The organism is Roseateles sp. DB2 (assembly GCF_051857535.1).
Classification (GTDB): domain Bacteria; phylum Pseudomonadota; class Gammaproteobacteria; order Burkholderiales; family Burkholderiaceae_C; genus Roseateles_B.
The window spans coordinates 230,687-343,031 of sequence record NZ_JBPZGY010000005.1 but is presented as its reverse complement, the minus strand read 5'-3'; the positions used below and the strand labels follow the sequence as shown (position 1 = coordinate 343,031).

105 protein-coding genes and 1 tRNA gene (1 of these 106 only partly in view) are annotated in these 112,345 nt (G+C 68.0%); 35 read left to right on the top strand and 71 right to left on the bottom strand.

The genetic code is table 11. From position 1 onward, the window contains the following. Positions 1-120: 120 nt before the first annotated feature. On the top strand, positions 121-1,050 hold the full coding sequence (locus ACS5PK_RS10990) for a dienelactone hydrolase family protein (RefSeq protein WP_439440272.1): 930 nt from the start codon (positions 121-123) through the stop codon (positions 1,048-1,050). Between the two features lie 153 nt (positions 1,051-1,203). Here ACS5PK_RS10990 and speD read toward each other — a convergent pair whose 3' ends face one another. Further along, a complete protein-coding gene (speD, locus tag ACS5PK_RS10985; RefSeq protein WP_439440271.1) occupies positions 1,204-1,593 on the bottom strand; it encodes an adenosylmethionine decarboxylase in 390 nt (129 codons plus the stop codon). Between the two features lie 447 nt (positions 1,594-2,040). Here speD and ACS5PK_RS10980 point away from each other — a divergent pair, with 447 nt between their 5' ends. Further along, positions 2,041-2,304, top strand: coding sequence for a hypothetical protein (locus ACS5PK_RS10980; protein ID WP_439440270.1), 264 nt, complete (start codon positions 2,041-2,043; stop codon positions 2,302-2,304). A gap of 55 nt (positions 2,305-2,359) precedes the next feature. On the opposite strand, the gene ACS5PK_RS10975 is transcribed toward ACS5PK_RS10980, so the two are convergent. Further along, positions 2,360-2,749 carry a DUF3224 domain-containing protein gene (locus tag ACS5PK_RS10975; RefSeq protein WP_439440269.1) on the bottom strand — a complete coding sequence of 130 codons (390 nt, stop codon included), beginning with the start codon at positions 2,747-2,749 and terminating at the stop codon, positions 2,360-2,362. A 154-nt stretch (positions 2,750-2,903) separates the two neighbouring features. Here ACS5PK_RS10975 and ACS5PK_RS10970 point away from each other — a divergent pair, with 154 nt between their 5' ends. After that, positions 2,904-3,158 carry a helix-turn-helix domain-containing protein gene (locus ACS5PK_RS10970; protein WP_439440268.1) on the top strand — a complete coding sequence of 85 codons (255 nt, stop codon included), beginning with the start codon at positions 2,904-2,906 and terminating at the stop codon, positions 3,156-3,158. Positions 3,159-3,166: 8 nt separating this feature from the next. Here ACS5PK_RS10970 and moaD read toward each other — a convergent pair whose 3' ends face one another. The 7 genes from moaD to ACS5PK_RS10935 form a co-directional block, all read right to left on the bottom strand. Beyond that, on the bottom strand, positions 3,167-3,421 hold the full coding sequence (gene moaD, locus ACS5PK_RS10965; protein ID WP_439440267.1) for a molybdopterin converting factor subunit 1: 255 nt from the start codon (positions 3,419-3,421) through the stop codon (positions 3,167-3,169). Next, entirely contained in the window at positions 3,418-4,683 is a 1,266-nt protein-coding gene (locus ACS5PK_RS10960; protein ID WP_439440266.1) for a molybdopterin molybdotransferase MoeA, read from the bottom strand. The genes moaD and ACS5PK_RS10960 overlap by 4 nt, the downstream gene beginning before the upstream one ends. Next, positions 4,673-6,082, bottom strand: coding sequence for a threonine synthase (gene thrC / locus ACS5PK_RS10955; protein WP_439440265.1), 1,410 nt, complete (start codon positions 6,080-6,082; stop codon positions 4,673-4,675). The genes ACS5PK_RS10960 and thrC overlap by 11 nt, the downstream gene beginning before the upstream one ends. After that, the gene (locus tag ACS5PK_RS10950) at positions 6,079-7,815 is read right to left on the bottom strand and encodes a tetratricopeptide repeat protein (protein ID WP_439440264.1); all 1,737 of its coding nucleotides are present in this window, start codon (positions 7,813-7,815) and stop codon (positions 6,079-6,081) included. Before ACS5PK_RS10950 ends, thrC begins: the two co-directional genes overlap by 4 nt. After that, positions 7,805-9,148, bottom strand: a complete 1,344-nt coding sequence (locus tag ACS5PK_RS10945) for a hypothetical protein (RefSeq protein WP_439440263.1) — start codon at positions 9,146-9,148, stop codon at positions 7,805-7,807. The genes ACS5PK_RS10950 and ACS5PK_RS10945 overlap by 11 nt, the downstream gene beginning before the upstream one ends. Positions 9,149-9,219: 71 nt before the next feature. Next, on the bottom strand, positions 9,220-10,542 hold the full coding sequence (locus ACS5PK_RS10940; RefSeq protein WP_439440262.1) for a homoserine dehydrogenase: 1,323 nt from the start codon (positions 10,540-10,542) through the stop codon (positions 9,220-9,222). A 32-nt stretch (positions 10,543-10,574) separates the two neighbouring features. Continuing rightward, positions 10,575-11,801: a pyridoxal phosphate-dependent aminotransferase gene (locus tag ACS5PK_RS10935; protein ID WP_439440261.1), complete on the bottom strand. Its 1,227-nt coding sequence runs from the start codon at positions 11,799-11,801 to the stop codon at positions 10,575-10,577. Between the two features lie 250 nt (positions 11,802-12,051). Between ACS5PK_RS10935 and ACS5PK_RS10930 the strand changes: the two genes are divergently transcribed. Continuing rightward, positions 12,052-12,432 carry an Mth938-like domain-containing protein gene (locus ACS5PK_RS10930; protein WP_439440260.1) on the top strand — a complete coding sequence of 127 codons (381 nt, stop codon included), beginning with the start codon at positions 12,052-12,054 and terminating at the stop codon, positions 12,430-12,432. Positions 12,433-12,673: 241 nt separating this feature from the next. Further along, complete coding sequence (locus tag ACS5PK_RS10925) at positions 12,674-13,153, top strand: peroxiredoxin (RefSeq protein WP_285982073.1); 480 nt, start codon at positions 12,674-12,676, stop codon at positions 13,151-13,153. Between the two features lie 184 nt (positions 13,154-13,337). Here the strand turns inward: ACS5PK_RS10925 and ACS5PK_RS10920 are convergent, their stop codons facing one another. Beyond that, entirely contained in the window at positions 13,338-13,547 is a 210-nt protein-coding gene (locus ACS5PK_RS10920) for a diguanylate cyclase domain-containing protein (RefSeq protein WP_439440259.1), read from the bottom strand. 216 nt (positions 13,548-13,763) lie between these two features. Between ACS5PK_RS10920 and ACS5PK_RS10915 the strand changes: the two genes are divergently transcribed. Then, entirely contained in the window at positions 13,764-15,515 is a 1,752-nt protein-coding gene (locus ACS5PK_RS10915; RefSeq protein WP_439440258.1) for a PhoH family protein, read from the top strand. Between the two features lie 61 nt (positions 15,516-15,576). Beyond that, entirely contained in the window at positions 15,577-16,419 is an 843-nt protein-coding gene (locus ACS5PK_RS10910; RefSeq protein ID WP_439440257.1) for an HAD family hydrolase, read from the top strand. Between the two features lie 3 nt (positions 16,420-16,422). On the opposite strand, the gene ACS5PK_RS10905 is transcribed toward ACS5PK_RS10910, so the two are convergent. The 8 genes from ACS5PK_RS10905 to ACS5PK_RS10870 form a co-directional block, all read right to left on the bottom strand. After that, entirely contained in the window at positions 16,423-17,442 is a 1,020-nt protein-coding gene (locus ACS5PK_RS10905) for a 2-dehydropantoate 2-reductase (protein ID WP_439440256.1), read from the bottom strand. Then, on the bottom strand, positions 17,439-18,950 hold the full coding sequence (locus ACS5PK_RS10900; RefSeq protein WP_439440255.1) for a tripartite tricarboxylate transporter permease: 1,512 nt from the start codon (positions 18,948-18,950) through the stop codon (positions 17,439-17,441). The genes ACS5PK_RS10905 and ACS5PK_RS10900 overlap by 4 nt, the downstream gene beginning before the upstream one ends. Before the next feature lie 87 nt (positions 18,951-19,037). Then, a complete protein-coding gene (locus tag ACS5PK_RS10895; protein WP_439440254.1) occupies positions 19,038-19,556 on the bottom strand; it encodes a tripartite tricarboxylate transporter TctB family protein in 519 nt (172 codons plus the stop codon). 45 nt (positions 19,557-19,601) lie between these two features. Next, entirely contained in the window at positions 19,602-20,597 is a 996-nt protein-coding gene (locus ACS5PK_RS10890; RefSeq protein ID WP_439440253.1) for a Bug family tripartite tricarboxylate transporter substrate binding protein, read from the bottom strand. A gap of 52 nt (positions 20,598-20,649) precedes the next feature. Next, positions 20,650-22,167: an acyl--CoA ligase gene (locus ACS5PK_RS10885; RefSeq protein ID WP_439440252.1), complete on the bottom strand. Its 1,518-nt coding sequence runs from the start codon at positions 22,165-22,167 to the stop codon at positions 20,650-20,652. A gap of 133 nt (positions 22,168-22,300) precedes the next feature. Next, positions 22,301-23,137 carry a phosphate/phosphite/phosphonate ABC transporter substrate-binding protein gene (locus ACS5PK_RS10880; RefSeq protein ID WP_439440251.1) on the bottom strand — a complete coding sequence of 279 codons (837 nt, stop codon included), beginning with the start codon at positions 23,135-23,137 and terminating at the stop codon, positions 22,301-22,303. A 298-nt stretch (positions 23,138-23,435) separates the two neighbouring features. Further along, a complete protein-coding gene (locus tag ACS5PK_RS10875; RefSeq protein ID WP_439440250.1) occupies positions 23,436-25,439 on the bottom strand; it encodes a M3 family metallopeptidase in 2,004 nt (667 codons plus the stop codon). Between the two features lie 131 nt (positions 25,440-25,570). Further along, the gene (locus tag ACS5PK_RS10870) at positions 25,571-27,502 is read right to left on the bottom strand and encodes a propionate--CoA ligase (RefSeq protein ID WP_439440249.1); all 1,932 of its coding nucleotides are present in this window, start codon (positions 27,500-27,502) and stop codon (positions 25,571-25,573) included. Between the two features lie 352 nt (positions 27,503-27,854). Here ACS5PK_RS10870 and ACS5PK_RS10865 point away from each other — a divergent pair, with 352 nt between their 5' ends. Beyond that, positions 27,855-28,622: a C40 family peptidase gene (locus tag ACS5PK_RS10865; protein ID WP_439440248.1), complete on the top strand. Its 768-nt coding sequence runs from the start codon at positions 27,855-27,857 to the stop codon at positions 28,620-28,622. A 48-nt stretch (positions 28,623-28,670) separates the two neighbouring features. Here ACS5PK_RS10865 and ACS5PK_RS10860 read toward each other — a convergent pair whose 3' ends face one another. The 8 genes from ACS5PK_RS10860 to ACS5PK_RS10825 form a co-directional block, all read right to left on the bottom strand. Continuing rightward, complete coding sequence (locus tag ACS5PK_RS10860) at positions 28,671-29,054, bottom strand: ankyrin repeat domain-containing protein (RefSeq protein WP_439440247.1); 384 nt, start codon at positions 29,052-29,054, stop codon at positions 28,671-28,673. A gap of 109 nt (positions 29,055-29,163) precedes the next feature. Further along, the gene (locus ACS5PK_RS10855) at positions 29,164-31,143 is read right to left on the bottom strand and encodes a prolyl oligopeptidase family serine peptidase (protein ID WP_439440246.1); all 1,980 of its coding nucleotides are present in this window, start codon (positions 31,141-31,143) and stop codon (positions 29,164-29,166) included. 198 nt (positions 31,144-31,341) lie between these two features. Then, positions 31,342-32,508: a BMP family ABC transporter substrate-binding protein gene (locus ACS5PK_RS10850; protein WP_439440245.1), complete on the bottom strand. Its 1,167-nt coding sequence runs from the start codon at positions 32,506-32,508 to the stop codon at positions 31,342-31,344. 68 nt (positions 32,509-32,576) lie between these two features. Then, a complete protein-coding gene (locus tag ACS5PK_RS10845) occupies positions 32,577-33,503 on the bottom strand; it encodes an ABC transporter permease (protein WP_439440244.1) in 927 nt (308 codons plus the stop codon). A 9-nt stretch (positions 33,504-33,512) separates the two neighbouring features. Then, positions 33,513-34,577 (bottom strand): ABC transporter permease, encoded by a 1,065-nt coding sequence (locus tag ACS5PK_RS10840; protein ID WP_439440243.1) that lies wholly within the window; start codon positions 34,575-34,577, stop codon positions 33,513-33,515. Then, entirely contained in the window at positions 34,564-36,105 is a 1,542-nt protein-coding gene (locus tag ACS5PK_RS10835; RefSeq protein WP_439440242.1) for an ABC transporter ATP-binding protein, read from the bottom strand. The genes ACS5PK_RS10840 and ACS5PK_RS10835 overlap by 14 nt, the downstream gene beginning before the upstream one ends. A gap of 24 nt (positions 36,106-36,129) precedes the next feature. Beyond that, positions 36,130-37,461: a guanine deaminase gene (gene guaD / locus ACS5PK_RS10830; RefSeq protein ID WP_439440241.1), complete on the bottom strand. Its 1,332-nt coding sequence runs from the start codon at positions 37,459-37,461 to the stop codon at positions 36,130-36,132. Between the two features lie 5 nt (positions 37,462-37,466). Then, entirely contained in the window at positions 37,467-38,429 is a 963-nt protein-coding gene (locus ACS5PK_RS10825; protein WP_439440240.1) for a LysR family transcriptional regulator, read from the bottom strand. Between the two features lie 87 nt (positions 38,430-38,516). On the opposite strand from ACS5PK_RS10825, the gene xdhA reads away from it, so the two are divergent. Continuing rightward, positions 38,517-40,079: a xanthine dehydrogenase small subunit gene (gene xdhA / locus ACS5PK_RS10820; RefSeq protein WP_439440239.1), complete on the top strand. Its 1,563-nt coding sequence runs from the start codon at positions 38,517-38,519 to the stop codon at positions 40,077-40,079. Continuing rightward, entirely contained in the window at positions 40,076-42,412 is a 2,337-nt protein-coding gene (gene xdhB / locus ACS5PK_RS10815) for a xanthine dehydrogenase molybdopterin binding subunit (RefSeq protein ID WP_439440238.1), read from the top strand. The genes xdhA and xdhB overlap by 4 nt, the downstream gene beginning before the upstream one ends. A gap of 100 nt (positions 42,413-42,512) precedes the next feature. On the opposite strand, the gene ACS5PK_RS10810 is transcribed toward xdhB, so the two are convergent. After that, positions 42,513-43,445, bottom strand: a complete 933-nt coding sequence (locus tag ACS5PK_RS10810; RefSeq protein WP_439440237.1) for a PEP-CTERM sorting domain-containing protein — start codon at positions 43,443-43,445, stop codon at positions 42,513-42,515. 395 nt (positions 43,446-43,840) lie between these two features. Here ACS5PK_RS10810 and ACS5PK_RS10805 point away from each other — a divergent pair, with 395 nt between their 5' ends. After that, positions 43,841-45,208, top strand: a complete 1,368-nt coding sequence (locus tag ACS5PK_RS10805) for a tetratricopeptide repeat protein (RefSeq protein WP_439440236.1) — start codon at positions 43,841-43,843, stop codon at positions 45,206-45,208. A 39-nt stretch (positions 45,209-45,247) separates the two neighbouring features. Here ACS5PK_RS10805 and ACS5PK_RS10800 read toward each other — a convergent pair whose 3' ends face one another. Together ACS5PK_RS10800 and ACS5PK_RS10795 are read right to left on the bottom strand one after the other, a co-directional pair. Then, positions 45,248-46,078: an HDOD domain-containing protein gene (locus tag ACS5PK_RS10800; protein ID WP_439440235.1), complete on the bottom strand. Its 831-nt coding sequence runs from the start codon at positions 46,076-46,078 to the stop codon at positions 45,248-45,250. Between the two features lie 243 nt (positions 46,079-46,321). Then, positions 46,322-47,074, bottom strand: coding sequence for a Crp/Fnr family transcriptional regulator (locus ACS5PK_RS10795; protein ID WP_439440234.1), 753 nt, complete (start codon positions 47,072-47,074; stop codon positions 46,322-46,324). A gap of 120 nt (positions 47,075-47,194) precedes the next feature. Here ACS5PK_RS10795 and ACS5PK_RS10790 point away from each other — a divergent pair, with 120 nt between their 5' ends. Next, entirely contained in the window at positions 47,195-47,782 is a 588-nt protein-coding gene (locus tag ACS5PK_RS10790; protein ID WP_439440233.1) for a hemerythrin domain-containing protein, read from the top strand. 32 nt (positions 47,783-47,814) lie between these two features. Here ACS5PK_RS10790 and ACS5PK_RS10785 read toward each other — a convergent pair whose 3' ends face one another. Further along, entirely contained in the window at positions 47,815-49,128 is a 1,314-nt protein-coding gene (locus ACS5PK_RS10785; protein WP_439440232.1) for a glycerate kinase type-2 family protein, read from the bottom strand. A gap of 39 nt (positions 49,129-49,167) precedes the next feature. After that, positions 49,168-50,364 carry a urate hydroxylase PuuD gene (locus ACS5PK_RS10780; RefSeq protein ID WP_439440231.1) on the bottom strand — a complete coding sequence of 399 codons (1,197 nt, stop codon included), beginning with the start codon at positions 50,362-50,364 and terminating at the stop codon, positions 49,168-49,170. Positions 50,365-50,587: 223 nt separating this feature from the next. Here ACS5PK_RS10780 and ACS5PK_RS10775 point away from each other — a divergent pair, with 223 nt between their 5' ends. Further along, positions 50,588-51,121, top strand: coding sequence for a copper chaperone PCu(A)C (locus ACS5PK_RS10775; RefSeq protein WP_439440230.1), 534 nt, complete (start codon positions 50,588-50,590; stop codon positions 51,119-51,121). Positions 51,122-51,134: 13 nt separating this feature from the next. Here the strand turns inward: ACS5PK_RS10775 and xdhC are convergent, their stop codons facing one another. After that, positions 51,135-51,947 carry a xanthine dehydrogenase accessory protein XdhC gene (xdhC, locus tag ACS5PK_RS10770; RefSeq protein WP_439440229.1) on the bottom strand — a complete coding sequence of 271 codons (813 nt, stop codon included), beginning with the start codon at positions 51,945-51,947 and terminating at the stop codon, positions 51,135-51,137. Between the two features lie 3 nt (positions 51,948-51,950). Continuing rightward, positions 51,951-52,313, bottom strand: coding sequence for a hydroxyisourate hydrolase (gene uraH, locus ACS5PK_RS10765; RefSeq protein ID WP_439440228.1), 363 nt, complete (start codon positions 52,311-52,313; stop codon positions 51,951-51,953). An 82-nt stretch (positions 52,314-52,395) separates the two neighbouring features. On the opposite strand from uraH, the gene ACS5PK_RS10760 reads away from it, so the two are divergent. The 9 genes from ACS5PK_RS10760 (at position 52,396) to ACS5PK_RS10720 (ending at position 63,996) form a co-directional block, all read left to right on the top strand. Beyond that, the gene (locus ACS5PK_RS10760; protein ID WP_439440227.1) at positions 52,396-53,100 is read left to right on the top strand and encodes a GntR family transcriptional regulator; all 705 of its coding nucleotides are present in this window, start codon (positions 52,396-52,398) and stop codon (positions 53,098-53,100) included. Further along, positions 53,097-54,041: an allantoinase PuuE gene (gene puuE, locus ACS5PK_RS10755; RefSeq protein ID WP_439440226.1), complete on the top strand. Its 945-nt coding sequence runs from the start codon at positions 53,097-53,099 to the stop codon at positions 54,039-54,041. Before ACS5PK_RS10760 ends, puuE begins: the two co-directional genes overlap by 4 nt. Positions 54,042-54,044: 3 nt before the next feature. After that, on the top strand, positions 54,045-55,829 hold the full coding sequence (uraD, locus tag ACS5PK_RS10750; RefSeq protein WP_439440225.1) for a 2-oxo-4-hydroxy-4-carboxy-5-ureidoimidazoline decarboxylase: 1,785 nt from the start codon (positions 54,045-54,047) through the stop codon (positions 55,827-55,829). Next, positions 55,826-57,085 carry a M20 family metallopeptidase gene (locus tag ACS5PK_RS10745; protein WP_439440224.1) on the top strand — a complete coding sequence of 420 codons (1,260 nt, stop codon included), beginning with the start codon at positions 55,826-55,828 and terminating at the stop codon, positions 57,083-57,085. The genes uraD and ACS5PK_RS10745 overlap by 4 nt, the downstream gene beginning before the upstream one ends. 156 nt (positions 57,086-57,241) lie before the next feature. After that, positions 57,242-58,030, top strand: coding sequence for a substrate-binding periplasmic protein (locus ACS5PK_RS10740; protein ID WP_439440223.1), 789 nt, complete (start codon positions 57,242-57,244; stop codon positions 58,028-58,030). Positions 58,031-58,083: 53 nt separating this feature from the next. Next, positions 58,084-58,494: a DUF2946 domain-containing protein gene (locus tag ACS5PK_RS10735; protein WP_439440222.1), complete on the top strand. Its 411-nt coding sequence runs from the start codon at positions 58,084-58,086 to the stop codon at positions 58,492-58,494. 163 nt (positions 58,495-58,657) lie between these two features. Beyond that, entirely contained in the window at positions 58,658-61,078 is a 2,421-nt protein-coding gene (locus ACS5PK_RS10730) for a TonB-dependent receptor (RefSeq protein ID WP_439440221.1), read from the top strand. A gap of 31 nt (positions 61,079-61,109) precedes the next feature. Next, positions 61,110-61,649 carry a YcnI family copper-binding membrane protein gene (locus ACS5PK_RS10725; protein WP_439440220.1) on the top strand — a complete coding sequence of 180 codons (540 nt, stop codon included), beginning with the start codon at positions 61,110-61,112 and terminating at the stop codon, positions 61,647-61,649. A gap of 628 nt (positions 61,650-62,277) precedes the next feature. Further along, positions 62,278-63,996 carry an MFS transporter gene (locus tag ACS5PK_RS10720; protein ID WP_439440219.1) on the top strand — a complete coding sequence of 573 codons (1,719 nt, stop codon included), beginning with the start codon at positions 62,278-62,280 and terminating at the stop codon, positions 63,994-63,996. 58 nt (positions 63,997-64,054) lie between these two features. Here ACS5PK_RS10720 and ACS5PK_RS10715 read toward each other — a convergent pair whose 3' ends face one another. Continuing rightward, on the bottom strand, positions 64,055-65,314 hold the full coding sequence (locus ACS5PK_RS10715; RefSeq protein WP_439440218.1) for a class I SAM-dependent methyltransferase: 1,260 nt from the start codon (positions 65,312-65,314) through the stop codon (positions 64,055-64,057). Between the two features lie 281 nt (positions 65,315-65,595). Here ACS5PK_RS10715 and ACS5PK_RS10710 point away from each other — a divergent pair, with 281 nt between their 5' ends. Further along, positions 65,596-67,137: a hypothetical protein gene (locus ACS5PK_RS10710; RefSeq protein WP_439440217.1), complete on the top strand. Its 1,542-nt coding sequence runs from the start codon at positions 65,596-65,598 to the stop codon at positions 67,135-67,137. A gap of 23 nt (positions 67,138-67,160) precedes the next feature. Here the strand turns inward: ACS5PK_RS10710 and argJ are convergent, their stop codons facing one another. The 4 genes from argJ to secA all read right to left on the bottom strand — a co-directional run bounded on the left by argJ (position 67,161) and on the right by secA (position 72,718). After that, positions 67,161-68,390 carry a bifunctional glutamate N-acetyltransferase/amino-acid acetyltransferase ArgJ gene (gene argJ / locus ACS5PK_RS10705; protein ID WP_439440216.1) on the bottom strand — a complete coding sequence of 410 codons (1,230 nt, stop codon included), beginning with the start codon at positions 68,388-68,390 and terminating at the stop codon, positions 67,161-67,163. 147 nt (positions 68,391-68,537) lie between these two features. Then, on the bottom strand, positions 68,538-69,215 hold the full coding sequence (locus tag ACS5PK_RS10700) for a PEP-CTERM sorting domain-containing protein (RefSeq protein WP_439440215.1): 678 nt from the start codon (positions 69,213-69,215) through the stop codon (positions 68,538-68,540). A gap of 74 nt (positions 69,216-69,289) precedes the next feature. Next, the gene (locus ACS5PK_RS10695) at positions 69,290-69,784 is read right to left on the bottom strand and encodes an FxDxF family PEP-CTERM protein (RefSeq protein WP_439440214.1); all 495 of its coding nucleotides are present in this window, start codon (positions 69,782-69,784) and stop codon (positions 69,290-69,292) included. Positions 69,785-69,973: 189 nt separating this feature from the next. Next, complete coding sequence (gene secA, locus ACS5PK_RS10690; RefSeq protein WP_439440213.1) at positions 69,974-72,718, bottom strand: preprotein translocase subunit SecA; 2,745 nt, start codon at positions 72,716-72,718, stop codon at positions 69,974-69,976. A 347-nt stretch (positions 72,719-73,065) separates the two neighbouring features. Between secA and ACS5PK_RS10685 the strand changes: the two genes are divergently transcribed. Next, the gene (locus ACS5PK_RS10685; RefSeq protein WP_439440212.1) at positions 73,066-73,407 is read left to right on the top strand and encodes a hypothetical protein; all 342 of its coding nucleotides are present in this window, start codon (positions 73,066-73,068) and stop codon (positions 73,405-73,407) included. A gap of 92 nt (positions 73,408-73,499) precedes the next feature. On the opposite strand, the gene ACS5PK_RS10680 is transcribed toward ACS5PK_RS10685, so the two are convergent. The 6 genes from ACS5PK_RS10680 to petA all read right to left on the bottom strand — a co-directional run bounded on the left by ACS5PK_RS10680 (position 73,500) and on the right by petA (position 77,809). Further along, a tRNA-Thr gene (locus ACS5PK_RS10680) sits at positions 73,500-73,575 on the bottom strand. A 100-nt stretch (positions 73,576-73,675) separates the two neighbouring features. Beyond that, positions 73,676-74,227, bottom strand: coding sequence for a ClpXP protease specificity-enhancing factor (locus ACS5PK_RS10675; protein WP_439440211.1), 552 nt, complete (start codon positions 74,225-74,227; stop codon positions 73,676-73,678). 12 nt (positions 74,228-74,239) lie between these two features. After that, positions 74,240-74,857 carry a glutathione S-transferase N-terminal domain-containing protein gene (locus ACS5PK_RS10670; protein WP_183103385.1) on the bottom strand — a complete coding sequence of 206 codons (618 nt, stop codon included), beginning with the start codon at positions 74,855-74,857 and terminating at the stop codon, positions 74,240-74,242. Between the two features lie 142 nt (positions 74,858-74,999). After that, a complete protein-coding gene (locus ACS5PK_RS10665) occupies positions 75,000-75,770 on the bottom strand; it encodes a cytochrome c1 (protein WP_439440210.1) in 771 nt (256 codons plus the stop codon). Positions 75,771-75,791: 21 nt separating this feature from the next. Further along, positions 75,792-77,192 (bottom strand): cytochrome b, encoded by a 1,401-nt coding sequence (locus ACS5PK_RS10660; RefSeq protein ID WP_439440209.1) that lies wholly within the window; start codon positions 77,190-77,192, stop codon positions 75,792-75,794. A 20-nt stretch (positions 77,193-77,212) separates the two neighbouring features. Continuing rightward, on the bottom strand, positions 77,213-77,809 hold the full coding sequence (gene petA / locus ACS5PK_RS10655) for a ubiquinol-cytochrome c reductase iron-sulfur subunit (protein ID WP_439440208.1): 597 nt from the start codon (positions 77,807-77,809) through the stop codon (positions 77,213-77,215). A 237-nt stretch (positions 77,810-78,046) separates the two neighbouring features. On the opposite strand from petA, the gene mscL reads away from it, so the two are divergent. Continuing rightward, positions 78,047-78,484, top strand: coding sequence for a large conductance mechanosensitive channel protein MscL (gene mscL, locus ACS5PK_RS10650; RefSeq protein WP_439440207.1), 438 nt, complete (start codon positions 78,047-78,049; stop codon positions 78,482-78,484). 151 nt (positions 78,485-78,635) lie between these two features. Beyond that, positions 78,636-81,215: a DUF1631 family protein gene (locus ACS5PK_RS10645; protein WP_439440206.1), complete on the top strand. Its 2,580-nt coding sequence runs from the start codon at positions 78,636-78,638 to the stop codon at positions 81,213-81,215. A gap of 179 nt (positions 81,216-81,394) precedes the next feature. On the opposite strand, the gene pdxA is transcribed toward ACS5PK_RS10645, so the two are convergent. Together pdxA and ACS5PK_RS10635 are read right to left on the bottom strand one after the other, a co-directional pair. Next, complete coding sequence (gene pdxA / locus ACS5PK_RS10640) at positions 81,395-82,447, bottom strand: 4-hydroxythreonine-4-phosphate dehydrogenase PdxA (protein WP_439440205.1); 1,053 nt, start codon at positions 82,445-82,447, stop codon at positions 81,395-81,397. An 8-nt stretch (positions 82,448-82,455) separates the two neighbouring features. Further along, positions 82,456-83,250: a Nif3-like dinuclear metal center hexameric protein gene (locus ACS5PK_RS10635; protein WP_439440204.1), complete on the bottom strand. Its 795-nt coding sequence runs from the start codon at positions 83,248-83,250 to the stop codon at positions 82,456-82,458. 49 nt (positions 83,251-83,299) lie between these two features. Between ACS5PK_RS10635 and ACS5PK_RS10630 the strand changes: the two genes are divergently transcribed. Beyond that, a complete protein-coding gene (locus ACS5PK_RS10630) occupies positions 83,300-84,439 on the top strand; it encodes a S1C family serine protease (protein ID WP_439440354.1) in 1,140 nt (379 codons plus the stop codon). A 42-nt stretch (positions 84,440-84,481) separates the two neighbouring features. Here ACS5PK_RS10630 and tatC read toward each other — a convergent pair whose 3' ends face one another. The 13 genes from tatC to argB form a co-directional block, all read right to left on the bottom strand. Then, a complete protein-coding gene (gene tatC / locus ACS5PK_RS10625; RefSeq protein ID WP_439440203.1) occupies positions 84,482-85,273 on the bottom strand; it encodes a twin-arginine translocase subunit TatC in 792 nt (263 codons plus the stop codon). Between the two features lie 24 nt (positions 85,274-85,297). Next, complete coding sequence (tatB, locus tag ACS5PK_RS10620) at positions 85,298-85,768, bottom strand: Sec-independent protein translocase protein TatB (RefSeq protein ID WP_439440202.1); 471 nt, start codon at positions 85,766-85,768, stop codon at positions 85,298-85,300. Between the two features lie 11 nt (positions 85,769-85,779). After that, the gene (gene tatA, locus ACS5PK_RS10615; protein ID WP_439440201.1) at positions 85,780-86,004 is read right to left on the bottom strand and encodes a Sec-independent protein translocase subunit TatA; all 225 of its coding nucleotides are present in this window, start codon (positions 86,002-86,004) and stop codon (positions 85,780-85,782) included. A gap of 100 nt (positions 86,005-86,104) precedes the next feature. Beyond that, positions 86,105-86,452 (bottom strand): histidine triad nucleotide-binding protein, encoded by a 348-nt coding sequence (locus ACS5PK_RS10610; RefSeq protein WP_439440200.1) that lies wholly within the window; start codon positions 86,450-86,452, stop codon positions 86,105-86,107. Positions 86,453-86,488: 36 nt separating this feature from the next. Beyond that, a complete protein-coding gene (locus ACS5PK_RS10605) occupies positions 86,489-86,908 on the bottom strand; it encodes a hypothetical protein (RefSeq protein ID WP_439440199.1) in 420 nt (139 codons plus the stop codon). 65 nt (positions 86,909-86,973) lie between these two features. Continuing rightward, positions 86,974-87,309: a phosphoribosyl-ATP diphosphatase gene (locus tag ACS5PK_RS10600; protein WP_439440198.1), complete on the bottom strand. Its 336-nt coding sequence runs from the start codon at positions 87,307-87,309 to the stop codon at positions 86,974-86,976. A gap of 7 nt (positions 87,310-87,316) precedes the next feature. Then, positions 87,317-87,709 carry a phosphoribosyl-AMP cyclohydrolase gene (hisI, locus tag ACS5PK_RS10595; protein WP_439440353.1) on the bottom strand — a complete coding sequence of 131 codons (393 nt, stop codon included), beginning with the start codon at positions 87,707-87,709 and terminating at the stop codon, positions 87,317-87,319. A gap of 13 nt (positions 87,710-87,722) precedes the next feature. Beyond that, the gene (locus ACS5PK_RS10590) at positions 87,723-88,193 is read right to left on the bottom strand and encodes an NUDIX domain-containing protein (RefSeq protein ID WP_439440197.1); all 471 of its coding nucleotides are present in this window, start codon (positions 88,191-88,193) and stop codon (positions 87,723-87,725) included. A 5-nt stretch (positions 88,194-88,198) separates the two neighbouring features. After that, a complete protein-coding gene (locus ACS5PK_RS10585) occupies positions 88,199-89,140 on the bottom strand; it encodes an ATP-binding protein (RefSeq protein WP_439440196.1) in 942 nt (313 codons plus the stop codon). Between the two features lie 60 nt (positions 89,141-89,200). Continuing rightward, the gene (gene slmA / locus ACS5PK_RS10580) at positions 89,201-89,866 is read right to left on the bottom strand and encodes a nucleoid occlusion factor SlmA (protein WP_439440195.1); all 666 of its coding nucleotides are present in this window, start codon (positions 89,864-89,866) and stop codon (positions 89,201-89,203) included. Between the two features lie 67 nt (positions 89,867-89,933). Next, positions 89,934-90,617, bottom strand: a complete 684-nt coding sequence (locus ACS5PK_RS10575) for a response regulator (RefSeq protein WP_439440194.1) — start codon at positions 90,615-90,617, stop codon at positions 89,934-89,936. A 108-nt stretch (positions 90,618-90,725) separates the two neighbouring features. Continuing rightward, positions 90,726-91,493, bottom strand: coding sequence for a pyrimidine 5'-nucleotidase (locus tag ACS5PK_RS10570; protein ID WP_439440193.1), 768 nt, complete (start codon positions 91,491-91,493; stop codon positions 90,726-90,728). A 6-nt stretch (positions 91,494-91,499) separates the two neighbouring features. Beyond that, complete coding sequence (argB, locus tag ACS5PK_RS10565; RefSeq protein ID WP_439440192.1) at positions 91,500-92,411, bottom strand: acetylglutamate kinase; 912 nt, start codon at positions 92,409-92,411, stop codon at positions 91,500-91,502. 163 nt (positions 92,412-92,574) lie between these two features. Here argB and ACS5PK_RS10560 point away from each other — a divergent pair, with 163 nt between their 5' ends. From ACS5PK_RS10560 to ACS5PK_RS10545, 4 genes are read left to right on the top strand one after another with little or no spacing between them, the layout of a single operon-like run. Then, positions 92,575-93,477 (top strand): cation diffusion facilitator family transporter, encoded by a 903-nt coding sequence (locus tag ACS5PK_RS10560; protein WP_439440191.1) that lies wholly within the window; start codon positions 92,575-92,577, stop codon positions 93,475-93,477. Continuing rightward, positions 93,474-93,914: a D-aminoacyl-tRNA deacylase gene (gene dtd / locus ACS5PK_RS10555; protein WP_439440190.1), complete on the top strand. Its 441-nt coding sequence runs from the start codon at positions 93,474-93,476 to the stop codon at positions 93,912-93,914. The genes ACS5PK_RS10560 and dtd overlap by 4 nt, the downstream gene beginning before the upstream one ends. Before the next feature lie 38 nt (positions 93,915-93,952). After that, entirely contained in the window at positions 93,953-94,342 is a 390-nt protein-coding gene (locus ACS5PK_RS10550; protein WP_439440189.1) for a VOC family protein, read from the top strand. A 15-nt stretch (positions 94,343-94,357) separates the two neighbouring features. Beyond that, the gene (locus tag ACS5PK_RS10545) at positions 94,358-94,726 is read left to right on the top strand and encodes a cupin domain-containing protein (RefSeq protein ID WP_439440188.1); all 369 of its coding nucleotides are present in this window, start codon (positions 94,358-94,360) and stop codon (positions 94,724-94,726) included. Between the two features lie 21 nt (positions 94,727-94,747). Here the strand turns inward: ACS5PK_RS10545 and ACS5PK_RS10540 are convergent, their stop codons facing one another. The 10 genes from ACS5PK_RS10540 to ACS5PK_RS10495 form a co-directional block, all read right to left on the bottom strand. Beyond that, positions 94,748-95,716 (bottom strand): hypothetical protein, encoded by a 969-nt coding sequence (locus tag ACS5PK_RS10540; protein WP_439440187.1) that lies wholly within the window; start codon positions 95,714-95,716, stop codon positions 94,748-94,750. A 125-nt stretch (positions 95,717-95,841) separates the two neighbouring features. Next, positions 95,842-96,801: a tripartite tricarboxylate transporter substrate-binding protein gene (locus ACS5PK_RS10535; protein ID WP_439440352.1), complete on the bottom strand. Its 960-nt coding sequence runs from the start codon at positions 96,799-96,801 to the stop codon at positions 95,842-95,844. A 156-nt stretch (positions 96,802-96,957) separates the two neighbouring features. Then, positions 96,958-98,205: a phenylacetate--CoA ligase family protein gene (locus tag ACS5PK_RS10530; RefSeq protein ID WP_439440186.1), complete on the bottom strand. Its 1,248-nt coding sequence runs from the start codon at positions 98,203-98,205 to the stop codon at positions 96,958-96,960. After that, positions 98,198-98,497, bottom strand: a complete 300-nt coding sequence (locus ACS5PK_RS10525) for a hypothetical protein (RefSeq protein WP_439440185.1) — start codon at positions 98,495-98,497, stop codon at positions 98,198-98,200. Before ACS5PK_RS10525 ends, ACS5PK_RS10530 begins: the two co-directional genes overlap by 8 nt. A gap of 135 nt (positions 98,498-98,632) precedes the next feature. After that, entirely contained in the window at positions 98,633-99,439 is an 807-nt protein-coding gene (locus tag ACS5PK_RS10520) for an ABC transporter ATP-binding protein (protein WP_439440184.1), read from the bottom strand. Positions 99,440-99,655: 216 nt separating this feature from the next. Next, positions 99,656-100,984: an ABC transporter substrate-binding protein gene (locus ACS5PK_RS10515; RefSeq protein WP_439440351.1), complete on the bottom strand. Its 1,329-nt coding sequence runs from the start codon at positions 100,982-100,984 to the stop codon at positions 99,656-99,658. Between the two features lie 56 nt (positions 100,985-101,040). Beyond that, entirely contained in the window at positions 101,041-102,105 is a 1,065-nt protein-coding gene (locus ACS5PK_RS10510; RefSeq protein WP_439440183.1) for a branched-chain amino acid ABC transporter permease, read from the bottom strand. A 30-nt stretch (positions 102,106-102,135) separates the two neighbouring features. Next, complete coding sequence (locus ACS5PK_RS10505; RefSeq protein WP_439440182.1) at positions 102,136-103,065, bottom strand: branched-chain amino acid ABC transporter permease; 930 nt, start codon at positions 103,063-103,065, stop codon at positions 102,136-102,138. A gap of 12 nt (positions 103,066-103,077) precedes the next feature. Next, positions 103,078-103,884 (bottom strand): ABC transporter ATP-binding protein, encoded by an 807-nt coding sequence (locus ACS5PK_RS10500; RefSeq protein ID WP_439440181.1) that lies wholly within the window; start codon positions 103,882-103,884, stop codon positions 103,078-103,080. A gap of 27 nt (positions 103,885-103,911) precedes the next feature. Beyond that, a complete protein-coding gene (locus ACS5PK_RS10495) occupies positions 103,912-105,870 on the bottom strand; it encodes an AMP-dependent synthetase/ligase (RefSeq protein WP_439440180.1) in 1,959 nt (652 codons plus the stop codon). 197 nt (positions 105,871-106,067) lie between these two features. Here ACS5PK_RS10495 and ACS5PK_RS10490 point away from each other — a divergent pair, with 197 nt between their 5' ends. Then, positions 106,068-106,817: a Crp/Fnr family transcriptional regulator gene (locus tag ACS5PK_RS10490; protein ID WP_439440179.1), complete on the top strand. Its 750-nt coding sequence runs from the start codon at positions 106,068-106,070 to the stop codon at positions 106,815-106,817. Positions 106,818-107,045: 228 nt separating this feature from the next. Here ACS5PK_RS10490 and ACS5PK_RS10485 read toward each other — a convergent pair whose 3' ends face one another. Both ACS5PK_RS10485 and ACS5PK_RS10480 read right to left on the bottom strand, forming a co-directional pair. Next, entirely contained in the window at positions 107,046-107,720 is a 675-nt protein-coding gene (locus tag ACS5PK_RS10485) for a class I SAM-dependent methyltransferase (protein WP_439440178.1), read from the bottom strand. A 57-nt stretch (positions 107,721-107,777) separates the two neighbouring features. Next, positions 107,778-108,371: a GNAT family N-acetyltransferase gene (locus ACS5PK_RS10480; protein ID WP_439440177.1), complete on the bottom strand. Its 594-nt coding sequence runs from the start codon at positions 108,369-108,371 to the stop codon at positions 107,778-107,780. 356 nt (positions 108,372-108,727) lie between these two features. Between ACS5PK_RS10480 and ACS5PK_RS10475 the strand changes: the two genes are divergently transcribed. From ACS5PK_RS10475 to ACS5PK_RS10465, 3 genes are all read left to right on the top strand, one after another. Then, positions 108,728-109,657 (top strand): translesion DNA synthesis-associated protein ImuA, encoded by a 930-nt coding sequence (locus ACS5PK_RS10475; RefSeq protein WP_439440176.1) that lies wholly within the window; start codon positions 108,728-108,730, stop codon positions 109,655-109,657. Continuing rightward, on the top strand, positions 109,654-111,351 hold the full coding sequence (locus ACS5PK_RS10470; protein WP_439440175.1) for a DNA polymerase Y family protein: 1,698 nt from the start codon (positions 109,654-109,656) through the stop codon (positions 111,349-111,351). The genes ACS5PK_RS10475 and ACS5PK_RS10470 overlap by 4 nt, the downstream gene beginning before the upstream one ends. Before the next feature lie 123 nt (positions 111,352-111,474). Beyond that, on the top strand, positions 111,475-112,345 hold the 5' portion of the coding sequence (locus ACS5PK_RS10465) for an error-prone DNA polymerase (RefSeq protein ID WP_439440350.1). 2,876 nt of this gene lie beyond the right edge of the window; only the first 871 of its 3,747 coding nucleotides appear in the window; it begins with the start codon at positions 111,475-111,477; the stop codon falls past the right edge of the window.

The window sequence follows — 112,345 nt, the reverse complement described above, 5'->3', positions numbered from 1 at the left end:
GAGGCCTCGGTGATAGCGTCTCGCCTGCGCAGCCGGAGGGTCCGCCTGCGTGCAAAACGCACATCGGAGGCCAGCATGGCGTGGAATTGGTGGAAGACGACCGGACGAGCGGTGCTCGGCATGACAGCCGCTGCCCTGATCTCGCTGCCCGCGCAGGCAGGTGACGAGGGCCTGGCGGCTGCCTGGCAGCCCACCGTCTCCTTCATCAGCTTCCCCTCGCCCAATCTGGCGTCGCCCGGCGCCACGCTGACGATCCAGGGCAAGCTGAGCCTGCCCGCGCATGCGGGCCGGGGCGCCGGCCACGGTCATCGCAAGCGGCCGGCCGTGCTGATCCTGCACGGCTCGGCGGGTGTCGATGCCCGGGGTGACTTCTACGAGGCAGCGCTCAATGCTGCCGGCATCGCCACCCTGCAGATCGACATGTGGCAGGCGCGCGGCATCAACAGTGCCAGCCAGCGCCCCAGCGCACCCGTGCTGACCTATCCCGACGCCTTCTCGGCCCTGGCCTACCTGGCCCAGCGGCCGGAGATCGACGGCGCACGCGTCGGCGTGCTGGGCTTCTCCTGGGGCGGCCTGGTGAGCCTGGGGGCGGCCGAACGCCTGTATGCCGGCAAGTTCGGCGGGGGGCGCAGCTTCAAGGCTCACGTGGCGCACTACCCCGTCTGCTACGCCTGGAACAACACGCCTCTGCTGGCCTTGCTGCACACCACACCGGCGCAGTTCGGCGTGCAGTGGATCAACCTCACCGGCGCGCCGGTGATGATCCAGGTCGGCAGCCAGGACGACTACGACAAGGGCGCCGTCCCCTGCCAGGCGCTGGCGCAGTCGGTCAATGCCAGCAACGGCGGCATCGTCAGCGTGACTTCCTACCCCGGCGCCACGCACGGCTGGGACCGACTGATGGTGCCCATGACGGTGACCGACCCCTACGCCGACCAGGGCAGCTATTTCCGCACCGGCGTGCAGCCCAGCGTGCAGTTCACGCCGGATGCGGAACAGGCCTACCTGTCGCGAGCGCGCGTGGTGCGCTTCTTTGCCAAGCATCTGTGAGCAAGCGCAGTTGCGAGGGCGGCGCCTGCAGCTGTCCATGAAGGGGCGTCCGCAGGGGCATTGAAAACCCCAGCGCCTTCATCACCCGTCCTTCATCACCCGTGTCAGGCAGCGCATGGGCCTGCACCCACGGCCCGGCTGGCGGGCCCGCAGTCAGGCGGCTGAGTCGCCCTGCCCTCTGCGCAAAGCCTGGCGCTGCACCTGGCCCGGGCCGAAGGCGCGGATCAGCGCCTCCAGCAACTGCTCGGCCCGGGCGCTGTTGTCCGCCCCGTAGTTGCAGACGTAGACATCCAGTGTCACCCCGCCCAGCTCCGGCCAGGTGTGGATGGCCAGGTGGGACTCCGCGAGCAGCACCACGCCGGTGATGCCGCTGGGTTCGCCCTCCATGGCCGGCGTGAAGCGATGGAAGAGCTCGGCGACGCCACCCAGGCCCGACTCAGCCACGGCTGTCGCGCAGCAGTGGCGCAGGGCGGCGGGGTCGCTCATCAGTGGCTGGGCGGGATCGCAGCCGCGCAGGTCGGCGGTGAGGTGAAGGCCTTGCATCAGCCGAGGTCCTGGATCTGGAGTTGCTGGGCCCGCCATTGTCGCGGCACGGCGCCGTACAGCTGGCGGAACTTGCGGCTGAAGTGTGCGCTGTCCTTGAAAGCCCAGCACGAAGGACAGCGAGATGACGTACGGCGGGCGAGGCCACGGCCGCGCGGCCTGGGCACGGCTCAGGCGCCGGGCCCAGATGCGCTGGCTGGCGGTGAGGCCCTCCTCCGCCAGGGCGGCAGGCAGGTGGCGACGACGGACGCGCAGTTGCTGGGCGAGGCTCGCGGCATCCCAGGCAGCCGCTGCCTGTGCCAACAGCGTGCCAACAGCGTGCCAACAGCGCGCCACCAGCGCCCTGCCCCAGCGCACAGGCGCTCGGTGGGCCTTGGCGACGCGGCGCGCGGCCCCCGCCCCAGGCCGTCACCGCCTGCGCAGCAGGCCATTGCAGACTGCCAGGGCATGAAGAAAGCGCCCAAGGCGCAGCGATCCCGCTGCGGACATCTCAACGCAGCCGATAGCCTGCTGGTCTTCGCGCCTTCGGCACCGGCCGCGGCGACGACCGAGCGACAGGATGCCGGCGTCGCCCTCGCCGCCCCGTTCTACTTCTGGGCCCGAGCGGGGCCTTACCTCGTCAGCATTGCCGGGCGGCCCATCGTGCCCTGCACACCGTGCGTCCTGGTGGACGTCGGTGCGCAGTTGTGGCTGGCGGTGCGGCTGGCCTGACCCCGCGGAAGCGCCGAGGGCATCGCCACCGTTCGGGCTGCTGCGGCCCCGCCGCTCAGGGCAAGGTGTAGTCGAAGCGGTAATGGTGCTGCCCATCGCGCCGCTCGATGCTCAGGGCCCCGCTCAGGACCCCACTCAAGCCAGCCAGTTGGCCGGTGCCGGAATCCGGAACAACAGTGACCAGCAGCGCCTGCTGGCCGCCCTGCATCACGCCGCGACGGATCAGGGCGAAGCTGCCCGACCGCCCGGCCAGCGTGCCCACCACGCGTTCCACGGCCACATAGGCGGCAGAGCCCTTGACCGCCCCGACGGCCGCCAGCATCTCGCCTTCCGCCTGCGCCTCGAACGCGCCGCAGTAGCGCTTGCTCAGGCCCTGGCGACCCAGCACGGGCGGCTCGGGCTGGGCTGACCCCTGCGTGTCCCGAGCACTGAGCGTCACGTCCATCGTTCCAGCGATGCTGCTGGCCCATTCCGGCTCATGCCGGCCCGCGTCTGCCTCGCCTGGTGTCGCCCCGCTTGCCGCCGACAGCCCGCCGACAGCCCGCCCACGGCCAGTGCCAGTGCCAGTGCCTGTGCCAGTGCCAGGGACGGCGCTGGCCATGAGCGAACGCCAGCTGCAGCGCCTCTTCCTCGAGCACATGGGCGTGCCGCCCATGTGGGTGGTGCAGCGCTTCCGTCTGCAGGAGGCCGTGCACCGCCTCTCGTCCTCCGAGGCCGTGGACCTGGCCGGGCTCGCGCAGTCGCTGGGCTTCTTCGACCAGGCGCACTTCACCCGCGAGTTCACCCGCGAGTTCACCCGACTGATCGGCCGCTCCCCGGCGAGCTACCGTCGGACGCAGGCTCAAGCGGGCTGAGCCCGCGCTCAGCCGCCTGTCACCGGCGGAAAGAAGGCCACCTCGGCCCCGGCTGGGATGGTGGCGGACTCCTTGGCCAGTTGCTGGTTCAGTGCGCAGCGCACGGCGCGTGTGCGGGCCAGCGCGCTGGCATGAGGCTCACCGCGTGCCAGCAGCGCATCGCGCAGCTGGCCCAGGGTCTGGCCTTGCTGCCAGGGCAGGGTTTCCTGCTCACCCAGGGCCTCGCGAAGCGAGGCGAAATAGCGGACGGTGATGGCGCTCATTGCAGGGCACTGAAGGGAAGGAAGCGCACAGTATCGCCGGCCTGGATGGGCGCGCCTGGAGCCACATCAACAAGACCGTCGCCCCAGACGGCAGAACTCAGCACGCCCGAACCCTGGTTGGCAAAGAGCTCCAGGCCGCCCCGCGCATTGAGCCGGGCACGCAGGAATTCGCGGCGCTTGTCGGCACGCGGCCAATCGAAATCGGCACGCAGGAGGTAGGCCTTGGGTGCCAGTTCGACCGCCCCCTGCAGGCGCAGGATCACGGGTCGTACGGCCAGCAAAAAGGTCACGAAGCTGGACACCGGATTGCCCGGCAGACCGATGAACCAGGCCTGGCGTCCGTCCTGCCCCGGACGTCGCACCGCGCCGAAGGCCAGGGGCTTGCCGGGCTTGATGGCCATCTGCCAGAGGTCCAGCTGCCCTTCGGCCAGCACGGCAGGGCGCAGATGGTCTTCCTCGCCCACGGACACGCCGCCCGAGGTGAGGATCAGGTCGGCGCTGGCAGCGGCAGCGCGCAGGGCGGCGCGGGTGGCGTCCAGGGTGTCAGGCACGATGCCCAGGTCCTGCACCTCGCAGCCCAGCTGCTGCAGCAGGCCGCGCAGGGTGAAGCGGTTGCTGTTGTAAATGGCGCCGGGCTTGAGGGGCTCGCCGGGCATGGCGAGTTCGTCGCCGGTAGAAAACAGCGCCACGCGCACGCGCCGGGCCACGCTCAGCGAGGCTGCGCCCACGGTGGCGGCCAGCCCCAGGGCAGCCGGGTCCAGGCGGTGGCCGACGGCCAGCACCACACTGCCCGCCTGCACGTCCTCGCCGCGACGGCGGATGGCCGCGCCGACGACCGGGCGATCGACCACGCGCACCGACCCCAGGCCCTCGCCAGGAAGGGCTTCGCAGTGCTCCTGCATCTGAACGGCATCGGCGCCTGCGGGCACGGGCGCGCCGGTGAAGATGCGGGCAGCCGTGCCGGACTGCAGGGCCTGGGGCACGCTGCCGGCGGGCACGCGCTGACTCACGGGCAGCACGGTGCCGTCGACAGGCAGGTCGGCCAGGCGCACGGCGTAACCGTCCATGGCGCTGTTGTCATGCGGGGGCACGTCCAGCTGCGAGCGCACCTCGGTGGCCAGCACGCGGCCCAGGGCGTCGAAGGTGGAGAGTGTCTCCGTCTCGCCCAGGGGCTGGACGGCGCAGAGCAGGCGCGCGAGCGCCTCGTCCAGGCTCAGCAGGGGCTTGCGGGCAGGGCTGGGGGCGGTGGTTTCAGCGGACATGGGCGTCAATGTAATCCTTCACGCGCTGCACATCGGCCGGCATCACCTGGACACGCTTGGGCAGCAACTCGATGCCCTGCAGATGCGCGGGCCGCGGCGGCTCTGCCCCCAGGGCCTCGACGATGGTGGAAGCGAACTTGGCCGGCAAGGCCGTCTCCGCCACGAGCATGGGAACGCCGTCCTGGCGCCAGTCCCGGGCGACCTTGAGGCCGTCGGCCGTGTGCGTGTCGACGATGACGCCGTACTGCTGCTGCGTGGCGCGTATGGTGGCCAGGCGGTCCGCATGGCTGCTGGCGCCGGAAACGAAGCCATAGCCCACGATGGCGGTCTTCTCGGCGGCGCTGATCTCGAAGCGGCCCTCGCGCTCCAGGGCGTCCTTGAACAGGGCCTTCACGCGGGCGCCATCCCGGCCCAGCAGGTCGAAGACGAAGCGCTCGAAGTTGCTGGCCTTGGAGATGTCCATGGAGGGGCTGGAGGTCTCGTGCGTTTCGGCACTGCCGCGCGGGCGGTAGACGCCGGTGCGGAAGAACTCGTCCAGCACGTCGTTCTCATTGGTGGCCACGACCAGGCGCTCGATGGGCAGGCCCATCATGCGAGCCACATGGCCGGCGCAGACGTTGCCGAAGTTGCCAGAAGGGACGCAGAAGCTGACCTTTTCCTCATTGGACTTCGTGGCGTAGAAGTAGCCCGCGAAGTAGTAGACGACCTGCGCCAGCAGCCGCGCCCAGTTGATCGAGTTGACCGTGCCGATGCGGTGCTCGCGCTTGAAGGCCAGGTCGTTGGAGACGGCCTTGACGATGTCTTGGCAGTCGTCGAACACGCCCTCGATGGCGATGTTGTGGATGTTGGCATCCTGCAGGCTGAACATCTGCGCCTGCTGGAAGGGACTCATGCGGCCATGGGGCGAGAGCATGAACACGCGCACGCCGGCCTTGCCTCGCATGGCGTACTCGGCCGCGCTGCCGGTGTCACCGCTGGTGGCGCCGAGGATGTTGAGGGTCTCGCCGCGGCGCTGGAGTTCGTACTCGAAGAGCTGGCCCAGCAGCTGCATGGCCATGTCCTTGAAAGCCAGCGTGGGCCCGTTGGACAGGGCCTGCAGGGCCAGCCCGGGCTCCAGGGTCTTGAGCGGCGTGATCTCGGGTGTCCCGAAGACCTCGGCCGTGTAGGTGCGGGCGCAAATGGCGCGCAGGTCCTCGGTGGGGATGTCGTCGATGTAGAGCGAGAGGATCTCGAAGGCCAGCTCGTGATAGGGCAGGCCGCGCCAGCGGGACAGCGTGGCCGCATCGACCTGCGGGTAGTGCACGGGCAGGTAGAGGCCGCCGTCCGGCGCCAGGCCTTCCAGCAGGATTTCGCAGAATCGGCGCTCGGTCTTGTCGCCACGGGTGCTGATGTATTTCACGTGCTTGAACTTCCAGCTTGAGGTTGATGGGGTGGGACGTCGGCCGGCGCTGTGGGTGCCGGCGCACTCGCATGAGACAGGGCCCACCGCTGCTGCAGGCGCTCATAGCGATGGACATCGGGGAAACGCTGGCGCAACGAGGCGAGGATCCGGCCCGCCTCCAGGCGGTAGGCCTCGGCCTTGGGGCCAGGCAGTGCGGCCGCATCCAGCAGGGTAGAGGCCAGGTCGGCCTCCAGCTCGGGCCCAGCGCCGCCCTGTGCGAGGCGGATGCGGCTCTGGGCCAGGCGCTCGGGCATTGAGCCCTGGCGCTCGACCAGCGTGCGGCGCAGCGTCAGGGCCTCTTCGCAGGCCTCTGCCCCGCGCGCCCAGTCACCCTGGGCCTCGGCCACGCGACCGATGTTGTCCAGCGCCGTGGAGAGGTCGCGCAAGGCCTCAGGGGTCTCGCCCAGGCGGCTGAGCAGCGCCTGCCTCAGCGACAGGCTTTCCTCGTAGGCGGCACCGGCACGGTACCAGTCGCCCAGCGCCTGAGCCGCATGGCCGGCATGGTCCAGGGCCTGGGCCAGGCCGCGCAGGCTGTCCGGCGTCTCGCCGAGTCGTCCCGCGAGCTTGCGATGCAGGGCCAGGCTTTCCTCGGCGGCGGCGGCGGCCCGGGACCAGTCGCCCAGGATCTGCGCCACGCGGCTGAGCTGGTCGAGGGCGACGGCCGTCTCTCGCAAGGCCGCGGCCGTCTCGCCCAGACGGAGCGCCAGCTCGCGCGAGACGGCCACGCGTTCTTCGCAGAGTGCCAGGGCTTCCTGCGGCCGGTCGAGCTGCATCAGGGCGGCCGCCTGCCCCCCAAGGGCGGCACACAGTTCGCGGCCGGTCCCGATGTCCAGCAGCCCCATGCCCTGCGCGCGCCGACGGCGCGCCAGTCGCACCCATTGATCACCCAACTGCTGGGCCTCGGCCACACGGCCCTGCCGCAGCAGGGCGCTCTGGCATGCAAGACCGTCGCTCACGTTGAAGGTCAGCAGGGCCTCGTCATCCAAGGCCAGTTGCTCGATGGGACGCCCCGCCAGCAGGCCCCGCCAGCGCTGCAGCCAGGCCTCTGCCGCGGCATCGGGCAGGTCCTCCGCTGCCATCCCAGGTCCGGCACCAGCCTGGGCGACATCGGCCGCGAGCTCCGGCAGCAGCGACGACGACGCCTGTGGCGGTCCGACGGGCTCGCCAGGCGTCCCAGGCAAGACCTGACCCTCATGCGCCAGAACGGGCACGCCCGCCAGACTCAGACCCAGGCTGCGCACATGCCACAGGTCGGGAGCCAGGCCGGCTGCACTGCGCTGCGATCCCTCCGGCAGCACCAGCACCAGGGTGCCCACCAGCTCGGATTCCAGCCGCCCACGCCGTTCGTTGAGCCGGCTCAGCAACTCGCCGCGCGCCCGCTCCCAGGCCGGCTGCCCTGCCCCGCGATGCGCCTCCAGCCAGACCAGCCGAGGCTGCGGCGAGGCGGCCAGGCCGTCGAACAGGCCGGTGATGCTGCGCCCGGCGAAACCGGCCGGCCGAGCCTCGGACAGCTGGATCCAGGGCCAGCCCCGTCCGGCCATCCACGCCGCCAGCCGGGCCTTGAAGGGCGGCAGGACGGCAGGGTCGGGCACGAACAGCACGACGTATCCAAAGCCCTGCAGCTGGCCAATGCGGCGGACCAGGCGAGCCCAGGCCGCTTCCCCCTGGGCGCCGAGTGCGTCAGCTTCCACGGTCGTTGCCGGCCGCCTGCGGCTGCCAGTGAGCGATGAGATCCCAGAGCAAGGGATTCAGGTCCAGCCAGTCCACCCCATTGCGATAGTTCAGCACGGCGCGCACGTCGAAGAAGTGCGCCACGGTGGACAGCTCGTCGCGGTGGCGAAGGTCCAGGGCGTTCTGCTCGGCAATGCCCTTGAGCAGCGGGTATTCGTCCTGCACCACCAGGCTCTCGAATTCCACGCGATGACGCTGCACGACAGTGTGCAGGATGGGATCCTTGTCGCTCAGAGGCAGGCGCTCCAGCGCGAAGGCAGCCTCATCCAGGGTGTCCAGGAGCAGGCGGCGCAGCAACTGGCGCAGATCGCCGCCCGAGGTGAGGATGAGACGGTCCAGCGCTGCTTCGCTGAGCAGCTCCCGCCAGCGTGGGCAGCGGCGCTCCACGACCTGGCGCATGGCATCCAGCCCGCCCGCACGCGCCTGGCGCCTGGCCTTGACCGGCGGCTCGCAGACCCGCACCGAGGCCAGCATGAAGAGCTGGACCAGGGCCTTGATATTGGTGAGGTAGGGCAGGTAGGGCGGCACCGAATACATCATGTGCAGGCCGGGCACCCGCAGCTGGTTCATGTCGCCATCGAAGACCTTGACCACGCGGTCGAACATCTCGGTGGCTTCCTTGCCGATGCCGCGCAGGCGCTCCAGGGAGTCCACCATCAGCACGATCTTCTGGGCGGCCCAGCGCCGCTGCACGGCCTCGGCCATCTGGCCGATGTGCTGGCGGCACTCGGCCATCACCCGCTCCTGGCGCGAGAGATCGAAGGCGCGCAGGCGCTGCACGATGCTCTGCTGCTGCTTCTTGAACTCGGCCTTGACGCCGCCCAGGGTGACGCCGGAGATCTCCACCTCCGCCCCCAGCCAGTGCGTGAAGCGCTGCAGCGGGCTTTCCTGCGGGTCCAGGTCCTGGCCCAGGGCATCAGGCTGGCTGAGACGATCGGCAAAGGCCGCCGCGATCACAAGCAGCAGGTCCAGGGTGTCTATGGGGTGGGTGTCGCCGATGTAGTCCAGCGCGTCGATGATGTAGGCGCGCGTCCCGGCCTGGCCGTTGAGCAGGATCTCCAGCCGCCGCAGCTCGGTGCTCTTGCCAGTGCCGCGCTGGCCGCTGAAGTAGTAGAGCTGGGCATCGCTGTGGCTGCGCCGGATCGCCCGGTCCAGCAGCGCGACCACGTCCTCGGCCCCGGTGCCATGCAGATTGGGCACGTAGTAGTCGCTCTGCGTGGAGAGCGCACCGGGATCATTGGCCAGCAGGGCCGAGAAGTCGTCCAGCAGCTGGCCCGGATCGCTTGGAGTCATCGCGGCATGTCCGGCAGGCGTGGGCTGGGCGGGGCTGAGGCGGGCAGGCGCGGACACCTGCCCTGCCGCCCTCAGGCCAGCTCCTCCTTGCGCAGGCGCACGATGGGCGCCAGCACCGTGGGCAGGCTCTGCATCTGGGCCAGGGCCGTGTTCATGCGGCCTTCCTGGGTCTCGTGGGTCAGGATGATGAGGTCGGTCTGCCGCTCGCCCTCGGCGGACTCGCGCTGCAGCACGGCGTCTATGGAGATGTCGTGCTCGGCCAGGATGGTGGTGATGCGCGAGAGCACCCCGGCCTCGTCGGCCACGCGCAGGCGAAGGTAGAAGCTGGTCAGCACCTGCTCCATGGGCAGGATGGGCGTGTTGCTCATGGAGTCCGGCTGGAAGGCCAGGTGCGGCACGCGGTGGTCGGGGTCGGCGGTGTGAAGGCGGGTGATGTCCACCAGGTCCGCGATGACGGCAGACGCGGTGGGCTCGGAGCCGGCGCCCTTGCCGTAGTACAGCGTGGTGCCCACCGCGTCGGCCTGGACCACCACGGCGTTCATCGCACCTTCCACGTTGGCGATCAGGCGCTGCGCCGGAATCAGGGTGGGATGCACGCGCAGCTCGATGCCGCCGCCCGCCACATCGTTGCGGCGGCGGGCGATGCCCAGCAGCTTGATGCGGTAGCCCAGCTGCTCGGCGTACTTGATGTCCGTGGCCTGCAGCTGGCTGATGCCTTCCACATGGGCCTTGTCGAACTGCACCGGGATGCCGAAGGCGATGGCGCTCATGATGGTGGCCTTGTGAGCGGCGTCCACGCCTTCGATGTCGAAGGTGGGGTCGGACTCGGCATAGCCCAGGCGTTGGGCCTCCTTCAGCACGGTGGCGAAGTCCAGGCCCTTGCTGCGCATCTCGGACAGGATGAAGTTCGTGGTGCCGTTGATGATGCCGGCGAGCCACTCGATGCGGTTGGCGGTGAGGCCCTCGCGCAGGGCCTTGATGATGGGGATGCCCCCGGCCACCGCTGCCTCGAAGGCCACCATCACGCCCTTCTCGCGGGCGGCAGCGAAGATCTCGGTGCCATGCACGGCCAGCAGGGCTTTGTTGGCGGTGACCACATGCTTGCCGGCGGCGATGGCCTCCAGCACCAGCTCGCGGGCCACGCCGCAGCCACCGATCAACTCGACGACGATGTCGATCTCGGGGTTGGCGATGATCTCGCGCGGGTCGGCCACGACCTGGGCGGCCTCACCCACGATCTCCCGCGCCAGGGCCACATTGCGGCGCGACACCATGGTGATCTCGATCCCCCGGCCGGCGCGGCCGCGAATCTCGGCCTGGTTGCGACGCAGCACGTTGAAGGTGCCGCTGCCCACGGTGCCAATGCCAAGGAGGCCGACTTTGATCGCTTTCATGGTGTGTTCTCGTTCTGGCTGGAAGGGGGGGCTCAGCGCCCGTGACGTTTTCGGTAGTTCGACAGGAAGCGCTCGATCCGGCCCACGGCCTCCCGCAGGTCGTCGGTGTTGGGCAGGAAGACGAGGCGGAAGTGATCGGGGGCGGTCCAGTTGAAGCCCGTCCCCTGAACGATCAGCACCTTTTCCTCGGCCAGCAGTTCGTAGGCGAAGCGCTGGTCGTCCTCGATCGGGTAGATCTTGGGGTCCAGGCGGGGGAACATGTAGAGCGCGGCCTTCGGCTTGACGACGCTGACGCCGGGGATCTGCGTGAGCAGCTCGTAGGCCAGGTCGCGCTGGCGGCACAGGCGGCCGCTCGGGGCCACCAGGTCCTTGATGCTCTGATAGCCGCCCAGGGCAGTCTGGATGGCCAACTGGCCTGGCGTGTTGGCGCACAGACGCATGGAGGCCAGCATGTTCAAGCCGGTGATGTAGTCCTGGGCATGGCGCTTCTCACCCGAGACCACCATCCAGCCCGCCCGGTAGCCGCAGCTGCGGTAGTTCTTGGACAGGCCGTTGAAGGTCAGCGTGAGCACGTCCTCCGAGAGCGAGGCGATGCTGGTGTGGACGTTGCCGTCGAACAGCGTCTTGTCGTAGATCTCGTCGGCCATGATGATCAGCTGGTGCTGACGCGCGACCTCGATGATCTCCAGCAGCAGCGACTCCGGATAGAGCGCGCCGGTGGGATTGTTGGGATTGATGACGACGATGGCCCGGGTGCGCGGGGTGATCTTGCGCTTGATGTCCTCGATGTCGGGCATCCAGTCGCTCTGTTCGTCGCAGATGTAGTGCACCGGCGTACCGCCCGAGAGGGCCACGGCGGCGGTGTAGAGCGGGTAGTCGGGCGCGGGCAGCAGGACCTCGTCGCCGTTGTCCAACAGGGCATTGAGGGCCATCACGATCAGCTCGGAGGCGCCGTTGCCCAGGTAGACGTCATCCACGGTCACGCCGCGGATGTTCTTTTCCTGGCAGTAGTGCACCACCGCCTTGCGCGGGGCGAAGAGGCCTTTGGAGTCGGTGTAGCCGGCGGCGTCAGGCAGGTTGCGGATCATGTCCTGGACGATCTCGTCCGGCGGGGCGATGCCGAAGGCAGCAATGTTGCCGATGTTCAGCTTGATGATCTTCTGCCCCTCCTCCTCCATCTGCCGCGCCTTGTCCAGCACAGGACCACGGATGTCGTAGCAGACATTGGCGAGCTTGGCGGACTTGGAAATCGGGTTCAAGACAGGGACTCCTCGTGGATGCCGCGCGTGCTGCGCCGCAAAACGTAGAATTTAACAGGGTAGCAGGGCTTTCCCTGGATGAAGCTCCCCATGGTTCGAAAGCCGCGCAGCTAGGCTTCGTCGGCCGGGCTCCACGGCAAGGGCCTTCGGACGGCTGCAGCCCGACTGCGCCCACGGAAGCCCTGCAGGCCCCGCACCTCCATCCGGCCCATCTTCCGCAATCCTGCGGACTCAACCACAGCGCTCCGGCATGAAATTCCAGCTCGACGAACAGCAAGGCGGCAACAGCATCTCGCGGCATGACAAGAACAGGGTGTGGGTCAACGGCCAAGCCCACGGCAGCAGCCTGCTGGTGCCCTGGCGTGGCGAGGTCCAGTCCTGGGGCGTGGGTCGCTTCGAGGCCCTGGACGAGGCCGCCTTCGAACGCATTCTGGCTCTGAAGCCCGAACTGGTGATCTTCGGCAGCGGCGAGCGCCTGCGCTTCGTGCAGCCCGCTCTCTATCGGGCCCTGATCCAGGCCCGCATCGGACTGGAGACCATGGACCTTGCCGCCGCCTGCCGCACCTACAACGTGCTGGCCGCCGAGGGGCGGTCCGTGCTGGCGGCGCTGCTGATCGAGCCGCAGTCCTGAGGCCTCGACCAGGCACCGCATGGGCTTTGGGCGCTCGCCGGCCCGATGCGCTTGCATTGCCCGGGATGCCATGACCTGACGGCATGACCCGACGGCCCAGCCCCCGGAAAATGGCATGCGCCGAGCGTCATCCGACAAGTCCGGACAATCCCCCGAAAGGGTCGGCGGAGCCGATCTTGGCGTTCAACGTATAATTGCAGGCTATGCCCAGTCGGGCAGGCCTACTAGCAAAAACGCCCACATGACGCCAGCGCTCAACAAACCCCTCCCGGAAATTGAAGCTCTTGCTACCGGAGGCGTGAAGTTCACACCCCAGGCTTTCCACGGCCAGACGGTGGTGCTGTACTTCTACCCCAAGGACAATACCCCGGGCTGCACCACCGAAGCCATGCAATTCCGCGACCGTCACAAGGATTTTGTGAAGGCCGGCGCCGTGGTGCTGGGGGTGTCGCGCGACAACATGGTCTCGCATGACAAGTTCAAGCAGGCCCTGGAGTTGCCCTTCGAGCTGATCGCCGACACCGAAGAGAAGCTCTGCCATATGTTCGGCGTGGTCAAGAACAAGATCATGTACGGCAAGAAGGTGAAGGGCATCGAGCGCTCCACCTTCCTGATCGACGCCAGCGGCGTGCTGCGCGCCGAATGGCGTGGCATCAAGGTGGCCGGCCATGTGGACGAAGTCCTGAAGGCCGTGAAGTCACTCAAGAAGGAAGCCGCCTGAGCGGCCGGTGAGTGCCAACGGAGGGCTCACCTAGGGAGTTCTGAGTGTGCACTGCGTGTGCGCTGAGGCCCTTCACGTCTTCTCAGACGGCTCCAGACGCCGACGCCCCACCGGGTGGTCGGCGTTCTTGTTTGTGTGCCCCCCCTGACACGGTCGCATCCGGGGCTCGCCCGCCCGCGGTGGCTCAGGCCGATACCGGTGGCTCGATCGGCAGCTCGGCAGCCGAGCAGACGCTGCCTTTGCCGCGTTGCTTGACGCGGTACATCGCCTGGTCTGCGCGCTGTCGCAGGACGACAATATCGTCCGCGTCGTCAGGGAACAGCGCCACCCCGATGCTGACACCCACCTGCAGTTCCTGGCCCAGGAGCTCGATGGGAAGGTCGCAACAGGCCACCAGTGCCTGTGCCGGCGCTGAGCGTCGCAGCCTGCGGGCAGCGACGCCAGATTTGCCCCGGCGAGTTGTGCATAATCAAACCATGCCCTCGCGCTCCGGAACCTGCCCAACAAAAAGCCGCCTCCCGACGAAGGCGGCTTTTTGTTTTTCTGGACGCGACAGGTCGCCCATGCACCCACTGTCCGGGACGGCTTGACCCGTCTCGTCAAACGCCTCATGCCACTGCCCAAGCCCCCGACCAAGCGTGCCAGCCGTCTGGACGCCAGCGAATACGCCACCAGCCTGGTCCCCAGCAAGAAGAAGCCGGCGCTGGCCGCTCTGCCCGAGGCTCCCACCCCACCCGCGCCTGCCCCCGTGCTCAGCGCGGTGAGTGCGCCCCCGCCCGCCCCGACAAGGCCGCAGCGCACGGCCAAGGCCCTGCGCGCGGCTGAGCCGGCCGCCCCTGCCCTGGTCGAGGCCCGTGCACCCCAGGTCGAGACGGCCGGTGCCAGGGTAGCGGCGAAGGCGCCTGCCGCGGCAACGCCGACACGGGCCCGTGCGCCCAAGGCCGCCAAGACCAGGCCCCTCGGCGCCACCAAGCTCTTCGTGCTCGACACCAACGTGCTGATGCACGACCCGATGTGCCTGTTCCGCTTCGAGGAACATGACATCTACCTCCCCATGATCACCCTGGAGGAACTGGACGGCCACAAGAAGGGCATGACCGAAGTCGCCCGCAATGTGCGCCAGGTCAGCCGCGACCTCGACGCCCTGGCCGCCAGCCTCAAGAGCAGCACCCTGGAAGAGATGGCCAAGGGCCTGCCCCTGGACCAGACCGGCCACCGTGAGGCAGGCGGCAAGCTCTTCTTCCAGACGCAGCTGATCGACGCCCCCCTGCCCCAGGGCCTGCCCCAGGGCAAGGCAGACAACCAGATCCTGGGCGTGGTGCAGGCGCTCAAGGCGCAGCAACCCGAGCGCGAAGTGGTGCTGGTGTCCAAGGACATCAATATGCGGATCAAGGCGCGGGCCCTGGGCCTGCCCGCCGAGGACTACCGCAACGACAAGACCCTGGAAGACTCCGACCTGCTCTACACCGGCGTGCAGGCCCTGCCGGCCGACTTCTGGGAGCGCCATGGCAAGACCATGGAGAGCTGGCAGCAGGGCGGCATCACCTTCTACCGCATCAGCGGCCCCTTGGTGCCCTCGCTGCTGGTCAATGAGCTGGTCTACCTGGAAGCACCAGGCACCGTGCCGCTCTACGCCAAGGTCACCGAGATCACCGGCAAGAGCGCCGTGCTGCGCACGCTCAAGGACTACGGCCACCAGAAGAATGCCGTCTGGGGCATTTCCTCCCGCAACCGAGAGCAGAACTTTGCCCTCAATCTGCTGATGGACCCGGACGTCGACTTCGTCACCCTCACCGGCACCGCCGGCACGGGCAAGACACTGATGACCCTGGCCGCCGGCCTCTCTCAGGTACTGGACGAGCGTCGCTACAGCGAGATCATCGTCACCCGCGTGACCGTGCCCGTGGGCGAGGACATCGGTTTCCTGCCCGGCACCGAGGAAGAGAAGATGGGCCCCTGGATGGGCGCGCTGGATGACAACCTGGAAGTCCTGGCCCGCGGCGACAGCAGTGCCGGCGAATGGGGCCGCGCCGCCACCAACGACCTCGTGCGCAGCAAGATCAAGATCAAGAGCCTGAACTTCATGCGCGGCCGCACCTTCCTCAACAAGTTCGTCATCATCGACGAGGCGCAGAACCTGACGCCCAAGCAGATGAAGACCCTGATCACTCGGGCCGGCCCGGGCACCAAGATCGTCTGCCTGGGCAACCTCGCGCAGATCGACACGCCCTACCTCACCGAGGGCTCCTCCGGTCTCACCTATGCCGTGGACCGCTTCAAGGGCTGGGCCCACAGCGGCCACGTCACCCTGGCACGCGGTGAGCGCTCGCGCCTGGCGGACTTCGCCTCCGAGGTGCTCTGAGGCGGGGCTCCATGCCTGCTTTCCCTGCGGCGCTGCGGCGCCGCTTTTTCATTGAGATGCGATGACGTTCTATGTTTCGGATCTGGACGGCACGCTGCTGAACCGGCAGGGACAGCTGTCCGAGACCACCCGCGGCGGACTCACCGAGCTGCTGGCCCAGGGCCTGACCTTCACCGTGGCCAGCGCCCGCCACGTGGTGTCCATCCGCCAGCTGCTGGACGGCCTCCCGCTGAGCCTGCCGGTGATCTCGTCCAACGGCGCCTTCATCAGCGACCTGGCCACGGGCCGGCACGAGTTGGTCCACGGCATGGACGCAGCCCTGGGCGAGGCACTCTTCGCCCTGGTACGGCGCCATGGGCACCTGCCCTTCCTCTCGGTGCACACGCCCGAGGGCGACCGGCTCTACTGGCAGGGTGTGGAGAACCAAGGCCAGCAGCATTTCGTCGACGAACGCGTGCAAGGCGGCGACCCGCGCCTGCGCGCCTGCGAGGACCTCGCCGCTCAGCTCGGCGGCGGGCCGCTGATGACCCTGGTCGTGGTCGGCCCGCATGGCCCGCTGCAGACGCTTTACGAGGACATCCAGGCCCAGTTCGGCGAAGCGGTGCAATGCCATCTGAACGAGGACCTGTACCGCCCTGACTGGCCCTGGCTCACCGTGCACGACCGCCGCGCCACCAAGGACCAGGCCATACACATCCTGGCCCAGCGCTACGGCCTGGCCGAACGCGAGGTCGTGGTCTTCGGCGACCAGGTCAACGACATCACCATGCTGCGCGCCGCCCACCGCGGCGTGGCCATGGCCAATGCCATCGACGAGGTCAAGGCGGAGGCAAAGGCCGTGATCGGCCATCACGACGAGGACGCGGTGCTGCAGTTCCTTCGACAGGACTGGCGACGACCTTGAGGCTCAGGCCCCGGCCTGCACCGACAGCCGCCCCTGCTGCGCCTGCAGCGTCTGCCCCAGCAGCCGCGTCAGGGCATAGACGGCATCGAGGTTGGGGCTGGGCAGGCCGGTGATGCGCGCCAGCTCGACGACGGCGCCCAGCAGCGCCTCCAGTTCCAGCGCGCGGCCGGCTTCGACGTCCTGCAGCATGGAGGTCTTGTGCGCGCCCACGGCCTCAGCCCCGGCGATGCGCTTGTCCAGGGACACCTTGAACTGCACGCCCAGATGCTCGCCGATGGCCTGCGCCTCGCTCATCATGCGCGCCGCGAGCTCACGGGTGAGCGGGAAGCGGCAGATGTCCTCCAGCGTGGCATGCGTCAGGGCGGAGATGGGATTGAAGCTGAGGTTGCCCCAGAGCTTGACCCACAGCTCGGAGCGGATGTCCCGGCTCACCGGCGCCTTGAAGCCGGCCTGCATCAGCACCTGGGCCAGGGCCTCGATGCGCTCGCTGCGGCTGCCGTCCAGCTCGCCCAGGGAGAAGCGGTTGCCCTCGATCAGGCGCACGCGGCCCGGCGCCTCCAGCTGCGCCGCCGGGTAGACGATGCTGCCTATCACCTGGGCCGGGGGCAGCGTGCGGGCAATGGCGCCGCCCGGGTCCACGGACTCCAGTACCCGCCCCTCGTGCGGGCCGGCCAGGCCCTGGAAGTACCACCAGGGCAGGCCGTTGATCATGCTGACAATGAGCGTCCGCGGCCCGATCAGGGCGGGCAGCTCGGTCAGCAGCTCCTGCAGCTGGTGAGCCTTGACTGTCAGCAGCACCACGTCCTGCACGCCGGCCTCGGCCATGCGCTGCACGGCGCGCAGCTGCTCACCGGGCGATGCATGCAGCGTGCTGCCGTCTTCAGCGACGAGCGTGAAGCCTTCGCCCTGGATGGCCGCCAGATTGCGGTTGCGGGCGATGAAGGTGACCGTGTTCCCGGCCAGGGCCAGGCGCGTGCCCAGCAGGCCGCCGATGGCACCGGCGCCGACGATTGCGAACTTCATGCACTCACCGCGAATTCATTGCGCGCCCCACGGCGCTTGAGCAGCCCCCACAGGGGCCAGACCAGCATCAGCAAGGCCAGGACCGTCAGGCCGCCGACCAGGGCATTGGACCAGAAGATGCCCAGGCTGCCCTGCGAGAGCAGCATGGACTGGCGGAAATTGGCCTCGGCCTTGTCCCCCAGCACCAGGGCCAGCACCAGGGGCGCCAGCGGTATGCGCAGCTTCTTGAACACATAGCCCATCACGCCGAAGACCAGCATCATGTAGACGTCGAACATGGCGCCATGCACGGTGTAGGCGCCGATGGCGCAGGTCACCACGATCACCGGCGCGATGATGGCGAAGGGAATGCGCAGGATGGCGGCCCAGAAGGGCACCGTGGTCAGCACCACCAGCAGACCCACCACATTGCTGAGGTACATGGAGGCAATCAGGCCCCAGACGAAGTCCTTGTTCTCGGTGAAGAGCATGGGGCCGGGCTGCAGGCCCCAGATCACCAGGCCGCCCAGCAGCACCGCTGCGGTCGGCGAGCCGGGGATGCCCAGGGTGAGCATGGGCAGCAGGGCCGAAGTGCCGGCGGCATGGGCCGCGGTCTCGGGCGCCACCACGCCAGCCAGCTCACCCTTGCCGAATCGCTCCGGGTGGCGCGAGAGCCGCTGCGCCACGCCATAGCTCATGAAGGAGGCCGGCGTGGCACCGCCCGGCGTGATGCCCATCCAGCAGCCGATGGCCACCGAGCGCAGGAAGAGCTTCCAGTGCTTGAGCAGCTCCAGCCAGGTCTGGAACACCACCCGGGGGCTGATGCGTGCGGTCTGCCCCTTGAAGGCCAGGCCCTCCTCCATGGTCAGCAGGATCTCGCCGATGCCGAAGAGGCCGATCACGGCGATCAGGAAGTCGAAGCCCTTGAGCAGTTCCGTGAAGCCGAAGGTCATGCGCAGCTGACCAGTCATGTCGTCCATGCCTATGGTGGCGAGGGCGAAGCCCATGAGCATGGAGATCATCGTCTTGGCCGGCGCCTCGCGGCTCATGCCCACGAAGCTGCAGAAGGTCAGCAGCTGCACGGCAAAGAGTTCAGCCGGCCCGAAGCGAAGCGCGAAGCGCGCGAGCAACGGTGCCAGGAAGCTGATCAGCAGCGTGGCGAACAGCGCCCCCACGAAGGAAGAGGTGAAGGCGGCCGTCAGCGCCTGGGCCGCCTCGCCGCGCTGCGCCATGGGGTAGCCATCGAAGGTCGTGGCCACGGACCAGGGCTCGCCCGGGATGTTGAAGAGGATGGAGGTGATGGCCCCGCCGAACAGGGCGCCCCAGTAGATGCACGACAGCATGATGATGGCCGTCGTGGGGTTCATTGCGAAGGTCAGGGGCAGCAGGATGGCCACGCCGTTGGCGCCGCCCAGGCCGGGCAGCACGCCGATCAGCACCCCCAGCAGCAGGCCCACCAGCATGTAGCCCAGGTTGGGCAGCGTGGCTGCGACGGAGAAACCGTGCAGCAGGCTGTTGAAGTCGTCCATGGTTTACTCCTCTCAAGGAAGCGCCGTGCCGTCCCAAGGTTCCCTGCCCCTCGGGAGCCTGGCACGCAGGGACAGGTCGTGGGGGATTCAGAAACCCAGCCAGTGCTCCAGCGGCCCCTTGGGCAGAGGCAGCACGAACCAGCGCTCGAAGAGCAGGAAGACCAGCAGGGCCACGCCTGCAGACACCAGGGCCACCCTGGGCCATCCGTAGCCACCCTGGCGCCGCATGAACCAGGCGATCAGCAGGGCCGAGGGCACATAGATGCCCAGCCAGGGGATCAGTGCCACATAGACCACGGTGGGCAGGAAGACAGCCGCCACGTCGCGCAGCGGCCCGGCCTCGACAAAAAGCTCGGTCGCGGTCGACCAGCGCCGCAGCTGCTGCAGGAGCAGCCAGCCGCTGCACAAGGCCAGGCCCAGGCCGATGCGGAAGGGGAAGTAGCCAGACTGCGGGCCGTCATCGGCCCAGCCTGTGCCCAGGCGCTGGCTGTCCGTGATGAGCAACAGCGCAAAGGCCAGGACGAGGCCCGCGGTGATCAGCTCCACCCATCGCTGTGACCAGCCTCGTGCCGACGCCGGGGCGTCCGGCCTGTCTTGTGCGTCCATATCGTCTCCCCTTCAGTCAGCCGGACGCTCGGCCCGGCCGCGGACTCACTGGGCGATGAAGCCCGCATCCTTCATCAGCGTGCGGTGCAGTTGCTCGTTGCGGCCCAGCCAGTCGAAGAAGGCCTCGCCCTGCAGCGCCTCCTGCCTGAAGGCACCCTTGGCCATGAAGTCCTTCCATTCGGGCAGCTTGCGCAGCTTGTCCAGCATCTCGAGATAGAAGGTCTTCTGCTCGGCTGTAACGCCGGGTGCCATGAAGATGCCGCGCAGCATCACGTAGGACACCGGGATGCCCTGCGAGGCGCAGGTGGGCAGGTCCTGCCAGCTCTGCCTGGCGGTCACTTTCTCCGGATAGGGCATGGGCTTGTCGTCGAAGACGCACAGCGCGCGCAGCTTGCCGGCCCGCCAGTGGGACTCCGCCTCGATGGGGTTGTTGACGGTGGCATCCACATGCTTGCCAACCAGTTGCACGGCCACATCGCCGCCGCCCTTGAAGGGCACGTACACAATCTTCTTGCCCGCGGCCTTCTCCAGCATCACGGTGATGATCTGGTCCTCCTGCTTGGACCCCGTGCCGCCCATCTTGAAGGTGCCCGAGGGCTGGCTCCTGATGGCGTTGAAGTAGTCCTTGGCCGTCTTGTACGGCGAGTCCTCGTTGACCCACAGCACGAACTGGTCGAGGGCCATCATGGAGACGGGGGTCAGGTCTCGCCAATTGAAGGGCACACCGGTGGCCAGGGGCGTGGTGTAGAGGTTGGACAGGGTGATGACCAGCTTGTGCGGATTGCCCTTGTCGCCCTTGACGTCCAGGAAGCCCTCGGCGCCGGCGCCGCCGGACTTGTTCACCACCACGATGGGCTGGGGCGAGAGCTGGTGCTTGGCCACCATGCCCTGGATGAAGCGTGCCATCTGGTCGGCGCCACCGCCGGTGCCGGCGGGGACAACGAACTCGATGGGCTTGCTGGGCTGCCAGGCAGCTGCCAGGGCATGTCCGCTGAAGGCCAGCGCCAAGGCGCCCAGGGCATGAATCGTGTGCTTGTGCATGACTGTGGATCCCTTCCTCTGCTTGAACTTGTTCTGCGCCCTGCCCCGACCCTCAGGCCAGACCGAGCTTCTGCGCCAGACCGATGCGCTGCAGCTTGCCGGTCGCACCCTTGGGAATCTCGGCCATGAAAAGGATCCTGGCCGGCACCTTGAAATCCGCGAGTCGCTGGGCCACGAACTGCTGCAGTTCGCGCTCGACCACGCTGGCGCCCTCTCGCAGCACCACCACCGCGCCGACCTCCTCGCCCAGCTTGGGATGCGGCAGCGCGAAGCACACCACCTGGGCCACGGCCGGATGGTCCATGAGCACCTCGTCCACTTCGCGCGGGCTGATCTTCTCGCCGCCGCGGTTGATGATCTCCTTGAGGCGCCCGGTGATGGAGACATAGCCATCGGCATCCATCACGCCCTGGTCGCCCGTGCGGAACCAGCCATTGCAGAAGGCCTCGGCGTTGGCTGACGGGTTGCTCTCGTAGCCCCGGGTCACGTTGGGGCCGCGGATCACGATCTCACCCGTCTCTCCCGCGGCCAGCAGCGAGCCGTCCAGGCCCATGATGGCCACCTCGGGGCCGGCGGCCAGGCCCACGGTACCGGGCTTGCGCAGGCCCGGCGGCAAGGGATTGCTGGCCATCTGGTGAGTCGCCTCGGTCATGCCGTAGGCCTCGATCAGGGGCGCGCCAAAGACCTGCTCCAACTCGCTGATGACCTGGGGCGGCATCGAGGAAGACGAGGAGCGCATGAAGCGCAGCGGGTGGCGTCGGATCACGTCAGCGTTCTTGCCGGCACGCGTCAGGATGGCTTGGTGCATGGTGGGCACGGCCGTGTACCAGGTGGGGGCTGCCTCGTCCATCCAGGCGAAGAACTTGAGGGCATTGAAGCCTGGCGTGCAGAAGACCTGCGAGCCGGCGCTCAGCGGCGCCAGCACCCCGGCGATCAGGCCGTGGATGTGGAACAGGGGCATGATGTTGAGCCCCCGGTCTGCCGCGGTGAACTGCAGGGTGCGACGGATGTTGGACGCCGAGGCGCAGAGGTTGCGCTGCGACAGCGGCACGATCTTGGGCCGCGAGGTGGTGCCCGAGGTGTGCAGCACCATGGAGACGTCCTCCGGCAGGGCCATGCCGCCTTGCGCGGCCGCGGGGCTGCCGGCGAAGTTGCCCCTCAGGCTGAAGTCGCCCGCGGCGTCCAGCGCTTGCAGATGGATGATGGGCACGCCCAAGGCCTGCGCAACGGCAACGGCGGGCGACTCGCTGCCCTCCTCCACGATGAGTGCACGGGCCCTAAGGTCGCGCAGGTAGAAGTCGAACTCCTCGGCCCGGTAGGCCGGATTGAGCGGGGCGCTGGCCACGCCACAGGCACAGGCCAGGAAGCAGGCGGCCATCTCGGGGCCGTTGGGCAGCACGATGGCCACACGCTCATTGCGGCCCATGCCCCAGGCATTGAGCTGCTGCACGCTGCGCTCGATGAGTGCACGCAGCGCACCATGGCTCAGCGCGGGACGCCCCGGCGCACGCAGCGCCGCGGCCTCGGCGGGAAGCGACTGCAGTTGCAGCCAGAGAGAGTCTTGGGACATGGGATTCACCTTCTCGACAGCTCAGGGGACTTCAGCGCAGTGCGGCAGGCTGCGGCACAGGGGCGCAGCGGTCGATCCGCAGCATACGGGCGGCCGGTGCGCAGCAGGACTGCGGGAGGCCTGCCCCCGACGCTCAGCGCACGTCCAGCCATTCGCCCAGCTTCATCATTTCCGCCTGCTCGAAGCGGGCAAAGCCCTTCCACTTGGTGGGCTCCAGCTTCTTGCGGCCCTCCTCGCTGGCGTCCAGATTGATCAGGTAGTTCTGCACCTTCTCGAACTGCTCGGCGCTGAGGCTGGAGCCGGCGATGACATGCTTGATGGGCACCGGCCGGGTGTAGCCCAGGATCTTGCCGCCCTTGGCCTGCCAGGCCTTGAGCACGGCGCCGGAAGCCGACACGCCCGCATGGGTGAGGTAGTTCTCGACGAAGAAGGGCACCGCGTCCTGGTATCGGGTGTAGGTGATGCGGACCTGCGGGGCGCTCATCTTCAGGTCTCGCAGCGTGGCGCGCAGCATCACTGAGGTGATGGAGTCCTCGTCTGGTGCGCCCAGGTGCTGGCCGCGCAGGTCGGTGAGCTGGGTCCAGGTGGCGTCGGCCCGCACCATGAAACCGGCCTTGTACTCGGTGAAGCCCTTGGTCACGGCCACGAGGCGGTAGCCGGAATTCTTCATGGCCTGGATGGAGATGTGGGCAGGGTGCACCATCGCCAATTCCCAGCGCTTGTCGGCCAGACCCTGGCGCAGGCTCTTGTAGTCGCTGATGGGCTCGATGGTGACAGGCTGCTGCAGCAGCTTGGAGAGGTCTGCGGCCATGGCCGCATAACGTGCCGCGATCTCCGCGTTACTCACCCGGTAGGTGACGCCTTCATTGATGGCAAAGCTCAGGGCCTGCACCGCCGAGGCCCCCGCCAGCAACACTGCCACGCCAAGGACCGCTCCCGCTTGCTTGAACCACAGCCTGAACCATTCCATACCTACGCTCACTTCCGTCCAGCTTCCCGACATGCCGGGTCATCGCAAGGCGCCCGGACTGTTGTGCGCCTTCCCCGACAGAACCTACCCCCGGGAGAAGACGCGCGCATTGTGGCCATCTCGCCCGACCCCACAGTCCAGCAAAACCCTGACTTGAGGCACAACCTGCAATATCTGACAGGGGTGAGGCGAACCGGGCACAAAACACATTCGCACACACAAAAGGACAGACAAAGTCGCCACCAATGACAACGGCCCGCCAAGGCGGGCCGTCAGCAGCGCGGATGGGGCGAGCCGGTCAGTGCTTCAGGTAGTCGAAGAAGGCTGCGTTGCTGGGATTGCGCCCCAGGAAATCGCGCACCAGCTCCGGCGCCGGCTTCTGGCCGCCCTGGGCCAGGATGCGCTCGCGGTAGCGGCGGCCGACCTCGGCATCCAGCTTGTTGGCTTCGAAGGGGCTGCGAAGGTCCATGGCCAGCACCAGGCTCCACAGATAACCGTAATAGCCCGCGCCATAGCCACCAGCAATGTGCGAGAAACCCGCCACGAACTTGCTGCCCGGTACATGGCCCAGCGGAGTGGCCCCTTCCATCTTCGCCCACAGGGCCTGGGGATCCTGGGGCTCCTTGCCGTGCAGGGCGAGGTCATAGCTGGCGTAGAGATGCTGCCGGCCATACTGCGTGCCCTTGCCGAAATGCTTGGCGGCCACGACCTTGTCCACCAGGGCCTCGGGCATGGGCTTGCAGCTGGGGCAGACCTCCTGCATCAGCGGCAGCACCTGCTTGTTGATCACCCAGTCCTCCAGCATCTGCGAAGGCGCCTCGACAAAGTCGTGCATCACCGCCGTGCCGGCCTGCTGCAGGTAGAAGGTGTTGCTGAGATTGTTGTGCACGGCATGGCCGAGCTCGTGCAGCAGGGTCTCCATCTCGTCGACGGTCAGGCCCTTGCGATTGAAGTTGACCACCAGCGCGGCCGCCGGCAGCCGCCCGATGCGGGTGGCGCTGCCGCGCAGGGGCCAGACGGCAGCATGGTTGTACTTGCCCTCGCGGGGGAAGAGGTCCACGTAGAGATTGGCCAGGGGCTTGCCGGTGGCGGCATCGCTGACGGCAAAGGCCTTGACCTCGGGGTGCCACAGTTCCGCAGGCACCTCGGTGTATTTCACGCCCATCAGGCGCTCGATGATGCGCATGGCGAAGCGCAGGCTTTCCTGGGCGGGGAAGTACTCGCGCAGCGCCTCCTGGTCGACCTGGAAGCGGGCCTGGCGCAAACGCTCGGAATAGAAGCTGGCATCCCAGCGCTCGACGCGAACCTGCGCCAGGGGCAGGCCCAGGTGCTGAGCCTTGGCGGCCTGCAGCTCGGCCACGTCGGCGCGTTCACGCTCGGTGACGGTGGCCTGGACCTCGTCCAGGAACTTCCAGGCTGTCTGCGCATTGCCGGCCATGCGCCGACGCAGATTGAAATCCACGTAGTTGTCATGCCCGAAGAGGGCCGCGTACTCTCGACGCAATTGAGCGATCTCGGCCAGCAGGCGCAGATTGGCCTCGCCGCCTTCGTTGACCTTGGCCTCCCACATGCGGCGCCGGGTCTCGGGGTTCTCGGCGGACTGCAGCACCGGCCCGTAGCTCGGGTAGTCCACGCCCAGCACGATGCGCCCCTGGGTGTCGCGGCGCGCGTTCTTCCAGACGCCTTCGGGCACGCCCTGCAGCTCGGCCTCGGTGTAGGCGATCTGGATGTTGGCGTCGCGGATGTTCTTGTTGAACTGCTGGTCCAGCTCGCCCAGCTTGTCGACGATGGCCTTGGCACGCTGGCGCTTGGCTGCAGGCAGGGAGACGCCGCTGTCCTCAAAGGCGCCCAGGGCCACGCGCTGCAGCTCGCGGTCGCGCGGCTGGGGCGTGGGCACGCGCTTGAGGGCCTTGTAGAGCTGCTCGTTCTGGGCGACGGTCGAATTGAATTGGGTCCAGCGCATGGAGCAGGCCTGTGCGGCATCGCGGCCGGCCTTGTCGGGATGCACGTACTGCACGAAATCGACCGCGCTCTGGCCGTCCTCCACCCTCGCGGCGTAGTCGTCGAAGGCAGCCATCCAGCCCAGGTCCACCTTGCGGCGCTCCAGCTGGGCCAGGGCCTTCTTGGCGGCAGCCAGGCCACTGTCACAGGCCTGGCGGATCTGGGCGGCCGTCTTCAGGGTGGGGAATGGCGGCGCAGGCAGCGTGGGGGCGGCATCCGCCCGTGCAAGGCTCGCGATGCCGGTCAGGCCGGCCAGGAGTAGCGCACCGGCGAGGCGGCGCGAGGTCAGCATCGATGTCATGGTGTGGCTGCGCGATGCCCTTGTGCGGGCCACCGCTTCTCAGGGATGGTGCGCGGATTGTGCCCGCGGCCCCACCCTCGCCCGGAAGTCAGCGCACCGGGACAAACACCAAGCCCCGGTGCGCCGGGAGTTCAGCCCCCGAGCAGGCTGCGGATCTGCTGCAGGGCCGTCGGGTCCTCGATGGTGGTCAGGTCGCCCGGATCGCGCTGCTCGCACACCGCCTGGATGGCGCGGCGCAGCAGCTTGCCCGATCGGGTCTTGGGCAGCACGGTCACGAAGCGCACACGGGCCGGCCGGGCCACGGCGCCCAGTTGCTCATCCACGCGCTTCATGATCTCGGCTTCCTGCTGGCGAGCGCCCTCTTCCGTGGCCGCGCGGCCGGCATCCTTCAGCACCGCAAAGGCCATGGCCACCTGGCCCTTGAGCGCGTCAGCCACGCCCACCACCGCGACCTCGGCCACGTTGGGATGGCTGGCGATGCTCTCCTCGATCTCGCGGGTGCCCAGGCGGTGGCCGGCCACGTTGATGACGTCGTCGGTGCGGCCCAGGATGTAGTAGTAGCCGTCCTCGTCGCGGATGCCCCAGTCGAAGGTGGAATAGACCAGCTTGTCGGGGATGCTGGACCAGTAGGTGTTGACGAAGCGGGCGTCGTCACCCCAGACCGTCTGCAGGCAGCCCGGCGGCAGCGGCCCCTCGATGGCCACCACGCCCTTCTGGTTGGCGCCGACCAGCTCTTCGCCGGTGTTCTCGTTGAGCAGCTTGACCTTGTAGCCGTACATGGCCACGCCGGGCGAGCCGAACTTGCTGGGCTTCTTCTCGACACCGTTGGCGATGGAGAGGATGGGCCAGCCGGTCTCGGTCTGCCAGTAGTTGTCGATGATGGGGCGGCCCAGGCTCTGGGCGATCCAGGTGGCGGTGGGCTCGTCCAGGGGCTCGCCGGCCAGGAACAGGGCGCGCAGGCTGCCGAGCTCGTACTTGCCGAGGTAGGCCGGGTCCTGCTTCTTGAGCACGCGCACGGCCGTCGGTGCGCTGAACATCACCGTGACCTTGAAGCGCTCGACCAACTGCCACCAGATGCCCGCATCTGGCACGGTGGGCAGGCCCTCGTACATCAGCGTGGCCATGCCGGCGATCAGCGGGCCGTAGATGATGTAGCTGTGGCCGACCACCCAGCCGATGTCGCTGGTGGAGAAGTAGGTCTCGCCGGCCTGGCCGCAGTAGATGTACTTCATGCTGGCCGCCAGGGCCACGGCATAGCCACCCACGTCGCGCTGCACCCCCTTGGGCTTGCCGGTGGTGCCGCTGGTGTAGAGGGTGTAGCTGACGGCATTGGACTCCAGCCAGGTGCAGGGCACCTGGGCGTCCTGGTGCTGCTCACGCAGGGCGGCGTAGTCCAGGTCGCGGCCGGCCACGCGCTCGAAGGTGGCCAGGCCGCGATCCACCATGAGCACGGCATGGGGCTTGTGCTGGGCCAGCTGGATGGCCTCGTCCAGCAGGTGCTTGTAGGGCACGACCTTGCCGGAGCGGCTGCCGGCGTCGGCGCTGACGATGAGCTTAGGGGCAGCATCGTCAATGCGGCTGGCCAGGGACACACTGGCAAAACCGCCGAACACGACCGAGTGGATGGCACCGATGCGCGCGCAGGCCAGCATGGCAAAGGCGGCCTCGGGGATCATGGGCATGTAGATCAGCACGCGATCGCCCTGCCCCACACCCTGGGCCTGCAGGATGGCGGCCATGCGCTCGACCTCACGCTGCAGCTCGCGGAAGCTGTAGATGCGCTCTTCCTTGACCTCGGTGGAGACCCAGATCAGGGCGTTCTGCTCCCCGCGGTCACGGGCGTGGCGGTCCACGGCGTTGTGGCAGAGATTGGTCGTGCCGCCCACGAACCATTTGGCGAAAGGCGGCCGGCTGTAGTCGCAGACCTGCTGGAAGGGCGCCTGCCACTCGATCAGCGCCGCCTGTTCGCGCCAGAATTCCTCCGGCTGCTCGACCGAGCGCTGGTAGAAGCGGGCGTAGTCGCCCCCCATCGCGGGGGCTGTGCTGCCGGGAATGCTGCTCATGACCGACCTCTGCATTTCCATAATTACGAATTACGGCGAATTTCACGGTCATGGTCTGACTGCAGCCTGACCTTGCGGCGTCGTGCAGACGACAATTGCCCTGGGTCAAGCCAGAACCGCCTGGCGTGCGCTTGGACACATCTGCCATCGGCCCCCTATGGTCCAATAAGGGTTGTTCCCCATTCTGAAGCGCGGGACGATTCGGGGACCGAACAGTGCCCGGACTTACCCGCGGTTTGCACCTGCCTTGCTTGACACTGCCAAGACCCGCTTCTTAAGCTGCGCGGCCGAGATCAAGTTCCCGATGCTGCCAGCCCGACGCCCGCCTCTCCGCCAAAGATACCTGAGCCCCGTGCTGGCCTGTGCCACGCTGGCGCTGGGCGTGTGCGCCACGGGCGCGCTGGCGCAGCAGCAGCCGACCCAGGGCACTGCCCCGCTGGCGCCGCCCCCGGGCACCATGATGGGCGCCTATGGTCAGAGCCAGCAGGTAGCCGCCCAACCGGGCAGCACCGCAGCGGCCAGGACCAGCCCGGCACCGGCCGATCTGGCGGCCGCCGCGGCCGCAGGCGCTGGCGCAGCTGTCAACGGCAGCGGCAATGACGCCATCACCCGGTTCCTCCAGGACACCGGGCTGATGAAGAACGCCAGCGAGAACAAGCTGCTGAATCAGGTGCGGGACACCGCCTCCGACCTGGTCATGTCCGCCATGAACTTCCTGGGCGTGCCCTACAAGCGCGGCGGCAAGTCGCTGGAAAGCGGCTTCGACTGCAGCGGCTTCACACGCCACATCTTCGAGATGTCCGTCGGCCTCGTGCTCCCGCACCGTGCAGACGAGCAGGCCCGCCTCTCCAGCCTCATTCCCATCAAGCAGGAAGAGCTGAAGCCGGGCGACCTGGTCTTCTTCAACACGATGAAGCGCACCTTCTCGCACGTGGGCATCTATGTGGGCGACGGCAAGTTCATCCACAGCCCCCGCGTGGGCAGCGCCGTGCGCGTGGAGGACCTGCGCGAGGCCTATTGGGCCAAGCGCTTCACCGGCGCCCGCCGGGCCGACCTCACCGCAGGGCAGGCCTCGGCAGACAGCCGCAGCGTGCAGGCGCAACCGGCGGTCATTCGCTGAGCGGTGCACCAGCCAGACGCTGAAGCAGCGTCGACCGGCCGCTCGACGTCAGTTCTTGCCGCGCGCGAACCGGCCGCCCCACAAGCCGCTCCACCAGTTGTCCAACCAGGATGTCCCGCCGGTCGACGGCGGCAGCGGTGTGGCGCCCGAGCGCAGCAACTCCTCCTCCAAGGTCGAGAGGCCGGCCCGGCGGGCTGCCTGCATCGGCGTCGCGCCGTCAAACTCTGAAGGCAGGTTCGGATTCGCGCCAGACATCAACAGGTAGCGTGCCACCGGCTCCTGTCCGGCAAGGATGGCCGCCACCAAGGGCGTCGACAGGAATTCGGGATGCGCGTAGTTGACGTCCACCCCCGACTTGACGTGGTACTCGACGAGCCCCAGGTCGCCTTCGACGGCGGCGTTGAACATTTCCTTCCAGTTGCCTCCGGACATGGGCCCTCCTCCAGATGGGCAGCCCCTCGCTTGGCGACTGTGCCGTGCGAGGGGTGTCTTTATGGGTGACGCATCCGCCCCCCGAGACGCGCTCACTTCGACGTGTCGCTCACTTCGGCGAGTTGGCCGTCTTCAGGTACTTGTCGAGGAACTGCAGCATGCGGCCGCTGGCCTCGATGTTGTTCTTCTTCTTCGAGAAGCCATGGCCCTCGTCGTCGAAGACCACATACTCCACCGGCACGCCGTTCTTCTTGACGGCCTCGACGATCTCGTCGCTCTCGGGCTTGATCACGCGCGGGTCGTTGGCGCCCTGGATCACCATCAGCGGCTTGCGGATCTCCTTGGCATGGAACAGCGGCGAGGTGGCGATGAGGAAGTCCTTGTCCTTCACCGGATCCCCGACCTCCTGGTACAGCGCCAGGCGGAAGCTCTCCCAATAGGGCGGGATGGACTCCAGCGTGCGCAGCCAGTTGGAGACGCCAAAGATGTCGATGCCCACCTTGAAGGCCTCGGGGCGGAAGGCCAGGGCTGCCAGGGTCATGTAGCCGCCGTAGGAACCGCCGATGATGCCGATGCGCTCGGGGTCGATCACGCCGGTGCTTGCCAGATAGGTCTTGGCCTCCACGCAGTCCCACAGCGGCTCGCGGCCGTGCTTGCCGTCATCGGCGGTGAAGAAGCTCTTGCCATAGCCCGAGCTGCCGCGGTTGTTGATGCCCAGCACCGCATAGCCGTGGTTGGCGAAGTACTGCATCAGGGCGGAGTAGCCGCGCATGGTCTGGCCGCCGGGGCCGCCGTGCACCCACACCAGGGCCGGCACCTTGTGGGTGGGCGAGGCTTCCTTGGGCTGGTAGTAGACCGAGGGAATGCTCATGCCGTCGAAGGACTTGAAGCGCACGATCTTCGCGTCCACCAGGTCCTCGGGGTTCACTTCCTTGGACATGCTCTGCGTCAGCTGCTTGACCTGCTTGCTGGCGAAGTCATAGACGAAGAGGTTGCTGGGCGAGCGGTCACCGTTCACGTAGAAGGCCATCTTGCCGCTGCTGCCAGAGAAGCGCACGCCGCGAATCTCGCCGCCGGGCAGCTTGGGCAGGGCCACCTCGCGCTCCATGCCGTCCCGGCCCATCTCGCGCAGCTTGAGCGCGATGCTGGCGTCGGCATTGATGCCGGTGACGCGGTAGCGGCCGTCATCGGAGAAGTCGGTGTAGACCACATCCCAGTCGGCCTTCTCCAGCTCGCTCATCTTGCCGCTGGCCAGGTCATAGCTCATCAGGCGGGTGAATTCGGTGCCCTCGTTGCTGGTGATCAGCAGGCGCTTGGAGGCCGGGTCGAAGCCGGCCGGGCTGTTGTCGGCCACGCCCTGGTGCGGCGTCAGGTGCTTGGTAGTCTTGGTCTGGGTGTCGTAGAGGTAGACGTCCTTGTCGGCCGTGGTGTTGGTCTTGCCGAAGGCGATCCAGCGGCCGTCGTCGCTGACCTGGGCCACGTTCATGCCGGTCTCGTTCTTGTAGACCAGCTCGCGGGCATAGGTCTTGGTGTCGTAGCGGTAGACGTCGAAGAAGCGCGCATCGCGCTCGTTGCTGGCCACGTGGAAGCTGTTCTTGTCCCCCGACCAGCCCATGAACATGGCCTTGAGCTTGTCGCCGGGGGTCAGGTCTTTCTCGCTGCCATCCAGCTCGCGCACATAAAGGTGGTTGAGCTCGTTGCCACCCTGGTCACGGGTAAAGAGCACCCGGTCGTCCTTGGGGAAGTAGCTGACAGCGTAGTGGCCGTCCTTGGTGGAGCTGGTGAGTGCCACCGGCTCGCCACCGCTCACGGGGATGCTGTAGAGGTTGAAGATGCCCGTCTTGTTGCTGTGGAAGAGGATGCGCTTTTCATCAGCGCTGAAGGAGGCGCCGCCGATATTGGTCGTCGCCATGAACTGCTCGATGGTGTAGCGCTTGGGCGCGACGGGGGCGCTGCTCTGCTTGGCCGTGGTCGCGGCCTGGGCTGGCAGGCTCAGGGCCAGTCCACCGGCGCTGGCCAGGGCCAGGCACAGGGCCAGACGATTCAGGGTGGCGCGCGGCGCAGCGGACTTCTGCTGTTCGTTCTTCAAGTGAGGCTCCTCATGGGCTTGGCTGGGCGATGACCCGGCACCGCGCCAATGTAGTGAGGGCCTGCGCCCTTGCCAATCCCCGCCGGATGACCTGCAGCCGGCGTCGGACGAACTGCAGACCGGACCGCACGGCCCGCAGCCATGCATGAAAAAAGCCACCGGCCTCTCGGCGGGTGGCTTCCTGCGGCAGACGCGGGCTTACTTGCCCGTGGGCACCTTGCCCTCGACGCCCTTGACGTAGAAGTTGATGCCCGAAAGGAACTTGTCGTCGGCGACCTCGTCCTTCTTCAGCACGTCCTTGCCGTCCTGGCCAACGATGGGGCCCTTCCAGATGGCAAAGCTGCCGTCCTTCAGGCCGGCCTTGACTTTGTCGATCTGCGCGCGGGTATCGGCAGGCACGGCCTCGGCCAGGGAGACCAGGTCGATCGCGCCTTCCTTGACACCCCACCAGCTGTGCGAGCCCGGGCCGGCTGTCCACTTTCCGTCCAGCGCGTCACGCACGGCCTTGATGTAGTACGGGCCCCAGTTGATCACGGCCGAGGCCAGGTGCGCCTTGGGGCCGTAGGCGGTCATGTCGGAGTCCCAGCCGAAGGCGTACTTGCCGTTCTTCTCGGCGGTCTGCAGCACGGCGCTGGAGTCGGTGTTCTGCATCAACACGTCGGCACCGCCATCGATCAGGGACTGGGCGGCCTCGGTCTCCTTGGGCGGGTTGAACCATTCGTTGACCCAGACCACGCGCACCTTGACCTTGGGGTTCACGCTCTGCGCGCCCAGGGTGAAGCTGTTGATGTTGCGGATCACCTCGGGGATGGGAATGGAGCCCACCACACCCAGCGTGCCGCTCTTGCTCATCTTGCCCGCCACCACGCCGGCCATGTAGGCCCCCTCGTAGGTGCGGGAGTCGTAGGTGCGCATGTTCGCGGCCTGCTTGTAGCCGGTGGCGTGCTCGAACTTGACGTCGGCCGTGTCGGCGGCAACCTTGAGCATGGGCTCCATGTAGCCGAAGGTGGTGCCGAAGATGAGCTTGTTGCCCTGCCCAACCATGTCGCGGAAGACACGCTCGGCATCGGCGGCCTCGGGCACCTTCTCGACGAAACTGGTCTGGACCTTGTCGCCGAATTCCTTCTCGACGGCCTTGCGGGCGTTGTCATGGGCGAAGGTCCAGCCGCCGTCACCCACCGGGCCGACGTAGGCGAAGGCGATCTTCAACGGCTCGGCCTTGGGGGCCGGGGCGGATGCCGAGGAAGCGGCTGGCGCCGGGGCTGCTGCCTCTTCCTTCTTGCCGCAACCGGCCAGCAGGGCCGCAGCGGCCAGACCGGACCAGCCGGCCCACTTGATCAGATCACGCTTGCCAATGTGACGCATGGGGGCTCCTTGGAAATCCCGTGAGGGGTATGACGGGTGAAAACTGCAGGAAATGCCAGCCGGCGATCTTATCCGCCCGGGTGGAAAGGCTTGCCCAGCGAGGCGGGCATGTTGGCGCGGATGAAGCCGCTGTTGCGCGAGATCAGCACCAACACGACGATGGTCGCCAGGTAGGGCAGCATGGACAGCAACTGGCTGGGCACCTCCACCCCCTGCCCCTGCAGATGGAACTGCAGCATGGTGACGCCACCGAAGAGATAGGCCCCCAGCAGCACGCGCGCCGGCCGCCAGGTGGCGAAGGTGGTGAGTGCCAGGGCGATCCAGCCCTTGCCGGCGATCATGCCCTCCACCCACAGCGGCGTGTAGGCCACCGAAACGTAGGCCCCCGCCAGCCCGCACAGCGCGCCGCCGGCCAGCACGGCCAGCAGGCGGATGCGGCGCACCGGGTAGCCCAGGGCATGCGCCGACTCGGGCGACTCGCCCACGGCCCGTAGCACTAGGCCGGCACGCGAGCGGTAGAGAAACCAGGCCAGGCCCGCCGTCAGCGCCATCGCGCCGTAGACAAGCGGATGCTGCTTGAAGAGCGCCGTGCCCACGAAGGGCAGATCGCTCAGGAGCGGAATGGCAAAGCTGGGCCGTGCCGAGAGCTTCTCCTGCACATAGCCCTGCCCCACGAAGGCCGAGAAGCCCGTGCCGAAGAGGCTCAGCGCGAGGCCCGCAGCGTACTGGTTGGTGTTGAGCCACAGCGCCAGCAGCGCGAAGACGCCCGCCAGTGCCGCGCCGGCGGCCATGCCGGCGAGGAAGGCCAGGCTGTCGCTGCCCGTGTGCACGCCGGTTGCAAAGCCGGCGATGGCGGCCACCAGCATCATGCCCTCGGCCCCAAGGTTGACGACGCCAGCGCGTTCATTGATGAGCAGGCCCAGGGCCGCCAGGGCCAGCAGCGTGCCGGCATTGAGCGTGGCGGCGATGAGTGCGGCGAGTGCGTTCACATCCATGGCGCGACCTCAGGGAACCCGGCGCACCCAGCGCACGCGGTAGTGGATCAGCGTGTCCGAGGCCAGCAGCGTGAACAGCAGCAGGCCCTGGAAGACGCCGGTGATGGACTTGGGCAGCCCGAGGCGCGACTGCGCCAGCTCGCCGCCGATGTAGAACATGCTCATCAGCAGGCCCGAGCCCACGATGCCCACCGGATGCAGCCGCCCCACGAAGGCCACGATGATGGCCGCGAAGCCGTAGCCCGCCGGCACATGCGGCGTCAGCTGACCCAGCGGACCGGCGGCCTCCAGCGCGCCGGCCAGGCCCGCCATGCCACCGGACAGCAGCAGCGCCGTCCACAAAGCGCGGCGCGAGGAGAAGCCGGCATAGCGCGCCGCTGCTGGTGCCAGACCGCCCACCTGCAGTGCATAACCTGCATAGCTGCGGAACATCAGCAGCCAGAAGCCGGCCACGGCGCCCAGGGCGATCAGCACGCCGATATTGACCCGCCAGCCGGTGAAGAGCCGCGGGATCTTGGTGGCCGCGGCGAAGCTGATGGTCTGCGGGAAGTTGTAGCCGTTGGGGTCCTTCCAGGGCCCGTAGACCAGGTAGCCCAGCAGCAGGTCAGCCACATAGACCAGCATCAGGCTCACCAGGATCTCGTTGGCATTGAAGCGGTCGCGCAGCAGCGCCGTGATCGCCGCCCAGGCCATGCCGCCCAGCACGCCCGCCAGCAGGACCAGCACGACGATGCCGCGGCCCGTCTGCGCATCCGCCTGCATGGCCACCCAGCCTGCCGCCAGTGCGCCGACGATGAACTGCCCCTCCGCGCCGATGTTCCAGACATTGGAGCGGAAGCACAGGGCCAGGCCCAGCGCGATGAGGATCAGGGGCGTGGCCTTGAGGCCCAGCTCGCTCCAGGCATAGGCGCTGCGGATGGGCTCCCAGAAGAACATCTGCAGGCCGCGCAGCGGGTCCTTGCCCAGGGCCATGAAGAGCAGCACGCCCAGCAGCGTGGTGAGCACCAGCGCCATCAGGGGCGAGGCCAGGGCCATCAGCCGCGAGGGCTCAGGGCGGGTCTCAAGCCGCAGCATGGCGCACCTCCTGGCCGGCCTCAGCCGCGTCCCAGAGCCCGGACATCCAAGCGCCGATGCGCTCCACCGTGGCCTCGGCCACGGGCACACTGGGCGAGAGGCGGCCCTGGGCCATCACCACCAGGCGATCACAGATCTCGAACAACTCGTCCAACTCCTCGCTGAAGACCAGGAGGGCGCAGCCGGCATCGCGCAGCTTGAGCAGCTCCCCCCGGATCTGGGCCGCGGCGCCCACGTCCACACCCCAGGTGGGCTGGGCGATGAGGAGCAGCCGGGGGGCCGCATCAATCTCGCGTCCCACGATGAATTTCTGCAGATTGCCGCCCGAGAGGCTGCGCGCCGCCGCGCCCGCGCCGCCACAGCGGACGCCGAAACGGGCGATCAACTCCTCCGCCAGCCGGCGCGCCTCGCCCTTGGCCAGCCAGCCGCCGGCCTTGACGGCCCCGGTGCGGGTCAGCAGGGTGTTGTCGGCCAACGAGAGGCTGGGCACGGCGCCCCGCCCCAATCGCTCCTCGGGCACGAAATGCAGGCCCAGCTTGCGGCGCCTGCGGCAGCTGGCCTGGGCGATGTCGGTATCGAACAGGCGGATGCTGCCCCGAGGCGCCCGAGGGTCCTCGCCGGACAGGGCTGCCAGCAGCTCCTGCTGCCCATTGCCGCTGACGCCGGCCACGCCCAGGATCTCGCCCGCGCGCAGCTCGAAGTCCAGGCCGCGCAAGGCGGTGCCGAAGGGGTTGTCCGTGGCCAGGGCCAGGCCCTGCACGCGCAGCACGGGGGCGCCTGCCTCGCGCGGGGCGGCCCGCAGCCGGGGCGGCTCGCTGCCTATCATGAGGCGGGACAGCGCGGCGTTGTCTACCGTGCGCGGGTCCACCTCGCCCGTGACCTTGCCGCCCCGCAGCACGGTGCAGAGCTGGCACAGGGCACGGATCTCGTCGAGCTTGTGGCTGATGTAGAGGATGGCGCAGCCCTCGGCCGCCAGGCGGCGCAGCACCTCGAACAGCTTCTGAACGGCCTGCGGCGTGAGCACCGAGGTGGGCTCGTCCAGGATCAGGAGGCTGGGGTTCGTGAGCAGGGCCCGCACGATCTCCACCCGCTGGCGCTCACCCACCGACAGGGTGTGTACCGGGCGCTCCGGGTCCACCTCCAGCCCATAGGCCGCGGACAGCTCGCGGATGCGCTGCCTCACCTCGGCCAGGCTCAGGCCCTTGTCCAGGCCCAGCCAGACGTTCTCGGCGGCACTGAGCGTGTCGAACAGCGAGAAGTGCTGGTAGACCATGCTGATGCCCAGCTGCCGGGCCTGGGCCGGGCTCTTCACCTGCACCGCCTGGCCGTTCCACAGCAGGCGGCCTTCATCGGGCTGCACGGCGCCGTAGATGATCTTCATCAGCGTGGACTTGCCCGCGCCGTTCTCGCCCAGCACCGCCTGGATCTGGCCGGGCATCACCCGCAGCGAGACCCCGTCATTGGCCTTGACGGCCGGGTACTGCTTGCTGATGCCTTGGAGTTCGAGTCGGGGAACGGGTTCGGCCATGGCGATCAGCAAGACTTCTGCGGTTCAGGGGTGTGGCAAGGTATCCGGACGACGATGGCGCGCCACGCCGGCCACATAGGCGGCCGCCAGGTTGCGCTCATCGGACAGGGTCATCCAGGCAAAGACCTTCTCGTGCAGTTCGCGGGCCACCGCGAAGCGCGCCTCGGCCACCGGGCCGCGGGCCCAGTCCCAGATGCAGACGTCGGCCAGTGTACCCACGCCGAAGTGGCCGATCTCCTGGGATAGCCCCAAGCCTTGCGCTGCGCCGAGGGTGGCTGCATGCAGGCCCGCCCAGGCCGTCAGGCGGCGGCCGCCCAGGGCCTGCACCTTGTAGGCATCCCCCAGGGAGCGCTGGGTGGACAACGAGGTGCCGCCCCCCACGTCCGAGGCCACGCTGACGGCGAAACCAGCCTCGCGCGCGGCGACCCAGTCAAAGAGCCCACTGCCCAGGAAGAGGTTGGACGAGGGGCAGAAAGCCACCTGCGAGCCCCGCTGCGCCAGCAGGGCGCGGTCCTGGGCGTCAAGCCAGATGCCATGGGCCAGCACGGCCCGCTCATGCAGCAGGCCGACGCGGTCGTAGACATCCAGATAGCTGCGCGCCTCGGGGAAGAGCCGCGCCACCCATTCGACCTCGGCCCGGTTCTCGGCCACATGGGTCTGCATGTAGAGCGAGGCGTCCTGGCGGCACAGATCGCCCGCCATGGCCAGTTGGGCCGGCGTGCTGGTGGGAGCAAAGCGCACCGTCACGGCATAGCCCAGCCGGTCCTGGCCATGGAAGCGGGTGATCAGGTCCTCGCAGTCGCGCCGGGCCTGGTCCACGTCGTCGCGCAGGCCGTCGGGGGCATGGCGGTCCATCAGCACCTTGCCGGTCAGCAGGCGCATGCCGCGCTGGCGTGCGGCCTCGAAGAGCGTCTCGGCCGAGACCTTGTGCACCGTGGGGAAGACCAGGGCCGAGGTCGTGCCATGCGCGAGCAGCGCGTCCAGGAAGCGCTCGGCGCCCAGCCTGGCCACGGCGGGGTCGGCATAGCGCTGTTCAGCGGGGAAGGTGTAGGTGTTGAGCCAGTCCAGCAGCTCGGCGCCGTAGCTGGCGATCACGTCCAGCTGCGGGCAGTGGACGTGGGTGTCGATGAAGCCGGGCAGGATGAGGCGACCACAGTGATCCTCGCGGGTCCAGCTTGCATCGGGAGCTTCGGCCTGGGCGCCGACGATGCGGCCGTTCTCGATCAGCAGCCAGTGGTCGGGCCGGAAGCGCACGGCGGGGTCGTCCAGCGCGCCCCAGGCCGGGGTGCCGACAAAGTCCAGGAGGTCACCGCGCAGGGCGAGGCGGGAGGAGTCAGTCACGTTCTCTTTCGTCATGGGGTTCAGGCACGGGGGGCGCTGCGCGCCAGTTGGCGGGCGACATCGCGCACCTGCTCGCGCAGCCAGCGATGCGCCGGTGCCGCGTGGCCCAGCTCATGCCAGAGCTGGTAGTAGTTCAGGGGTGGGAAAGGCACGGGGCAACGCAGGATCTTCACCGGCAGTTGGTCCACGAAGCGGCTGCAGAACTGGCGTCCGGTCGTCAGCACCAGCAGGCTGTGGGCCACCATCTGTGGCAGTTGGCCGAAATGGGCGCTGCGCACGGCGATGGCGCGGCTCAGGCCCAGGCTGGCCAGGTGCTGGTCCACGAAGCCCGGCTGCGCGGCAGCAAAGGGCATGGGCGCGAGGTGCTGGCAGGCGAGGTAGCGCTCCAGGGTCCAGCTGCGCGCGGGGGCCCGGGCCATGGGGTGGTCCTGGCTCAGCAGCACCACGAGTTCGTCGCTGAAAAGGCGGCCCAGGTGCAGCTCCTCGGGCGGCTCGGGCCAGTTGCCGATGACCAGGTCGACCTCGCCCCGGGCCAGGGCGGCACGGTAGTCGAAGCTGGCCGACAGGGCCTGCAGGTCCAGTTGCACGCCCGGGGCCTCGCGCTGCAGACGGGCCACCAGCTCGGGAAGGAAGCAGGGATCGAGGTAGTCGCTGGCGGCAATGCGGAAGCGCTGCTGCGCCGTGGCCGGTGCGAAGGCCTGCAGACGCTGGCGTGGGCTGAAGATGCGTTCGGCCTCCAGCAGCAGGCGCGCGGCCGGCTCCTGCAGCGCCAGCGCGGTGGGCGTGGGCGCCATGCCCTGGCCGCTGCGCACGAGCAAGGGGTCGCCCGTGAGCGCGCGCAGACGCCGCAACTGGCCGGAGACGGCCGGTTGCGAGCTGCCGAGCCGCAGGGCGGCCCGGGAAACGCTGCGTTCGCTGATCAATGTGTGCAGGACCCGGATGAGATGAAGCTCGATCTTGGCCAGTGCCGTCGCTTCCGCCATATTTGCTCGCTGATATCCACTATTCGAGTGAGCATATCTCCCCCACGCGGCCGCGCGCGTAAGGTGCGAGGCTAGCCTCGTCACATCATGAACACACGTCCCATCCGCTTCTTCTTCCGTGGCCAGATCCAGGAGGTGCGCGACCTCCCCCCCACCACCAGCGTGCTTCGCTGGCTGCGTGAGTCCGCCGACGCCTGCGGCACCAAGGAAGGCTGCGCCGAGGGCGATTGCGGCGCCTGCACGGTGCTGGTCGGTGAGCTGGACGCCCAGGACCGCCTGCAGCTGCGCAACCTCAACGCCTGCATCCAGTTCCTGCCCATGCTGGATGGCAAGGCCCTCTTCACCGTGGAAGACCTGGGCTCCTCCCGCCAGCTCAATCCCGTGCAGCAGGCCCTGGTGGACTGCCACGGCTCGCAATGCGGCTTCTGTACGCCGGGCTTTGCAATGACGCTGCAGGCCCTTTATGAATCACACCAGGCGGCCGGCACGCGCCCCAGCCGCCAGCAGCTGGCCGACGGTCTGGCGGGCAATCTGTGCCGGTGCACGGGCTACCGCCCCATCCTGGATGCAGGCGAGCAGATGTTCGAGCTGCCGCCGCAGCGCTTGGATCCGGGTCCCGCTGAGGCCGCCCTGCGCCAGCTGCGCCAGGATGCGCCGCTGTCCTATGAAGCACTCGATCCCGCCCAGCAGGCTCCCCGCCAGTTCCATGCTCCCCGCAGCCTGGAGGCGCTGGCGGCCCTGTGCGAGCAGTGGCCACAGGCACGTCTGCTGGCAGGCGCCACCGACATCGGCTTGTGGGTGAACAAGCAGCACCGCGACGTCGGCATGCTGATCAGCACCCTGGCCGTGCCCGCCCTGCGCGAGCTGCGCGCCGAGCCCTGGCAGGACGGCCAAGCCGGCCTGTGGATCGGCGCAGCCGTGCCGCTGGAGGATGCCTGGGCCGCGCTGGTGGACAGCATCCCTGCCCTGCGTGAGCTGTGGCTGCGCTTCGCCTCACCGCCGGTGCGCCATGCCGGCACACTGGGCGGCAATATTGCCAATGGCTCGCCCATCGGTGACGGCGCGCCGGCGCTGATCGCCCTGGGCGCCGAGATCGTGCTGCGACGGGGGCCGACGCAGCGCCGCCTGCCGCTGCAGGACTTTTACCTCGACTACATGAAGAACGCACTGCAGCCGGGCGAGTTCGTCGAGGCCCTGCACCTGCCGCTCCCGGGCAGCGACTGGCAGCTGCGCGGCTACAAGATCGCCAAGCGCTATGACAGCGACATCACCGCCGTCTGCGCCGTCTTCGCGCTGCGCCGGGCGCAAGGCCAGGTCCGCGAGGCGCGGCTGGTCTATGGCGGCATGGCCGGCATCGTCAAGCGCGCGACGCAGGCAGAGGCCGCGCTGCTGAATCAGGACTGGGACGAGCACACCGTGCAGGCCGCGGCCGACGCCCTGTCCCAGGACTTCCAGCCCCTCAGCGACCTGCGCGCCTCGGCGGCCTACCGCCTGAAGGTCGCCGGGAACCTGCTGCGGCGCTTCTGGCTGGAGACACGTGACGACAGCCCTCTGCCTGCGGCCCGCAGCGGGATCTGGTGGGCCACGCAGCTGGGGCGCGATGGGCACCTGCCCGCGAGCCCGGCGCCGACGGCAGGAGTCCAGCCATGAACAAGCCCTGTGACCCCATGAGCGCCGAGATGCTGACGCCCTCCCCCGTTGTCGGCAGCAGCCGGCCGCACGAGTCGGCGGCCTTGCACGTCAGCGGCGAGGCCCGCTACACCGACGACTTGCCTGAACTGCGCGGCACCCTGCATGCCGCCCTGGGCCTGTCCCCCGTGGCACACGGCCGTCTGCTCGGGGTGGATCGCGCCGCGCTGCTGGCCCTGCCCGGCGTCGTTGCGGTGCTCACTGCCGAGGACATCCCCGGAGAGAACAACTGCGGCCCCCTGCTGCATGACGATCCCATCCTGGCCAGCGGCGAGCTGCGCTACCTCGGCCAGCCCGTCTTCGCCGTGATCGCGAGCGACCGCGAGCTGGCGCTGCGCGCAGCGGCCCAGGCCGCCCGTGTCATCCGCTGCGAGACGCTGCCAGCGGTGCTCACCGCGCTTGAAGCCCACGCAGCGGCCCAGTACGTGGTGCCACCCATGCACCTGCAGCGTGGCGATGCGGCAGCAGCGCTGGCTTCGGCACCTCATCGCTGGCAAGGCGAGTGGTCGGTGGGCGGCCAGGAGCAGTTCTACCTGGAAGGTCAGATCAGCTACGCGCTGCCGCAGGAAGACCACGGCCTGCTGCTGCACTGCTCCACCCAGCATCCTTCGGAGATGCAGCAGCTGGTGGCTCATGCGCTGAGCTGGGACAGCCACCGGGTGCAGGTTCAGTGCCGGCGCATGGGCGGGGGCTTTGGTGGCAAGGAGTCACAGTCGGCCCTGTTCGCCTGCGTGGCCGCCCTTGCGGCCCATCGGCTGCAACGCCCCGTCAAGCTGCGCCTGGATCGCGACGACGACTTCCTCATCACCGGCCGCCGGCACGGCTTCGACTACCGCTGGAACGTGGGCTTCGATGACGAGGGCCGGCTGCTGGCCGCCGAGGTCGAACTCATCGCCAACTGTGGCCATTCGGCGGATCTCTCGGCGCCGGTGATGACGCGCGCCCTGTGCCATTTCGACAATGCCTATTGGCTGCCGCATGTCGCGTTGCATGGCTACTGCGCCCGCACGAATACGCAAAGCAACACCGCCTTCCGCGGCTTTGGCGGTCCCCAGGGAGCGCTGGCCGTGGAGGTGATCCTGGACGGCATCGCGCGCCGACTGGGACTGGACCCTGCCCTGGTCCGCCAGCGCAATTTCTACGATGAAGAGGGCGCACGCAATGTCACGCCCTATGGGCAGCAGGTGGAGGACAATCTGCTTCGGCCGCTCAGCGCCCAACTGCTGCAGGACAGCGACTATGCGCAGCGCCGGGCCGACATCGCCCGTTTCAACGCCGACAGCCCCGTACTCAAGCGCGGCCTGGCCTTCACGCCACTGAAGTTCGGCATCTCCTTCAACGTGGTCCACCTGAACCAGGCCGGCGCCTTGGTGCATGTCTACGCCGACGGCTCGGTACTGGTGAACCATGGCGGCACCGAGATGGGCCAGGGCCTCAATACCAAGGTGGCGCAGGTGGTGGCACAGGCCCTGGGGCTGCCGCTGACGGCCGTGCGGGCCACGGCGACAGACACCAGCAAGATCGCCAACACCTCGGCGACTGCCGCCTCGACCGGCGCAGATCTCAACGGCAAGGCCGCGCAGGACGCCGCGCAGCGCATACGCCGACGCCTTGCCCCCCTGGCCGCCGAGCTGCTCCAGGCCCCTGAGGATGCACTGCTGTGGGCTGATGGATGGGTCCGGGTCGCCACTCGGCCTGAAGAGGCCCTTCCCTTCGTCACGCTGGTGCAGCAAGCCTATCTGCGCCGCATCCAGCTGTGGAGCGAAGGCTTCTATGCCACGCCAGGGCTGCACTGGGACCGCCAGACCCTTCAGGGCCGCCCTTTCTTCTACTTTGCCTATGGCGCCGCCGTGGCGGAGGTGCTGGTCGATACGCTCACCGGCGAATACCGGGTATTGCGTGCGGATGCCCTGCATGATGTGGGCCAGTCGCTGAACCCCGCGCTGGACATCGGCCAGGTCGAAGGCGCCTTCCTGCAGGGCCAGGGATGGCTCACCACGGAAGAGCTGCGCTGGCATCCGCACACCGGCAAGCTGCTGACCCACGCGCCCAGCACCTACAAGATCCCCACGGCCAACGACATGCCGCTTGACTTCCGGGTGAAGCTCTTCGGTCGTCCCAATGCCGCCGACAGCATCCATCGGTCCAAGGCCGTCGGCGAACCGCCGCTGCTGCTGCCCTTCGCCGTGCTGCTGGCTTTGCAGGACGCTGTGAGCAGCGTCAATCCCGAGGCGCCGCCGCTGCAGGCCCCCGCCACGGCCGAACGGCTGCTGCGCGCCATGCAAGGGTTCTGAGGCCGCAGCGAGCGCCATGAAAAAACCCCGAGGCCTTGCGGCACTCGGGGTTCGATCTCGAGGACTTGACCTGCCGCCGGTGCGGCAGGTTGCAGGGTGATCAGGCGCGGCGACGGCGACCGATCAGGCCAGCACCGATGGCAGCGATACCCAGCAGAGCCAGGGAACCCGGCTCCGGCACGCCCAGGGACGGGGGCAGACCCAGACCAGCGAAGCCGTAGCCATAGGCGGGGGTGTACTCGCCGTCCACAATGCTGTTGCCGGTGGTGTACGAGTAGGCTTCCACGCCGACAGAGCCCAGGGCAGCCTTCAGGCCAGCCACGGTGCGCGAAGCGCCGATGAAGGTGTCGAAGGTGGTGGACTCGCCAGCAGCCAGAGCACCGAAACCGAAGACGAAGTAACCACCCTTGTCACCGCCGGTGTTCACCACGTTGACGTTGGCTTCCTGCGAACGGAACACCATGGGATTCGGCACAGCGAAGGGATTGGTCGAGGTGTGCAGCACCTTGCCGCCAGGACCCGTCGGCGTACCGCCGTAGACGGTGGTGTAGTTCAGGTCGTAGTAGCCAGGGGTCACGTCCCAATCCAGCGTACGGGCATAACGCACATCGCTCAGCGAGCCAGCGGTGGTGTTGGTCAGCACCACTTCGACCTTGAACAGCGAGCCGCCAGCGGCGTACGAGTACTTGTGGGTGACTTGCAGGCCGTTGGACAGCATCACCACGGACTGGGCGGACAGGCCGGCACCAGAAGCCACGGTGGTGGTGGTCAGCGCGGAGGACACGCCGGTGCCACCCAGGCCATACACATAGCCAGAAACGCCGGAAGCGGCAGCGCCCCAGCCTTCGCACAGGCAGCCCGGGGTGATGGCATCACCGGTGGGGCCGGAGAGGCCCACGCCGAGAGCACCCAGACCGCCGTTGTCGGCCACACCCATGCGCAGGATGCCCGTGTCCAGCACGGTCGAAGCAGCTTGGGCTGCGAAGCTGCCTGCCACCAGGGCCAGGCCAGCCAGAACCTTGAATGCCTTCATCTTATTTCTCCGTTAGTAGATTCGTTACAAGTCCTGCCAGAGGTAAAGCCGGTCAGCGACTGCAACAGGAGGAATGCATAGTCCGTGCCAATGGCCATTTAGTCAACTGAATCAATGGCTTGCAGATACGTTTCAAAATGCTTCGTCGCCAGATGTCAAACAACCCGACACCCTAGTTTCCAGGCCAGAGCGTAACTGGCAGCGTAGTGGTATCTGGAATACGCCCTGAACGGCTCCTCTGCCGCCCCGCCAGATTCCTGCGCGCGTCCCGACGCTGTGGCGCCCTGCATTCAGGTGGGACGACAAAGTCCGGCGCTTGGGCTCCAATAGCGGTCCACTCCATCCACCTCTTCCACAAGGCGGCTTCGGCAAGACGGAGCCAGCCCATTGATGCCATGCACCTGCCCCGTACTCATCGCCTCGTTCTCGCATGGGCCCTTGCACTGGGCCTGCCGGCGTTCGCCAATCCGGTGGTCAATGAGACGGCGCACAAGAACCGCCTGTCGCAACGCGAGGCCGGTGTCCAGCGCCCGCTGGGGCCGGACAGCCTCCTGCTGAGTCAGCATGAGGCCGAGGAGGCCTGGCGCAAGGGCAACCAGGCCCTGGACAAGGGCCAATGGGCCGAAGCCGACGCGGCCTTCAACCTGGCAGCCAAGCTGGCTCCCAAGGCCTACGAACCGGTGCTGGGCATGGCCGACGTCCAGTTGCGCCGCTCCAATGCCGTTGGTGCGGAGAAGCTGGTGCAGCGTGCCCTGGCGCTGGCGCCCAAGTCCGCCGAGGTGCTGACCACGGCGGGCAGGCTGGCCGCCGCGCAAGGCAAGGCTGCGGACGCTGAACGTCAGTTCCAGCAGGCCGCCAAGCTCGACCCCAAATACACGCCCGCCCTGCTCGATCTCGCCGAACTGCAACTGGCGCAGGGCAAGGCCAAGGAGGCTGCCGCGAGCTTCCGCATGGCCAGCCAGGCTGATCCCATGCATCCGGCGGCGGCCTTTGGACTGGGGCGGGCCCTGGTTGCACAGCGCGACCTGGCGGGAGCACTGAAGGCCTTCGAGCAGAGCAGCGGACTCGCACCCCGCAACCCCCTGCCCTTGCTGGCCAGCGCCGAGATTCAGGCCGCCCAGCGCAGCTGGGACAAGGCCATAGAGCTGGCACGCCAGGCCGAGTCCCTGGATCCGGCCCTGGCCCGCAGCAAGCTGCTCCAGTTGGACCTGCTGGCAGGCTCCGGACGCTGGCCGGCGGCACAGCAGGACTATGAGCGCTTCGTCGCGCAAAGCAAGGGCGAGGACGCCGCCGCCCTGCACCTCAAGTGGGGCAATCTGATGGAAGCCCAGGGCAAGGCCGCCGAGGCCATGGCGGCCTACCGCAAGGCCAGCGAGGCTGATGCCAAGCTGGCCGGCGCCTGGAACAACATGGCCTGGCTGGCTGCCCAGCAACAGAAAGACCTGGGCCCCGCCCTCGACTGGGCGCGCAAGGCGGTGGACCTGGAGCCGCGCAACTTCGGTTTCCTGGACACCCTGGCCGCCGTGCAACTGGCCAGCGGTGACGCCGAGGCAGCGCTGCGCTCCATCCAGCAGGCCCAGAAGCTCGCACCGCAGTTGCCCTACCTGAAGTACCGCCAGGGCCTGGCCTTGGAAAAGCTGGGCCAGACGGCTCAGGCCGCGCAGGCCTATCAGGAGTCGCTCAAGTCAGGGGCCAAGTTTGACGGCGCGGAGGATGCCCGCAAGCGCCTGGCCGCTTTGGGCAAGGCCGGCGGCAAAACCTGACCCCGTCACGCGGCCGGCCGCCTTGCCGCTGCACAGACCTCAATGCAGCAGCAGGTCGGCGTCCGAACTCAGGTCGCCGGCTGCCTGCAGCTTGGCGCGCAGGTAGTCCAGGTCCAGATGCACATGCGCGACCAGCTCCGGCACGGCGGTATTCAGCGCCTTGACCGGATCCTCATGGGACTGCTGCGCATCGGCCAGCACTTCCGCCATGTGCAGCACGGCGGCCATCAGGGAGAAGGGCCGGATCTCCATCGGCGCGTTGGCATCCTTGAAGGCCTCGACCATGGCCGCAGGGAAATGCCAATGCTGGGCCAGCGAAGCCGTGACGTCGGCATGGGTGCAGGCAAAACGGTGCATCTCCAGCGAAAAGCGGCTACCGGGCTCGGCAGCATGCTTCTCGACATCAGCCACTTGGCCGGGGTCCGACAAGGCCATCATCAGCTGGCCGGTCCGCATCATCAGGCCGGCCAGATAGGTGGTGTCAGCGTCCAGCTGCAGCATGCGTCCGAGGATGCGTGCAAAGCCGGCTGTGGCCAGGCTGTGGCGCCAGAACAGCGTTCGGTCCAGGCCAGGTACTGAGGGGAAGGCCCCGCACATGCAGGCAGCCAGGGAGAGATTGCGCAGGCTGTCCATGCCCAGCGCCGCCGCGGCATCCTGCAGGGTGGAGATGGTGTGCGAAGGGCTGTAGCGCGCGGAGTTGGCCAAGCGCAGCACCTTGGCAGCCAGCGAGGCGTCCTTGGCCACCAGGTCCGCGATGGCACCCAGGCTGATGCGGTCATCGTCGAAGCTGCGCAGCAGGCGGCTGGCGACCTCGGGCATGGTGGGCAGGGCGTTGTGGTTCGAGAAGAACTTTTCTGCAGCTGCAAGCACGGTGCGCTCCTTCCAGGACAAATGAGGTCTGGGTCAGACTGTCGGTCCAGTCTAGATGAGCTGGCCCGGCATCCCTATCGCAGCCACACCACGCTTTTCAGCGCAGACGCAGTGATAAATCACGCTTGAAGCGGGCATGAACAAGCACGGAAGCTCACCGAGACAAGGCCCGGGCAGGAACACCGTGGATGCTGCGCCGCAGCAGGCGCAAAAAAAGCAGGCGCAAAAGGCCAGATGCCGGGATCAGTCGCCTGCGAGCGCGCGCAAGGCCGGGAGGTCCAGCACCCGCACCTGGTAGCCCTGGACCTCGATCAGACCCTTGCGGTTGAGCTGCCGCATCATGCGCGACAGCGTCTCAGGCGTGATGGCCAGCTGGGCAGCGATGTCACGCTTGCGCTCCTTCAGCGCGACGCGGCCTTCGCGCTCGCTGACAGCTTCGCAGGACTGCAGCAGCCAGGCGGCCAGGCGCCGTTCGGCGTCCTTGTGCATCAGATCGTGCGTGACGCTGGTCAGGCTGTGCACGGTGCCCGCCAGGGCCACCAGCAGCCGCTCCTGCAGGGCCGGCTGACGCATCAGCAGGTTGCGCAGGGGCTGCAGCGGAAGCGCCACGACACGGGCATCGTTCACCGCCCGAGCATCCTGCGCGTGCTCGGCCCCCAGCCAGGCGCTGGCCAGATCCAGCCACTGCGGTCCGCGCACGGTGCGCTCCAGGTGAAAGGGCTCGTCAGCACGGGCAAGACCCAGGCCCACCGAGCCATCAAGCACGGCGTAGAGCTGGCTCGCGGGCTGCTGCCGGGTGAAGACGAAGCTACCTGAGGGGACCCACTGCTGTGTCGCCATGCCTTGCAGGGCCTGGAGTTCGGAAGCGCTCAGGGCCGGAGCGCCCAACAGGGCCGTCCAGTCAGATGGCAGGCACAGCACGGCGCCGGCGTCAAAGCCGGCCGGACGCACGGCGGCGTGGGCGGATTGCAGGCTGCGGCTGTCGAGGGTGTCCACGTGTTGGTCAGGGTGCCAGGATGATGGGCAGACTGTCACGCATGGCCCGGCCGGCGTCCTTGCGCTGAATCAAAGGGACATGGCTGCCAGGGGCTCCCGCCCACGGCCACAATCAGCCTCATGGCCCAGATCAAGTTCCAGGCTCCACAGAGCCAGTCGCCGGAGCAGCGCTTCGGCAGCAGCTACGAGCAGCCCTTCGAGTTGCTGCATGCCTGCCACGAGCGCGTGGAGCGCAGCCTGCAGTTGCTGACGCGCCTGTGCCATCACCTCAAAGTCCAGGGCCTGGATGGCAGCGCCCGCGAGGCCGCACGGGACATTCGGCGCTACTTCGACGTCGCCGCGCCGCTGCACCACGAGGATGAGGAGCGCCACGTCTTCCCAGTGCTGGAGCAGCTGGATGACGATTCGCTGCAGGAGGTATGCACCCGGCTGCGCGATGACCACCAGCGCATCCATGCGCAGTGGCAGGTGCTGCGCACCCTGCTGGCTCAACTGGACTCGCTGCCGGATGGCGCCCTGCCTGTCCTGCAGCAGGACATGCTGGGCCGCGCCGCCGACGCCTTCGTCGACACCCACAAGGCACACCTGCGCCTGGAAAACCAGTGGGTCTTCCCCAGCGCACAGCACAGCCTCAGCACGGCCCAGCAGCTGGCCATGGGCCAGGAGATGGCAGCCCGGCGCGGCCTTGACTTGCGTCAACCCCGCTGATCCGACACTCGCGCCAGGTCAAGGGGCAGCGTTCAAGGCAGCAGCAGCGCGCGAAAGTCGTTGACGTTGGTGAAGGTCGGGCCGGGGCTGAAGAGATCGCCCAGAGCCTCGAAGAAGTCGTAGGCCCGGTGCTCGGCCAGCAAGCTCCCTGCCGACAGCCCCAGCGCCTGCGCGCGGGCGAGGCTGTCCGGGCCGAGGAAAGCGCCGGCATTGGCTTCGGAGCCGTCAATGCCATCGGTGTCCGCCGCCAGCACATGCACACCCGGCTCGCCCTGCAGGGCCAGTGCACAGCCCATCAAGAACTCGGTGGCCCGACCTCCCCTGCCCTGCAGGCCGGCCGGCATGCTCACCGTGGTCTCACCGCCAGAGAGGATCACGCAGGGCCGGCGGAAGGGCTCGCCATGCCGGGACACGAACTGCGCCAGGGCTGCATGCATGCGGCCGATCTCGCGGGACTCGCCCTCGATCTGGTCCGACAGCACATGGGCTGCCAGCCCCAGCGTGCGAGCCAGCGCGGCCGCCGCCTGCAGGCTCAGGCGCGGGGTGGCCAGCATCTGCATGCGCTGGCCGTCGAAACAGGCGTCGCCCGGCTTGGGCGTCTCGAAGGCGCCGCTGCGCAGGCCCGCCCAGGCGGACTCGGGCAGCGCGAGCCGATAGCGCTCGCACAGCGCGAGTGCATCTTCGCAGCGGGTGGCATCGGGCACGGTCGGGCCGGAGGCGATCACCGCGGGATCGTCCCCCGGCACGTCCGAGATCAGCAAGGTCACGACGCGGGCGGGGGCGCAAGCCGCCGCCAAGTGGCCGCCCTTGATCGCCGAGAGGTGCTTGCGCACGCAGTTCATTTCCTGGATGGAAGCGCCCGAGGCCAGCAACTGGCGATTGAGCGACTGCTTGTCCGCCAGCGTGAGCCCCGGCTGCGGCAGGCTCAGCAGGGCGGAGCCGCCGCCAGAGATCAGGCAGATCACCCGGTCCTCGGGCCGCAGGCCGCGCACCAGGGCCAGGATGCGGGCCGTCGCCTCGGCCCCCGCAGCGTCCGGCACGGGATGCGAGGCCTCGACGATCTCGATGCGGCGACAGTCCGCCCAAGGCGGCGTGTGACGGCGGCGGGTGATGACAAGGCCCTCCAGCGGCGCATCGGCCGGCCAGTGGGCCTCCAGCGCCGCGGCCATTGCGGCCGAGGCCTTGCCAGCACCGATCACCAGGCAGCGACCCGGCAGCGATGGCGGCTCGGCGCCCAGCAGATCGGTCCAGTCGATGGCGCCGGGCTGGAAGAGCTGCTGCGGCGCCGCACGGTCGACCGCGGCCTGGTAGAGCCGGGTCAGCACTTCACGCGGGTTCAGGTCCATCGGACCAGTGTAGGCCGGCAGACCGGACGGCCTAGGCCCTCAGGGGGGGGCGCCGGCCTGCACCCAGCGTCCGATCAGTGCGCGCTCGTCCTCGGTGATCTGCGTGGCGTTGTTGAGCGGCATGCTCTTCTGCACCACAACCTGCTGGTAGAGCTGCGTCGCATGGGCCTGCAGAGCCTCGGCACTGTCCAGGCGCACGCCCTTCTGAGCCAGTTGCGCGTTGTGACACATGACGCAGCGCTCAGCCACCACGGCCTGGACCTGGGCCAGGCTGGGGGCGGCCTTGCCGGCCGCGGTGCCTGCCACCGTGCCCGCCGGCTTCACCAGCCACAGCAAGGCCGCCAGCATCAGCGCCACCACGACCAGCAGCGGCCAGGCATTGACGCCCTTGTGCCGCTTGACGAACCAGGTGCGCGTCAGCGAGCCGCCCAGCATCAGCAGGATGAGCACGACCCAGTTCCAGGCATGGCTGTAGAGCATGCCGTAGTGGTTGGACAGCATGCTGACCAGCACCGGCGCCGTCAGGAAGGTGTTGTGGACGCTGCGCTGCTTGCCACGCTGGCCGTAGATTGGGCTGACAGGCCGGCCGGCACGCATGTCGGCAATCACCTGCTTCTGGCCCGGGATGATCCAGAAGAAGACGTTGGCGCTCATGATGGTGGCGATCATGGCGCCCACGATCAGGAAGGCCGCGCGGCCCGCGAAAAGCTGGCAGGCGGCCCAGGCCGCGAAGGCGACGAAGACCGCAATCAGGCCCAGCACCAGGCCATCGTTGCCTATGCTGCCGTCCTTGCGATGGCCAAAGCGCCGGCAGATCTGGTCATAGACCAGCCAACCCGCCGCCAGGAAGCCCAGGGCCGTGGCGATGGCCGCCGGGGCCGACCAGTCGTGCACCCGCCGGTCGATCAGGAAGCTCTCGGCGTTGAAGAGGTAGAGCACGGTGAACAGCGCGAAGCCACTCATCCAGGTCCAGTAGCTCTCCCAGTAGAACCAGTGCAGGTGCTGCGGCAGGTTGGGTGGCGCGACCAGGTACTTCTGCGGGTTGTAGAAGCCGCCGCCGTGGACGGCCCACAGCTCGCCGTCCACGCCGCGGGCCTTGAGATCCGGCGATTCGGGCTTGAGCAGGTGGTTGTCCAGCCAGACGAAGTAGAAGGAGGCGCCTATCCAGGCGATGGCCGTGACGATGTGCAGCCAGCGCAGCAGCAGATTGGCCCAGTCCAGCAGATAGCTTTCCATGCGGTATCAGCTCCAGTGCGGCTCACCACAGCGGGCCCTGTGAACCGGGAAGGTCGCGAATGCGCTGCTGGCATTCGGGCAGCAGGCGGCCGCGGCGACCGAAGCGAAAGTGTATACAGTTTCCTCGCGGACGGCGGCCGTGCGAAGACTGCACCTGGCGCAAGGCCGCTCGCCGCCCTGACGGCATACTGAGAGGATTGAACCAGCTCCCGGAGCCCTCTCGATGACCTTCATTTCCAAGTCCCTCCTGCGTCCTGCCCGCCCCTTGCTGACGGGTCTGGCCCTGTGCACCGCCGCCCTGGCCGCCCAGGCCCAGGTCACCGTCAAGGACGCCTGGGTGCGCGCCACCGTCGCCCAGCAGAAAAGCACGGGCGCCTTCATGCAGCTCAGCAGCGCCAAGCCGGTCAAGCTGGTGGGCGTCAGCAGCCCGGTAGCGGGCGTGGCCGAGGTGCATGAGATGAAGATGGACGGCGGCGTGATGAAAATGCGCCCTCTCGAGGCCCTGGACCTGCCCGCAGGCCAGGCCGTAGAGCTCAAGCCCGGCAGCTTCCATCTGATGCTCATGGAGCTGAAGTCCCCCATCAAGGACGGTGAAACCGTGCCCCTGAGCCTGGTCTTCGAAGGCGCCGACAAGAAGCGCGAGACCGTGGAGGTCAAGGCCAGCGCGCGCGGCATGGGCATGATGCAGGGTGGCATGCCGGCAGGCATGGGCCACAAGCACGGCGCGGCCTCTGCTGCGCAAGAGCACAAGCACTGAAGCCCTGGGGCGTTCAGCTGCCCGACTGGCTCAGCAACTGCGCAGCGACGGCAATCGCGATCACCTCCGGCTGCTTGCCCGCGATGCCGGGCAGGCCAATGGGGCAATGCACGGCCGCCAGTTCGGCCTCGCTGAAGCCCCGCTCGCGCAGCCGGGCCTGGAACTTCGCCCACTTGCTGCGGCTGCCGATCAGGCCGATGAAGGGCAGGTCGCCGCGCTCGCGCTGACGCCTCAGGCAGGCGGCGAGGATGTCCAGGTCCTCCGCATGCGAGAAGCTCATGATCAGCACGCGGCTGCCTGAGGCAAGACCTGGCACCGAGCCCTGCACCGGCTCGGAATGCTCGGTGCTGACGCGCTCGTCCAGTCCTGTCGGGAAGATCTCCTCGCGGCTGTCCACCCAGTGGATGCGCAAGGGCAGGCGCGACAGCACCTCCACCAGCGCCCGCCCCACGTGCCCGCCGCCGAACAGGGCCACGGGTGACCAGTGCGCCTCGCCGCCCAGCCGTTCGCGCAGGCCGGCAATGTGGGCGGCGTCCAGCCACTCGAAATCCAGGTGGACCACGCCGCCGCAGCACTGCCCCAGGCTGGGGCCCAGTGCAAAGCGACGCCGCGCCTGCAGCACATGCCCCGCGGCCAGGCCGGCGCGGGCCTCAGCCATGGCTTCATGCTCCAACTGCCCGCCACCTATGGTGCCCAGCAGGCCCGAAGCCGTGACCGCCATCCAGGCGCCGACCTCCCGCGGCCCGCTGCCCTCCACCTGCGCCACGCGCACCAGCACCGCCGGCCCGCGGGTCAGCCACTGCGCCAGGGTCTGCCAGGGCGCCATGGATCAGCTGCCGCGATAGGTGGAGTAGCTCCAGGGGCTGGCGAGCAGGGGCACGTGGTAGTGGGCGGAGGTGTCCGCGATGCCGAAGTCCAGCGGCACCTCGTCCAGGAAGGCGGGTTCGGGCAGCTCTGCGCCCTGTTGCCGGAAGTAGTCGGCCACGGCAAAGACCAGCCGGTAGCGCCCCGCCAGCAGGGCCTCACCCTCCAGCAGGGGGCCGTCGGCACGGCCATCGGCATTGAGCTGCAGGGACTTGAGCAGATGCGGCGCCCCTCCGGGCATGGCATCCAGGCGATAGAGCCGCAGCGGCATGCCGGCGGCGGGGCGTCCGTGCATGGTGTCCAGCACGTGGGTGGTGAGCTTGCCCATGGTTTTTCTGTCCTGGTCAGGGTGGCCGGCCTGCGGCGATGGGCAAAGTGTATACACTTCAGCACACACCTCATCGATCACCATGCCCAGCCCGTCCCGCCGCAAGGCGCCTGCTGCCGCCCCGGACGGCGACAGCGCCACCGACCGCATCGCCGCTGCCCTGACGCAGGCCATCATCGAGCGCCGCCTGATGCCGGGCACGCGCCTGGCGGAGCAGAAGCTGGCCGATCTCTTCCAGGTCTCCCGCACCCTGGTGCGCCAGGCCCTCAACCAGCTCAGCCGCGACCGCCTGGTCACGCTCACGCCCGCGCGCGGCGCCTGCGTGGCCGAGCCCAGCGTGGAGGAGGCCCGCCAGGTCTTCGAGCTGCGGCGCATGCTGGAAACGCAGCTGGCCCGCGAGTTGGCCGCCCGCATCACGCCCGCCCAGGTGCGGCAGCTGCGCACGCATCTGCGCGAGGAGCGTGCCGCCGTGAAGCGCCAGGACGTCAGCGGCCGCACCCGGCTGCTGGCGGACTTCCACGTGCTGCTGGCCCGCCTGCTGGGCAACGAGGTACTGGCCGATCTGCTGCAGGAGCTGCTCTCGCGCTCCTCCCTGATCGCCCTGATGTACCAGAGCAGCCACTCGGCGGCCGAGAGCCAGGCCGGGCACGAGGCCCTGGTCGATGCGCTGGAGGCGGGCGACGCCGCCCGCACCGAGCAGCTGATGCTGGAGCACCTGGGCCATGTGGAAGCCCATCTGCGCCTGCAGCAACCCTCCTCCGACCTCAAGACCGCCCTGCAGCTATGAACGCACGCTATCCCCGCGACCTCATCGGCTACGGCCGCAATCCGCCCCAGGCGCAATGGCCGGGCCAGGCCCGCGTGGCCCTGCAGTTCGTGCTGAACTACGAGGAAGGCGGCGAGAACTCGGTGCTGCACGGCGATGCCGGCTCCGAGCAGTTCCTCTCCGAGATGTTCAACCCCGCGGCCTACCCCGCGCGGCACCTGAGCATGGAAGGCATCTACGAGTACGGCTCACGCGTAGGCGTGTGGCGCCTGCTGCGCGAGTTCGAGCGCCGCGGCCTGCCGCTGACCGTCTTCGGCGTCTCGATGGCCCTGGAGCGGCATCCCGAACTCACGCAGGCCTTCGTCGAGCTGGGCCACGAGATCGCCTGCCATGGCTGGCGCTGGATCCACTACCAGGGCATGGACGAGGCACAGGAGCGCGAGCACCTGCAGCGCGGCATGGCCATCATCGAGCGCCTGACTGGCCAGCGCCCCGAGGGCTGGTACACCGGCCGCGACAGCCCCAACACCCGCCGCCTGGTGGCCGAGCACGGGGGCTTCGCCTACGACAGCGACTACTACGGCGACGACCTCCCCTTCTGGCTGCAGGTGCGCAAGAGCGACGGCAGCCTGGCGCCGCACCTGGTCGTGCCCTACACCCTGGACTGCAACGACATGCGCTTCGCCCTGCCCCAGGGCTTCAGCCACGGCGACGAGTTCTTCGAGTACCTGCGCGACAGCTTCGACGTGCTCTACGCCGAGGGTGCCGAGACCCCGCGCATGATGAGCGTGGGCATGCACTGCCGCCTGCTGGGCCGCCCCGGCCGCCTGAAGGCCCTGCAGCGCTTCCTGGACCATGTGCAGTCGCATGAGCGGGTCTGGATCTGCCGCCGCATCGACATCGCGCGGCACTGGCGTGCCACGCATCCCTTCGACCCGGCCACCGCCTTTGTCTGGGAGTGAGTCTTGAGCCTGGACCTGCAACACCTGAACACGCTGGACACCGAGGCCTTCGTGTCCGCGCTGGACGGCGTCTACGAGCACTCGCCCTGGATCGCCCGCCGCGCCGCCGCTAGCCGGCCCTTTGCCAGCCTGCCCGCCCTGAAGTTGGCCCTGGCTCAGGTAGTGAGCCAGGCCTCGCTGGAGGAGCAACTGGGCCTGATCCGCGCCCATCCGGAACTCGCGGGCAAGGCCGCCATCGCCGGGCAGTTGACCGCCGAATCCACCGACGAGCAGAGCCGCGCCGGCCTGCAGCACTGCAGCGCCGCCGAGTTCGAACGCCTGCAGACGCTGAACAAGGCCTATGGCGAGCGCTTTGGCTGGCCCTTCATCCTGGCGGTGCGGGGTCCGCGGGGCCTGGGCCTGTCGCGCCAGGCCATCATCGAGGCCTTCGAGCGCCGCCTGCATGCGCCGCCGGACCTGGAGCGCGCCGAATGCCTGCGCAACATCCACCGCATCGCCGAGATCCGCCTGGACGACAAGTTCGCCTCGCCGCCCCTCCTGGGCAATGCGGTGCTGGACGCTGCCGACCGTCTCGCGCGGCATTCGGAGGCCCCCTTCGCCGAGCGGGGCCAGCTGTGCGTGACCTATATGACCCCCGCCCACCAGGCCGTCGCGCAAGACCTGACCCTGGCCATGCGCGAGGCGGGTTTTGACGAGGTGAGCGTCGACGCGCTGGGCAATGTGGTGGGCCTCGTCCATGCCGCACGGCCCGATGCGCCGCGCCTGCTCACCGGCAGCCACTACGACACCGTGCGCAACGCCGGCCGCCACGACGGCCGCCTGGGCGTGCTGGCCACGGTCGAGGCCGTGCGGCAGCTGAAGCGGCAGGGCCGCCGTCTGCCCTTCACCCTGGAGCTGGTGGCCTTTGCCGAGGAGGAAGGCCAGCGCTTCGCCGCCACCTTCCTCAGCAGCAGCGCGCTGGTGGGCACCTTCGACCCGGCCTGGCTGGACCAGCAGGACGCCGAAGGCATCCGCCTGCAGGACGCCCTGCGCGCCGCCGGCCATCCCGGCACGCTGGCATCCATCCAGGCCCTGCGCCGCGATCCCACCCGCTACCTGGGCTATGTGGAGCTGCACATCGAGCAGGGCCCGGTGCTGTGCGAGCTGGACCTCCCCCTGGGCGTGGTCACGTCCATCAACGGCAGTCGCCGCTACCTGGGCGAGATCACCGGCCTGGCCAGCCATGCCGGCACCACGCCCATGGACCGCCGCCGAGATGCCGCCGCCGCCGCCGCCGAGCTGGTGCTGGCCGTCGAGCGCGAGGCCCAGGCAAGACCTGGCACCGTGGGCACTGTCGGGCTGCTTGAGGTGCCGGGCGGCTCGATCAATGTCGTGCCCGGGCGCTGCCGGTTCAGCCTGGACCTGCGCGCCGGTGACGACGCGCAGCGCGATGCGCTGGACACCGCAGTGCGTGCCCAGCTGCAGCAGATCTGCGAGTACCGCGGCCTGCAGTGGACGCTCACGCCCACCGTCGTCGCCTCGGCCGCGCCCAGCGACGCGGCCTGGCAGGGCCGCTGGGAGGCCGCCGTGCAACGCCTGGGTCTGCCCGTGCACCGCCTGCCGTCCGGCGCCGGCCACGACGCCATGAAGATCCACGAGGCCCTGCCGCAAGCCATGCTCTTTGTGCGCGGCGGCAATCTGGGCATCAGCCACAACCCGCTGGAGACCGTCAGCAATGACGATGCAGACCTCGCCGTGCGCGCCCTGCTGGCGCTGCTGGAGGGATTGAGCAAGGAACACGAGGCATGAGCCACCCCACCCCCACCACACCCGACCGTCAGGCGCTTTACGCACAGCTGGACGCCTGGATCGCCGCCCACTTCGACGAAGAGGTGGCCTATCTGCAGGCCCTGGTCCAGGTCCCCACCGACACCCCGCCGGGCAACAACGCGCCCCATGCCCAGCGCACAGCCGAGCTGCTGGCCGCCATGGGCCTGCAGGCCGAGCCCCATGCCGTGCCCCAGGCCGAGGCCGAGGCCGCCGGGCTGCAGAGCATCACCAACCTGATCGTGCGCCGCCGCTACGGCGAAGGCGGCCAGGTCGTCGCCCTCAATGCCCACGGCGATGTGGTGCCGCCCGGCGAGGGCTGGACCCACGGCCCTTACAGCGGCGAGGTCGTCGACGGCCGGCTCTACGGCCGCGCCGCCGCCGTCAGCAAGAGCGACTTCGCCACCTACACCTTCGCCCTGCGCGCGCTGGAGAGCCTGCAGCAGCCCCTGCGCGGCGGCGTGGAGCTGCACTTCACCTACGACGAGGAGTTCGGCGGCGAGCTGGGCCCCGGCTGGCTGCTGAAGCACGGTCTGACCCGCCCGGACCTGCTGCTGGCCGCCGGCTTCAGCTACCAGGTGGTGACGGCCCACAACGGCTGCCTGCAGATGGAGCTGACCGTACATGGCCGCATGGCCCATGCCGCCATCCCGGACACCGGCATCGACGCACTGCAGGGCGCAGTGAAGATCCTCAACGCGCTCTACGCCCAGAACGAGCGCTACCGCCAGATCCGCAGCCAGGTGCCGGGCATCCAGCATCCCTACCTGAACGTGGGCCGCATTGAGGGCGGGACCAACACCAACGTCGTCCCCGGCAAGGTGGTGCTCAAGCTGGACCGCCGCATGATCCCCGAGGAGGATCCGGTGCAGGTCGAGGCCGAGCTGCGCCGGGTGATCGCTGACGCCGCCGCGGGCTTCGCCGGCACGGTTGAGGTGCGACGGCTGCTGCTGGCCCGCTCCCTGCAGCCACTGCCCGGCCATGAGCGCCTGGTCGAGCCGCTGCAGCGCCATGGCCAGGCGGTCTTCGGCGAGCCCATCCCCACCTCTGGGACGCCGCTCTACACCGATGTCCGGCTCTATGGCGAGCACGGCATCCCGGCCGCCATCTACGGCGCGGGGCCACGGACCGTACTCGAATCCAACGCCAAGCGGGCAGACGAGCATCTGGTGTTGGAGGACCTGCATCGAGCCACCCGGGTGGTGGCGCGCACGCTGCTGGATCTGCTCTGCGCCTGATCCCGCAGCCGTTGCCGCAGCGCACGGTTGGCACCCCCTGGGCTTCGGCTTTGGGCGCATACTGCGGGCCTGCGGGAGCCTAACGGGTCAAGATCGGCGCCAATGCACGCCCCGGCACGCCCTGGCACGGCCCTGCACCGCGACGCTGGAGCCACCATGCCCGATCCCGTCCTGAGCCGTCGACACTGCCTCGCCCTGGCCCTCGCCGCCACGGGGGGGCGCCCGGCGCTGGCGACGGATCGCACAGGGCTGCCCGTGCTGAGCTACTACGACTACCCGCCCTTTTCCACCGGCCCCGGCCAGGGCCTGACACGAGCCCTCCTGGCACTGCTGCAAGACCGTGCCGGCCCGCTGCTGCCGCCTCTGCACGAGGAGCTTCTGCCGCGCCGACGAGTGGCCGCCCTGGTCGGGCGCAGCGACTGGATCGGCCTGGTGCCCTGGGTGAGCCCGGCCTGGTTCCAGGACCCCGACCAGCATCGCTTCATCTGGACCGATCCCCTGATGCAGGACGAGGATCTGGTGGTCTCTCTGAAGTCCCAGCCCGTGGACTACCAGGGCCCGGCCTCGCTCAGAGGGCTGACCCTGGGCGGCGTCTTCGGCCATGTCTATCCCGAAACGGAGTCTCTGGTGAAAGCCGGCGAGGTGCAGCGCCTGGACTCCTTCAGCCAGGAGGCCTGCCTGCGCATGCTGCTGATGGGGCGGGTGCATGTCATCTTCATGTCGCGCAGCGGCCTGGCTGGCTGGCGCCAGCGGGTAGCGGGTTTTGATGCCCGGCTGCACCTCGCCGAGCAGCCCAGGCAGCGCTACCAGCGGCGCCTGCTGCTGTCCCCGCTGATGCCGGCCGAGCAGAGCCAATGGCTGGTCCAGACCGCGGCCGGCCTCCTGCAGGACCCCGCCTGGCGTGACCTCCTGCAACAGCATGGCGTTGAACTCAAGCTGTCCTGAAGGCTTGATCCAGTTCGTATTCGCGCAAGAAGCCTTTCGCTACACTGCGCCCCGTGAAACACCGCCGCCCGCCTCCTCTGCTGCTGCGCTGCCTGGTGCTGCTGAGCCTCTGGTTCGGCGCGCTGGCTCCTGCGCTGTCGCAGGTCGTCGCGGCCCAGCGCGGTGAGCTGACGCCCTTCACCCAGGTCTGCCGCGCCAGCCTGGTGTCGCCCCGCGCGCAGCAGGGCGAATGGCCCGGCGGGAGCGGCCCGCGTGTCGAGGACCATGGCCTCTGGGCCCACTGCAAGTTCTGCTCGGCCCATCAGCAAGACCTGGCCCCGCCTGCGCCAGCGCTCGTGGCACAGCCCGTGGCCAGCCGCATGATGGCCCTGTTGCCGGCACGTTTTCTCTCCTCGCCTGCACAGCGCAGCGTCTGGCAGCCGGCCCTGTCCCGCGGGCCACCCCAGGGAAGCCTTCTTCTCTGATTGACAGCCGCCGGATCCGCATCTCGCCGGATCCGGTCGGCAACTCCTGCTGACGTCCCCCCCGCCCCGCCTGAGCCCATCGGCCGCCGCGGGCCGCGACGGACTGCGTGGCCAACACCGACCATGAGCCGGTCCTGGGCCCGCCCACCGCTGTGCATCCATCATGAACAAGCCCTTCCCTCTGCAGCCTCTGCTGCAGGCCCTCGCCCTGGCCTGTGCCTTCACCAGCGTCCAGGCCCAGACGACCGACGCCCCTACCCCGGCCCCTGCGACCCCGCCGTCCTCCGGCGACCAGGGCGATTCCCAGACCAAGCAGCTGGGCGTGGTCACCGTGCATGGCAACTCCCCCACCTCGCTGCCCACCACCATCCCCACCACCATCGAGGGCATCGACGCTGCCACCCTCGCCCGCACCGTCAACGCCACCGATGCCGAAGACGCGCTGAAGTACCTCCCCAGCCTGCTGGTTCGCAAGCGCTACATCGGCGACTACAACCACGCCGTGCTCTCCACACGTGCCTCGGGCACCGGCAACAGCGCCCGCTCGCTGGTCTTCGCCGACGGCATCCTGCTGTCCAATCTGCTGGGCAACGGCGCCACCTTCGCGCCGCGCTGGGGCTTGGTAACGCCGGAGGAGATCGCCCGGGTTGACGTGCTCTACGGCCCCTTCTCGGCGGGTTACTCGGGCAATGCCGTGGGCGCGGTGGTCGACTACCAGACCCGCATGCCGCAGTCCTTCGAGGCTCACGGGCGCGTGGCCACGGCCGTGCAACCCAACAAGATGTACGGCCAGGACGAGACCTACCGAGCCACGCAAGGCAGCCTCTCCGTCGGCAGCCGCGACGGCGCCCTCGCCTGGTGGCTGCACGGCAGCCGCAGCCAGAGCCATGGCCAGCCCCAGGTCTTCGCCAGCAAGCTGCTGAACAGCGGCACGGCCCCCACCGCCGGCCTGCCCGTGGTCAGCGGAGCCGTGCTGGACAAGAACCGCAGCCATCAGGACTGGTACCTGATAGGCAGCGCCACCGAGTACGACACCACCCAGGACCACCTCAAGGCCAAGCTGGCCTGGGACTTCAGCCCCACGCTGCGCCTGAGCTATGTGCTGGCCGACTGGAAGAACCACAGCGATGGCAGCTCGCGCAGCTATCTGCGGGATGCCCAGGGCCAGACGGTGGACAACCGCTACGGTGGCGACATCAGCCAGGGCGTGATCATCAACGGCAGGCGCTACAACCTGGCAGCCTCAGACTTCAGCCGCAGCCGCGACGAGCTGGAGCACCGCATGCAGGCCCTCACGCTGAAGTCCCACACCATGGGCTTCTTCGACTACAGCCTGGCCTGGAGCCAGTACGACTACCTCAGTGACCTCAGCCGCAGCTACGCCCCCACCAGCAAGGCACAGCCCGAGGCGGGGCGCCTCACCGACCAGCAGGGCACGGGCTGGAAGACCTACAGCGCGCGCGGCGTCTGGCGCCCTGGCGGCGCCCATGTGCTGGAGGCCGGACTCTCCCGCGAAGAAGGCACCCTCAGCACGCGTGTGGACAACACCACCGAATGGCGCCAAGGTACAGCCGGCAGCTTCGCCTCGCTGTTCGTGGGCAAGACCCGCAACGACGCGCTCTATCTGCAGGACAGCTGGGAGCTGGGCCGAGACTGGCAGACCGTGCTGGGCCTGCGCGCCGAGCACTGGCAGGCCCAGGACGGACGAACCGAGGCCGCCTACACCGGCAGCGCCGACAAAGGCGTCTGCAATCCGGCCAGCCAGCGCTGCATGCTGAGTCATGCCGAGCGCAGCCAGTGGGCGCTGTCACCCAAGGCGGCACTGTCGCACCAGCTGAGCGAAGCCTGGATGCTCAAGGCCAGCACAGGCCGCGCCCTGCGCTTTCCCACCGTCAGCGAGCTCTACCAAGGCGGTTTCGACAGCAAGACCGGCGGCGTGATCAACAACAACCCCGACCTGCGCCCCGAGAAGAGCTGGACCTCCGAACTCAGCGCAGAGTGGGGCGAGTCCTGCAGCCAGCTGCGCATCACCTACTTCCGCGAGGACACCCGCGACGCACTCTATTCGCTGCTGAACGTGCTGACCAATGCCAGCACCGTCCAGAACGTCGACTACGTGCGCACCAATGGCCTGGAGCTGTCCTTCAGCACGGCCGGCGCCTGGACCGAGCGCCTGCTCAAGGGCCTGGGCCTCAGCGGCAGCCTCACCTATGCCGACTCGCGCATCCTCGCCAGCAGCGGCTATGTCAGCGTGCCGGGCGACGTGATCGGCAAGTGGCAGCCTCGCGTGCCGCGCTGGCGCGCCACCCTGCTGGCGAGCTGGCAGCTCCGCCCGGACCTCAGCCTGAGCTACGGTGCGCGCTACAGCGGCCGCCAGTACAGCACCCTGGACAACAGCGACCCCAACGGCTTCGCCTACCAGGGGGCCAGTAAGTACTTCACGACGGACCTGCGCCTGCAGTGGCGCATCAACCGCCAATGGACCCTGGCAGGCGGCATCGACAACCTCAACAACTACCAGTACTGGAACTTCCATCCCTATCCGCAGCGCACCTTCCATGCGGAACTGAAGTTCGATCTCTGACAGCCCCGGGGCACTGACGCAAAGATTCACCATGCATCACAAGACTTTCCTCCTCACCGCCCTGAGCCTGCTGATGGGCGCCCAGGCCCAGGCCCATGTCTCGCTTGAGCAGGGAGAGGCCGTCGCTGGCAGCTATTACAAGGCCGTGCTGCGCGTCGGCCATGGCTGCGACGGCGCTCCCACCACCCAGGTCACTGTGACCCTGCCCGAGGGGCTGCGCGGCGCCAAGCCACAACCCAAGGAAGGCTGGACCCTGTCCATCCGCAAGAAGGCCCTGGCCCAGCCCTACGAGAGTCACGGCAAGACCATCCGCGAGGACGTGAGCGAGATCAGCTGGACCGCCCGCGACGAGGCCCACTACCTGCAGGACGGCTGGTACGAGGAATTCGTGCTGCGCGGCGGCCTGCCCGAGACCGCGGGGCCGATCTGGTTCAAGGTCCACCAGCGCTGCACGCAGGGCGAATGGAACTGGGCCGAGCTGCCCACCAGCGGGGCCGGCACGGCCGGCCTCAAGTCGCCCGCAGTGCGACTGATGCTCAAGGCACCCGGGGGCGGTGAGCACACCCATTGAGGCGCGGCGCCCCCTCAGCGATGCCGCAGAGGCCCCGCGCCGCTTGAGCGGGCTCGCGGGCCTTGGCGGTCTGCACAGGCGAGCGGCCTCTCGCTGGCATTTGTCGGAAAACCGTGGAATAGCACCGGAACTCCGGCGCATCTAAGTGAGCTTGCCGACCCGCCTTCTTCAGGCTTTTGCAAAACGCCCGCAGCGCGAAGATGCCATGCATGACGCCTCGACACACACCACAAGCCCTGCGCCGCGGCCCTGGCCGCAAGACCTGCCCCCACGGGGCGGATCCCTGCGCCCGGGCCTGTCCGTCGGGCTGAGTCGTCCGCCCCTCACACGACCGCGCCCGGACCGCGTGCCCTCAGGGGCTCGCCTGATCTGCGCGGCTCGGCGCCCAGGCCTCCCATCCCACGCTGCGGCCCCACAGGCAGGCTTCGTCCCGCCATGTCACATGGGCAGCGTTTGTCGGCGCCTCCTGGCGGCCCCTCACCCGGGGCCGCCTTTTTTATTGCATTGATCCGGCGCAGGGCCACCGAAGGTCATGGCCGGGATGACGCGCATAGGTCCGCTGCACAGGCGCCGGATAATCGCGTCCGTTTGGAATGAGGAACGCCGCTGGGCGGCGTCGAGGACAAGAATGACATTACCCAACCTGCTGGCGAGCCGCAACGGCCGCCTGGGCGCCTTCTTCGCGCTGTACGTCACCGAGGGCATCCCGTTGGGCTTCGCTGCCATCGCCGTGGCGACACAACTCCGCCGCATGGGCGTGGGGCCTGCGGCCATCGGCGCCTTTGTGGCCTCGTTCTACCTGCCCTGGGCCTTCAAGTGGGCCTTCGGCCCCGTGATCGACGTGTTCCGCTCCAGGCGATTCGGCCACCGCCGCGCCTGGATCCTGTTCACGCAGCTGATGATGGCCCTCACCATTCTTGCGCTGATGGCCGTGCCCCTGCCTTCGGGCCTGGCCCTGTTCACCAGCGTCCTGCTGATGCACAACACCTTCGGCGCCATGCAGGACGTGGCCATCGACTCCCTGGCTTGCAACACGCTGCACGAGGACGAGCGCGGTCTGGCCAACGGCCTGATGTTCGCCGGTGCCAATGTGGGTCAGGCCATCGGCGGCAGCGGCGTGCTGTACCTGATGGGGACCATCGGCTTCCAGCCCAGCTTCGTGATGGTGGCCTTGTCCATCCTGCTGGTGACGGGCTTCATCGTGCTGCCCATGAAGGAGGCGCTGGCGCAGCAGCTGGAGCAGCAGGGTGCCGCCGCCGAAGCGCCCCGAGCCACCCTGAGCCAGGCCGCCAGTGAGATGAAGGCCTTCGCCGTGCAGTCCTTCCGCTCCTTCCTGGGCTCGCGCGGGGCCTTCTCCGCCATGTTCTTCGGCCTGCTGCCGGTCGGCGCCATGTGCCTGGGCCTGGCGCTGCAGTCCAATCTGGCCGTGGAGTTCGGCATGGATGACAAGGGCGTGGCGCTGCTGAACCTGTGGTGCACCATCGTCGGCGCAATGTCCATGGTGGTCGGCGGCATGCTGTCCGACAAGCTCGGGCGCCGCCGCATGCTGGGCCTGTACATCGTGCTGATGAGCGGCCCGGTCCTCTACCTCTGGTGGCAGATGCGGCTGAATGGCTACGACATGCCGCGCCCCTCGGGCAGCGCAGCCGTGCCGGCGCTGATCACGGCCCTGTGGATCGCGTCCATCAGCTACAACGTCTTCAACGGCATGATGTACGGCACGCGTGCGGCCATTTTCATGGACGTGACCAATCCCAAGGTCGCCGCCACCCAGTTCACCGCCTACATGGCGCTGATGAACCTGGCCATCGCCATCGCCGCCACCTGGCAGGGCGTGGTGTCCGAGGCCTTCGGCTACCGCTGGACCCTGCTGATCGACGCGGCCACGGGCCTGATCTGCCTGCTGGTGTTGCCCATGATGAGCAAGCCCGATGGCGAGCGCATCAGCGATGAAAAGACCGAAGGCCGGGCGCGCAAGTCAGCCGTGGTGCTGGGCCTGCTGTGCTTGGTCTGGGTGCCGGCCTGGCTCTGCCGCGAGCAGCTGGGCGAGGGCGCGACGCTGATGCAGACCTTCTTCACCCTGGTCTTCGTCGCCTCGGCGCTCTTCCTGCTGGCGGCACGCGAGGTGATGGGGGCACAGGACATCGGCCGCTGGCGCCGCCCGGCGCTGTGGTGCGCATTGCTGCTGCTGGCCGTGTACTTCCGCAAGGACCTGGCCCTGCTGCAAGGGCAGGCGCCCCTGCATCAGGCCGCCGAGGCTCTCATCCTGCTCGGCCCCGTGCTGGGCGGCGTGACCCTGCTGGGCCTGGCGGCACGCTCCTGGGCGTCGCTGCATCGCGAAGACTGAAGCCGTTGCACACCGTCGCATGAGAGGGGCCCGACCGGGCCCCTTTTTGCCGGCCGCTTCAGGCCGCCAGCAAGGCCTGCAGCGCCTGCTCGCGAATGCCGTAGAAGCGCTTGATGTCCTCGATCTGGGCCAGGACCTGCGCCCGCCGCTCCTCGCTGATGCCCTGGGGGCGGCGCACGGCCAGAATCATCTTGTTCTTGCTGGTGTGTTCCAGCGAGATGAACTCGAAGACCTGGGTGTCATAGCCCTCCGACTCCAGCAGCAGGGCGCGCAGCCCATCGGTGATCATCTCGGCTTCCTGGCCCATGTGGATGCCGTGCTGCAGCAAGGGCTTGAGCAGAGAGGGACTCTGCATCTGCGGCCTCAGCTGCTTGTGACAGCAGGGAGAGCACATGATGATCTGGGCGCGAGCTCGCAGGCCCAGGTGGATGGCGAAGTCGGTGGCGATGTCGCAGGCATGCAAGGCGATCATCACATCCAGGCGCTCAGGGCGGTACTCGCGGACATCGCCCTGGTCGAAGCGCAGGCCGGCACAGGCGTTGCGCGTGGCGACCTCATTGCACAGGCGCACCATGTCCTCGCGCAGTTCCACGCCCAGCACGTGGGTGGTCTTGCCCGCAGCGCGCAGATAGTCGTGCATGGCAAAGGTGAGGTAGCCCTTGCCCGAACCGAAGTCAGCCACATGCACATCGGGGGCGGAAGCCAGCGCCGACTGTGACAACGCTTTGCCGAAGATTTCGATGAACTTGTTGATCTGCTTCCACTTGCGGGACATTGCCGGCACCAGCTCGAGGCCCTGCCGGCCCTCGTGGGTCAGGCCCAGGTCACGCCAGACCGGCCGGTCCATCGCGAGATGGCGCTGTTTGCTGCGGTCATGGCTGGCGGCCTCCAGACCTGCTGACTCCGGGGCAGCCTCGCCGGGCGCCACGGAAGCCTTCAGCTTGCCAACCCGCAGCGTGGGCCGGCCCTTGCGGCTGTAGGCCAGCTGAAGCTCACGGCTGTCGGTCAGCAGATGCGCATTCTGGAAGGGGTGGCCCAGCAGGTCTGCCAGCGCCTCCAGGCCCTGATCCAGGCCGTGGTTCTTGGTGATGTCGCGGGTCTTGTAGCGCCACAGAAAGCTCAGGGCCCGCTCGCCGCGCAGCTCGATCTCGCGCACCATCAGCCGCTCCAGGTCCGGTTCGCCGCCCTCGGGCCTGGAGAGGCTCAGCTTGAAGCCCTGCCGCCCTGCCAGCACACTGCGCAGGCTGTGCAGGAAGCGGGCGACGGCGTCGTCGGCGTCGGGCGCTGGGTTGGCGGAAGCAATCAGGTGACTGAACATGGGCAGACGGACAGAGAGGGGCAGGCGTCCGCGCAGGCAGGACGGATGCCGGATTGTCCCTGATGCGCCATGAGGACGCGCCAAGGCGGGCCACGACGAATCTGGGCGTTGCCTTGCCGGCTATTCATGGCTTCGCGCGCGCAGGCGAGCGGGGACACTGCAGCGACAATGCCTGCAGACCCGGCATGGCCACTGCCGCCTGCGGCAGGCCTGTCGCCATGACGCCCGTCCTGTCCAGCCCCTGAGCCGCGCCAAACCCGCAAGCCACACCGTCACACGCCATGCAAGCCCTGGAAACGCTGCTGTCCACCCAGTTGGCCGCCTGGCACAACAGGCACCCACTGGCGCGCCATGTGCGGGCACAGGACGTGCACACCATGGGCGTGGTCGCGCTGCCCTTCATGCGCAGCGGCCCGCCGCGGGAGGCCCAGGAGCCGGTGCTGGGCGAGCCCGGCAACGAGACACCCGCGCCATCCTTCACCCAGACTCCCAAGCCCGGCCTGCTGCAGCGCCTGCTGGCCTGGCGCCCGGGCCGCAAGCCCTCGCGGGATCGCTGGCCGGTGTTCAGCGAACAGTTCGTGGTGGGGCTGTCGGCAGCGCAGGCGGGTGAATTCGCCAGGCGCTACGGCTACAGCCAGCGCCCTGACGACGGCAGTTGGCCACTGCGCAACATCCCCGTCGACGAGGCCCTGGCCGCACAAGGCCCGGTGGACGGCGGCGGTGCCTGGCCGGAAGAGGTCTACCTGCTCAGTGCCGCCATCGACGCGGGCCCTGGACGCACCCGGGTACTCATCGCACAAGGCGCCGGCCTGCGCCTGTACATCCGCGGCCCGCGTTGCCTGCATCCGCTGAAGGTCGGCGCCTTCGGCCTGGCCATGGCACTGCTGATGGGCGTGGTGCTGTTGGCCAGCATGGGCACGAAGAAGGCCGGTCCCCGCACGGGCGAGGCTTCGCCGGCAGCATCGGCGCCAGCTGCCTCTGCCGCAGCCAGCGCCCCGTTCGGCAGCGCTGTGGACAGTACCGCCGCTGCCAGCAGGCCGCCTGCAGATCAAGCTGCAAGTTCGGCAAGTTCGGCGCACGCGGGGCCTGCAGCCAGTGCACCAGGCAGCGCCCCCGCCGCAAGCATGGCAGGGGAAGGACAGGCCCAGCGGCCCCTGCTCAGCGCCAGCCAGCTGCCGGACAATATGGCCTCTGCGCCGGACATCCGGCCACGCCTGGTGTCCCGGCCGCAAGGCAGCTCATCGGCGCCGGGCCACGATGCCCCTGGCAGCCGCGACACCGCGAAGGTGGCTCAGGAGGCCTCCCAGGACGCGAGCAAGCTCCCGGCGAAGGAACTTCGCCCGACCGACCAGGTCATCGAACGCGCGAACAGTGCCGCCACCTCGGCAAGAGCGCCTGCCGTCGTGCGCCCGGCCATGAAGGTCGAGCGCCCGCCGCTGCGAACGGGAGAAGGCGTCAAGGACAACGCGCCGGAGGCTGCCGGCGACGCCAAGGAGCAGCCCAATGCAGCGGACACGCTCAGGCAGCGCCCAGGCAGCAATGCCCGCGACGCCAGCGCGCGAGGCGGCGTGACAGACGGCGCGCCCATGGTGGCCCTGGTAGGCCCCGTCATGGGCAGCAAAGCCGAGGCGGAAGCCTATCTGCAGAAGATGCAGCCCCTGATCCAGCCCCTGGTGGGCCGGAAGGTCCTGGAGCAGCAGGTGCTGCAGACGCCCGAAGGTTGGCGGGCCGCCGTGTGGCCTTTCTCCAGCCGGGAGGAAGCCCAGCTGATCAACGCCATGCTGGTCGCCCGGGGATTGCGCACACGGGCTGTGGATTTCTGATCCGGCCGCCGTGGCGGCCCTGATCAGCTGCGGTAGTCGGCGTTGATGCTGACGTAGTCGTGGCTGAGGTCGCAGGTCCAGACCGTGGTGTGAGCCAGGCCACGGTGCAGATTGACCCGTACCGTGATCTCCGACTGCTTCATCACGCGCTGGCCGTCTTCCTCGCGGTAGTCAGGGTGTCGGCCACCCTGGCGCACCACGTGCACATCGTCCAGGAAGAGATCGATGAGCGTTTGGTCCAGGTCGGCGATCCCGGCGTAGCCCACGGCAGCCAGGATGCGGCCGAGGTTGGGATCGCTGGCGAAAAAGGCCGTCTTGACGAGAGGCGAGTGGGCGATGGCATAGGCGGCCAGTTGGCATTCGGCCTCATCGCGTCCGCCTTCCACCCTGACGGTGATGAACTTGGTCGCGCCCTCGCCGTCGCGCACGATGGCCTGCGCCAGCTGCTGGGACACGGCGATGACGGCATCGCGCAAGACCTGACCCTCGGGCGAGCTCAGTGACTCGATGCGCGCATGGCCGGCCTGGTGGGTGGCGATCAGCACGAAGGAGTCGTTGGTGGAGGTATCGCCATCAATGGTGATGCGGTTGAAGGAGGCATCCGCCGCATCGCGGACCAGGCCCTGGAGCAGCTCGGGCGCGATATGGGCGTCGGTGGCCACATAGCCCAGCATGGTGGCCATATTGGGGCGGATCATGCCCGCGCCCTTGGAGATGCCGGTGATGGTCACGGTGCACCCCTGGATCTGCACCTGGCGCGAAGCGGCCTTGGGCAGGGTGTCCGTGGTCATGATGCCTTCGGCGGCCTCGGCCCAGGCGTCCGGGCGCAGCGCTTCGACGGCCTTGGGCAGGCCCGCGACGATGCGGTCCACTGGCAGCGTTTCCATGATGACGCCCGTGGAGAACGGCAGGACCTGGGATGGCTGGATGCCCATCAGGCCGGCCAGGGCCTCGCAGCTCTGGCGCGCACGGGCCAGGCCGTCCTCGCCGGTTCCGGCATTGGCATTGCCGGTGTTGACGAGGATGGCGCGGATGCCCTGGCCGGCAGCGAGGTGCTCACGGCAGATCTGCACCGGCGCCGCGCAGAAGCGGTTCTTGGTGAACACGCCAGCGACCGAGCTGCCTTCGTCCAGCGCGATCACACTGAGGTCCCGGCGGTTGGCCTTGCGAATGCCCGCCATGGTGATGCCCAGGCGCACGCCGGGAACGGGATGGAGCGAGGCAGGGTCGGGAGCAGTGAGATTGACGGGCATGGTGCAGCAGGCTTCAAGTGGCGCCCCATGGCGCCGTTGGCCGGGGATTGTAGGACTGCCCCCCCGCTCCGTGAGTGCGCTGCAGCATTGAAAAAGGGCGAAGCCCTCGCGAGCCTCGCCCCTGTATCGCCAAGCGCCGACGCCGGCTCAGGAAGCGCGCCGCCGACGGGCCGCCATGAAGCCCACGGCGCCCAGGCCAGCGAACATCATCGCCATGCGGCTGGGCTCGGGCACGGGGGCCGCCTGTGCGACGACCAGATCCTGGAAAACGTCGTTGGAAAGCCTGGACACGGTGTAGAGCGCCGGGCCGACATAGTGTTCGGCATTCTGCAGATAGCCATTCACCAGGCTGACGAAGCTGGCGTCCGCCGAAGCGCTGCCGCCTGCCAGTCCCTCGAAATAGAAGCTGCCGGAGTTGGAGGCCACGTTGAAGGGCTGGCTGGAGGTCTCGTGGGTGATTTCCCAGACGGCCGTCTGGAAGGCCGCGCGCTCGATATCGGTGTCGACGCTGCTCCAGATGGTGGAGTACAGGCCTTGCAGCGCAGAGGCTTGCCGCCCGCTGAAACTGCCCACGGTATAGACCTGAACCCCGTCACTGAACTCCGCATGGTCCTGGGCCAGCTCAACGCAGAAAGCAGCAAAGCTGCCCCCCGTGGTCGAGGAGAACTGCAGTACCCCGGTGTCGAGGTGGTCGGTGCCGGTGGTGGACAGGGTGATGCCCGCCGGCTGGGTACTGTCGAACAGCAAGGACACGGTCCCCGCCTGAGCCGGCACGGAGCAGGCCAGGGCCAGGGCAACGGCAGCACCAAATGTCTTGAGCGTCATGGTCTTTGTCCCCGCGACAGGCTGAGATCAGCTGGGGCCTTGCAGACCCCATGCGCCATAGCGACCGAAGCCGCTCAGGCCTGGCGGCGTCGGCGGGCGCCGAACAGGGCGAGGGCGGCCAGACCGCTCAGCGCCAGGGAGCCCGGCTCGGGGACATGCAGGAAACCTTCGAAGTTGCCTGCAGCCTTCTTCACCGTATCCACGCCAGAGATCGTCAGGTGCCATTCGCCAGCGCTGAGGTCGACAGGCGCCAGCTTCCAGTACTCGGTACCGGTGCTCAGGGCCGCCGAGGGCGTGAAGTCGAAGGACTGGATGCCGTTGCTCAGCACGATGCTGCTGATGCGGACGTCGTTCTCGACCTTGCTGAAGGTGTGCAGCTCGCCGTGGTAGGTCTGGGGGACCAGCACGCTGAAGCTGAAGTATTGGGTGAAGGCGCCCTTGACGATGTCCGCGACGCGGAAATCGACGCCGGCAGCCGTCGGGGTCAGCGGGGTGTAGACCGGATCAGCATGCACCAGGGGCGCGAATGCGGCGATGGAGGCGGCAGCAATAAAGGTCTTGATCGACATTTCGGGAGCCCAACGAATCAGAGTTTTTTGGCATCACAAAGACAACAGTCATAGCCTTTGCGATGACCCGACTGTAGAGGACTTGCAACAAATCGCATCCCCCTCAAGCGTGTGGCCGCCCTTGAAAAACCGCCAAATAACGCACGCTTTTGATCGGGCTCGACCTTATGGAAGCCTTTGGCCGGCAGATCAGCTCAGCTTGCCGTGACAGGCCTTGAACTTCTTGCCGCTGCCGCAGGGGCAGGGATCGTTGCGCCCCACATGGCCGAACTGCTCGGCGAGAGTGGCGGGGTCGATCTCCTGCGACACCGAGCCATCCTCGTTGGGATGGGTGTAGGTGACGTTGCTGACGCTCTCGGCGCGCTGCTCAATGGCCTCGGCCGCGGCACTGGCCTCTTCCTGGGTCTGGATGCGCACATTCATCAGCACGCGGGTGACTTCCATCTTCACCACGTCCAGCAGCGCTGAGAACAGCTCGAAAGCCTCGCGCTTGTACTCCTGCTTGGGGTTCTTCTGGGCGTAGCCGCGCAGGTGGATGCCCTGGCGCAGGTAGTCCAGCGAAGCCAGGTGCTCACGCCAGTGCTGGTCGATGGACTGCAGCAGCACCATGCGCATGAAGGGCGTGAACTGCTCCTCGCCGACCAGGGCCAGCTTGGACTCGAACAAGGTGTCACCAGCCTTCACGACCATCTCGACGATGTCCTCGTCGGTCACGGCATCGCGCTTGGCGACCTCGGCGACCAGGGGCACCTCCAGCTGCCACTCATCCTTGAGCACGCGCTCCAGGGCGGGCAGGTCCCACTGCTCTTCCAGACTCTCGACCGGCACGAAGGTGCGGACCACATCCTCCAGGGAGCTGCGGCGCAGGTTGCCGATCTGGGCCGTCAACTGTTCGGCTTCCAGGATGTCATTGCGCTGCTGGTAGATGACCTTGCGCTGGTCATTGGACACGTCGTCGTATTCCAGCAGCTGCTTGCGGATGTCGAAGTTGCGGGCCTCGACCTTGCGCTGAGCGCCCTCGATGGAGCGGGTCACGATGCCGGCCTCGATGGCCTCGCCCTCGGGCATCTTCAGGCGGTCCATGATGGCGCGCACGCGATCACCGGCGAAGATGCGCATCAGCGGATCATCCAGCGACAGGTAGAAACGCGAGGAGCCCGGATCGCCCTGGCGGCCGGAACGGCCGCGCAGCTGGTTGTCGATGCGGCGGCTCTCGTGGCGCTCGGTGGCGATGATGCGCAGGCCGCCTTCGGCCTTGACCTTGGCATGCAGGTCAGCCCATTCGTCCTTGAGCTTCTGGATGCGGGCTGCCTTTTCTTCCGCCGGCACCGACTCGTCGGCTTCCAGGAACTGGATCTGCTTCTCGACGTTGCCGCCCAGCACGATGTCAGTGCCACGGCCTGCCATATTGGTGGCGATGGTGATCACGCCCGGACGCCCCGCCTGCGCGACGATCTCGGCCTCCTTGGCATGCTGCTTGGCGTTGAGCACCTGGTGGGGCAGCTTGGCTTGCGTCAGCAGCCTGGAGATCAGTTCGGAGTTCTCGATGGAGGTCGTGCCCACCAGCACCGGCTGGCCGCGCTCGTGGCAATCGCGGATGTCGAGGATGACCGCGTTGAACTTCTCCTGCGCCGTCTTGTAGACCAGGTCCAACTCATCCTTGCGGATGGTCGGGCGATTGGGCGGGATGACCACGGTCTCCAGGCCGTAGATCTCCTGGAACTCGTAGGCTTCCGTGTCGGCGGTGCCGGTCATGCCGGACAGCTTGCCGTACATGCGGAAGTAGTTCTGGAAGGTGATGGAGGCCATGGTCTGGTTCTCGGCCTGGATGGCCACACCTTCCTTGGCTTCCACGGCCTGGTGCAGGCCGTCGCTCCAGCGGCGGCCCGTCATCAGGCGGCCGGTGAACTCATCGACGATGGTGACCTCGCCGTTCTGCACCACGTAATGCTGGTCGCGGTGGTACACATGGTGTGCACGCAGGGCCGCGTAGAGGTGGTGCATCAGGGTGATGTTGCCTGCGTCGTAGAGGCTGGCGCCCTCGGCCAGCAGGCCGGCTTCGGCCAGCAGGCGTTCGGCATTCTCGTGGCCGTCTTCGGTCAGGTAGATCTGGTGGGACTTCTCGTCCACCGTGAAGTCCCCCGGCTCGATGACGCCCTCACCCGTGCGCGGGTCCAGTTCGCCGATCTGCTTCTTCAGTTTGGGCGCGACCTGGTTGATGGCCAGGTAGACCTCGGTCTGGTCCTCGGCCTGGCCGGAGATGATCAGGGGCGTGCGGGCCTCGTCGATCAGGATGGAGTCCACCTCGTCGACGATGGCATAGGCCAACGGGCGCTGCACACGGTCACGCACGTCGTGGACCATGTTGTCACGCAGGTAGTCGAAGCCGTATTCGTTGTTGGTGCCGTAAGTGATGTCGGAGGCGTAGGCGGCCTGCTTTTCCTCGCGGCTCATCTGGGGCAGGTTGATGCCCACGGTGAGACCCAGGAAGTTGTAGAGCTTGGCCATCCACTCGGCATCGCGGCGGGCCAGGTAATCGTTGACCGTCACCACGTGCACACCCTTGCCAGTCAGGGCATTGAGGTAGACGGGCAGCGTGGCCATCAGGGTCTTGCCCTCGCCGGTGCGCATCTCGGCGACCTTGCCGGCATTGAGCACCATGCCACCGATCAACTGCACGTCGAAGTGGCGCATCTTCAGGGCGCGCTTGCCGCCCTCGCGCACCACAGCAAAGGCCTCGGGCAGGATCTGGTCCACCGTCTCGCCCTTGGCGATGCGGTCCTTGAACTCCTGGGTCTTGGCCCGCAGTGCCTCATCGTCCAGGGCCTCCATCTGGGGCTCCAGTGCATTGATCTGCTGGACGATGCGACGGTATTGCTTCAGCAGACGCTCGTTGCGGCTACCGAAGATCTTGGTGAGAAGCGAGGGCAACATGCAGTGATTCTTGGACGGTAAGAGGGTGGCGCCAGGCCCGCCTGAGCTCGTGGTTCTTCTGTGCTGGGCGGCTGGCTGGCACGGCAAGCCCGCTGCGCCTGCGCGCGACGGACTCAGTCAACATTTCCGATCCTCCATCTCGGGGCGCAGCAGCCACTTGCAAGCCCCGGTGCGACGCTCCTGCGCTGCTGACCGCCGAAGGCGGTCCGAAGGCAGGCGAGGATCAGCCCGAAAGGCCCGCCAGGCAGCAGGACCAGGGCGGAGGACAACCGGCGGAGTTTAGCATCCGGCATCCCTCCCCTCGCGTCCGGACGCGGGCCCGGCCCTCCGGGTCTACACTGAGCGGCATGCGCAGATCTGATGCCCCTCACGCGCCCAAGACCGGCGGCCCCGCAGTGCCCGACCCCACGCCCATCAGCCTGGCGCTGGCCCAGCACCAGGGCCTGGCGCGGCTGGGCGTGCTGATGCAGGAATCGCAGCGGCGCATGGCCCTGGTGGCGCCCGCCCTACCCGGCGCCATGACCCGCTTCGTCAAGCCCGGCCCCATCGACGAGGAAGGCTGGACCCTGCTGGCCGCCAATGCCGCCGTGGCCGCCAAGCTGCGCCAGCTGCAGCCTCGGCTGGAAGCCCGCCTGCAGGAGCAGGGGCTGCAGCCCAGCAAGGTGCGGATCAAGGTCCAGCAGGGCTGAGGATTCTTGCGGCGGCCACGAGTTCTGTCACCGCTGAGACTTCTGTCGCCACAAAGAAAAACACAGGCTCGGGGCCTGTGTCTTCATGGGTCTGGTGCCGGCTATCGGATTCGAACTGATGACCTACCGCTTACAAGGCGGTTGCTCTACCAACTGAGCTAAGCCGGCTTTTTACTGCTGGGATGCCGCGGACCGGAGTCCTCGGCAGGCGCGCATTGTAAAGGCAATCCAGAGGCTTGCTCACCAACTCCTGCGCACCCTGTCTTTGTCACTTGATGCGCTTGAGCGTGGGGCGCGGCCCGGGCCCATCGCCAGGGCCATTGTCCGGCCCCTCGCCCGAGGATTCCGGCGCGGCAGCGTCCGGGACTGACTCGTCCGAACCCGGCACGGCCGGTGCCGGCGCCAGGCGCAGCCCCTTGGGCCCCGCCTTCGGTGTCGCACGGGGTGCGGGTTTCTGCACGGACGCCGAATCCGCCTCGACGGCGGGTGGCGGGAAAGCCATGCCCTGCCCATTCTCACGGGCATAGATGGCCACCACATGGTCCACCGGCACCACGATCTCGCGCGCCACCCCGCCGAAGCGGGCCTTGAACTGGATGAACTCGTTGCCGAGGTCCAGCCCGTTCGTGGCATCGAAGCCCACGTTCAGCACGATCTCGTTGTTGCTGACGTACTCCAGCGGCACCTGCACCGAGCGGTCGACCTGCACCGCGATGTAGGGCGTGAAGCCATTGTCGGTGCACCAGTCATGCAGGGCCCGGATCAGGTAGGGCCGCGTGGAGGTGCCGGTGGGCGCGCCACCGTCAGGGGTCTGGTCCATGGCAGCAGCGACTTACTTGCGCATCACCTTTTCCGAGGGCGTCAGCGCCTCGATGTAGGCCGGGCGCGAGAAGATGCGCTCGGCGTACTTCAGCAGCGGCAGGGCGTTCTTGGACATGTCGATGCCGTAATAGTCCAGGCGCCACAGCAGCGGAGCAATGGCCACGTCCAGCATGGAGAAGTCATCGCCCAGCATGTACTTGTTCTTCAGGAAGATGGGCGCCAGCTGCGTCAGGCGGTCGCGGATCTGCGAACGGGCCTTCTCCAGCTGCTTGTCCGTCGGCTTGACGGCCTGGCCGCGGTTCTCCAGCACGTTGACGTGGGCGAACAGCTCCTTCTCGAAGTTCAGCAGGAACAGGCGCACGCGGGCACGAGCGACCGGGTCCCCAGGCATCAGCTGCGGGTGCGGGAAACGCTCGTCGATGTACTCGTTGATGATGTGCGACTCGTACAGGATGAGGTCTCGCTCGACGAGGATGGGCACCTCGTTGTACGGGTTCATCAGGGCGATGTCTTCCGGCTTGGCGAACAGGTCGACGTCACGGATTTCGAAGTCCATGCCCTTTTCAAACAGCACGAAGCGGCAACGGTGCGAGTAGGGGCAAGTGGTTCCAGAATAAAGCACCATCATGGCGGCGGACTCCTGAGTTCAGGTCAACAATCGATTCCGTGTGCCCGACATGGTAGCGGCACACAAAAGGCAAACGCAGTGGGTGCCCGCAAAGGCCTCCCACTGCGCAACAGGGCCCGGCTGGTGGCCAGGGCCCGAAGGCTTACTTCACATCCTTCCAGTAGGACGCATTCAGGCGCCAGGCAAACAGAGTGAAGATGCCCAGACCCAGCAGCACCAACACCCCCAGCCGGAAGCGCTGGGCCTGTGCAGGCTCGCCCATCCATTGCAGGTAGGCGACCAGGTCACCCACGGCATTGTCATAGGCGCGTGCGTCCATGGTGCCGGGGGTCAGCTGCTCGAAGCCCTTGAAGACATGGGTCTTCTTGGCAGGGTCATGCGGATCGGCTTCCTCGACGAACTTGGCAGCGCGTTGGCCCTGCAGTTCCCACAGCACATGCGGCATGGCGACGCTGGGGAAGACCAGGTTGTTCCAACCCGTGGCCTTGGTCTCGTCGCGGTAGAAGGTCCGCATATAGGTGTAGAGGTAGTCGGCACCGGAGCCCTTGGCGCCGTCGGCGCGCGAACGGGAGATCACGGTCAGGTCCGGCGGGGTGGCGCCAAACCAGTCCTTGGCCTGCTTGGGATCCAGGGAGACCTTCATGACGTCACCCACCTTTTCGGTGGCGAACATCAGGTTGCCCTTGATCTGGGCTTCCGTCAGGCCGATGTCGCGCAGGCGGTTGTAGCGCATGAACGCAGCCGCATGGCAGTTCAGGCAGTAGTTGACGAAGATCTTGGCGCCGTTTTGAAGGGACGCCACGTCCGTCATCTTTTCCTTGGGGAACTTGTCCCACTCCATGCCGCCGGTGTTGGCCATGGCACCCGAGGCCAGGCCCAGCCCGATCAGCAGCGTAGCGATGAATTTCTTCATGAGATGCAACTCCTGGGCTGATCAGTGGGGGTGGAAGGTGACGCGGTCAGGCACAGGCTTGAACACGCCTTGCTTGCTCCACCACGGCATCAGCAGGAAGAAACCGAAGTAGTACAGGGTGCCGATCTGGGCGACGAGGGTGCCGATTTCCGTCGGAGGCTGGATGCCAAGATAGGCCAGCACCAGGAAAAAGACGACGAACACGCCGTAGACATACGTGTGCCAGGTCGGGCGATAGCGGATCGACTTGACCGGGCTGTGGTCCAGCCAGGGCAGGAAGAACAGGATCACCACGGCACCACCCATCACGACCACGCCCCAGAACTTCGCGTCGAAGGTCTTGAGCAGGAAGATGGCGACGGCGGCAATCACCAGCGTGGCGACCTTGCCCTTGCCCGAGAAGGTACCCTTGAGCACAGCCAGCACGGCACCCAGGCCCACGATCACCGACAGCACGTTGACCATCACGTCGGTCGTGGCGCGCAGCATCGAGTAGAAGGGCGTGAAGTACCAGACCGGCGCGATGTGCGGCGGTGTCTTCAGCGGGTCGGCCGGGATGAAGTTGTTGTACTCCAGGAAGTAGCCACCGAGCTCAGGCGCAAAGAAGATGATGGCCGAGAACACCATCAGGAACAGGCCCACGCCGTAGATGTCGTGCACGGTGTAGAAGGGATGGAAGGGAATGCCGTCCAGCGGGCGACCCTGCGCATCCTTCTTGGCCTTGATCTCGACGCCGTCCGGGTTGTTGGAACCCACTTCGTGCAGCGCGATGATGTGCGCCACCACCAGGCCCAGCAGGACCAGGGGCACGGCGATCACGTGGAAGCTGAAGAAGCGGTTCAGGGTGGCGTCACCGACGACGTAGTCACCGCGGATCATCAGGGCCAGGTCGTTGCCGACGAAGGGCACGGCGGCGAACAGGTTCACGATCACCTGGGCGCCCCAGTAGGACATCTGACCCCAGGGCAGCAGATAGCCCATGAAGGCCTCGGCCATCAGGCACAGGAAGATGGCGCAGCCGAAGATCCAGACCAGCTCGCGGGGCTTGCGGTAGGAACCGTAGAGCAGGCCGCGGAACATGTGCAGGTACACGACCACGAAGAAGGCGGAGGCGCCCGTCGAGTGCATGTAGCGGATCAACCAGCCCCAGGGCACATCACGCATGATGTACTCGACCGAGGCGAAGGCCACGGCGGCATCCGGCTTGTAGTGCATCACCAGGAAGATGCCGGTGACGATCTGGATCACCAGCACCAGCATGGCCAGCGAGCCGAAGATGTACCACCAGTTGAAGTTCTTCGGAGCGTAGTACTCCGACATGTGCTCCCGGTACATCTTGCTGAGCGGGAAGCGGTTGTCCACCCAAGTCAGCAGCTGCTCGCCCACGGACGCGCCAGCGGGAGCTTCTTTGAATTCAGCCATATCGACCTCTGTCCTCTCGCTTAGGCAGCCTTGTCCTCACCAATCAGGAGCTTGGTGTCGGACAGATACATATGGGGAGGCACCTCGAGGTTGTCGGGTGCGGGCTTGTTCTTGAACACGCGGCCGGCCAGGTCGAAGGTCGAGCCGTGGCAGGGGCAGAGGAAGCCGCCGTTCCAGTCATCGGGCAGCGAAGGCTGCGGGCCGGCCTGGAACTTGTCAGAGGGCGAGCAGCCCAGGTGCGAGCAGATGCCCACGCCCACGAAGTACTCGGGCTTGATCGAGCGGTAGCCATTCTTGGCGTAATCCGGCGTCGGGTAGGCGGTGCGATGGGAGTCCGGATCAGCCAGCTGCGGATCGTTCTTCTTCAGGGCTTCCAGCTGCTCGGGCGTACGACGCACGATCCAGACGGGCTTGCCGCGCCACTCCACCGTCAGCTTCTCGCCCGGCTTCAGGCTGCTGATATCGACTTCCACGGCTGCACCGGCAGCCTTGGCGCGCTCGGACGGCGCGAAGGTACTGACAAAGGGCACGGCGGTGGCGACGCCGACACCGGCACCGGCGCAACTCGTGGCAATAAGCCACGTGCGCTTGCCTTGATCCACTTGCTGGTCACTCATGAGGGTCCTCAAATGAGACTTCTGATCGGGAGCAACCGCGGATTCTAGCGGACGCCCACCCCCACCCTGACTTGATGCACCTCCGGGAATACGCAAATCGTCTCGCCAAGGCATCAATTCGACGCTGCAGCACGCACTCGCGAAGGCAATCCCCGTGTTTGGCCCGATTTGCGACGCCTGCAAACGTAGACAATAGCGCCCAGCACACACGGGGCCACCCCGCAGGAGTAGATCGAGATGGGAATGCTGAGCGAGTTCAAGGAATTTGCCGTCAAGGGCAATGTGGTGGATCTCGCCGTGGGCGTGATCATCGGCGGCGCCTTCGGCAAGATCGTCGACTCGATGGTCAAGGACTTGATCATGCCCCTGGTGGGCAAGGTCGTCGGCGGCCTGGACTTCTCCAACTACTTCGTCGTGCTGGGCACCGTCCCCGCCGAGTTCAAGGGCCCCCAGACCTACGAGGCTCTGACCAAGGCGGGCGTGCCCCTCTTCGCCTACGGCAGCTTCCTGACCGTGCTGCTCAACTTCATCATCCTGGCCTTCATCATCTTCATGATGGTCAAGCAGATCAATCGCCTGAAGCGGGCCGAACCCGCCCCGGCCCCCGCGGCCGAGGCTGTCACGCCGGAGGACATCGTGCTGCTGCGCGAGATTCGCGACTCGCTCAAGCGCTGAGAAAGCCTTCGCGCCTGCCAGCCCGCGAATTGCGCTACCGTGCCATCCGGCGCGCGCAGGCTGCGCTTGGTCACAACATGAGCCCTCAATTCCACGGATACTTGGCAACAGCTGCGCGCCCTGATGTGGCGCGCGCCCGGTCCCCCCGTCCATGAATCAGCCCGAGTCACGACTCAACCCGCATCTCGAAGCCGCCTTCCAGCGCATCCGGGCAGCCGCCGAGCAGGCGGCCGAGCGCTGCGCTGAAGGACTGGGACTGGCTGCCCTTTCCGCCGGCTATGCCAAGCGGCGCGATGCGCTGCTGGCAGCTCAGTACTTGTTCCGCGAGAACCTCCCGCAGTTCATCCAGGAGTTCCAGGCCAGTCTGCGCCGCCAGATGGCCGGCGAGCAGCGCGACAAGGCCGCCCCCGCCGCCAAGAAGGCCTGGGACGAACTCTCCCTGATGGACGACGAGCAGGTCGACGCCATGGTGGCGGCCGACCGCATCGGCATGGCCATCGGCCACCAAAGCGAATGGGAGCTGCGCGATGTCGAGTCCTTCCTCGCTGGTCTCAGTTCCTCCGAAGGCGGGTTGGATCGCAACCCCCTGCGCCCCGAGCTGATCGCCCAGGCCCTGCTGGACGGCGTGCACAGCCTGAGCGAAGAGCAGGACCTCCGTCAGGCCTTGGTCGACGAGCTCACCCGCGCCTTCACAACCGAGATGCGGGCCTGCTACGCCGACATCGCCACCCTTTTCCGCAGCCGCGGCCTGCGCCAGCAGGACCTGCGGGTGCGCGCCCTCAACCCCGCTGGCGCCATGGGTGGCATGGGCGGCGGCCCCAACAGCGTGACCGGCGACCTGGGTGGCCCCATGGGCAACTCCCGCTTCGGCGGCCTGGGTCCGGCCGCAAGCAGCGGCTTTGGCGGCGTGGGCGGTTATGCGGCGCCTGGCTACGGCGCCCCCATGCAAGGCAGCTATGCCGGCGGGATCAGTGCACCTAGCGGCTTCGGCGCCGGTGCCGGAGGCTATGGTCCCGGCTATGGCGGCTATGCACCCGCCGGCGTGATGGGCAGCGTCGATCCCCAGTTGATGGACCTGCTGCGACGCCTGTCCAGCCTGCCCATGCCCGCGGGAGGTGGCGCCGGCATGGGTGGTGGCCTGGGTGGTGGCGGCCTGGGCGGCGGCCTGGGCGGCGGTCTGGGCGGGGCCGGTTTCGGCGGCAGCACGGTGTCCGGCGCCCTGTCGGCCAGCGGATCCGCCAGCAACGGCATGCCGCTGGCTGGGGCGGACTGGGGTGATGACACCATCCCGGGCGGCGCCCTGCCCCTGCCACCCAACCTGATTCACCTGCATCGCGACGCCTTGCGCCAGGCGGCCACCGGCTCCCTGGACCACATGGTGATCGATGTGGTGGGCAGCCTCTTCGACCACATCCTCTCCGACGCCAAGGTGCCGCCGCAGATGGCGCGCCTGCTGGCCCAGCTCCAACTGCCCGTGCTGCGCGCCGCGCTGGGCGACAACACCTTCTTCTCCTCGCGCCGCCATCCGGTGCGCCGCTTCATCAACCGTCTGGCCTCCCTGGCCTGCGCCTACGACGACTTCGGCGACTCCCCCGGCAAGGATTTCCTCGAGCACGTGCGGGCCCTGGTCCATGATGTCAGCGGCGGAGACTTCGAACGCATCGAGACCTACGAGCAGAAGCTCGACGATCTCGAGGCCTTCATCAGCGCCCAGACCGCCCAGACTCTGCAAGCCCATGGCGATGCAGCAGCCCTGGTCGAGCGCAAGGAAACCGACCTCCGGCTGCAGCAGCGCTATGCCAAGCAGCTGGCCCAGAACCTGGCCAAGGTGCCCATGCCGGACTTCCTGCGTGAGTTCCTGTCCCAGACCTGGAGCGGCGCCATCGTGCAGGCCTCACGCCGCGAAGGCGGCAGCGAAGACCGCGAGAAGCGCTTCCGCCAGTTCGGCCGCGACCTGGTGCTGAGCGTGCAGCCCAAGGCGCCGGGGCCGCAGCGCCAGGCCTTCCTGAGCGCCCTGCCGCGCATGATGCAGACGCTCAACGAGGGCCTGGATCTGATCGCCTGGCCAGAGTCCCTGCGCAAGCCCTTCATCGGCCAACTGCTGCCGGTGCATGCCGAATCGTTGAAGGGCCAGGGGCTGTCAGCCCTTGACTACAACCTGCTGGTCAAGCAGCTGGAAGCCGTCTTCGGCATTGAGGCACCCAAGGAGCAAGACCTGCCCCCTGTGCAGCCGGATGAGTTCCGCGACACCGAGTCCGGCGAGGTCGACATCGACCTGGCCCAGGGACTCAACGCCAAGGAAGCCTCCAGCCTGGGCCTGGTCCAGGAAACGTCGGTGGACTGGAAGGGCGAGGTCGACATCGACATCACCGCCCAGGAAGCACCCCTGCAGGCGGTGGACATCAGCATCGACGGCCTGCCCTCGGCCACCGAGGAGCCAGAGCCCAGCTCCGGCGTCCTGCTGATCGACCACCTTCAGTTGGGCTTTGCCTACCAGATGAACACCGGCGAGCACTGGCGCAAGGTGCGCCTGGCCCACATCAGTGCCGGCCGCAGCTTCTTCATCTTCACCCAGGGCCACAAGCACCAGCAAACGGTCACCATGACGGCTCGCATGCTGCGCAAGCTCTGCGAGACCGGCCGCCTGCGCGCCTTCGAGAACGCCTATCTACTGGAACGCGCCACGGCACGTGCGCGCAAGCAGCTGGCAGCGCTCAATACCCAGCAGTGATCAGGCGGCTGCGGCTGCGCTTGTTGCCTCCCGCCCTTCCCTGCCAGGTGACTCGCAGGCCGATACGCCTGCCGCCACATCGGCGTGACGGCCCAGTGCAGGCACGCAGATCGGAACGGCGCGTCCTCGCCTGGCCAGGGCGCCTCGGCCTGCCCCCCCGGGGACCGGCGCAGGCCTGCTCAGTCGCTGCAAAGCTGCCAGGCCATGCGCAAGGCTGCCCTCATGCTTGAGGCATCCGCCAGGCCCCTGCCGACGATGTCGAAGGCCGTGCCATGGTCAGGGCTTGTGCGCACGAACGGCAAGCCCAGCGTGACGTTGACGCCCTGCTCCACGCCCAGATACTTCACCGGAATCAGGCCGTGGTCGTGCGTCATGGCCACCACCACGTCGAAAGCACCCGGGTGATGCGGAGGCGCATGGCGCGCCCGCATGAAGACGGTGTCGGGCGGGAATGGCCCTTGGGCGTCGATGCCTTCGGCGCGGGCTGCCTCGATGGCGGGGATGATCTCCCGGAGTTCCTCGTCCCCAAAGAGGCCGCCTTCACCCGCATGCGGGTTCAGGCCTGCGACGGCAATACGGGGCATCCGGATGCCAAAGCGGCGCAGCGAGTCCTGGGTGATGCGCAGGGTCTGCAGCACAGCGGCCGTCGTGACCTGCTCGATGGCCTGGCGCAATGAGACGTGGATGGTCACCAGCACCGTGCGCAGCTCCTCGTTGGCCAGCATCATGCGCACGGGCGGCGCACTGCCGCCTGCCGGGGTGGCCAGCGCCTGCAGCATTTCCGTATGACCGGGAAAGGGCACACCCGCGGCGTGCAGGGCCTCCTTGTGGATGGGCGCGGTCACGAGGCCGCCGCCCTGCCCCGACTGGATCGCCGCCACCGCGGCCTCGATGCAGCGCGCCGCGGCGGCGCCAGCGCGCGCGCTGATCTGGCCGAGAGGTTCCTCCACCAGGCCTGGCGCCATGCCCGACGGCTGCCACACGGGCAGGCAGCGCGCCGGCACGTGCGCGGCCTGCGAGGGGTCGTCCAGCAGGGCCGTGGGGAAGTCCAGGCCCGCCAGGCGCAGGGCGCGGCGCCAGACCGCCAGGTCACCCACCAGGCACAAGGGAGGAGCACCAGGCGGGGCCTGCTCCGCCGCCCAGGCGGCCACCGCAACCTCGGGACCGATACCGCAGGCGTCGCCCTGGGTGATCAACAGGGGCTTCATGCCCGGCTTGGCGAGGGGTGTCATGCGGGGAGTCATGCAGGGTTGTGCAGATCCAGGAACTCGACTTCGAGGCCAGCTTCATCGGCCAGGCGCCGCCCCAGGGCCTGAACGCCGTAACGCTCGGTGGCATGGTGGCCTGCGGCGATGAAGGCCACGCCAGTCTCAGCCGCGTAATGCGCCTGGGGTTCGGACACCTCGCCGGTCACAAAGACATCGGCCCCGCTGGCGATTGCCGCCTCGAAGAAGCCCTGGGCGCCGCCAGTGCACCAGGCCACGCGGTGCAGTGGCCGGCCGTCGCCCGGGATGGCCAGCACGGGGCGTGCCAGCTGCTGCTCCAGCACGGCACGCAGGCCGTCCAGCGTCTGCTGGTCCTCAGGCAGGACACCGGCGAAGCCCAGGTCCTGATCGCCAAAACGGGCATCGGCCGTCCAGCCGAACTGGCGTCCCAGCTGCGCGTTGTTGCCCAGTTCGGCATGAGCGTCCAGCGGGAGGTGGTAGGCGATCAGGTTGATGTCGTGGGCCAGCAGGCGCTGCACGCGGGCCTTCATCCAGCCCGTCAGGCGCTGCTCCTGGCCGCGCCAGAACAAGCCGTGATGGACCAGCAGCGCATCGGCTCCGCGCTGGATGGCGGCATCGATCAGGGCCAAGCTGGCGGTCACGCCACACAGCACGCGACGGACCTGCGGCTTGCCCTCGACCTGCAGACCGTTGGGCCCATAATCCTTGAAACGACCCGGCTCCAGCCATCCGTCAAGCAGGCGCACCAACGCGTCGCGAGGCAGGGTCTGGCACCCTTCCTGCCCGGTCGTCGGGGTGTTTTCCTTCATGTCCACATCGTCCTCGTCTTCCTCCCAAGCTTCGGGAGCGCCGTCGCCCCTGCGCCGGTCCTGGCTCATTTTCTCCCAGGCAGCCACTGTGGCGCTGGCCGGCTACTTTGTCGTGGCCACGCTGAAGCCGCAATGGCTGCAAGGCAGCCTGCATCCCGCGCCCAGCCTGCAACAGGGCGCCAGCACCGGCAAGCGCCCCGGCTATGCCGAGGCAGCCCGGCTGGCGGCGCCGGCCGTGGTCAGCATCAGCGCCAGCAAGCCTGGCCAGCCCCTCAGCGAGGAAGAGCAGGCCTGGCTGCGCTACCACGGCGGCAGCCCCGACGAAGACGAGCCCGACAGCCAACGCGGCACGGGCTCGGGGGTGATCGTCTCGCCTGAGGGCTATGTGCTCACCAACAACCATGTGGTGGAGAACGCCACAGAGATCCTGATCCAGCTCAGCGACGGCCGCGAGACCACCGCCGAACTGATCGGCACCGACCCCGACACCGACCTGGCCGTGCTGCGCATCCGCCTGCCCAATCTGCCGGTGATGCGCCTGGGCGAGGCCGACAGCCTGCAGGTGGGTGACGCCGTGCTGGCCATCGGCAACCCCTTCAACGTAGGGCAGACGGTGACCTCGGGCATCGTCAGCGCTCTGGGCCGCAAGCAGCTGGGCTTGTCCACCTTCGAGAACTTCATCCAGACCGATGCGGCCATCAACCCTGGCAATTCGGGTGGTGCCCTGGTCGACACCCAAGGGCAGTTGCTGGGCATCAACACCGCCATCTACTCGCGCAGCGGTGGCAGCATGGGCATAGGCTTTGCCATCCCGGTGAGCCTGGCCCGCGAGGTGATGGAAGCATTGATCAAGCAGGGTCAGGTCTTGCGGGGCTGGGTGGGCGTACAGACGCGCGAGATCACGCCCGAGGTGCTGGAGGCCTTCCACCTGCCGCAGTTGCGGGGGGTGATGGTCAGCGGCGTGATCCTCAAGGGCCCCGCCGAGCAGGCCGGCATCAAGCCGGGCGACGTGGTGCTGAGCGTGGCCGGCAAGACAGTGCAGAGCCCCAATGATCTGCTGACGACCGTGGCGGCACTGACACCGGGCAGCCAGGCCAGGCTGGAGGTTCAACGGGGCGCGGAACGCAAGGCCTTCATGCTGAAGATCGGCCAGCGCCCCAGGCCCAAGCCGGAAGACAACCCGAACTGAGCGGCCCTGAAGCGGCCCCGCAGCATTGAGCAAATCTGGCGATCAGCTCGCTGCGTCCTTGGCATCCTCGGCGTCGTCCGGCGCCTTGGTTGCGCGGATGAAGGTTCCGGCCGCCCAGATGCCCAGCTCATAGAGCAGGCACATGGGGATGGCCAGAGCCAGCTGCGAGACGATGTCCGGCGGCGTGATGATGGCCGCGATCACGAAGGCCAGCACGATGAAATAGCCGCGGAACTCGCGCAGCTTCTCCACCGTCACCAGGCCCAGGCGTGCCAGCACCACCACCACCACAGGCACCTCGAAAGCAGCGCCAAAGGCGATGAACATGGTCATCACGAAGCCCAGGTAGGCCTCGATGTCCGGCGCCGCCATGATGCTCTTGGGCGCAAAGCCCTGGATGAACTTGAAGACCTGGCCGAAGACGAAGAAGTAGCAGAAGGCCACGCCGATGAAGAAGAGCACCGTGCTGGACACCACCAGGGGCAGCACCAGGCGCTTCTCATGCGAATAAAGCCCGGGCGCCACAAAGGCCCAGACCTGGTACAGCACCACGGGCAGCGCCACCAGAAAGCCCGCCAGCATCGTGATCTTCAGCGGCACCAGGAAGGGCGAAAGCACATTGGTGGCGATCATCGACGAGCCCTTGGGCAGATGCGCCACCAGGGGCGCCGCCAGCAGGTCGTAGAGGCCGGCCGGGCCGGGATAGAGGCACAGCAGGCCGAAGGCCACGCCGACGGCCAGCAGTGCGCGGATCAAGCGATCACGCAACTCGATCAGGTGCGACACGAAGGGCTGCTCGGTGCCAGCCAGTTCGTCTTCGGGTGAAGAACTCATGGGAGGGGCGCCTTGGGGGCGCAATCAGAATCGCGACGATCGCGAAGAGGGGCGGAAGCGGGCCACACGCGCCGCACCGGACTGCACATGGCGCCGCACGCCCTGCTGCTTCTTGTACCAGAGCGGCACGGCGCCCCGCTTGACGCGCCACTTCTTGCCAGGGTGGCGGTAGCTGGGCGGCAGCGGTTCGTAGCTGCTGCCTTCGCCGCCTATGCTCTGCCAGGTCTGGTCAAAGGCCTGGTTGGCCGAGTTGATTTCCTGCTGGACGCTGTGCTCGACGTCGCGGGCAGCGTCCTCGAACTGGCCCTTCATCTTCTTGAGCTCCTCGAGCTCCATGGAACGGTTGACCTCGGCCTTGACCTCCGCCACATAACGCCGCGCCTTGCCCATGAGGTGGCCGGCCGTGCGCGCCACCTTGGGCAGACGCTCCGGTCCGATCACGATGAGGGCCACGGCGCCGATCAGCGCCAGCTTGTCGAAGCCGAAATCAATCATCCGTGCTCAGCTCAGGACTTGGTCTTGGCGTCAACGTCGACCGTGTTCGGGTCCTGCGCCTTGTTGTGGCTCACCTGCTGAGCCGGTGCGTCAGCCGAACCGTCCTTCACGCCGTCCTTGAAGCCCTTGACGGCGGCGCCGAGGTCCGAGCCCACATTGCGCAACTTCTTGGTGCCAAACACCATCACCACCACCACCAGCACGATCAGCCAGTGCCAAATGCTCAGTCCACCCATAGTGGTCTCCTCAAAAGCGAATAGCGGATTCTAGGCGCCTGCCCGTGACAGTCCTTTGTGACTAGACAGATGCCCCTCATTCATAAAGATTTCAAGGGGCTCAGCCCTTCAGCCAAGGCCGCGGGCCGCCCATGGCATGCATGTGCAGGTGGTAGACCTCCTGCCCGCCGTCCGGCCCAGTGTTGATCACCGTGCGAAATCCGTTGCTGACGCCCAACTCCTTCATCAGCCTGGGCGCCAGCACGCTCATCTTGCCCAGCAGGGGCGCATGCTCGTCCGTCAGGTCCGCCATGCTGGCGATGTGCAGCTTGGGGATGATCAGCACATGGACGGGCGCCCAGGGATGGATGTCATGGAAGGCCAGCAGGTCCTGGTCTTCATAGACCTTCTTCGAGGGGATCTGGCCGGCGATGATCTTGCAGAAGATGCAGTGGGGATCTTGGGTCATGGTGTGCTCCAGCAGTCTGACTTGCATGCGCCTCGGTCAAGGCATGCGACGGTGTTCGCTCCAGTTGAGAAGACCGCGCGCGACAAAATAGGCGCCCCAGAACCAGGTCAGGCCCAGGATGAGCTGCCCCATTCCGTGAATGGCGCGGCGCAAGGCATGCAGTTCGTGTTCTGGATAGCCCGTGACTTCAGCGATGACTGGGCCAGCCCAGTCCGTCCAGGCCAGAACGCCCCCCAGGGCCATCCCGACCAAGCACAGCCCGAAGCCACGCATCATCCAGCGCAGATGGCTGTGGTAGATCGTGCCCCGGCTCTCCTTCAGGCGAAGACAGGTCAACAACAAGGCAAGCACGGCAGCCACGCCCGTCAGCAGGCCGACACCGTAGATCAGGTACATCATCAGCGCGAACAGTCGCAGGCCCGCCGAAGGATCGGCGGACTGCTCAGGCATTTTCATGGCGCGATTCATCGTTCCTCCCTTGTATCTTCCTTCCCCCGGGCTCGGCTATCGCCGTCGCCCGCTCACTCCTTGCCGCGCGCCGCAAACTCCTCCAGCCCCGACAGCCCCTCGCGCCGCGCCAGCTCGTTCAGCACGTCCGCCGGCTTCAGGCCCAGGGCGCTGAGCGCGATCATGGAGTGGAACCAGAGGTCGGCCACCTCGTAGGTCAGCTTGGCGGGGTCACCGTCCTTGGCGGCCAGCACCACCTCGGTGGCTTCCTCGCCGACCTTCTTCAGGATGCTGTCCAGGCCCTTGTGGAAGAGCTTGGCCACGTAGCTGGCCGAAGGGTCGCCGCCGGCCTCGGGCTTGCGTGAATCGATGGTCTCGCCCAGCCGGGCCAGGATGTCATTGCCGTTCATGGCCGCTTCACTTGCTGTAGATGTGGTCGGGGTCCTTGAGCACGGGCTCCACCGCGGTCCACTGTTGCCCGTCCAGGCGCTGGTAGAAGCAGCTGTGCCGGCCCGTGTGGCAGGCGATGCCGGGCTCGTGGCCGCGCTGGGTGATCTTGAGCAGGACGACGTCGCTGTCGCAGTCCAGGCGCATCTCGTGCACCTGCTGGATGTGGCCGGACTCCTCGCCCTTGTGCCAGAGCTTCTGGCGCGAGCGGCTCCAGTAGACGGCCTCGCCCTTTTCCGCCGTCAGGCGCAGGGCCTCGCGGTTCATCCAGGCGAACATGAGCACGTCGCCAGTGTCGCGCTCCTGGGCGATGACGGGCACCAGGCCCTGCTCGTCCCACTTGATCTGATCCAGCCAATCCATGGCGGCAGTGTACTCAGCCATGGTGAGTAGCCCCCTGGAAGCCCCGCTCAGCGGCAAACCACTGCAGCACGGGGATGGTGCCCGGCAGCACGGGCTGCACCCTCACCGGCAGGCCTTGCCAGGCCATCTGCTGGCCCTCGCGCATCTCGAAATCGCCCTGCCAGTCATAGACCTTGCAGAAGTGCAGGCGCACCCGGGCATGGGGATAGTCCATCACCTCGATCTTCCACGGGTGAGCCGCGCCAATGGTGATGCCCAGCTCCTCCTGCAACTCGCGGCGCAGAGCCTGCTCCACGGTCTCGCCAGCCTCCAGCTTGCCGCCGGGGTACTCCCAGTAGCCCGCGTAGACCTTGCCCTCAGGGCGCGAGGTCAGCAGGAAGTCGGCCTCTCGGCCCTGCGCGTCACGCTGCACCAGCACGCCCACGGCCACGTCCACGGGGACACGGTCGGGCGGGTAGCTGTTCGTCGTCGAGTCATTCGTCATGGGAGTCAGGCCTGGTCCAGATCGTCAGGAATGGCGGCAGGGCGCGCCGGGGCTGCATCATCCGCGGCAGCGGAGCCCGGGCCACCCCGCCCAGCCAGGTCGCGGGCGAACTGGTAGGCCACGCGACCGGAGCGGGAGCCGCGCTCCAGGGCCCAGATCAGCGCCGGCTGGCGCGCGGCCGCGATGGCGGCCTCGTCCAGGCCGAAATGCCGCAGCCACTGCGCGGCGATGGCCAGGTACTCCTGCTGGCTGAAGGGATAGAAGCTGATCCACAGCCCGAAGCGCTCGGACAGACTCACCTTCTCCTCGATAGCCTCGCCCGGATGCAGCTCGCCGTTTTCGTCGACCTTGGCCGCGAGGTTGTCGCGCATCTGCTCGGGCAGCAGGTGGCGGCGGTTGCTGGTGGCGTAGATCAGCACGTTGTCGCTGGCGGCGGCGATGGAGCCGTCCAGCATGGACTTCAGCGCCTTGTAGCCGGCCTCGCCTTCTTCAAAGCTGAGGTCATCGCAGAAGATGATGAAGCGCTCGGGCCGCTCGGCCACCAGGTCGACGAGATCGGGCAGGTCAACGAGGTCGGCCTTGTCGACCTCGATGAGACGCAGGCCCTGGTCCGAGAATTCATTGAGCACGGCCTTGATCAGCGAACTCTTGCCCGTCCCGCGCGCGCCCGTCAGCAGCACATTGTTGGCCGGCCGCCCCTGCACGAACTGCCGGCTGTTCTGCAGCAGGCGCTCTTTCTGGGCATCGACCTCCTTCAGCGCCTCCAGGCGGATGGTGGCCACATGGCGCACGGGCTCCAGCACGGGCGCGCCGCGGCGGCGTCGGTAGCGGAAAGCGCTGGAGGCGGCCCAGTCGGGCGCACCCAGCGCTGGTGGCAGCAGTGACTCCGCGCGTGCCAGCAGGCTTTCCGCGCGGTTCAGGAACTGGGCAAGGGCTTCGGTGGACATGGCGGTCGTCCCGGCGGACCGGGCATGAGGAGGGAAGTGCAGCCCGCGCGGGCCACGGACTCAGCGCGTCAGCAAGGCCAGGGCGACATCCAGCTGCTCGGTGGGCATGCGCTTGAATCCCGAGCGGGCATAGCGCTGCAGCCGGCCGATGATGAAGCTCACCAGCACCGAGGCCTGGGCGTTGGCATGCACCGTCGGCGTGTCGGATCCATCGGCCTCGGCGGCCTGACGCAGCACCTGGCGCAAGGTGGCCTCGACGCGATCAAAGAACAGATTCATGCGCTGGATCAGCCGCTCGTTCTCGTAGACGAGGGCGTCCCCCACCATCACCCGGCTCATGCCCGGGTTGCGCTCGCCGAACTGCAGCAGCACCGAGACGATGCGCTGCGCCTGCACCAGGCCGGCGGCCTCGCGCTCACTGATCTGGTTCAGCAGGGTGTAGATGCTGGATTCGATGAACTCGATCAGGCCCTCGAACATCTGGGCCTTGCTGGCGAAGTGGCGGTACAGCGCGGCTTCGCTGACCTCCAGCCGGCCGGCCAGCGCGGCCGTGGTCACGCGCTCGGCACCCGGCTGCTCCAGCATGCTGGCCAGGGTCTGCAGGATCTGCACCCGGCGCTCGCCCGGCTTGGGACGGGTGCGGCGCTTGGGCTCGGGCGCTGCCGCTTCGGGGGCACCGGCGGCAGGGTCTTCGGGGTCCAGATCGGGGGAGGCGGCGACGTGCATGGCGCTGTGGATTCTGGCACAGGCCCGCGGCGCCCTTGGCCATCTCAGGCCCGCGCTTGGGAAGCCTTCAGTCGCGCAGCCAACCCAGGCGTCGCGCCTCGTAGATGGCCTCGACCTTGGAGCGCACCTGCAACTTGCGGTAGATGCGCTTGACATAGGTCATGACGGTATGCGGCGAGACCTGCAGGAACTGCGCGATCTCGTCGAAGGTGAAGCCCTTGGCCGCCAGGTGCAACACGCGGGATTCCTGCTCGGACAGGGCGATGACGTTCTCGTCCAACGGCGCCGCGCCCGTCTCGGGCGGCAGGCCATGCAGGTGCTGGGTGCCGGCGTTCAGGCGCAGCAGCAGACGGCGGGCGATAACGGGGCTGATGGGGCTGCCACCACTGCGCAGGGCACGCAACTGGTCGGGGAGGTCCAGGGCCAGGCTGTCCTTGAGCAGGTAGCCGGTGGCACCGGCCTCGATGCTGGACAGCACATGCTGCTCATCACCGAAGACCGAGATCACCATCACCTCGCAATCGGGATGGGCCTGGGCTGCATGGCGGATGAGCTCGATGCCACTGCCGCCAGGGAGGTCCAGGTCCACCAGGAGCACGTCAGGCCGCAGCTGGTCGAACATCCGTCGACCCTGCTGCAGATCAGACGCCATGCCCAGCAAACGGATGTCACTGGCCTGGGACAGGGATTTCTCGAAGGCTTCCCGGAACCGGACCTGGTCTTCGACGATCAGAACGCTGAACAATGACATGGGCTTGTCGTTCTTCTGTACCCGGCTGTGCGGGGCAGACGCACCGCTGCTTCTGCGTGGCGGATGCTACCGTCAAAAACAGGCCCTTGGCATCGGGCGATCAGGGGGCTATGGAAAACCCCCGCCAGGCTTCGCCGTAATGCGGACAAGTGCACGCCATCTCAGCTCGCCCAGGCCGTGCACGCGCTGGTCCACAAAGACCGGGCGCCGCCGCAGCGGCAGGTGGGCCTCGGGGCCATGCACGGAAGCCTTGGTCCAGCGCTGGATCCACACCGTGCGAAGGCCCAGGGACCGGGCCGCCTTCTGGTGCATCAGGCTGTCCTCCACCAGCACGCAGCGCGCGGGCCTGAGCTGCAAGCGCGCCAGCACATGACGGAACATGCGGCGGTCCGGCTTGGGGCGCAGTTGGCCAAACATGGCCATCTGCTCCAGCGCGATCACCCCTTCGAAGGCATGGTCCAGGCCCACGGCATGCAGCACGCGCCAGGCGTAGGCACCGGGGCCGTTGGTCAGCAGGAACTTGCGCCCGGGCAGGCGGGCCAGGGCCGCCAGGTCATGGGCATGGCCGTGCAGATGCGCCTCCATGCCGGGCAGCGCGTGGGTCTCGGCCAGGAAGTCCGCGGCGTCCACGCCGTGGTGGCGCACCAGGCCGGTCAGCGTGGCCCCGTAGCGGGCCCAGTAGACGCGGCGCAGGCGGTTGGCCTCGTCGGTGTCGACGCCCAGGTGCTGCTCGATGTAGCGCGTCATGGCCACATTGAGCGCTGCGAACACGCGGTCCGAGGCGTTGTGCAGGGTGTTGTCGAGGTCGAAGAGCCAGACCGGGCCCTCGCCATGCTGGCGGGCCCGGCCGGCGCGGCGCAGGGGTGGGCGCCGCATCGGGGCTCAGTGCGAGCGGATCATCGTGCCGTAGGCCTGGTCAGACAGGATCTCCAGCAGCATGGCGTGCGGCACCCGGCCATCGATGATGTGCACGGCATTCACGCCGCTCTTGGCCGCGTCGATGGCGCCAGCGATCTTCGGGATCATGCCGCCGCTGATGGTGCCATCCGCCACCAGCTCGTCGATGCGCTTGGGCGTCAGCTCCGTCATCAGCTGGCCTTGCTTGTCCAGCACGCCGCGGATGTTGGTGAGCATCAGCAGCTTCTCGGCCTGCAGCACGGTGGCCAGCTTGGCGGCCACGACGTCGGCGTTGATGTTGTAGCTCTCGTTGTTCTCGCCGAAGCCGATGGGGCTGACCACAGGGATGAACTGGTCGTCCTGCAAGGCCTTCACCACGCTGGGGTCGATGGAGACGATGTCCCCGACCTGGCCGATGTCGTGCTCCTTGCTGGGGTCGTCCTTGTCCTGGACCTTGAGCTTCCTGGCGCGGATCATGCCGCCGTCACGGCCGGTCAGGCCCACGGCCTTGCCACCGGCGGCGTTGATGAGGCCGACCACGTCCTGCTGCACCTCGCCGGCCAGCACCCACTCGACCACGTCCATGGTCTCCTTGTCGGTGACGCGCATGCCCTGGATGAAGTGGCCCTTCTTGCCCAGCTTGCCCAGCAACTCCTCGATCTGCGGACCGCCGCCGTGCACCACCACAGGATTCATGCCCACAAGCTTGAGCAGGACCACGTCCTCGGCGAAGTCCTGCTGCAGCACCGGGTCGGTCATGGCGTTGCCGCCGTACTTGATCACGATGGTCTTGCCGTGGAACTTGCGGATGTAGGGCAGCGCCTGGGACAGGATCTCGGCCTTCTCGCGCGGGGCGATATGGGACACGTCGGTGTGCAGGGCGGGATCGTTCTTCATGGTGCTGCTCGGCAGGAAGACGCGGGAGAGACAAGCGAGCCCGCGGAACTCGCGGCGATTGTAGGACCGCCACCCCTGGCCCGCGTGGCCCCAGGGTTCACGAAAAGCGAACCGTTCGCATCGCAAAAAGACAGGCCCGGCAGCAGCGAGAATCCAGCCCATCATGCAAGTCAGCAGCTACCTCAAGCTCTCGATCGCGGTGGCCGCCGTCACCATCGCCCTGAAGACCGGGGCCTGGTACTGGACGGACTCCGTCTCCCTGCTCTCGGACGCCCTGGAGTCCCTGGTCAACCTGGCCGGCGCCATGTTCGCCCTGGCCATGGTGACCGTGGCCCAGCGCCCCCCTGACGATGACCACCCCTTCGGCCACCACAAGGCCGAGTACTTCTCCAGCGGCTTCGAGGGCGTGCTGATCTTCGCGGCCGCGGCCGGCATCATCTGGGCCGCCGTGCACCGGCTGCTGAGCCCGCAGCCGGTGGAGCAACTGGGTCTGGGCATGGTGCTGTCCCTGGTCAGCTCGGCGCTCAACGGCGGCCTGGCCTGGGCCATGCTCAAGAAAGCCCGCGAGCACCGCTCCATGGCCCTGGAGGCCGATGCCCGCCACCTCTTCACCGACGTCTGGACCTCCATCGGCGTGGTGGCCGGCCTGATTGGCGTGATGGCCACCGGCTGGCTGTGGCTGGACCCGGTGATCGCCGTGCTGGTGGCGCTGAACATCCTGCGCGAGGGCGCGCTGCTGGTGATGGAATCCGCCGCCGGCCTGATGGACGAGGCCCTGGACACCGAGAGCCAGGCCGCCATCCACGCCGTCCTGGAACGCTGCAGCCACCAGCAGGTGCGCTTCGACCACATCGCCACCCGCGTCTCGGGCCAGCGCCGCTACGTGGACATGCACATGCACATGCCCTCGAACTGGTCCCTGGGCCAGGCCGCCGCCGAGCGCGGGGCCGTGGAGCGCGCCCTGATGGAGGCCGTGCCCGGCCTGCGCGCCAGCATCCAGCTGCTGCCCATGGACGTGGAGGCGCACTTCAACGACCCCAAGGACACGGAGGGCATCGGCCCATGATCGCAATCCTGCAGCGCGTGCGCGAGGCGCGTGTCGAGGTGGAGGGCCGGGTGACGGGCCAGATCGGCGCCGGCTTCCTGATGCTGGTCTGCGCCGAGCCCGATGACACCGAGGCCGTCGCCGAGAAGCTGATCCAGAAGGTGCTCAAGCTGCGCGTCTTCAGCGACGAAGCCGGCAAGATGAACCGCAGCGTCCAGGACGTGGGCGGCGGCCTGCTCATCGTCTCGCAGTTCACCCTGGCGGCCGACACCAGCGGCGGCAACCGCCCCAGCTTCATCGGCGCTGCGCCGGCCGAGCTGGGCCGGCATCTCTACGAGCATTGCCTGACGTTCGCCCGCCGCCAGCACCCGCTGGTGCAATGCGGCGAGTTCGGTGCGGATATGCAGGTGCACCTGGTCAACGACGGCCCGGTCACCATCCCCCTGCGCATGACCTGACCCCCTCCCCGCCTCTTCCCGTTTCAGAAAGACACGCCATGCTTTCCTACGCCACCCTGGGCAGCAACGACCGCCCGACCGCCAAGCGCTTCTACGACGCCACCCTCGCCCCCCTGGGCCTCAAGTGCACCTATGCCGACGACGAGTTCTGCGGCTACGGCCCGGACGCGCCCGATGCCAAGGCCTTCCTCTGGATCTGCAAGCCCTACGACGACGCCCCTGCCACCGTGGGCAACGGCAGCATGCTGGCCCTGGCCGCCGCCACGCGCGCCCAGGTGGACGCCGTGCATGCCGCCGCCCTGGCCGCTGGCGGCCGCTGCGAGGGCAAGCCGGGCCTGCGCGACTACGCACCGAATTTCTACGCCGCCTACTTCCGCGACCTGGACGGCAACAAGCTGGCCGTGGTCTGTACCGCGGCCGAGGCCTGAGACGGAGCGCCCCCGGTGAGTACCGCGCCCCGCATCACCCCCATCGCCAGCACCGAGGGCCTGGCCCCGCAATGGGACCAGCCCCGCGAGGACCGTCGCGTCGAAGGTGCCCCGCAGCGCCAGACCTGGCTGATGCACGAGGCCGGCCCGATGAGCGCAGGCGTCTGGGCCTGCGAGGTGGGCCGCTGGCGCATCGAGTTCGCGCCGGGCACGCAGGAGTATTTCCACGTGCTGGAAGGCCGCATCTGTCTGCATGGCGAGGATGGCAGCCGCACCGAGGTCGGGCCCGGCGAGGGCGCCGTCATCCCGCCCGGCTTTCGTGGTGAATTCGAGGTGCTCGAGCCCGTGCGCAAGCAGTTCGTGCTGGTGGAACTGCCGGCCTGAGGGTAGTCCTGCCTCGCAGGCTCAGAGCCGCGTCCACCCCGCCACACGGGCGTTGAAGAAGCCGCTCTGCTCATAGGCGCGGCGGATCAGGCCCTGCTGCTTCAGGCGGGCCAGGCCGCCATTGAGCTGGGCGCGCAGCCGCGGCCCCAGAGGGTGCGTGCGGGAGATCAGGAAATGCCGCGTGCCCCGCATGCGCAGCTTGAGGCCAGGCACCGGGACCAGGCGTATGCCCTCCACGATCAGGGACAGGTCCGGCGTGGGCTGGAACGGCGCCAGCAGCAGGTCAGCCCGGCCCTGCTGCACCATGCGCGGCATCAGGTTCCAGCTGGCCACATGCTGGAGCTCGGAGAAGCCCAGCTGCTCCAGGGTCTGCCAGTCCACCCGCCAGCTGCGATTGCTGAGCACGCGCAATGGCAGCAGATCGCGCAGGCTGCGGGCGGAAAGCGCCTTCTCGTTGTCCGCCGAGGTGTAGAAGCCGACCTCGAAGTCGCCTTCCTCCAGCAAGGGGTCGCTGAACAGCAGGCCGTCGGCCTGGGGGAAGTCCTCGCGCCAGTAGCTGGTCGCGCTGCAGGCGGCGTGGCCGGAGCGCAGCTCGGCCTGCAGGCGCTGGCTGGTGGGCATGGGCGTGAGGCTCAGGCGCAGCTCGTTGTCCTGCCGGGCCAGGGCCTGCTGCACCAGCAGGACCTCAATCACGTCACGGCGCGCATGCGGGCCACTGAAATCAGTGATGCCCACCGGGTCCCGGCCTGCCAGGAAGCGCTGGTAGTCCAGCAGCACGTCGTCGGGGATCAGCGCCGGGAGCAGCTTGTCTGGCCCCGCTGCAGTGCTGGCCGCTGGGGCAGCAGCAGCTGCGGCTGCAGTGACGGCTGCCGTGGCAGCATCAGCCCGGAACACCGGCGCCGCGGCCGCAGCCAGCCCCAGGCACAGCAGGCCACGACGCGGCAGCAGTGCCGAGACGCCAGCAGCTGGTACGTGAGGGGAACAGGGCATCAGGAACAGGCCCGGGACGGGCGGGAAAGAGGACCATCAGACGGCTGCGGCGAGAGCCTCAACCGGACCGACGCGAGCATACGCCAGGCGGCGCGGCGCGGCGCCGCCCGCCCGGAGCGAACGGCTCAGTCGGCGTACTGACCAGCGGCCTTGATCACCGTGCCCCACTTGGCAATCTCATCCGTCACGAACTTCTTGTGCTCGGCGGGATTGACACGGGTGTCCTGCACGATCACCGCTCCCAGCGCCTCCTGGCGCTTGTGCAGGTCCGGGTCCTGCAGGGCCTTCTTGAGGCCGGCGTTGAGCTTGTCCAGCACCGGCTTGGGCGTGCCCTTGGGCGCATAGAGCCCGTGCCAGATGGCCACGCTGAAGCCCTTGAGACCCAGCTCGTCCAGGGTGGGCAGCTTGGCCAGGGCCGGGCTGCTCAGGCGCTTGGTGGAGGTCACGGCATAGGCCTTGATCTTGCCGCCCTCGATCTGCGAGCTGGTGTTGGTGGTCTGGTCGCACATGATGTCCACCTGGCCACCGATCAGGTCCGTCATGGCCGGGCCGGTGCCCTTGTACGGCACGGTGGTCATGTCGATCTTGATGGTGCTCTGGAACAGCAGGCCGCACAGGTGGGAGGCCGAGCCCAGGCCGGCATTGGCCAGATTGACCTTCTCCTTGTTGGCGGCGATCCACTTGGCCAGATCGGCGTAGTTCGCGGCAGCCATGGTGGGCTTGGCCACCAGGGTCATGGGCACCTCGTTGATCAGGCCCAGGTATTCGAAGTCGTCCAGGGTCTTGTACTGCAGGTTGCGGTAGAGCGCTGGCGAGGTCGCCATGCCGATGTGGTGCAGCAGCACCGTGTAGCCATCCGGGGCGGCCTTGGCAACCTTGGTGGCGCCCAGGGTGCCGCCGGCACCGCCGACGTTCTCGATCACCAGGGTGGCGTTGAGCGTCTTGCGCAGGGACTCGGCGAGGTCGCGGGCCACCTTGTCGGTGGGGCCGCCGGCCGAGAAGGGCACGACGATGGTGATGGGCTTCTCAGGGTACTCAGCCCGGGCGGCCAGAGGCAGCGCCATCAGGCTGGCTAGGGTGATCATGCCGAGGGCGGTCGGGCGGGTTCGCATGGCTGTCTCCTTTTTTGTGGCCAGGGGCAGCGCCATGCTAGTTGAGCCGCTGCTGATCCGCACATCGGAAACTACGGATGTGGCTTCCTAATGCACACCCGGGACGGCCAGAAGCCCGCTGGCGCATGATCAGTCGAACTTGCGGCGGTCCTCGATCACCCGTCCGTCGTTGGGCAGGCTGCCGGGCGGCACGAACTGCACCTCGCCACGCAGCTTGGTGACGTCGCGCAGCGCCGACACCAGTTGCGCCCCGAGGCCCTCGGGCACCGAGGCCAGCTCCACCTGCAGGCTCATGCGGTCCTGGGCCAGTTCGCCCTCCACCACCAGGCGTCCGCGGCCCAGCTGGGGGAAGCGCTTGAGTACCTCGCCCACCTGCCCGGCATGCACGAACATGCCGCGCACCTTGGCACTCTGGTCCGCGCGGCCCATCCAGCCCTTGATGCGGGCATTGCTGCGGCCCGTGGGACAGTGGCCAGGCATCAGCGCGGAGAGGTCGCCGGTGCCGAAGCGGATCAGCGGGTAGTCGGGGTTCAGCGTGGTCACCACCACCTCGCCGACCTCGCCCTCCGCGACCGGATCGCCAGTGCCCGGGCGCACGATCTCGACGATCACGCCCTCGTCCAGCACCAGGCCTTCGCGGGCCGGGGTCTCGTAGGCGATGAGGCCGAGGTCGGCCGTGGCATAGCACTGGTAGCCGGCGATGCCGCGCCCCAGCAGCCAGTCCCGCAGGGCCGAGGGGAAGGCTTCGCCGCTGACCATGGCCTTGCGCAGGCTCAGCGCCTGTCCGGACTCCGTGGCCTTCTCGACGAGGATCTTGAGGAAACTGGGTGTGCCGATGTAGCCGGTGGGCCGCAACTCCGCCATGGCCTGCAGCTGCAGCTCGGTATTGCCCACGCCGCCCGGGAAGACCGTGCAGCCCAGGGCATGGGCGCCACCTTCCATCATGGAGCCGGCCGGGGTCAGGTGGTAGCTGAAGCTGTTGTGCAGCAACTCGCCGCCGCGCAGGCCCGCCGCGTGCAGGGCGCGGGCCATGCGCCAGTAGTCGGGCTTCGCCCCCTCAGGCTCATAGATCGTGCCGGGCGACTGGAACACCCGCCGAGCCACGCCCCAGCCGATGGCCGAGAAGCCGCCGAAGGCATCGCCACCCGCGGCGCGCACCGCCTGCTGACGCGCCAGCAGCTCGGACTTGCGCGTGACCGGCAACCGGGCCAGGGCCGCGCGGGAATCGATGCTGGCCGCATCGACGCCCGCCAGCAGCTCCGCATAGGCCACCGTGTTCGCCTGCGCCTGCGCCACCTGCCGTGGCAACGCGGCCATCAGCGCGGCCTCGCGCAACTGCGGGTCGCGGACTTCGAGGCTGTCGTAGAACTCACTCATCGGCATCACTCCAGCCAGAGAGGTTTTTCTTCACCAGGGCCAGGAAGTCACGCAGCTGCGCGCTGTCCCTGACCGTCTTCTCGTTCCATTCGGGCGTGCGGGCCGGCCGCTTCACCAGCGCCACCTTCAGCGTCGAGCCGTCCACCGCCGCCCGGGCGATGGCCGTGCCCCGCCGCTCGAAGCGCCCTTCCCGCTCCGTGAGCCCCAGCTCGCGCAGATCCCGCCGCAGCTTCTGCAGCGCCTCCTCCGGCTTGAAGGCCGGCAGCGCAAATCCCCAGCTCTCATCACTCATGGCAAGTCACCTCGCTCCATGCAAAGAGCGCTCGGCGCAGCCGGCGCTCGCCCCGCGCGAACACCGCCGATCCGGCTCTGCCGGGCGGCCGGTGTTGCCCCCTTGAGGGGGCCGGCGAAGCCGGTAGGGGGTGGTTCACGCCAACCAGCGCTTGCGGCGCTTGTAGCTCTTGACGTCCTTGAAACTCTTGCGGTCACCACCGCCCATGCCCAGGTAGAACTCCTTGACGTCCTCGTTCTCACGCAGGCCCTTGGCCTCGCCGTCCATCACCACACGCCCGTTCTCCAGGATGTAGCCGTAGTCGGCGTAGCGCAGCGCCATATTGGTGTTCTGCTCGGCCAGCAGGAAGGTCGTGCCCTCCTTGCTGTTGAGGTCCTTCACGATCTCGAAGACCTCCTCGACGATCTGCGGGGCCAAGCCCATGGAGGGCTCGTCCAGCAGCACCATCTTCGGGTTGGCCATCAGCGCGCGGCCGATGGCGCACATCTGCTGCTCCCCGCCCGAGGTGTAGGCCGCCTGGCTGCTGCGGCGCGTCTTGAGCCGGGGGAAGTAGTTGTAGACCTTCTCCAGTGTCTGCTGCACAGCGACCTTGCCGTCGCGCCGCGTGTAGGCGCCGGTCATCAGGTTCTCCTCGATGCTCAGGTGGGCGAAGCAGTGCCGCCCTTCCATCACTTGCACCACGCCGCGGTTGACCATCTCGGCGGTGGAGAGCTTCTCGATGCGTTCGCCGCGCAGCTCGATCGAGCCCTTGGTCACCTCGCCCCGCTCGCCCTCCAGCAGGTTGGAGACCGCGCGCAGCGTGGTCGTCTTGCCCGCGCCATTGCCGCCCAGCAGGGCCACGATGCCACCTTCCTTCACCTGCAGCGACACGCCCTTGAGCACGAGGATCACATGGTTGTAGATCACCTCGATGCCATTGACGTTCAGAAGCACATTGCTCATTTCAGTTCTCCATGCTTGCACACGGCACCCGCACCGCAGGTCACGTGCTAGCCAAGCGGCGCCCGAGGATTCGGCTTTGCCGAGCCTGCGGGCGCGCCCCCTTGAGGGGGCCGACGAAGTCGGTAGGGGCTGGTCCATTCCCCCGCCCTCCTGGAGGACGGGGATGGGGTGGGCGCTCACAGGAACTCCGGCCCCGCCGGAAGGCGGCCAGTCCGATCAGGACTGGCAGTCTTCTGGCGTCCTCCGCTGCTGCTTCTTCTCGGCGGCGTACTTGTCCGCCGTGCTCTTGACCAGCGGCTTGATGATCTGCTCATCCGCCTGGTACCAGTCACTGACGAAGTTCCACTTCTTGCCATCCCAGCTGTGCACGCGGGCCCAGTTGGCGCCCATGTGGTCGGCGCAGGAGGTCGAGACCGGGCGCATCACGCCGGCCAGGCCCAGGGCATCGAGCTTCTTCTGGTCCAGGGCCAGGTTCTCCAGGCCCCAACGGACCTGCTCGCCGGTCATGACCTTGCCCTTGCCGAAGCGCTCCTGCGCGCGGCGCACGCCTTCCACGCCCATGGCCGCGGACAGCAGGCCGCGCATGTACAGCACCTGGCCCACTTCTTCCTTCGGCCCCGTGCCCTGACCCTTGCCGTGCAGCTCCTTGAGGATGTCCTGTGCGACCTTGGACTGCGGCTCCGCACCATGCTGCATGGTCACGGCGCTGTAGCCCTTGGCACCATCGCCCACGTCCTTGACGTCCGGCTCGGCGCCGGCCCACCAGACGCCGTACATCTTCTCGCGCGGATAGCCGGTGGCCTGCGCTTCCTTCAGCGCGGTGGAGTTCATCACGCCCCAGCCCCACAGGAAGACGAAGTCCGGCCGGCTCTGGCGCACCTGCAGCCAGGTGGCCTTCTGCTCCACGCCCGGGGCCGTCACCGGCAGCAGCTGCAGCTCGAAGCCATGCAGCTTGGCACGCTCCTGCAGCAGGGGGATGGGTTCCTTGCCGTAGGGGCTGTCGTGATAGACCAGGGCGATCTTCTTGCCCTTGATCTTGTCCCAGCCGCCTTCCTTCTTGACCACGTGCTGCAGCAGCACGTCGGCCGCCACCCAGTAGGTGCCCAGCAGGGGGAAGTTCCACTTGAAGACGCCGCCGTCCTGGCTTTCACTGCGGCCGTAGCCGGCGGTGATCAGGGGGATCTTGTCCACGGGCGCCTTCTCGGTCAGCGCGAAGGTGGCGCCGGTCGAGAGTGGCTGGAACAGCGTCGCGCCCTTGCCCTTCAGGCGCTCATAGCACTCCACCGAGCGGTCGGTGGCATAGCCGGTCTCGCATTCCTCGAAGGTGATCTTCACGCCGTTGATGCCGCCCTTGGCATTGATCAGCTTGAGGTAGTCCACATAGCCATTGGCCCAGGGCGTGCCGTTGGGGGCGTAGGCGCCGGTGCGGTACACCAGCACGGGGAAGAACTGCTCCTTGGCATCGGCTGCGGCCACCGAGGTGGACAGCCCGGCCAGACATGCCGACACAACGGTGGCGGCGACTGCAAGCGACTTCAGTTTCAACATGGTGCCTGTCTCCTTGGCGTTTGCACTCGTGGTGCTGTTTTGAAGCGGTGTGATCAATGGGGGAAGGGCCAGAGCCGCAGCTTTTCCTTGGCGGTGGCCCACAAGCGCGCGATGCCGTGCGGCTCGACGATCAGGAAGAAGACGATCAGCGCGCCGAAGATCATGAACTCCAGGTGCGAGGCCGTCTCGGTGCCCAGCGGGATGCCCAGCCAGTGCGGGATCTGGTTCAGCAGGATGGGCAGCACGATGATGAAGGCCGCGCCGAAGAAGGCGCCGGAGATCGAGCCCAGACCGCCGATGATCACCATGAACAGCAGCTGGAAGCTGCGGTCGATGGAGAAGGCGGCCGGCTCCCAGGAGCCCAGGTGCACGAAGCCCCACAGCGCGCCGGCCACGCCCACGATGAAGCTGGACACAGCGAAGGCGCTGAGCTTGGCGTAGACCGGGCGGATGCCGATCACGCTGGCCGCCACGTCCATGTCGCGCATGGCCATCCATTCGCGGCCCACGGCTGAGCGCACCAGGTTCTTGGTCAGCAGCGCGAAGAGCGCCAGCACGCTGAGGCAGAACAGGTACTTCTGCACTGGGGAGTCGATGGGCAGGCCGAAGACCTGCAGATCCGAGACCGAGACATTGCCCGAGCTCGAGTCATTCGTGAACCACTTGATGCGCAGGAAGGCCCAGTCGCAGAAGAACTGCGCGGCCAGCGTCGCCACCGCGAGGTAGAGCCCGCGGATGCGCAACGAGGGAATGCCGAAGAACACGCCCACCAGCGTGGCGCAGAAGCCGCCGCCCAGCAGGGACAGCACCAGGGGCAGGCCCTCGATGCGCACATGGAAGTTGTAAGCCGCATAGGCCCCTACGGCCATGAAGGCGCCGGTGCCCAGCGAGATCTGCCCGCAGTAGCCCACCAGCACGTTCAGGCCCAGGGCCGCCAGGGCCAGGATCAGGAAGGGGATGAGGATGGCGCGGAAGAGGTATTCCGAGGCCAGCATGGGCACGCCGATGAAGGCCACCGCCAGCAGCAGCACGATGAAGATGGCGTCCTGGCGGATGGGGAAGATCTGGCTGTCGGCGCTGTAGCTCGTCTTGAACTGGCCGTTCTCGCGGTAGAGCATGGGGTTCTCCTGCTTTCTTGTTCTTGTCGCTCAGACGCGGTCGATGATCTTCTCGCCGAAGAGCCCCTGCGGCCTCACCAGCAGGAACACCAGGGCCAGCACATAGGCAAACCAGATCTCGATGCCGCCGCCCAGCAGCGGGCCCAGATAGACCTCCGAGACCTTCTCACCCACCCCGATCAGCAGGCCGCCGATGATGGCGCCCGGCACCGAGGTCAGCCCGCCGAGGATCACCACCGGCAGCGCCTTCAGCGCCACGAGGGACAGCGAGAACTGCACGCCCAGCTTGGAGCCCCAGATGATGCCGGCCACCAGCGCCACGAAGCCCGCCACGCTCCAGACGATGATCCAGATGCGCGAGAGCGGGATGCCGATGGACTGCGCCGCCTGGTGGTCATCCGCCACCGCACGCAGGGCGCGGCCGGTGGCCGTCTTCTGGAAAAAGAGCGCCAGCAGGGCCACCAGGCCGGCGGCGATCAGGGCCGCGACCAGGTCTTCCTTGTTGACCAGCACGCCGCCCTCGAAGGTCTTTTCGAAGAGGAAGAGCGGGTCCTTGGGCAGGCCGATGTCGATCTTGTAGATGTCCGAGCCGAACAGGGTCTGGCCCAGGCCTTCGAGGAAGTAGGTGATGCCCAGCGTGGCCATCAAGAGCGTGATGCCTTCCTGGTTGACCAGCTTGCCCAGCACGAAGCGCTCGATGGCCCAGGCCACCGCCACCATCACCGCGCAGGCCGCGGCAAAGGCCAGCACATTGGCCAGCACCGGGTTGTCGAAGCCCAGCCACTTGGGGATCCATTCCGAGAAGCGCGCCATGGCCAGGGCCGCGAAGAGCACCATCGCTCCTTGGGCGAAGTTGAAGACGCCCGAGGCCTTGAAGATCAGCACGAAGCCCAGGGCGATCAGGGAGTACAGCATGCCTGTCATCAGGCCGCCGAACACGGTTTCAATGAGGAATCCCATCGCTGTGGTCCTTCAGTGCGAGGTTCCGAGATAGGCTCGGATGACGTCTTCGTTGGCGCGGACTTCATCGGGAATGCCATCCCCGATCTTCTTGCCGTAGTCCAGCACCACCACGCGGTCGGAGATGTCCATCACCACGCCCATGTCGTGCTCGATCAGCACGATGGTGGTGCCAAACTCGTCGTTGACGTCCAGGATGAAGCGGCACATGTCCTGCTTCTCCTCCACGTTCATGCCGGCCATGGGCTCGTCCAGCAGCAGCACCTGGGGCTCCATGGCCAGGGCACGCCCGAGGTCCACGCGCTTCTGCAGGCCGTAGGGCAGGCGGCCCACCGGGGTCTTGCGAAAGGGCTGGATCTCGAGGAAGTCGATGATGCGCTCGACCTTCTCGCGCTGCGCCACCTCTTCCGCCTCGGCCTTGCTGAAGCCGAAGGGGTTGCGGAAGGCCTGCTGGAAGAGGTTGCTCTTCATGTGCAGGGTGCGGCCGGCCATGATGTTGTCCAGCACGCTCATGCCCTTGAAGAGCGCGAGGTTCTGGAAGGTGCGGGCGATGCCCATCTCCGCCACCTGGCGGGAGTTCATGTGCTTGAAGGTCTGGCCCTTGAAGCTGATCTGCCCCTGCGTGGGGTGGTAGACCCCGTTGATGCAGTTGAGCATGGAACTCTTGCCCGCGCCGTTGGGGCCGATGATGGAACGGATCTCGTGCTCGCGGACGTTGAAGCTGATGTCGGTCAGGGCCTTCACCCCGCCGAAGGCCAGGGAGATGTTCCTGACCTCGAGGATCACGTCGCCGATCTTCTTGCTGCTGCTCGTGCTCATGCCTTGTGCTTTCTTGGCGTCGCGTGATCAGGCCGCGCGGCCCACGGCGGGGAAGGTCCGGGTGTCGACGATCTTCAGGTCCGCCGAGACCTTGCCACTGCGGCCGTCCTCGAACTTGACCGCCGTCTCGATGAACTGGCTGGTCCGGCCCTCGTAGAGCGCGTCGATCAGCACGCCGTACTTCTCGGCAATGGCGCCGCGGCGGACCTTGCGGGTGCGGGTCAGCTCGCCGTCGTCGGCGTCCAGCTCCTTGTGCAGGATCAGGAAGCGGGTGATCTGGCTGCCGGCCAGCAGGGCGTCCTGCGCGAGGTCGGCGTTGACCTGCTCCACACAGCCCTTGATCAGCTCGTAGACCTCGGGCTTGGCCGCCAGGTCGGTGTAGCCGGCGTAGGGCAGGTTGCGGCGCTCGGCCCAGTTGCCCACGGCCTCGAAGTCGATGTTGATGAAGGCGCAGACGCGGTCGCGGCGGTCGCCGAAGGCCACGGCTTCTTTGATGTGCGAGAAGAACTTGAGCTTGTTCTCCACGTACTTGGGCGCGAACATGGCGCCGTCGTTGGCACCGCCCACGATGCGGCCGACGTCCTTGGCGCGGTCGATGATCTTCAGGTGTCCGTGGGCGTCGATGAAGCCGGCGTCGCCCGTGTGGTACCAGCCCTCGGGCGTCAGCACCTCGGCGGTGGCCGCGTCGTTCTTGTAGTAGCCCTTGAGCAGGCCCGGCGACTTCACCAGGATCTCGCCCGAGTCGGCCAGCTTGATCTCCACGCCGTCGATGGGCACGCCCACGGTGTCGGCCCGGGCTTCGTGGTCGGGCTGCAGGCAGACGAACACGGCGGTCTCGGTGGAGCCGTAGAGCTGCTTGAGGTTGATGCCGATGGAGCGGTAGAAGCTGAAGAGGTCGGGGCCGATGGCCTCGCCCGCCGTGTAGGCCACCCGCACGCGCGAGAAGCCCAGGGTATTGCGCAGCGGGCCGTAGATCAGCACGTCGCCCAGGGCGTACTGGAGGCGGTCCAGCAGGCCCACGGGCTTGCCGTCCATCAGCGTGGGGCCCACGCGCCGGGCCAGGGCCATGGCGCGATGGAAGAGCCCGCGCTTGAGGGCCGAGGCATCTTCCATGCGGATCATCACCGTGGTCAGCAGGCCCTCGAAGACCCGCGGCGGCGCGAAGTAGTAGGTGGGGCCGATCTCCTTGAGGTCGATGGACACCGTGCTGGCCGATTCCGGGCAGTTCACCACATAGCCGCAGGCCAGCCACTGCGCGTAGCTGAAGATGTTCTGGCCTATCCAGGCCGGCGGCAGGTAGGCCAGCACTTCCTCGTGCGGGCCGAGCTTGTCGAAGCGGGCGCCGGCCATGGCGCGGTCAATCAGGGTGGCATGGGTGTGGACCACGCCCTTGGGGTTGCCCGTGGTGCCGGAGGTGAAGAACATGGCCGCCACGTCCGAGGGCTGGCCCGCCTCCACCCACTGGTCGAAGAGCTGCGGGTGGGCGCGGCCTTCGGCCTCGCCCGCCGCAATCAGCGCATCCAGCGGGTTGAGCCCGTGTTCATCGTAGTTGCGCAGGCCCCGCGGGTCGTCGAACCAGATGTGGCGCAGCTGCGGGCATTGCTCGCGGACCTCCAGCAGCTTGTCCACCTGCTCCTGGTCCTCGACGATGGCGTAGGCCACCTCGGCGTTGTTGAGCGGGTAGACGAACTCCGCGGCCACCGCGTCCTGGTACAGCGGCACCGGGATAGCGCCCAGGCTCTGGGCCGCCAACATGCTGGCATAGAGGCGTGGCCGGTTCTCGCCCACCACCACCAGGTGCTGGCCGCGCTCCACGCCCGCCTGGTGCAGGCCATGGGCCAGGGCCTTGACCATGTCGGCCAGCTCTCGCCAGCTGAAGCTTTGCCAGATGCCGTATTCCTTCTCACGCAAGGCCGCGTCCTGGGGACGCTGCTGCGCATGGGCCAGCAAGAGCCGGGGAAAGGTCGTCGCCGCAGAACTGCTCACCTTTGTCTCCTGATATCCGGGTCGTCGCCTGGATGGCGCTCGCCCGACTTTGTTGGCTGCAATGCTAGACCTTTACTTTGACGCCGTGTTGTCGCTGCAACGACATTTGCTGGAAATCACACCGGGCGTTTTCCCGGGGGGCTTTGACACGGTCGCGTCAGGCTCCTGTCATGCGCAGCGGCGATGAATACGGGACCATGCGCACCAGCCCCCTGCACGAACTGCCCCTGCCGGCCACCCTCCCGCAACACCTGACCCTGCGCCAGCGCGCCCGCGCCGCCAGCGCCAGCGAGTTGGCCGCCATCCCGTGGCTACGGGTGCTCGATGACGCGCATCGCCAGCTCGCCATCGCGCAACTGCAGATCGGCGAGGCAGAGGTGGGCGAGCGGGTCTGCCGCATCGGCAAGCCGGCCAACTTCTGGTTCGGCGTGGTCGACGGTCTCTTGAAAATGAGCAATGACGACGCCGCCGCGCAGTCCATCACCTTCACCGGCGTACCGCCCGGCGGCTGGTTCGGCGAGGGCACCCTGCTCAAGCGCGAGGTCTACCGCTACAACATCCAGGCCCTGCGCAAGAGCACGGTGGCCGGCCTGCCCATCGAGACCTTCCACACCCTGCTCGAGACCAGCCTCGCGTTCAACCGCTTCGTGCTGAACCAGCTCAACGAGCGCCTGGGGCAGTTCATCGCGGCGCGCGAGATCGACCGCATCTCCGACCCCGACCTGCGCGTGGCCCGCAACCTCGCCGCCCTCTTCAACCCCCTGCTCTACCCCGGCGTGGGCGGCATGCTGCGCATCACCCAGCAGGAGCTGGCGCGGCTGGTGGGACTCTCGCGCCAGCGGGTGAACGAGGCGCTGAAGCACCTGCAGGAGCGCCAGCTGATCGCGGTGGACTACGGCGGCCTGCGCGTACTGGATCTCGAGGGGCTGCGGCGCTACCGGCCCTGATCGACGGGCGTCGGAGACCTGGCATCGGGCTCCTGCGCCGCGATGCTGCCAGCGCCCTGGATGCGCAGCCTGATCGAGCGCAGGCGCAGGCTTGATCGCTGGCTCCCCCTGGCCCCCAGGCGCAACGCCTTTACGGGCTCAAGGAGCTGTCTTCCGGCGGCGCGGGACGGCCACGAGGATCTGGCCCATCACTGTGATTCATTGCGCCTGATTGCGCTTGATTGCGCATCACTGCGCGCCTTCGAACTCGCATTCGAGCTCATATTCGAACAGCCAGAAGTTGTCCAGGCGCTGGTAGCGCGAACGGCTCGACACGCCGGCCACCAGGGCCTGCAGCTCGTCCTGCGTCGGGAAGTTCTTCAGCACCCGGTGCACGCTGCCATCGCGCAGGGGGCGGTGCTGGTAGGTGTTGCCGCGCGCGTCGGTTTCGGCAATGGGGAAGTCCTGGCACTGGCGCTCGTGGTTGTCTATCCAGAGCACGCGGGCGCCCGGCTTCAGCCGCGCATGCAGGGACGCCAGGAAAGCCTCGCGCGCTTCCACGGGCACATGGGAGAACCACAGGCCGGCAAAGGCGGCGTCGAAGCGGCCCAGTTGCGCGGGCAGCGCGTAGGCATCAGCCTGCTCAAACTGCACTGACTCCACGCCCGGACGCTGCCGGGCCAGGGCCAGGGGCTCGGCCGTGTAGTCCGTGGCCACCATGCGGCGCGCCGCCGGGGCCAGGTCTTGCGTCCAGTAGCCGGTGCCGCAGGCGATCTCCAGCAGATCGCGGCCACCCAGGCGCTCGGGCAGGTGAGTGCGCAAGTAGGCGATGTCAGTCGCTCTCTCGGGCTTCTGGTAGACGGCGTCATAGTAGGCCGCACGACCTGCGTAATAGGCCTGCATCTCGGCCGAGGCGTGGCTCATCCGGGTCTCCTCCAGGAAAACAGGCCCTTCCAGCCCCTGCTTGTCAGGTTGGGGATGCTAGCGCCCCTGGGGTTGGCAACAGCGTCCGGCGGCGCGCTGCTCCATGTAGCAACCCTCGTTCATCTCGTAGATCAGGCTGGCCGCCTGGCCCGGCACATCCCCCCAGGCCCCGATCAGGCGCAGGCCGGCCCGCTCCAGGGTCCTGCGTGCGGGCTGGTTGGCCGGCCGCACGACGGACAGCACCTCGGCTTCGTGCAACTGCTCAAAGGCCATGGCCAGAGCGGCGCAGGAGGTCTCGGCCGCATAGCCCTGCCGCCATACCTGAGGACGGAAGCGGAAATGGAGATTCATGGCTTGCTGGCCGTCAATGCGCTTGCGCATGATGCCGCCCACCCCCAGCACCTCCTGTGGCTGCGCACGCCGGCAGACCAGCCAGTAGCCGAAACCGTGGTGCTGCCAGTGCAGCAACCAGCGCTCCAGTTCGGCCTCCATGTCCGCCAGTGCATGCAGACAGCCGGCGGGGTTGTAGCGGTGAGTAGCTGGGTCGGCGTGGAACGCATGCAGGGCCAGCAGGTCCGCCGCCTGGGGGGCACGCAGCCAGAGCCGTTCGGTCAGGCGCTCGGCAGGCCCCAGAAAAAGCGGGGAAGCCACGCCAGACGCAGTGGCCGGACTGGAAAAGGAGAAGCCCCCCTCCGCCACGGACAGGGCGGCAGGCGCCCCCCCGGAAACAGGCGGAACGGCCCAGGCGGCGGGAACGGAAGGAACGGCAGTGGACACGCAGAAATCCTTGGGCTGAGTCATGTGATCAGTCCCCCTCCAGCCTTTTCGGGTTTTCCCTGATTATGCAAGTGTGATCACACCATGACAGAGGACCCTGGGCTTCATCCCCCCAAATTCGTGGGGGTTTGCGCCTGGTCAGTACGGCCTGCGCACAAGTCCCGCCATCTGGACATCCTGGCGGCAAGCCATATACTGTTTTTTCATACAGTACCCATTGCATCAACCCCATGCCTGCCGCCTCGCCCGACGCCCGTGCTGCCCTGCTGGACCACCCGCTGCTGCGGGAGGGGCGGCTGTGGCAGGCAGGGAGTCTGGGGCGCTGCCAAAGCAGCACCCTCCGCAGCGGTTTTGCGGCCCTTGACGCCGAGTTGCCGGGCGGCGGCTGGCCCAGCCAGTCCCTGTGCGAGATCCTGCAGCCTGCGGGCCAGCATGCGGAGTGGCGCCTGCTGGCACCGGGGCTGCGTGGGCTTTTTGCCACCGCACCGGGCGAGGCATCCCGAGCAGTGCCGCCTGTGCTGCTGATCGCTCCGCCCTTCGTACCCCATGGCCCGGGCCTGCAGGACCTGGGACTGGACGCGGCACAGTGGGTGTGGATCAAGACGGCTCCGGACGATGCCTCGGGCGACGCGCCTGAGGGCCGGCGCCAGACACCCGGGGGGCGGCATCAAGGGCAGCATCAGGGACGGCACCCGTCCGGGCAGCAGGCGCTGCACCAGGCCTTGTGGGTGACCGAGCAGGCCATCAAGTCCCAGTCGGCTGCAGCGGTGCTGGCCTGGCTGGACGGCGCCCGGCCTGAGCAGATCCGGCGCCTGCAGGCGGCGGCCCTGAACTCCCCCGCGCCCATCTTCCTGATGCGGCCGGACTGCGCGGCGGCCCAGTCCTCGGCCGCGCCCCTGCGCCTGCGCCTGAGCCAGCCGGCCGCTGCGCGGGGGCTGGCGCCAGGCCTGCTGGAGGTCCTGCTGATCAAGCGCCGCGGGCCGGCCATGGTCCAGCCCCTGCAGCTGCACAGCCTGCCTCCGCGCCTGCAACTGAGCCTGCCCGCCCGCTTGCGACAGGGCGTGGCGCCACTGCGCGCCGCCGGACCAGCCCGGGCGAGAGACGCGACCGAGCACGCCTGGTCGCCGGCCCTGTCCCTGGCGCAGGAGACGAGCGCATGAGCCCCCTCCGCCACACCCGAGGCCCGGGGCCTGACAGGCCCGATGTCCAGGGCTTCCCCGCCCCTGAGCCCAGCAGCAGCCCAGGGCTGAAGCCTGAGGAGGCGGGCAAGGGACGCCCTCCCGAAGGCCCGCGATCCAGTCCCGGCCTCATGCCCCGGCCTCATGCCCCGGCCCCGCGCTCCCCGCATTGGCTGGCCCTGCTGCCCCAGGTGGACCCCGCGCAGGCCGGCCCGGGCCGGCCCAGCCCGCAGCAGCAACTGGCCTGGTGGGCGCTGCAGTTCACCCCGCGGGTCTGTCTGCTGGAGGAAGCGGTGCTGCTGGAGCTGTCCAGCTGCCTGCGTCTGTTCGGCGGCCTGCGAAGCCTGCATGAGCGCATCCAGCGCGAAGGCCGGGCCCTGGGGCTGCTGGACGCCAGTGCACCTGGTGAATCCCCCGCCATGGCCTGGGCACCAAATGCCCTGGCCGCCCTGGCACTGGCCCGCGGCGGGCGGCTCAATGGCCTGACCCGGCCGCTGTCCCCCTTGCTGGATGCCCTGCCCCTGCCCTGTCTCAGCGCCGTGCAGGTTCAGTCCGCCATGCTGGCCCGGCTGGGCTGCCGGCGCCTGGGAGATGTCCGCCGCCTGCCGCGGGCCGGTCTGGCGCGACGCTTCGGCGCTGAACTCCTCCTGGCCCTGGATCGGGCCTATGGCGAGCTGCGACAGGCGCATGAGTGGGTCCGCTTGCCCGAGCGCTTCGAGGCCAGGCTGGAGCTGCCCTGGCGCCTGGACGATGCACCCGCCCTGATGCCGCATGCCGAGAGCCTGCTGCGCAGCTGCTGCGCCTGGCTCAGCGGTCACCATGCCGGCCTGAGCAGCCTGCGCCTGGGCTGGCAGCACGATGCCATGCGGGCCCGCGACTGCCCACCCGGTGGCGAGCTGCTGCTGCGCAGCGCCGAACTCACCCGCAGCTTCGAGCACCTGCAAGGCCTTTTGCGTGAGCATCTGGCCCAGTTGGCCCTGCCCGCGCCCGTGGCCGAGCTGCGGCTGTGGGTGGATCGCATCGAGCCCCTGCGCCCGCCCAACAGCGACCTGCGCCTGGACGAGCAGGCCCGGGCGCCGGCCCGCGAACCCCTGAGCCTGCTGCTGCAGCGCTGTGCCGTGCGCCTGGGCCCGGCCCAGGTCTGCCAGAGCCGGCCGCAGGCCGACGCCCGCCCCGAAGCCATGCAGACCTGGGCCCCGTGGGGCGGCAGCACCACGGCCCCGGCCTCTACTGGCGAGGAGGCCTCGCGTGGCACGGACACATTCCTGGGCAACGCGGCATCCCCTGCCAGGATGGCCGCCCTTGGCAGCCCAGCTAGCGCCTGGCCCGGCCCCCAGCCCAGCTGGCTGCTGGAGCCCCCGCTGCGCCTGCTCAGCCAGCAGGAGCGCCCCGCCTACCAGGGCGAGCTGCAGTTGCTGCTGGGACCGCAGCGGGTCGAAGGCGGATGGTGGGGCTGGCCAGGCCGGGCGCTTGCGCAGGAGCACGGCGGCCAAGCTCCCCAGGTGCAGCGGGACTACTACCTGGCGCGCAATCCCCAGGGCCAGCTGCTGTGGATCTTTCGTGCCCGAGGAGACCTGGCCCTGGCCTCCCGAGCAGCCGATCCAGACACCGGCGGCCCTGCCCAGGACGATCCTGCCCCCTCGATGCACTGGTACCTGCATGGTCTCTTTGCCTGAGATGCACCCGCCATGCCTCCGCCCCATCACCCTCCCGGCGAGGGAGACACCCACCCACCCGGCAGCCGCAAGCCCGAGCGCCCCCTGCCGTCAGCCCTGCAACGCATGCTGCAGGGCCCTGGCATGCGCGTTTCCCAGGGCATTGCGGGGCGCTCGGGCGAGGCGCGGCCCGGCGCACGCGTCCTGCCGGGCTATGCCGAGCTTCAATGCCTGAGCAATTTCAGTTTTCTGCGCGGCGCCTCGGACCCCGAAGAGCTGGTGCTGCGCGCCCAGCAGCTGGGCTACCGCGCCCTGGCCCTGGCTGATGAATGCTCTCTGGCCGGCGTGGTGCGGGCCCATGTGGCCCTGAAGAAGCTCGTCGGCCAGTTGCGCGAGGAGGCGCCGGAGCTGGACCCCGAGCTGGAGGTGGTGCAGCTGATCATCGGCAGCCAGTTCCGGGTGGGTTGGCAGATGGACACGCCCGCAGGTGCAAGGACAGGTTCACAGGCAGGTGCACAGGCAGGCGAGCAGCCTGACAAGCGGGTGGGCGGCCAGGCCATCGGGCAGGAAAACAGCACCCAGGCATCCGCCACCACAGCTGCTGCGCTTCCCCCTGCGCCAGGCGAAGACCCTGGCGCCGGCTTCCAGCTGGTGCTGCTGGCCCGCCACCGGGAGGGTTATGGCCAGCTGAGCGAGTTCATCACCCGGCTGCGCCGCGCCTCGCCCGTCAAGGGTCGCTACCGGCTGGACTGGCCACTGCTGCAGGAGACGCTGGCGGCTGGCCAGCTCAGCGGCTGCCTGGTCCTGCTGCTGCCGGACCGCCGGATGGAGGCTCCCCACGCGCTGCTGGAACAGGCCGGCGCCCTGCAGTCCGTCTGTGCGCCCGGTCAGCTGTGGCTGGGTCTGTGCCTGCTGCGCGAGCTGTCCGACGAGGCCTGGCTGCAGCAGCTGCGCGAGATCGGTGAGCACCTGGCTCTGCCCCTGGTGGCCTGTGGCGACGTGCATTTCCATGTGC

Coding starts and splice junctions, on each gene's coding strand:
- ACS5PK_RS10925 (WP_285982073.1), top strand. CDS start 12,674: ATGACGCCAGCGCTCAACAAACCCCTCCCGGAAATTGAAGCTCTTGCT.
- ACS5PK_RS10960 (WP_439440266.1), bottom strand. CDS start 4,683: ATGTCCGCTGAAACCACCGCCCCCAGCCCTGCCCGCAAGCCCCTGCTG.
- ACS5PK_RS10930 (WP_439440260.1), top strand. CDS start 12,052: ATGAAATTCCAGCTCGACGAACAGCAAGGCGGCAACAGCATCTCGCGG.
- ACS5PK_RS10710 (WP_439440217.1), top strand. CDS start 65,596: ATGCAAGCCCTGGAAACGCTGCTGTCCACCCAGTTGGCCGCCTGGCAC.
- ACS5PK_RS10730 (WP_439440221.1), top strand. CDS start 58,658: ATGAACAAGCCCTTCCCTCTGCAGCCTCTGCTGCAGGCCCTCGCCCTG.
- ACS5PK_RS10685 (WP_439440212.1), top strand. CDS start 73,066: ATGCGCAGATCTGATGCCCCTCACGCGCCCAAGACCGGCGGCCCCGCA.
- ACS5PK_RS10945 (WP_439440263.1), bottom strand. CDS start 9,148: ATGACTCCAAGCGATCCGGGCCAGCTGCTGGACGACTTCTCGGCCCTG.
- ACS5PK_RS10890 (WP_439440253.1), bottom strand. CDS start 20,597: ATGCACAAGCACACGATTCATGCCCTGGGCGCCTTGGCGCTGGCCTTC.
- ACS5PK_RS10485 (WP_439440178.1), bottom strand. CDS start 107,720: ATGAGCCACGCCTCGGCCGAGATGCAGGCCTATTACGCAGGTCGTGCG.
- ACS5PK_RS10900 (WP_439440255.1), bottom strand. CDS start 18,950: ATGGACGACTTCAACAGCCTGCTGCACGGTTTCTCCGTCGCAGCCACG.
- ACS5PK_RS10490 (WP_439440179.1), top strand. CDS start 106,068: ATGCGCACCAGCCCCCTGCACGAACTGCCCCTGCCGGCCACCCTCCCG.
- ACS5PK_RS10585 (WP_439440196.1), bottom strand. CDS start 89,140: ATGTCCACCGAAGCCCTTGCCCAGTTCCTGAACCGCGCGGAAAGCCTG.
- ACS5PK_RS10840 (WP_439440243.1), bottom strand. CDS start 34,577: ATGCTGCGGCTTGAGACCCGCCCTGAGCCCTCGCGGCTGATGGCCCTG.
- xdhC (WP_439440229.1), bottom strand. CDS start 51,947: ATGGCGCCCTGGCAGACCCTGGCGCAGTGGCTGACCCGCGGGCCGGCG.
- ACS5PK_RS10575 (WP_439440194.1), bottom strand. CDS start 90,617: ATGTCATTGTTCAGCGTTCTGATCGTCGAAGACCAGGTCCGGTTCCGG.
- ACS5PK_RS10600 (WP_439440198.1), bottom strand. CDS start 87,309: ATGAACGGCAATGACATCCTGGCCCGGCTGGGCGAGACCATCGATTCA.
- ACS5PK_RS10845 (WP_439440244.1), bottom strand. CDS start 33,503: ATGGATGTGAACGCACTCGCCGCACTCATCGCCGCCACGCTCAATGCC.
- ACS5PK_RS10760 (WP_439440227.1), top strand. CDS start 52,396: ATGCCCAGCCCGTCCCGCCGCAAGGCGCCTGCTGCCGCCCCGGACGGC.
- ACS5PK_RS10745 (WP_439440224.1), top strand. CDS start 55,826: ATGAGCCACCCCACCCCCACCACACCCGACCGTCAGGCGCTTTACGCA.
- ACS5PK_RS10915 (WP_439440258.1), top strand. CDS start 13,764: ATGCCACTGCCCAAGCCCCCGACCAAGCGTGCCAGCCGTCTGGACGCC.
- ACS5PK_RS10905 (WP_439440256.1), bottom strand. CDS start 17,442: ATGAAGTTCGCAATCGTCGGCGCCGGTGCCATCGGCGGCCTGCTGGGC.
- pdxA (WP_439440205.1), bottom strand. CDS start 82,447: ATGACACCCCTCGCCAAGCCGGGCATGAAGCCCCTGTTGATCACCCAG.
- ACS5PK_RS10910 (WP_439440257.1), top strand. CDS start 15,577: ATGACGTTCTATGTTTCGGATCTGGACGGCACGCTGCTGAACCGGCAG.
- ACS5PK_RS10605 (WP_439440199.1), bottom strand. CDS start 86,908: ATGAAAATGCCTGAGCAGTCCGCCGATCCTTCGGCGGGCCTGCGACTG.
- ACS5PK_RS10940 (WP_439440262.1), bottom strand. CDS start 10,542: ATGAAAGCGATCAAAGTCGGCCTCCTTGGCATTGGCACCGTGGGCAGC.
- xdhB (WP_439440238.1), top strand. CDS start 40,076: ATGAACAAGCCCTGTGACCCCATGAGCGCCGAGATGCTGACGCCCTCC.
- ACS5PK_RS10675 (WP_439440211.1), bottom strand. CDS start 74,227: ATGGACCAGACCCCTGACGGTGGCGCGCCCACCGGCACCTCCACGCGG.
- ACS5PK_RS10700 (WP_439440215.1), bottom strand. CDS start 69,215: ATGACGCTCAAGACATTTGGTGCTGCCGTTGCCCTGGCCCTGGCCTGC.
- ACS5PK_RS10660 (WP_439440209.1), bottom strand. CDS start 77,192: ATGGCTGAATTCAAAGAAGCTCCCGCTGGCGCGTCCGTGGGCGAGCAG.
- ACS5PK_RS10570 (WP_439440193.1), bottom strand. CDS start 91,493: ATGCGGCGCCCACCCCTGCGCCGCGCCGGCCGGGCCCGCCAGCATGGC.
- ACS5PK_RS10860 (WP_439440247.1), bottom strand. CDS start 29,054: ATGTCCGGAGGCAACTGGAAGGAAATGTTCAACGCCGCCGTCGAAGGC.
- ACS5PK_RS10885 (WP_439440252.1), bottom strand. CDS start 22,167: ATGTCCCAAGACTCTCTCTGGCTGCAACTGCAGTCGCTTCCCGCCGAG.
- ACS5PK_RS10470 (WP_439440175.1), top strand. CDS start 109,654: ATGAGCCCCCTCCGCCACACCCGAGGCCCGGGGCCTGACAGGCCCGAT.
- slmA (WP_439440195.1), bottom strand. CDS start 89,866: ATGCACGTCGCCGCCTCCCCCGATCTGGACCCCGAAGACCCTGCCGCC.
- ACS5PK_RS10530 (WP_439440186.1), bottom strand. CDS start 98,205: ATGAGTGAGTTCTACGACAGCCTCGAAGTCCGCGACCCGCAGTTGCGC.
- ACS5PK_RS10740 (WP_439440223.1), top strand. CDS start 57,242: ATGCCCGATCCCGTCCTGAGCCGTCGACACTGCCTCGCCCTGGCCCTC.
- ACS5PK_RS10525 (WP_439440185.1), bottom strand. CDS start 98,497: ATGAGTGATGAGAGCTGGGGATTTGCGCTGCCGGCCTTCAAGCCGGAG.
- ACS5PK_RS10670 (WP_183103385.1), bottom strand. CDS start 74,857: ATGATGGTGCTTTATTCTGGAACCACTTGCCCCTACTCGCACCGTTGC.
- ACS5PK_RS10725 (WP_439440220.1), top strand. CDS start 61,110: ATGCATCACAAGACTTTCCTCCTCACCGCCCTGAGCCTGCTGATGGGC.
- ACS5PK_RS10550 (WP_439440189.1), top strand. CDS start 93,953: ATGCTTTCCTACGCCACCCTGGGCAGCAACGACCGCCCGACCGCCAAG.
- ACS5PK_RS10560 (WP_439440191.1), top strand. CDS start 92,575: ATGCAAGTCAGCAGCTACCTCAAGCTCTCGATCGCGGTGGCCGCCGTC.
- ACS5PK_RS10645 (WP_439440206.1), top strand. CDS start 78,636: ATGAATCAGCCCGAGTCACGACTCAACCCGCATCTCGAAGCCGCCTTC.
- puuE (WP_439440226.1), top strand. CDS start 53,097: ATGAACGCACGCTATCCCCGCGACCTCATCGGCTACGGCCGCAATCCG.
- ACS5PK_RS10590 (WP_439440197.1), bottom strand. CDS start 88,193: ATGACGAATGACTCGACGACGAACAGCTACCCGCCCGACCGTGTCCCC.
- ACS5PK_RS10535 (WP_439440352.1), bottom strand. CDS start 96,801: ATGATCACCCTAGCCAGCCTGATGGCGCTGCCTCTGGCCGCCCGGGCT.
- argJ (WP_439440216.1), bottom strand. CDS start 68,390: ATGCCCGTCAATCTCACTGCTCCCGACCCTGCCTCGCTCCATCCCGTT.
- ACS5PK_RS10975 (WP_439440269.1), bottom strand. CDS start 2,749: ATGGACGTGACGCTCAGTGCTCGGGACACGCAGGGGTCAGCCCAGCCC.
- guaD (WP_439440241.1), bottom strand. CDS start 37,461: ATGACGAAAGAGAACGTGACTGACTCCTCCCGCCTCGCCCTGCGCGGT.
- mscL (WP_439440207.1), top strand. CDS start 78,047: ATGGGAATGCTGAGCGAGTTCAAGGAATTTGCCGTCAAGGGCAATGTG.
- ACS5PK_RS10715 (WP_439440218.1), bottom strand. CDS start 65,314: ATGTTCAGTCACCTGATTGCTTCCGCCAACCCAGCGCCCGACGCCGAC.
- ACS5PK_RS10875 (WP_439440250.1), bottom strand. CDS start 25,439: ATGACATCGATGCTGACCTCGCGCCGCCTCGCCGGTGCGCTACTCCTG.
- hisI (WP_439440353.1), bottom strand. CDS start 87,709: ATGGATTGGCTGGATCAGATCAAGTGGGACGAGCAGGGCCTGGTGCCC.
- ACS5PK_RS10805 (WP_439440236.1), top strand. CDS start 43,841: ATGCACCTGCCCCGTACTCATCGCCTCGTTCTCGCATGGGCCCTTGCA.
- ACS5PK_RS10720 (WP_439440219.1), top strand. CDS start 62,278: ATGACATTACCCAACCTGCTGGCGAGCCGCAACGGCCGCCTGGGCGCC.
- ACS5PK_RS10475 (WP_439440176.1), top strand. CDS start 108,728: ATGCCTGCCGCCTCGCCCGACGCCCGTGCTGCCCTGCTGGACCACCCG.
- ACS5PK_RS10980 (WP_439440270.1), top strand. CDS start 2,041: ATGAAGAAAGCGCCCAAGGCGCAGCGATCCCGCTGCGGACATCTCAAC.
- ACS5PK_RS10780 (WP_439440231.1), bottom strand. CDS start 50,364: ATGGAAAGCTATCTGCTGGACTGGGCCAATCTGCTGCTGCGCTGGCTG.
- ACS5PK_RS10520 (WP_439440184.1), bottom strand. CDS start 99,439: ATGAGCAATGTGCTTCTGAACGTCAATGGCATCGAGGTGATCTACAAC.
- tatC (WP_439440203.1), bottom strand. CDS start 85,273: ATGAGTTCTTCACCCGAAGACGAACTGGCTGGCACCGAGCAGCCCTTC.
- ACS5PK_RS10895 (WP_439440254.1), bottom strand. CDS start 19,556: ATGGACGCACAAGACAGGCCGGACGCCCCGGCGTCGGCACGAGGCTGG.
- ACS5PK_RS10850 (WP_439440245.1), bottom strand. CDS start 32,508: ATGCGTCACATTGGCAAGCGTGATCTGATCAAGTGGGCCGGCTGGTCC.
- ACS5PK_RS10635 (WP_439440204.1), bottom strand. CDS start 83,250: ATGAAGGAAAACACCCCGACGACCGGGCAGGAAGGGTGCCAGACCCTG.
- xdhA (WP_439440239.1), top strand. CDS start 38,517: ATGAACACACGTCCCATCCGCTTCTTCTTCCGTGGCCAGATCCAGGAG.
- secA (WP_439440213.1), bottom strand. CDS start 72,718: ATGTTGCCCTCGCTTCTCACCAAGATCTTCGGTAGCCGCAACGAGCGT.
- ACS5PK_RS10500 (WP_439440181.1), bottom strand. CDS start 103,884: ATGAGCACGAGCAGCAGCAAGAAGATCGGCGACGTGATCCTCGAGGTC.
- moaD (WP_439440267.1), bottom strand. CDS start 3,421: ATGAGCGCCATCACCGTCCGCTATTTCGCCTCGCTTCGCGAGGCCCTG.
- ACS5PK_RS10880 (WP_439440251.1), bottom strand. CDS start 23,137: ATGGAATGGTTCAGGCTGTGGTTCAAGCAAGCGGGAGCGGTCCTTGGC.
- ACS5PK_RS10505 (WP_439440182.1), bottom strand. CDS start 103,065: ATGGGATTCCTCATTGAAACCGTGTTCGGCGGCCTGATGACAGGCATG.
- petA (WP_439440208.1), bottom strand. CDS start 77,809: ATGAGTGACCAGCAAGTGGATCAAGGCAAGCGCACGTGGCTTATTGCC.
- ACS5PK_RS10990 (WP_439440272.1), top strand. CDS start 121: ATGACAGCCGCTGCCCTGATCTCGCTGCCCGCGCAGGCAGGTGACGAG.
- ACS5PK_RS10970 (WP_439440268.1), top strand. CDS start 2,904: ATGAGCGAACGCCAGCTGCAGCGCCTCTTCCTCGAGCACATGGGCGTG.
- speD (WP_439440271.1), bottom strand. CDS start 1,593: ATGCAAGGCCTTCACCTCACCGCCGACCTGCGCGGCTGCGATCCCGCC.
- argB (WP_439440192.1), bottom strand. CDS start 92,411: ATGAAGAACGATCCCGCCCTGCACACCGACGTGTCCCATATCGCCCCG.
- ACS5PK_RS10610 (WP_439440200.1), bottom strand. CDS start 86,452: ATGACCCAAGATCCCCACTGCATCTTCTGCAAGATCATCGCCGGCCAG.
- ACS5PK_RS10540 (WP_439440187.1), bottom strand. CDS start 95,716: ATGCCCTGTTCCCCTCACGTACCAGCTGCTGGCGTCTCGGCACTGCTG.
- tatB (WP_439440202.1), bottom strand. CDS start 85,768: ATGATTGATTTCGGCTTCGACAAGCTGGCGCTGATCGGCGCCGTGGCC.
- ACS5PK_RS10695 (WP_439440214.1), bottom strand. CDS start 69,784: ATGTCGATCAAGACCTTTATTGCTGCCGCCTCCATCGCCGCATTCGCG.
- ACS5PK_RS10790 (WP_439440233.1), top strand. CDS start 47,195: ATGGCCCAGATCAAGTTCCAGGCTCCACAGAGCCAGTCGCCGGAGCAG.
- ACS5PK_RS10825 (WP_439440240.1), bottom strand. CDS start 38,429: ATGGCGGAAGCGACGGCACTGGCCAAGATCGAGCTTCATCTCATCCGG.
- ACS5PK_RS10810 (WP_439440237.1), bottom strand. CDS start 43,445: ATGAAGGCATTCAAGGTTCTGGCTGGCCTGGCCCTGGTGGCAGGCAGC.
- ACS5PK_RS10835 (WP_439440242.1), bottom strand. CDS start 36,105: ATGGCCGAACCCGTTCCCCGACTCGAACTCCAAGGCATCAGCAAGCAG.
- ACS5PK_RS10665 (WP_439440210.1), bottom strand. CDS start 75,770: ATGAAGAAATTCATCGCTACGCTGCTGATCGGGCTGGGCCTGGCCTCG.
- uraH (WP_439440228.1), bottom strand. CDS start 52,313: ATGGGCAAGCTCACCACCCACGTGCTGGACACCATGCACGGACGCCCC.
- ACS5PK_RS10775 (WP_439440230.1), top strand. CDS start 50,588: ATGACCTTCATTTCCAAGTCCCTCCTGCGTCCTGCCCGCCCCTTGCTG.
- ACS5PK_RS10870 (WP_439440249.1), bottom strand. CDS start 27,502: ATGAGCAGCATTCCCGGCAGCACAGCCCCCGCGATGGGGGGCGACTAC.
- dtd (WP_439440190.1), top strand. CDS start 93,474: ATGATCGCAATCCTGCAGCGCGTGCGCGAGGCGCGTGTCGAGGTGGAG.
- ACS5PK_RS10785 (WP_439440232.1), bottom strand. CDS start 49,128: ATGGACCTGAACCCGCGTGAAGTGCTGACCCGGCTCTACCAGGCCGCG.
- tatA (WP_439440201.1), bottom strand. CDS start 86,004: ATGGGTGGACTGAGCATTTGGCACTGGCTGATCGTGCTGGTGGTGGTG.
- ACS5PK_RS10510 (WP_439440183.1), bottom strand. CDS start 102,105: ATGCTCTACCGCGAGAACGGCCAGTTCAAGACGAGCTACAGCGCCGAC.